The following is a 115,343-nucleotide window of genomic DNA, read 5'->3' as shown; positions in this document are numbered from 1 at the left end:
CAGCGGTGCCATAAGCCACCGAGAGTGCGAGGGAATCTGCTGGTCCGTGCCCCTGCGTGCGCCCCAGGAGGTATCCGGCCAATGCGGCATCACCTGCGCCAACCGTGGATTTCACCGTGGCGGGAGGCGGGGTGGCAGCCCATGCGCCTTCTGCGTTTACCAGCACGGCACCGGCGCCGCCGAGGGTGACAAGGACTTCCTTGATGCCGCGACCCACGACATCCCTTGCAGCCTCCACGACCGGGCTATAATCCCCGGCCGCAGCGGCGCGCTCGAGGGCGAGGCCGTCCTGGCCGGTCAGCTGCCCCAGTTCGAAACCGTTGGGTTTGATGAGATCCGGGGCGGCGGTAGCGAGCTGCTTGGCGATGGCCTTCATCGGAGCATCAGAGGTGTCCACGGCGATGCGCGCCTGCGGGGCGGCAGTGCGGATCTCCTTGATGAGCTCGGTATACCAGCCAGCATCAACGCCCTTGGGCAGCGATCCGGCAAGGGCTACCCAATCGGCGGATTGGGCGTGGTGAGTAAGGGTGGAAATGAGGTGGTTTTGGGTGGCATCGGAAAGCAGCGGGCCAGGGCCGTTGACCTTGGTGGTCGTGCCATCTGGTTCGGTGATGGTGGTATTGACGCGGACGCCACCGTCCATGTCCACGTGGGCGTAGGGGAGGTGGACCTCCTGGATGAGGTTCATGAACGGATCGGCCGCGCGGGAGGGGAAGAGGGCCAGGGTTTCTTTCCCGGCGAGGTGCACGGCGTGGGCGACGTTGACGCCTTTGCCGCCGGCGACCTGGGTAACACTGGCGGCGCGGTGGACATCGCCTGAGGTCAGTTGCTGATTGAGCGCCAGGGTGGCGTCAATGCTTGGGTTTGGGGTGAGCGTGAGGATCATCGAGAACTTATCCCTTTCGCAGAGTGCGTATATTGGGGGCCACACGCAGTCGGTCCGGTTGAAACTCGCGCTTAAGCCCGCCGTAAATGTTTATTCTTGCCCGATTGTGTTGGAAAGTCAATAGAAACCGTGTGGCATACATTGCATTTCTGTTGGATTTGTGATGATCTGGAAATAAATAAGCCGCTATCTTCGAAGGAAGTATCGCCATGGAAAATACGCTTCAGTCCACTGTTAAAGGAACCGGCGTTGTCGCTGGAGTTGCCTATGCAGAAGCCGTATGGGTGCGCCCCCGCCCGGACCTGCCCACTGAAGGAAGTATTGACCAAGAGGCCAGCAGCGAAGCCGAATACGATCGCTTCCTCGAGGCAGTCGATGTCGTCGCCAGCCGCTTGGAAAACCGCGCCGCAGCCGCCGAGGGCCAAGCCTCGGAAGTGCTGACCGCAACCGCCGGCATGGTCAAGGACCGCGGGTGGCACAAGGCCGTGCGCAAGAATATTCGCTCGGGCAAGAATGCCGAGTTCGCCACGGTGGGAGCCACGGATAAGTTCGTCACCATGTTTGAGGCGGCCGGCGGCGTCATGGCCGAGCGCACCACCGATCTGAAGGACGTGCGCGACCGCGTCATCGCCCAGCTGCGCGGCGAGCAGGAGCCTGGTTTGCCCATGGTGGAGGGCCAAGCGGTGCTTTTTGCCGATGACCTCGCGCCCGCCGATACCGCCACCCTGGATACCGCGCATATTCGCGCGCTCGTTACCGAGCTGGGCGGGCCCACCAGCCACACCGCGATCATCGCCCGCCAGCTCGATATTCCGTGCATCGTCGCCGTGGGAAATAAGCTGCGGGAGATTGAAAGCGGCACGCTGGTCTTCGTCGACGGTGCGCTTGGAACCGTGACGCTGGGTGCGGACGAGGAAGAATCCACCAAGGCGGTCGCGGAATACCGCGAGCGCGCCGCCCGCGTGGCCGAATGGACTGGGCCGGCGCAAACCAAGGATGGCCACCGCGTGCAGCTGTTGGCTAACGTGGCCGATGGCAACGCCGCCCGCATCGCTTCCGACTCGCAGGCAGAGGGCATTGGCCTCTACCGCACGGAGTTGTCGTTCCTGTCCGCGAGCGAGGAGCCTTCCGTTGACGAGCAGGCAAAGATTTACAGAAAGGTCTTCAACGCCTACCCCGATTCCAAGGTCGTGGTGCGCACCTTGGATGCTGGCTCCGATAAGCCGATTTCTTATGCCACGCTGTCCTCTGAGGAGAACCCGGCATTGGGTGTGCGCGGCCTGCGCATTGCCCGCGATAATGAGTCCCTGTTGACGCGCCAGTTGGACGCCATCGCCCAGGCCGCGGAGTCCCGCGGCGACGATGCCGAAACCTGGGTCATGGCACCGATGGTGGCGACGTCGAAGGAAGCCCAGTGGTTTGCGGAGCTGTGCCGGGAGCGCGGCCTGACCGCGGGCGCGATGATTGAGGTGCCCGCAGCAGCGCTGATGGCAGATAAGATCATGCCGCATCTGGACTTCGTATCCATCGGCACCAATGACCTCACCCAGTACACGATGGCCGCTGACCGCCTGTCACCGCAGCTTGCGTACCTCACCGACCCCTGGCAGCCGGCCGTGCTGCGGCTTATCCAGCACACCTGCATTGCGGGGCACGAATACAACGTACCGGTTGGCGTGTGCGGCGAGGCCGCGGCCGATCCGCTATTGGCCTGCGTATTGACCGGCCTAGGCGTCAACTCCTTGTCTGCTGCATCGACCGCAGTCGCCGGCGTTGGTGCCCAATTGGCCGAGCTGACCTTTGACCAGTGCCAACAGCTTGCCGATGCCGCCCTCAACTCCGAAGGCCCATCCGCCGCCCGCGCCGCAGCGATGGAGCAGATAGAAAAGTTCAACTAACGGCAAAAGGGTTCGCCCTCCCTGCCTAGATGTCAACGTAGGGAGGGCGAAGTCGTGCGCATGCTGGAGCTATTCGCTGGCGAGCACGACATCGATCTCTCGCTCGCGCAGGGCATCGACGAAGGATTCCGGCGCGCCGGAATCGGTGATGACGACATCGATATCTGCAATGGAGGCGAAGCTCACCAGGTAGTCGTTGCCCAATTTGCTGGAATCACACATGACCACGACCTTGTGGGCATTCGTGACGAAGGCGGATTTGATGGCTGCTTCTTGGGAATCGGCTGTCGACAAGCCGTGATCGAGGGTCAACGCATTGGTACCGATGAAGGCGACATCGGCGCGCATGAGCGCCATGGTGCGCAGGGCGGTATCGCCGACGACGGCCTGGGTGATAGCGCGTACGGTCCCGCCGAGGAGCTGGACATCGGGAACGCCGCTATTGGCTAGCGACAGTGCGATGGGCAGGCTATTGGAGACGATATTGAACTGCGCCTGCGGGTATTGTTGGCTAATGAGCTCGGCAAAGGTATTAATCGTGGTGCCGGCGTCCAGGAATATGCTGCCGCCGCCAGGGGGAAGGAAGTCGAGCGCGGCGTGCGCGATGGCGGCCTTGGCCCCAGATGCGGAACGCTGGCGGGTATCGAGGGTGAGCTCCGCGGTCTGGAAGGCTTGCGAAGCCACGGCGCCGCCGTGAACGCGGTGGACAACGCCCTCACGATCCAGTACGGCTAGGTCGCGCCGAATGGTTTCAGCAGTCACCTCGAAACGCTCTGATAAATCGGTTACGTTAACGCGACCCTCAACTGCAGTTTGGGACGCGATCTGGCGGCGTCGCTCCTCTGCGTACACGGACCCTCCTTGCTCCTCGCCTTCGGCCGGGCGGTTACTCCATCTGCGAATGCAGGCGCTCGGTGAAAGCTAACTGATGTGGGATTTCTCCCTCCATTGTGTCAAAATTCGGCGGTAATCGGACGAAAACAAAAATTAAGGTGTGCGCTGTTGTCTGGTTTGGGATAAAAGCCGCAGGTCAGTCAGCTTTATTTGCCCTAGTTGAAAGCCAACCCTAGTAGCGCTTAACTTACGGATCCGTTATTTCGGGGGTGCTTTCTCAATAAACCCCGCGCGCTTAAGTTGGCTTTTTGGGGCGCGATTGCGAGGTAGAAAGGCGTGGAATGCGTTAAAACTCGTATGGCCCTGCTCCCTATGCGGGGAACAGGGCAGCGTACGAAGTGCAAAGAGCGGGTTTCAAGAAAGCGGGCGCAGAGTGTCGGCGGCGACAACAACCGCAGGCGAACACCCGCGTGCGGCTTGGTTAAAGTAGCTGGCCGGGGCCTAGAGTTTGCGGAAGACGGATACTACCTTGCCCATAATTTCCGCATCATCGCCGTTGATGGGCGGATAGGCATCGTTGTGCGGAAGGAGCCATACGCCAGAGGAATCGCGGTGGAATTCCTTGACGGTGGCCTCGGAGCCATCGAGAAGCGCGGCGACAAACTCGCCTTCCTCAGCCACCGATTGCGACCGGATGATGACCCAGTCGCCGTTGAGGATGCCGGCATCCTGCATGGAATCGCCCACGACCTGCAGCATATAAAGCTCTCCTCCGCCGACGACCTCGTCTGGCATGGGGAAATACGTGTCGATATTTTCCTCTGCAGTGATTGGTGCACCGGCGGCGATGCGGCCAACGACGGGAATATAAGCTACGGCGGCAGACTCTTCAGGGCCGCGGGCAGAGGTATCGGGGACGTCCTTAGCCTTGCGGCCCGGCTTCTTTTCGGCGTCGTCAGTGTTGAGGTGGCGTACGTCGACCGCGCGGGGTTTATTGGGATCGCGGCGCAAGAAGCCCTTTTCCTCCAGTTGCTTGAGCTGATAGGCCACGGACGAGGTGGATTGCAGGCCGGCGGCGTCACCAATTTCGCGGATGCTGGGCGGGTAACCGCGGAGCATCACTGCATCGCTGATGACGTTAAGGATGCGGCGTTGCCTTTCGGAAAGGGAGGCGTAATCGTTCTTTGCGGTGCTTGCTTTCTTGCGGCCCATGTGCGGCTCCTAGCTAAGGGGTCTGAGGTTCTGCGTTCATAGCTTGAAAAGGGACTGGGTGACACCTGCGTGCCATAACTCATTTGTAGCACGAAAAGTACAAGCGTTCGAGATTTACGCGAAAAACTGGACAGGTTTTCGAAGTGGTGCTATAAATCGAACATAGAAACAATCTCGAACACAGGAGCGACATTGAGCTCTTGTTGTGTCAAGGGGCCGCTTTAGACTTACGGCGGTCGTCGAAAGGAAAGCAATGTCTCAACTACTTCACTCTCGCAATAACATGGTCAAACAGCGCGCGGCACGTCCACAGATCGTCCCTTCAGCCGCTATTTGGGATATTGATGATCAAAGCTGGGGCGTGCAGCATTCTCCTTCCGAAAAGGGGGAAATCAGGACTTTAAATTCCGTATATCGAACGAACCGTGAAGGTTATTCGAATACGTGGACTGATGAACGTTCCTTACCTGATTTCGCGAACAGGCCGATGGAAGAAGACGATGCGCATAGTTCGCGCAAGAATTACCTCCTCGGTGCAGTATTTGGTGCTGCCGTATTTTTCGGCACGGTTGCCGGCGGGCTGATGGGTACGAGCGCTGAAACGCCGACTGATCCTGGCGCTTCGGTACAGCAAGTAGAAGCAGCGATCGGACAGTAGTGCTGCGTGTACAAAAGCAGGCACTTCGGGGGTTTAAGGCTTAGAGCCTTTTAGGCAGCAGCTTGTCTTCCCGGCCGCAGATAAGGCCCGCTTGCTTCACGGAGACAGGCACTCGAGTAGGAGGAGTCTGGCGCAATGGTGTCAGGTTTTTGGCTTGGCCGTGGGAGGTAAACTAAACCGAGAAGCTAAATTAGCGAAAGGACTAGTGTGTACTGCCCGTTTTGCCATAACGAACAATCCCGCGTTATTGACTCGCGCGTGGTTGATGCCGGCGCATCGATACGGCGCCGGCGGGAGTGTGCTTCCTGTAAGGGACGCTTCACCACTGTGGAAAAGGCCGTACTGCTGGTTGTTAAGAGAAATGGCCTCGCTGAGCCATTTAGCCGGGATAAACTCATTCGGGGGGTTAGGCGCGCATGCCAGGGTCGCGACGTTAGCGATGATGCCTTAAAAAAGTTGGCCCAAGAGGTTGAGGAAACGGTGCGGGGGCACGGGTCCTCGCAGGTAAACGCCAACGAAATCGGGCTAGCGATCCTTGAGCCGCTGCGTGACCTAGACGAGGTTGCATATCTGCGCTTTGCCTCGGTGTATAAATCATTCGAGAGCGCGGATGACTTTGAATCGGAGATTCGTTTGATGCGGCGCCGCGATCGCGGGGACCTTTAAACTGCGCAGTGTAGGACGATTTCTCAGCAGTTATACAGCCGTTCCTGCGCAGGATCGAAGCAGTCTTAACTGGCCTTTTGGGTGCATCGTTTCGTTAGGGCCTGCCCAATGTTTACGCCGCCGGCGGCCGAGTAAGCAGATTTTTAGCTTAGGTATGGCCGGCCGGGCGGCGGGAACGTGAGGTTGGGGTGACTAGCGCAATTTATCCACTGCCTTTTGGATCCTCCGCAGGGACACCGCGTGCGCCGTGCCGAGGCGCTGGGCAAAGAGCGAGACCCGCAATTCCTCGATCATCCAGTGGATGTCCTTGACCTCGCGTGTCTTTTCGCGGCCCGCGGGGAGGTTTCGGAGGCGGTTTGCCAGGTAGGCCTTGGCGTTATCGACCTCGGCCTGGCGGTCGGCATCGCGATCCGGATCGAGCGACATGTCCTCCAGACGGATCCGCATTGCCTGGATGTAGCGGGGAAGGTGTCGCAGGTGTGCGGACCCGTGCACGGTGATGGCATTCGGCGGAAGAAGGAACGCGAGTTGCTTTTCCATATCGTCGATGGCGGGACCGTCCCACTGGGAAAGTTCGGCGCGGAGGTTGGAGTACTCAGCCAAGCCAGGCGCGATCGAGACGATTGATTGCCGCACGCGGCCGGGAACCTGCGGTTTCACGGTATCCTTGAGCTCGGAAAATGCCTCTGGCGAGCGCACGGGGCCGCCGGCCTCGAGCATGAGGTCGCGGATTGCCGCTACGCGGGCGTCATTGACCAGGCCGTCGGCGCCGCCATGCGGATAAGAATCCACGGCGACGCGCTGCTGCAGGGGAAGCCCCTTGACCATTTGCGCGGTCGAGACGGAAATCTCGCGCATCAAAAGCGTGAGGGTGGTGGTGACCATGGCGGCATCGGCAGCCGCCTTGGTGGGATGAACCTTAAGCTCAACGCCTTCCTTGGTGGCCACCAGCGCTGGGTAGGCGGTGACTTCGTGGCCGTCGACGGTGGTGGTGACGGTCTCGTCAACGGTGCCGAGGGTATCGTCGGTCCATTCGCTGACCGCGGTGGATTCGGCGGTGCGGCTTACCCGCGAGACGGACGATTTAATGTGGCCGGCCTGGCGCTCGCGCAGGGCGGCAAGGTCCCTATCGGAATCGATGATGGTGCCACGCTTGTCGATGGCCGCGTAGTTCATCCGCAAATGATCCGGCAGCTTGTCCGGTTGGAAGTCGGAGGCGTTGATGCCGTGGCCGCCGAGCTCGCGCAGGACATCGGCAAGCTGCTGGGTAAGGGGGCCTTCGAAGGGGGTGAGGCGTTCCATGGCGCGCTCGGCAAATTCCGGGGCGGGCACGACGGTGCGCCGCAGGGCCTTGGGAAGGGAACGAATAAGCTCGTTGACGAGCTCGAATCGCAGGCCGGGGACGAGCCAATCGAAGCCTTCGGTATCAAGCCCGGCAAGCATGGGCACAGGAACCATAACGGTGACGCCATCGAGCGGGTCGCCGGGTTCGAATTTATAGGCCAGCTCGTAATCGATGGAGCCCTTGCGCCAGTGATCGGGGAAGGAGACTTCGGTGACGTCGTGGGAGTCATCGACAAGCGTGGCTGGATCGAAATTCAGTAGATCGGGTTCTTGGCGGCGCTTTTTCTTCCACCAAGAATCGAAATGACGGCCTGTGGTGACCTTGTCTGGAATGCGCTGGTCATAGAAATCAAAGAGGGTATCCTCATCCACGATGAGGCCGCGGCGGCGGGCCTTTTCCTCGTATTCGGCGGCCTCATCAAGGGCCTGCGCGTTTGCCTTGAGGAATTCGTGGTGCGCATTCCACTCGCCGGCGATAAGCGCATTGCGGATGAACATATCGCGCGCAGCGACGGGGTCCACTCGGTGATAGGGCACGGTGCGATCCGCGACGATGGGCACGCCGTAGAGCGTGGACTTCTGGTGCGCGATGGCGGCCGCGCGCTTGCGGGACCACGTGGGATCGGAATAGTTGTGCTTGAGCAGGTCGGCGCCGAGTTTTTCCACCCACGCCGGATCGATGGCGGCAACGTCGCGGGCCCAGAGCCGGGAGGTTTCGACGAGCTCTGCCGCCATGACGAACTCGGGCGGCTTTTTGGCCAAGGCGGAGCCTGGAAAGACAAGGAAGCGGGTATTGCGCGCGCCGTGGAACTCCTTGGAATTTCCATCGCGGGCGCCGATATTGGACAGCAGGCCGGATAGCAGCGCGATGTGAATATCGTCGGAGCGGCGTTCGGTGCCTTCTTGGTAATCCCACCCCAGCTGCTTGGAGACGTCTTTGAGCTGGCGGACCAGGTCGAACCACTCGCGGATGCGCATGTAGTGGAGGAACTCCTGCTTCATGCGCTTGCGGAACCTATTGCCCGATTGCTCATTGCGGGTCTGTTTGATGTAATCCCACAACTTCAGCATGGACAAAAAGTCAGAGGTCTTGTCTTTAAAGCGCGCGTGCGCCTGATCGGCTTGCGCTTGGTACTCCAGCGGGCGTTCGCGCACGTCTTGGATGGTCATGGCGGCAACGATGACGATGACATCGTGGAGGCAGCCGTTGGTATGGGCCTCGATAAGCATGCGCGCCATGCGCGGATCGAGTGGGATGCGAGCCAAGTTGCGGCCGGTTTCGGTCAGCGCCGGTTTCTCGTGCTTGTCCTGGAGCGCACCGAGCTCGTGGAGGAGGTTGAGGCCATCGCGAATGGCCTTGAACTCGGGTGGCTGGAGGAAGGGGAATTGCTCGATATCGCCGAGCTTGAGCGAGACCATCTGCAAAATGACGCTGGCCAGGTTGGTGCGCAGGATTTCCGGATCAGTAAATTCCGGGCGGCTTTGAAAATCTTGCTCGCTATAGAGACGGATGGCGATGCCATCGGCGACGCGGCCGCACCTACCGGAGCGCTGGTTGGCAGAGGCCTGCGAAATGGGCTCGATGGGCAGGCGTTGCACCTTGGTGCGCGTGGAATAGCGCGAGATTCGCGCGGTGCCTGTATCCACGACGTAGCGGATTCCGGGTACGGTCAGCGAGGTTTCGGCGATATTGGTGGCCAAAACGATGCGCCTTCCGCGGTGATTGCTAAATACGCGGTGCTGTTCCTGGTTGGATAGGCGCCCGAAGAGGGGAGCGACCTCGACGTTTTTCCATTTTTTGGCCTCGATTGTTTCCATGGCATCGCGGATATCGCGCTCGCCTGGGAAAAAGCAGAGGATATCGCCGTCGCCTTCTGCCATGAGCTCCTCGATGGCCTCGGTTAAGCCATCGAGCGGGTCCTGATCCACCAGCTTTCCACCGGCCTCGAATTCGAGGGGGCGGTAGCGAATTTCTACCGGGTAGGTGCGTCCGGATACCTCGATGATGGGCGCGGGAGTGCCATCGGGTTGGGCGAAGTGCTCGGCGAAACTTTCCGGATCAATCGTCGCGGAGGTGATAATCACCTTGAGATCGGGCCGCTTGGGAAGAATCCGCTTGAGATACCCCAAGAGGAAGTCAATATTCAGTGAGCGTTCGTGCGCTTCATCGATGATGATGGTGTCGTATTTATTAAGGAAGCGATCGCGCTGCATTTCTGCTAGCAGAATGCCGTCCGTCATAAGTTTCACCGCGGTGGTATCAGAGACTTTGTCATCAAAGCGGATGGCGTAGCCTACAGATTCCCCGATGTCTTGGTCGAGCTCGGAGGCGATGCGCTCGGCGACGGTCCGTGCGGCAATGCGGCGCGGTTGGGTGTGGCCGATAAGTCCCCGGCGACCCCGGCCGATGTCGAGGCAGATCTTGGGGATCTGCGTGGTCTTACCAGAACCAGTTTCGCCGGCAATAATGACGACCTGGTTTTCTTCAATAGCGGCGGCAATATCGTCCTTGCGGCCACTGACGGGCAAGGAATCGGGGTAGGTGAGTGGGGGAACGGCGGCATCGACAAGCGCGAGGCGATCTGCGGCAGCCTGGATATCCTGGCCGATTTCGCGCAGGGCCTTGGGGGCGCGTGCCTTCGATAGGCGGCGCCGGAAGCTGCGGGCCTCGGCGATGGTGACGTTGTCTAATGCTGCAAAAAGTTCATCGCGGCTAGGGGCCTGCGACGTCGTGGTTTCATGCTGTGTCATGGCTAATTTATGAGCTTACCCCGGTTACGTGGAGTGGAAAAAGTTGCTAGTATGAAAATACTTGTCAAACGATACTTTTCTCGTTGCGCCCAACCCGGATACAGAAGGAAGGCACCGCTGATGAATGACAATAAATCCGGTGGAAACGACGATTTTCCACGCTATGAACCGACTAACCACCCAGAGGACCAGCCAAGCTACGGCAACCTGCCCTCCTATGGCGGTAGCCACGAGAGCTCTGGCAATCAAGGATATGCGGGCTACCAAGCACAGGACAACACCGTAAACAACGGCGGGTTTACCGGAAAACCCTCGGCCATCGATTCTATTTCGTGGGCCTTTCGTACGGTATTTAAGAATTGGAAATTGTGGATCCTCGGTAGCTTGCTCGTTGGCGTGATTGCCATCGCTTTCTCCATCTTGGGCGCGGCCGTTGCTCCCTCAGAGGGTGCGGAGGCCTTCGGTGGAGGAGCCATTGTGCAGATCGTGTCCTATGTGTTCGTGGCCGTCATTAGCCTGATGGCGCTGCGACTGGCGCTATTCCAAATCGATGATCCGCGCACTGGGTGGAACTATGTGGGCAAGAATGTGCGGTGGTGGCAGCCGCTAGCGATCATGATCATCATCGGCATTATTACCTGGTTAGTAATGTTCATCTTCGTTGGTGGTTCATTCTTCCTTAGCCCTGATATGGGGACCGGTGCCACAGAGGAAGAGGCGTTGGAATCCATGGCAGGCCTTTTCGGAGTTGTGGCTTTATTGACTCTCATCGGCCTGTTTATTCAGCCGCTTTATATGTTGATGCAGTGGTTTGCGGCCGATGGCGACGGAGTTGGCCAAGCCATCAAGAACGGTTTTAAGGCCGGTAAAGGAAACTACGGCCAGCTTTTGCTGCTAACGGTGCTTAACATGCTGATTATAATTGGCGGCTTCATCGTATTCCTTGTTGGGTTGATTGTTGCTGTACCGGTTACCTTACTGTCTACGGCTTATTTGTTCCGCCAGTGTGCAGGGCGCGCAGCCGGCCAACCTGCGTAATGGCTTTGTCATTGTTTAAGGCCACCGAGGCGGTGCTTCGGTGGCCTTAAACTTATGTGGCGGGAGTAATTGAGCCGAGGGGCCGTGGGGAATCGAAGACGCTTAAGTTTTAGCCCTCCAGCGAGCGGGCGAGGGCATTTTCATAAGCGGCGGTAATCAGGGTGCCGAATTCGCGGAACTCTTCACTGCGTGCGGCAGAGGAGCGGAAGACGAGGCCGATTTCGCGTTCTGCGGTGACATCGGGGGCAAAGTAGGCGATGCCGAGGTTCTTGCCGTGGCATTCGGTGGCCAATGCGGACTTGGGGATAAGGGTGCAGCCGAGCCCGCCCATCACCAGCTGCATAATGGTGGTCAGTGATGAGGCGCGCGTGACGGAATTGGTTGCCTCTGCCGGGTTGACGTGGGCGTGCCGGCAGAGATCGACGACTTGGTCGCGGAGACAGTGGCCATCGTCAAGCAGTAGCAAATCCAAGTCCCGCAGCTCCGCCACCTGGACGTCCGTACGCCCGGCGATGGGATGATCGGGCGGGCTGACGATGGCGAAGTCCTCGGTGTACAGCGGGCTGTCGACCATGCCCGTGGCCTCTGAAGGCAGGGCAAGGACGGCTAAATCGAGGTTGCCGTTGCGCAGGCGCGCGATGAGGTGCTGGGTTTGCTCCTCCACAAAGCGCGGCTCAAGCTCTGGGTAGGTCTCCGTAATCTTCGCCAGCAAGTCCGGGAGGATATACGGGGCGATGGTCGGGATGACGCCAATGGTCAACGGGCCGGACAGGGTGCCGTGGGCGCCGCGGGCGTGCGCGAGGAAGGTATCGGCGGCCTCAAGCGTGGATTTGGCATAGGGCAGAAGGGTTTCGCCGGCCGATGTCACGATGACCTTGCGGGTGGAGCGCTCGATGAGCTGCACGCCGAGTCCCTGCTCGAGCGCCACGAGACCCTGGGAGAGGGAAGGCTGAGAGATCTCCAGCTTGGCGGCAGCGGTGCCGAAGTGCTTGTTTTCCGCCACGGTGACAAACGTACGCAGCTGGGCAAGTGTTGGTCGATACTCTTTATTATGCATGCCTATCACTCTAACATTTATCTATAGGATTAGCTATTGACGTGACCGGAATTAATGGTATTGTCTTTGGTGTTGGGCCGGAGAGGGTCCGGCCCGTGGTCCTCGGCACAGGACTGTCGGAAACTTGAAAAAGATTACCCTTTTAAGAAGGAGTTGAAGAACATGCCTATCATGACCGTTGGCGAAAAGTTCCCAGAATTCGACCTCACCGCCCTGACCGGCGGCGACCTGCACAACGTTAACGCTAGCCAGCCAGAGGACTACTTCGAGCAGGTTTCCTTGGACAAGTACGAGGGCAAGTGGAAGGTCGTCTTCTTCTACCCCAAGGACTTCACATTCGTGTGCCCGACCGAGATCGCTGCCTTTGGCAAGCTGGACGAAGAGTTCCAGGACCGCGACACCCAGGTGCTGGGCGGCTCCACCGATAACGAGTTCGCTCACTTCAACTGGCGCGCAACCCACCCGGACCTGAAGGACGTTCCGTTCCCGATGTTTTCCGACGTGCGTCACGACCTGATCCGCGCACTGGGCGTAGAAAACGCTGACGGCGTTGCTGACCGCGCAACCTTCATCATCGACCCAGATGGCGTCATCCAGTTCGTCTCCGTTACCCCGGACGCTGTGGGCCGTAACGTTGACGAAGTTCTGCGCGTCCTCGACGCCCTGCAGTCCGAAGAGGTCTGCGCCTGCAACTGGGAGAAGAACGACCCAACGAAGAACATCGACAAGATGGACGTCGTTCAGTCCCAGCTTTAAGCATTAGTTATGAGTGATTGCTTTCCCTGCCGTTCAGGCGGGGAGGCATGCACCTTACTTGCAAGTTAAGTTACTGAGAAAAGATTTAGAAGGAGAAAGACCGTGTCTATCGAGAACTTGAAGTCAGCACTGCCTGAGTACGCCAAGGATCAGAAGCTCAACCTTGGTGCGTTGACACGCACGACCGAGCTCAATGAAGAGCAGCTGTGGGGCACCCTGTTGGCTTCGGCGGCAGCTACCCGCAATGACACCGTGATTTCTGAAATCGCGGAAGAGGCGCAAGAGCACCTCTCTGAGGAAGCTACCAACGCCGCTTACGGCGCTGCCACCGTGATGGCAATGAACAACGTTGCCTACCGCGCCAAGAGCTGGTTGGGCGATGACTACGCACAGGTCAAGTTCGGCCTGCGGATGAACTTCATCTCCAAGCCTGGCGTGGAAGACGCTAACTTCGAGCTGTGGAATATCGCCGTGTCCGCCATCAACGGCTGCGAGCACTGCTTGGGCGCCCACACCCAGAAGCTCAACGATACTGGCGCGACCAAGGAGCAGGTCTGGGAGGCCATCAAGGTTGCTTCTGTCATTCAGGCAGTCGCACAGGCCGTCCAGATTGAGGCTGCACGCTAAAAGCGCTGCTTAATTAGCCTTTGGAATAAGCCACCCCCGCGCGCTGCTTCCCTCGGTGTCCCCCATAGGACGCCGGGTACAGCGCAGGGGGTGGCTTTTATCGTTTTAGCTAACCCGCGTGTGATTAATACTCGACGCGCAACTCTGACAGGCGGACTTCGCCGGCTTCATCGGAGGCGTCCAGATCAACCGTGGCGACAAATTGATAGGCGCGATCTCCTGCTGGGTCCTTGATAATTTGCCGCACGGGCCAGCTGCGGGAGCTGGATTCTTCCAACCGGAAGTACTCGGGTCCGCGCGCCTCAGGGCCGGTATCAATGTCGTCGTATTCGTCAAAGTAGTCATCCAAGACGGCGCCAAAATCGGGGACCTCGTCCAGATAATCCAATACCTCGGCGAGGCGGTCTTCTTCCTCCAACGCGAAGAGCTGCGCTAGGCGGAACATGTAATTGCGCACCATAATGCCAAAGGCGCGTCGGTTAGCGGTAAGCGCAGCAGGATCTTCGACGCCGAAGGCCAGCTCGCGGTTGAGCGTATCTTGATCGATGGGGGAGTCTTCGCCAGCCATCTGCGCCCATTCATCGACAAGCGAGGAATCCACCTGGTGGATGAGCTCGCCTAACCAGACGATGATGTCTTCAACTTGGGGCATCGTATATTCATCGGGAATGGACTGTTTAAGGGTCCGCCATGCGTCTGTGAGGTAGCGGAGGATAACGCCCTCTGACCGGGCTAGGCCGTAGGTGGCCACTAAGTCCGAGAAGGTCATGGCATTTTCTACCATGTCACGCACGACGGATTTGGGCCGCAGCTCGAACTCTTTCACCCACGCATTGGTCTCAGCAAAGGTATCGTAGGCCTGCTCGAGTAGCTCTTCTAAAGGCTTGGGCCAGGTGATGTCTTCCACAATATTCATGCGGTCGGTATAGTCCACCCCATCCGCCTTAAGCGCGGCAATTTCTTCCCCACGTCGCTTCTTCTGCTGGGCCTGCAGCACCTGCCGGGGATCATCGAGGATCGCCTCAAAGATAGAGATTACGTCAAGGTGATAGCTGTCTGCCTCTGGGTCCAACAGGGAGAGCGCGGCCAAGGCAAAGGGCCCGAGGGGCTGGTTTAGGGCAAAGTCTCGCGGCAATTCCCGCACGAGGTGGTAGGGGCGGCCGTAGATATCGAGCCCCTTCGTGGATTTTTGGACCACACCGGAATCTAGCAATCCGCGGAAGAGGTCGAGGGCGGTGAGGATGTCCTTGTTCTGCTTGCTGCGGGGATCGTGATTATCGCGCAAGAGGTGGTGCATATGCGCATAACCATCGCCGTGGCGGGCTAAGACATTGAGCAGCATCGAATTCGAGACCCGGAATTGCGAGGTCAACTGCTCCGGTTCTGCTTCCGTGAGCCGCGCAAAGGTCTTCTCGGACCAGGAGACTTCGCCCTCGCGTGCGGATTTCTTCTTGAGCTTTTTGAGCCGCTTCGGGTCATCGCCAATGCGCCTGCGGGCCTTGGCATTTTCAATCTCGTGCTCTGGGGCCTCGACGACGACGGTGCCTTCCGTGTCATAGCCCGCGCGCCCAGCGCGCCCCGCAATCTGGTGGAATTCGCGGGATTTCAAGATGCGCTGGCGTTGCCCATCAAACTTGGCCAGGCCGGTCATCAATACGGTGCGGATGGGCACGTTGATGCCCACGCCCAAGGTATCGGTGCCGCAAATAACCTTGAGGAGGCCGCGCTGCGCGAGGCGCTCCACGAGCCGTCGGTACTTGGGCAGCATTCCCGCATGGTGAATGCCAATGCCCTTGCGAAGCAACTTTGAGAGGTCCTTACCAAAGGCAGTGGTAAAGCGGAAGCCGCCGATTTCTTCAGCGATGTCCTCTTTTTCCTCTTTGTTAATGATGCCAGACAGCGAGGTCAGGGCTTGGGCCCGCTCGGCGGCCTCGCGCTGGGAAAAGTGCACGACATAAATGGGTGCCTTATTATCGGCGAGCAGCTCTTCGATGGTTTCGTGCACCGCGCTGAAAACATAGGAAAAATCCAGCGGCACCGGGCGGGTGGAGCCGGCCACTAAATTAGTCTCGCGGCCCGTGCGGCGGGTGAGATCTTCCTGCAGCCAGTCGGTATCACCGAGCGTGGCGGACATTAAGAGGAATTGCGCCTTGGGTAGCTCCAAGAGCGGCACCTGCCAGGCCCAGCCGCGATCTGGATCGGAGTAGTAGTGAAATTCGTCCATAACCACTTGGTCGATATTGGCCTCGGCGCCATCGCGAAGCGCGATATTGGCAACGATCTCAGCGGTGGCGGCGATGATGGGGGCGTTGCCGTTTACGGTGGCATCGCCAGTCATCATGCCCACGTTTTCTGCGCCGAAGATTTCACACAGCGCAAAGAACTTCTCGCTAACCAGCGCCTTAATGGGCGCGGTATAAAAACTCCGCTGCCCGCGGGCGAGGGCGATGAAATGCGCGGCGTTGGCCACCATGGACTTTCCGGACCCCGTTGGGGTCGCGAGGATGACGTTATCTCCGGCCAAGATGCCGAGCGAGGCCTCTTCCTGCGCGCGATATAAATCGATTCCCTTGCTGGTGGTCCACGAGTTAAAAGTATCCCAAATGGCCTCATCAATGAGGGACTCGGGGACTTCCGTTAAATCTGGCAGCTGTTGAGATAAGTTCACCCCCACCACCTTAGCGGCGATGGGGGCGGGTTCGTTAGATATCGTCGCCTAAGTCTCTGTCATCGTCATCGTCAGAGTCTTCGCGGTCATCGATATCCGTGTGGATAATCTCCTCGCTATCGGCTTCATCAAGCGAGGCGAGGAAGGCCTCGAACTCCTCGCTGATTTCCTCAGCGCTGGGCACGGCTTCCTCGCCCGGCATGATGGCCTGCGGGTGCTCCTGGCGGTAGCGGTCCATGAAGGCATCGTATTGCTGCTCCAATTGCTGGACCACGCCCTCAATCTCTTCCGAGCCATTGACCTGCTCATCCAGCTGGCCCTCGACGCGGGAAATATCCGCCTCAATGCTGCCCAGCGGAATATTCAGTTGAGCAGCCTTAGCCACGGAGTCAAGGAGCTCCAGGGTGGCCTGTGGGTACGGAGACGCAGCCAGGTAGTGCGGCACGTGAGCGGTATAGCCCGCTACCGTGCGGCCCTTATCCGCCAAGGCCTTTTCGATATACAGCGCCGCGGCGCCAGGAACCATCATGGTCGAATCCATCTTGACCATGCTATCCGTCAGGCGGGAGGCGGTACCGTGCGCGGTGACCACGGTGGGGCGAGTGTGCGGCACGGGCATCGGCGCGGCGTAGAGCATGATGGTGTCTTCAATATCGAATTTCTCCACCAGCTTGACCACCGCCGTGGTAAATGCTTCCCAGCGCATATCCGGCTCTGGGCCAGACAGAAGAAGGAAGGACTTGCCGGAATTATCCCGGAGCACCTTCAAACCCAAATCCATGGGTTCTACCTCGAGGGCCCGGTCATTATCGATGGTGACGGCGGGGCGGCGGGAGCGATAATCGATGAGCTCATCAGAGTTAAAGGAGGCTAGCTGGCGGTTTTCCAGCGCGGCCTTGAGGTGATCGGCGCTCGACTCAACGGCCTGGCCCGCATCGGCATAGCCGTGCATGGCAACAATCATGGTGGGGCCTTTTCCTTCACCGGAATTGTCCTTGACCACCGGAGCGGGGTACTCCAATTCGTACATGCTGCGATCTTCTTCGTGCATGATGTGTTACCTCCTTGGTCTTTTAATCTAGATCAACGACCGCCAGGACCGCACTATTCCCACACGCACTCAGGTCAGTGTTCGCGGAGTAGTTAAATAACCCATTATGCCCTAACGAGGCAACCGGCGCTAGGGCCGGTGCGGTGGGCCTGTGCATAACTGCTTGCCGATGCCCCCTTCCACCCACCTTATCCACAGATTTCGGCCCTCTGCCCGCGATGGGCTTTCGGTACTTGCCGCAGGCCCCGAAGCTAGGAGCCATGAAGATCACAACGCCACAACAGCCCATCCGTACACCCGGCGATATCCTTGCCAATATTCCAGGAATCCTCGGATTCTTCCCAGCAGAATCAATCGTCCTCATCTCCATCGAACCAACCCCAGCAGGCCGCACCATGGGGCCAGTTGCACGCATAGACCTGTCCGATGTCCCCGACGCCCTCCCAGAGATCATGAGCGCCTTTCATTGCGGTAATCCGGAAGTCGTTCTCGGCTTTATCATCTCCCAACGCGAGGAAGTAGAGCTCTGGGAGATGATCGAGGCGCTCTACCACTTCGAAGATGACAAGGGCACCGGAATCGATGCCTGCTGGCTTGTGGAAGAAATCGCTACGTCCACTGCCTACGACCTCGTATTCGGCTTTAGCACCGGCAATGGCAAGGGCCCTATGCACGCTTGGAGCGAAGGAACCATTCCCGCTATTTCCACCAGCTCTTCCATGCGCGCCTGCGTAGAAAACGGTACCTTGCCGGAGCTTTCCCGCGATGAGCTGGTCCAGCAATTTGCCCCGCACAACCCGTACTTTGGGCAAGAAGAAATCGTGTCCATGCAGCGCTGCGCCGAGGAATTGTCCCGGCAAATGCGTGCCGGCCACGGGTATGGCACGACGGATCCAACCCGGGTGGTCCAGCACCTCATTGCAGATGTGCAGTATGTATTAAGCGAGGTAGAGACGCTGGAAGAGACCCTAGACAACGAAGAATTACTCTGCGTGGGGGCGATGTGGATGTCGACGACGTGGATGCGCGACTTGGTCATCCGAGACCTCGTCGAATCCCCGCACGCGGCCGGTACCTTGCTCCTAGCCACGGCGCGCACCTTTGGCGGCACCATCCGCTATAACGCCTTGGCGCTGTTTGCAGCGACCCAGGTGGCGCAGAAATTCGGGCTTTACGCCGGTCCGGCGCTGACCGTCGCCATCGATGAGGCACCGGGCCACAATTTAAGCCAGCTCATCGCTCAGGCCTATCGCAGCGGAATGGGGGAACGCCTCATTACCAGCCTAAGCCGTGGTTGCGACGCGGCGCGGGAAGCAGCGGGGATTGATGCCGATGGCTTTGTGTAGCCCCGCGCTTTAGCGCCGCGCCGAATGCGCCCGGTCGCCCAGCTGGCGCGTGAAATTCCACGCGTCGGTCACGATGGTTTCCAAGTCAGTGCGCTGGGGATTCCAGTCCAGCTCCCGCTTGATCTTGTCTGAGGATGCAATCAGCGTGGCTGGGTCTCCGGCACGACGCGGGGCGATCTCCGCCGGAATCTCGTGGCCGGTGACCTTCCGGCACATCTCGATGACCTGCTTGACGGAGTATCCCTCGCCGGAACCCAAGTTATAGATCCGGTGGGTGCCGGGGGCATTGCTGTGGAGGGCAAGCACGTGGGCATCGGCAAGATCGCGGATATGGATGTAGTCGCGCACCGGCGTTCCATCCGGGGTATCCCAATCCGTGCCAAACATGAAAATCTTATCTCGGTGCCCCAGAGCAACCTGCAGGACAATGGGGATGAGGTGGGTTTCAATCTCGCGGTTTTCGCCGATGGAGCCGTAGGCACCGGCGACGTTGAAATAGCGCAGGGACGTTGCCGCGAGCCCAAAGGCCTGTGCAAAAGAGGTAATCATGTAGTCGATAGCTAATTTGCTAGCGCCATAGGGGTTCGTGGGCTGGGTCGGCATGTCCTCAGTAATAGGGACCTGCTCCGGCTCGCCATAGGTGGCTGCGGTGGAAGAAAAGACGAGGCTTTTCACATCGTTATTGCGCATGGCGTTGAGCAAGCGCAGCGTGGTCACGACGTTGTGCTGCCAGTATTCGTCCGGCTTTTCCACGGATTCACCGACCAGCGAGCGGGCGGCGAAGTGGAGGACTCCCTCAAAGCCGCCTTCGCCGAGTACCTCTGCGGCCTTGTCGGCCACATCGCCTTCTACCACGCGGGCTGCGGGCGGCACGGCATCCCTATTACCCGTGGAAAAGTTATCGATGATGGTGACATCGTGGCCCTGCTCTACGAGGACTGCGGAACACACGCTGCCGACATAGCCGGCACCGCCAGTAACCAAAAGCTTCATGGCCTAGACCTCCACGCGCACGGCGTGTGCGAGATCATCTGCCAAGGTGATGACCTTACCCGAGGGAGTGGTAAGCGAAATCGTGCCGCCATTATTGACCACGGTGACCTCGGTACCGATGCGGATGCCAGCCTCTGCGAGTTCCCGGAAGGTGGCCTCATCCACCTGCAGGATCTCGTTAATCTGGATAATCTTTGCGGACTTCTCTTCGCCATCGGGGAGATCGATAGCCCGCGTCCCAATCGATGGCTCGGGGACCTGGAAGCCCAGTTCCGCCAGCGCCGGAATGGGGTTGCCAAAAGGCGAGCGGCTAGGGTCATCGAGGACCGATACCATGCGCTTTTCCACCTCTTCGCTCATCACGTGCTCCCAGCGGCAGGCCTCATCGTGGACCTTGCTGATATCGAGCCCGAGGACATCAGTAAGCAAACGCTCCGCGAGTCGGTGCTTGCGCATAACCGCCGTGGCCAATTCGCGTCCCTTTTCGGTTAGATCCAAGCTCCTGTCCGAACGAACGTGGAGGAGGCCATCGCGCTCCATGCGAGCAACGGTTTGGGATACGGTAGGTCCGGACTGCTCTAGGCGTTCCGCAATCCGGGCGCGCAGGGGAGTGATGCCTTCTTCTTCCAATTCATAAATGGTCCGAAGGTACATCTCAGTAGTATCAACGAGGTCCCTCACGTGGGCATACCTTTCTTTGAAAACAGTAATGCGTGCCGTGCGCAAAGCAGACAGCGCTTTTTACATTCTGTATCCAGACTAGCTTAAGTTGCCCTAAGTTTGCTGGAGAGATTTTAAGGAGACGAGTTCGTACTCGCCGCTTGCATAGAGAACGCGACCTCGAAAGCACACTGGAAAAATTCTCGGCGGCACAGTCGAGGTCGCGATTAAATATGGTTCAGGAGGCGAAAAGTTCTACAGCGCGTACTCGCGCAGGCGGTCGGCGCGGTTGCCATCGCGCAACTTTGCCATGACCTCACGCTCGATTTGGCGTACGCGTTCGCGGGAGAGCCCGAACCGGCGACCAATCTGGTCGAGGGTGCGTGGCACGCCGTCATCCAAGCCGTAGCGCAGGCGAATGACGTCCTGCTCGCGCTTTTCTAGCGTATCGATGACACCGCGAATATCGGAGTGGCGCATGGAGGCCACGACGGCGGTCTCAGCATCGGTAGCCTCAGCATCCTCGATGAAGTCACCCAATGGGGCTTCCTCGTCGGTGCCGACGGGCATATCGAGCGAGACGGGATCGCGGGACTGGCGCAGCAGCATCTCGATCTTGTTCTCATCAATGCCGGATTCCTCAGACAGTTCCTCATTGGTCGCCTCGCGGCCCAAGGACTGATACATCTCACGCTTGATGCGGGAAAGCTTATTGACCTGTTCCACCAGGTGGACCGGCAGGCGGATGGTGCGCGATTGGTCGGCCATGCCGCGGGTAATGGCCTGTCGGATCCACCACGTCGCGTAGGTGGAGAACTTAAAGCCCTTGGCGTAATCGAACTTTTCCATGGCGCGGATAAGGCCCAAGTTGCCCTCCTGGATGAGGTCCAATAGTGGCATTCCGCGGCCGGTGTAGCGCTTGGCCAGGGAGACTACGAGTCGAAGGTTTGCCTCCAGCAGGTGGGAGCGGGCCTTCTTGCCTTCGCGGGCCAAGATCTTCAGGTCGCGCTTTTCTGCGCGCGTCAGCTTCTCTGCATTATTGAGCTTGTATTCTGCATACAGGCCTACCTCGATGGTTTGCGCGAGTTCAACCTCGTCCTCGGCGCTGAGCAGGTCGGTCTTACCGATTCCGTTGAGGTAGACGCGTACCAAGTCCGCGGAGGGATTGTCATTGGTTTGATTGCGGCGAGACCCGCGGTCTACTTCCTGTTCCTCATCAGTAGTGGCAGTCGAAGTGCCATTGGCGGTGTTGGCAGATGGATTCGTCATCTTTTCAGCCTCCTGAAATTGTCGCCTGTTTCAAAAAGTACAACGGTGTGAGGACGCATTTAGTTCCCGCCCATCCTGAAATGTTTAAAACAGCGACGTGCCGGCCGCTTTGGTCCACCTTTTTGGGGGCGTCGGCAAGCACAGGCGCCACGTGGATGCAGTAAAACCGCTACATCCACGTGGCGGGGTAGTCTTAGCCGCGGACCTGTACGAGGTAGCGATAGACCGTGGGCTCAGATACGCCGAGCCGGGTGGCCGCCGCGGCGATGCCGCCTTTGAGGAGGAAGAAGCCAGCATCCTCGAGGGAAGCGATGACCTCTAGCCGTTCGTGGCGCTGCATCGACTCGACCGGGGTGGAGTGCGTGGAAATCGCGGAATCCAGCATGGAGTCCAAGAGGTGCTCGACGTTGGAGCGCAGCGATTCGCTATAGGGCGCCTCCGGCTTTTTCTGCGCGGGCGCTTCCGGTGCGGGAGTGGGCTGCGGCGTGGTGATGCCAGGGTAGCCGCCGAAGGCCTTCGCCTTATCGATGGCCGGCTCGGTACCGCCTATCAACGAGTTAGCCGCATCGCGGATCTGGATAAGCTCGGATAATTCCACATTGATGCAAAGCATGCCGCGCATATGGCCGGTGGCATCGCGCAGGAAATAGCTCGAGGAGCGGCAGACTTTTCCCTCGCTATTGACCGCGCGGTACCCGGTCATCATAGGAACGGCCGCGGCGTCGCCCTGTTTCATGAACCAGAGCGCAAAGTCTGTGACCGGGCCGCCTAGTTCGCGGCCGGAGATGTGTCCATTGGCAATGGCGATGATGGATTTATCGGGTACATCGAGATCATGAAGCACGATTTCGGTGTTGGGGCCCATGGCCTGACCGAGGAAATCGACGAGTGGTATGTACTGCTCGAGGAAGTTTTCTTCGGGGGCATGGCTGCTAGAAAGATTCATCAGCTGAAGCATGTCCTTATAATTCCTGTCAGATTATTGATAAGGTACCACAAAGTAACGACAAAGGAGGCGAGTACCCGGCCGTGCCTAAGTACTCGCCTCCTTTAAAGGCGCTCTTTCCGGAGCCTAGGTTGCCGGCATTAACCACATACCGGAATGGGCGGGTGCACCGCTAGGGCTAGGCCGCCCTGTGAGGTCTCCCGGTATTTGGCGTTGATGTCCTTACCGGTGTTGTACATGGTCCAGATGACCTCATCGAGGCTGACACACGGCTTGCTTTCGCGGTCCAGGGCCATGCGTGCGCTGGTAATGGCGTCTACCGCAGCTACGGCGTTGCGCTCGATGCAGGGGACTTGCACCTGGCCTAGGACTGGGTCACACGTCAGGCCCAATTTGTGTTCCATACCGATTTCGGCGGCCACGCACACCTGTTCCGGTGTCGCCCCCATCAGTTGGGCCAGCCCGGCTGCTGCCATGGAGCAGGCGACGCCAATTTCTCCTTGGCAGCCAACTTCCGCACCGGAAATGGAGGCGTTCATCTTGTAGAGCGCGGCGATGTGGTTGCAGGCGAAGATATAGTCCGCGAACATGCTCGGGGTGACTGGCTCGACGAATTCATCGAAATAGGCCAGGACCGCAGGCACGACGCCGCATGCGCCATTAGTCGGCGCGGTGACGACGCGGCCACAGGCGGCATTTTCCTCCGAAATGGCCAGGGCAAACATGTTTACCCAGCTCAAAATGTTGAGGCCATCGTGCGGGTCGGATTGTTCCAGCCTGCGCTTCAGGGCGGCGGCGCGGCGCGGTACGAGCAGGGCACCGGGGAGCGGGCCATCGGTGGTGGAGCCGCGCTTGATGCCGGTGTACATGACATCGCGGACCTTGCGCAGGTGCTCGTCGATGTCCTCATCGCTGTGCAGCGCCCTTTCATTGGCCCGACCGAGCTCAGGCAGCGTCATATTATTGGTTTCGCACAGCGCCAGTAGTTCTTCCGCGCTGGAATAAGCGAATGGGACCTCGACGGAATCCTGGGTGCGCATGGCGAAGTCTTCTTGCTTGACGATGAACCCGCCGCCCACCGAGTAGTAGGTCTTGTGCAGGATGTCTTCCTCGCCGGCAAAGGCGATAAGGCACATGCCGTTTTCGTGCATGGGCAGGTATTCATCGTGGAAGTAGAATCCGCCGTCTTTGGGGAAGCCCACCGTGTGCGTGCCACCGAGCAGGAGCGTTTCGCTCTGGTTGACCTCTTTCATGAAGGCGGAGATGCCGTCGATATCGACGGTTTCTGGTTCTTCGCCGGCCAGGCCCAACAGGATGGCCTTATCGGTGGAGTGGCCCACACCGGTCAAGGAGAGGGAGCCGTAGACGTTGGCCTGGACGCGGGTGACCTTATCCATGAGGCCTTTTTCTTTGAGTTCGTCGACGAAGGCCTTGCCGGCTTTCATTGGCCCAAGCGTGTGTGAGCTTGAGGGGCCGATGCCGATCTTGAACATATCGAAGATACTGATGAACATGGTTTTTCTCCTGGAAAATCCTGAGAAGTGGGTGCTGCTTAGAAAGCCTGCACGATGGAGTAGATGATGGTGGCCAGGGCAACGAGGCCCATGATGAAGACGAAGTAGTTGGAGGCTTTGCCCTTGAAGCGGGCGAGTGCTGGAACCTTGTGGATGGCAATCATCGGGATAAGGAACAGCATGATGGCGATGGTCGGGCCGCAGAGGGTCTCGATCATGCCGAGGATGGAAGGATCCGCCCAGGCAACGAGCCACGCGGTTACCAGCATGAAGACAAGCGTGATGGTGTCGAGCTTGTGGCTGGATTCTGCATCATCTTTATTGGCATTTTTGCTGCCTTTGACCAGGAGGCCTTCAAAGCCTTCTGCAGCGCCGAGGTAGTGGCCCAAGAAGGACTTGGCTACGGCAATCATGGCGATGATGGGGGCAATCCACTGGATGAGGGGGTTGTCAAAGTGGTTGGCCAGGTAAGACAGGATGGTGATGTTTTGTTCCTTAGCCTCGGCCATATCTGCAGGAGAAAGGCTGAGCGCGCAGGAGAAGACGAAGAACATCACGACGACGACCATGAGGATTTCCGCGCGGAGCAAGATCTTGCGGGACTTGTATTCCGCGTACTTGCCGTAGGTTTGGCGGCGGTCGACGGCGAAGGAAGAAATCATGGGCGAATGGTTAAAGGAGAAGACCATGACCGGGACCAAGAGCATCAAGGTAATGCCCATGCTGTGGCCGGAGGCTTCGCGCGCGACGCTGAGGTCGAAGCTGTCAAAGAGTGCGGTATTCCACTTGGGGATGAGGTATAGCGAGAGTAGTACCAGGATGCCGATGAATGGGTAGACCAAGTAGGACATGACGTGGACGACCACGTTTTTACCCATGCGCACGACGAGGATGAGGCCGCCGACGAGAACCAGCGAGGTAAGCCAGCGATCTGGAGGGGTGATACCTAGCTGGTGATCCAGGAAGGAGTTCACCGTGTTGGTGATGGTTACCGAGTACACCAAGAGGATGGGGTAGACGGAGAGGAAGTAGAGGATATTCATCAACACGCCGGCTTTAACGCCGAAGTGTTCTTCCACGACGTCGGTGAGATCGCCGTCTGGCTTTGAGCTGGAGAGGACCAGGCGGGTCATGCCGCGGTGGGCCCAATAGGTCATCGGCAAGGCGACGACCGTCATGATGAGAAGCGGGATGATGCCGCCGATGCCCGCGTTGATGGGAAGGAAGAGTACGCCGGCGCCAATTGCGGTGCCGAATAGGGAGAGCATCCATACGGTGTCTTCCTTGTTCCACGCTGGGGCGCCTTCTTGGCCCGCAAATGGCGTTTCTATGCCGTCAGCGGGTGGCTTTTCTTCTGCGGGTAGTTGTTCCGGAATTTGCGCGTCGTGTTCCGGGTGTTCGACTTGTCCGTGGCGCAAGAGCTTGTGGGACATTTTCTTTCCTCCTCTGCATGGGGTTGACCGAAGCTTGAGGGCTCCTGTCACCCTGGAGTGAGAAAAGATTTTCTCTCACCAGCGTGCGCGGGAAAGGGACTGAAATTATTTTTTCAGCTTGTATCCAGCCCATTCGCTTCGTTGCACGTTAAGTATAAGCCCGCGATGATGCCACGTGATAATAATTTATTGTATTCCGGGTAGGTTAATTATCACTCTGAAAAAGCTTGCGCGGCACCCAGAGATATGCATTGTTGAACAAAGTTGCCCATTGTGCGATCTAGCTCATAGATAATTCTGGGTGTGAGTGGGCGCTCGCGCAGGTAGACGCCGGATGAAGAGAAAATGCAGGAGAGGAAATTAGGTCTCGACCAAAACCGTAAATGGGCCTTCGTTGACGGAAGACACGCGCATCATAGCCCCGAATTGGCCTGATTCGACCGCGATATTGCGCTCGCGGAGGCGCTCGATGATGTACTCGATGACCGGCTCGGCCTCTTCTCCCGGGGCAGCATCGGCCCACGATGGGCGCCGCCCCTTGGCAGTGCGGCCATACAGCGTGAACTGGCTGACCACCAAGACTGGGGCTCCGGCATCTGCAACCGATACTTCACCTTCAAGGATGCGCAGCTCCGCGATCTTGCGGGCCATCTTTTCCGCACGCGGTTTCCAATCGGCTAAATCCTCCCGGGAGACACCGACGAGGGCTAAAAGCCCGCCGGTCTCAGGGCAGTCGATGGCGCCGACGGTCTCGCCCGCAACGGTGACAGCTGCTTCGGATACGCGGGTTAGTACTGCGCGCATGCCTGTACCTTCCTTTCCTGGGCGTTCGGAGCTATTCGGTGTGGGCAGTCGGGGAAGCATCATCCTCGAGCAGCAGATCGGCGGGGATGAGCAGGCCGTGGCGAACCATATCGATGATGGCGGGAAGCGCGGCCGCGGTCAGTTCTGCCTCATCGAAGCCGTGCGCTACCGCATACAGGCCAACGGTCTCTCCAAGGTTGAGCCCATGGGGAGATAAGCCAGCTACGATTGCTGCCAAGTGTTCATCGACTTCGTGGCTCCACCGGGGCCCATCGGTACGCGTCAAGCGGATAACCGCCCGGCTAAATCCTTGTTTATTATCGGTATCGGCCACGCTGACTTCTTCCTTGGCCACCTGTGGACGAACTTGGAAGTGCTTGCCTTCTAGCTCACCAGGAACCAAGTCGCGCAGCCAGGCCACGCGGGCGAAGTATTCTTCCACCTCGGGTCCCAACGGGTCGCTAAAGTGCTGCGGCATTTCCTCGGCCAAGATATCGGAGGGCGCGTCTTCGGCAATTTTTTGAATGGCGACGAACCCAAACCCGATACCTGTGACATCGTGGTGGTGGAAATGATCCAGCCAGGCCTTTGAGCGCGCCTTGCCCTCATCGCTGCGCACATCAAGCGATTCGTCCTTGAGCCAGGTGGATACGTAGAGGGAAGGATCGGCGACATCCCGCTGAATGATCCAGGCAGCCACGCCCTTATCCGGCAGCCACGAGGCCACGCGCTGCTGCCAAGTCTGCCCACCGGTATGCACCCAGGCGGCGAGCAAATGCGCGGTTCCGCCCGGGGTGAGGTGATCCACTGCCTGGGATACCACCAATTCGCTAGCCCCATCCAAGTTCAGGCCAGAATCGCGGTAGACATGGCCCACCTCAGGAATGCCAACGACGAATGGGGGATTGGCAACGATGCGGTCAAAGGTGCGCCCCGCAACGGGCTCGAACCACGAGCCCTCAACTAGCTCTACCTCTGTGCTAGTCCCTGAGGCAGCGACAGTGGCACCGGCCAAATCAAGCGCGCGCCGGTGGACATCCGTCGCCGTAATGCTGCGCGCGCACTCGAGCTGACCCAACAATTGCACTCCCGAACCGGTGCCCAGATCGAGCACCGTTGATACCGGGCTTACCGGCGTCGATTGCAAGAGTGAGAGGCTTGCCGCCCCGACGCCCAAGACGTGATCCGCGCCGGGGACGTGGTCCACCAGCGAGGCATCGACATCGGAAAAGACGAGGCGGTTGGAGCCGACGATGATATGTGGCCGGATATCGAGGGCAATGTAGATGCTGCCGCGATCATCGGAAAGTGCCACGCCGGCATCCAGGAGCTTGGCGGCAAGGCGGGCCCCGAGGGCATCGGCAAGCAGCGTGGCCGGCAGATGCTCATGCAGCAGGAAGAAGCGGATGAGCGTATCCAGCTGGGAATTACCGGCGGTGCCGCGCGCCACCGCGGCAGGCTCACCGCGGTAGAGGGCCTCCGTAAGCTCCGGACCCAAATGCCCAGCTAAACCATCGGTAGTAAAACTGGCCTGCGAAAAAGCCTCCGCTAGCTCCGGGGCAAGATCGCGCAGCGCGGCGGCATCGAAATGAGGGCCAAAGGACGTCATGCTGGGAGAAGATCCTTTCCAGTCGTGCTATTCATGCGGGTTATGCGCCTAATCGGAGGCAGTATCGTCATGGTCAATAACGGAATGCTGAGATTCGATTGCTTTGGAGCCACCGCGGGAAATCTGTTGGTTCTGATACTGCGAATATAGCTGACGATTCATCGCGGGTTTATAGACATTTTTATCCCGCTTGTCCTTCTTCTCACCGCGGCTATTGCCAATGACCACGGCAATCCACGGCAAAGGAAAGGTCACGCCCACGATGATCGCCGCGAGCAACCACCAATGCATGTACAAAAAGACCCCGGCAATGAGCAGGGACGGCACGCGCAGGAATTGGAAAAATCCGTACCACAGCTCCCGGCGCCTGCGATCTTGTGCGGGCGAGAGCTTGGCATCCGTGATGAGAAAACGTTCCTTTTTGCCAAACACTTAAATTACGCACCTCCCTGGAGCGCGGCGCGTAACCCTACAACAGGGGACGGGAAAGCCGGCGTTGGAGTGCGTAGAGTGTGCATGTTCTCCAAGGGTAGACGCATGACTCGCAAAGTTCGATGCTGATGCGGCAAAATGGGGTGCGTGACTACGACTACGAAGACAATTGAACGGCCAGATATTCGTGAAGACACTTCGACGACGGATAATGACACGCCGAAGTTCTTCCACTACGTCAAAAAGGATCAGATTCTCGATTCCGCGGTCAACGGAAAATACGTCGTTGCTCTGTGCGGTGAGACCTTCCCGGTAACCAAACAGGCAAAGCCGGGCTCGCCGGTATGCCCCGATTGCGAACGCGTTTTTAAGGGTCTTCGCCGCAAGTGAGGACGTTTAAGAAGACGAACCTCCGCGCGTGGCAGCAATCAGCCCTCGATAAATTCCTCGCCACCAAGCCACAAGATTTTATGGCCGTGGCGACCCCAGGTGCGGGTAAAACCACCTTTGCTCTGCGCATCGCGACGGAGCTTATGGAAGACCGCACGGTAGAACGCGTCATCGTCGTGGTGCCTACCGAGCACCTGAAGACGCAGTGGTCTGCCGCCGCCGCGCGGGTGGGCTTGGCCTTGGATCCTGCCTTCACGAACTCCTCTGCGGTCAACCCCAGCATGGACGGCATCGTGGTGACCTATGCCCAAGTGGGCATGCACCCCTTCAAGCACCGCGCCGTTGCCTCCGCGCGGCGCACCTTGGTGATCTTGGACGAGATCCACCACGCCGGCGATGCCAAAAGCTGGGGCGATGGCGTCAAGGAAGCCTACGACGACGTCAACCACCGCCTCGCGCTGACCGGTACGCCGTTTCGCTCCGATGAATCGCCCATCCCCTTTGTGCGCTATGAGGACGATGGGGAAGGCCATAAGGTCTCACGCGCCGACCACACCTACGATTACGGCGATGCGCTTGCCGATGGCGTCGTGCGCCCCGTCGTCTTCCTGTCCTACTCCGGCGAGGCGCGCTGGCGGGACTCCGCCGGGGAAGAGCACTCCGCGCGACTGGGTGACATCATGAACGTGGAACAAACCGCGCGCGCCTGGCGCACCGCGCTCGACCCCAAGGGCGAATGGATCCCCGCCGTGCTGCAGGCGGCGCATACCCGCTTGATGCAGATGCGGCGCAATATGCCGGATGCCGGCGGGCTCGTGCTCGCTTCCGATACGACCACCGCCCGCGCCTACGCGAAAATCCTCAAGCAACTCTCCAATACCCCAGTCTCGGTTATTTTGTCCGATGACCCAGGTTCCTCGGACCGCATTCAAGAATTTGCGGACTCCACCGATGAATGGATGGTTGCCGTACGCATGGTGTCTGAGGGCGTCGACGTGCCCCGCCTCGCGGTCGGAGTCTACGCCACGTCCGCGTCGACCCCCTTGTTCTTCGCCCAGGCAATCGGCCGCTTTGTGCGCTCCCGCATGCCTGGCGAAACCGCCTCGGTCTTCCTTCCCTCCGTCCCCGTGCTGCTCGGCCTTGCCGAGCACATGGAAAAATCCCGCGACCACGTCTTAGGCAAAGAGAAGACGGAGAAAGAAGGCTGGGACGACGAGCTACTCGAGCAAGCAAACCAGAAAAAGACTGAACCGGACATGCTGGAAAAGTCCTACGAGTCCTTAGGCGCCGAAGCCGAATTTTCTGGCCTGCTCTATAACGGCTCGCAGTTTAATACCGGCGATATGACCTCTGATGAGGAAGCCGATTTCCTCGGCATCCCCGGGCTCCTCGATGCCGACCAGGTCAAAGACCTACTGCGCAAGAAGCAATCCGAGGAAATGGACCGCCGTGAGGCCGAGGAAAAGGCGCGCCGGGCCGCTGAGGCAGAAGAGGCCCACCGCCGCAAGATCTACGGCATGGGTCATGCGCCTGCCGCGAAGCAGCAAGAGTCCGATGCCGCAGCGGATACCGGCGTGGTGGATGAGCTCGGCGCGCTGCGCAAGGAGCTCAACACGGTGGTCTCCATTGCCGCGCAGAGCTCCGGCCGGCCGCACGGTGCCATCCACACCGAGGTCCGCAAGGCCTGCGGCGGACCGCCCACCGCGTTGTGTAGCGCGGACCAATTGCGCGAGCGCATCAACTACTTGCGCAAGTGGTAGCAAGCCTCCTTATCGCCGGTTGGCTGTCGGCCGGCTTGCTGGCGCTGCGCTTCTTTCGCGACGCCAGCCCCGCAGGAGGGAAAGGCACATAAAAGGCCGCACCACCGTGGTGCGGCCTTAATGCTGTGCGAGGCGGGCGAGTTATCTAGTCGAGGTAATCGCGCAATACCTGCGAACGAGAGGGGTGACGCAGCTTTGACATCGTCTTGGACTCGATCTGACGGATGCGCTCGCGGGTAACGCCGTAGACCTGGCCGATCTCGTCTAAAGTGCGCGGCATGCCATCGGTAAGCCCGAAGCGCAGGCGCACGACGCCAGCTTCGCGCTCGGACAACGTGGTCAGCACGTCCTGGAGCTGGTCCTGCAGCAAGGTGAAGGACACGGCATCGACGGCGATGACGGCCTCAGAGTCCTCGATGAAGTCACCCAACTGAGAATCGCCCTCATCACCGATGGTCTGGTCCAGCGAGATGGGCTCACGCGCATACTGCTGAATCTCCATCACCTTTTCTTCGGTGATGTCCATTTCCTTCGCGAGCTCCTGTGGGGTGGGCTCGCGGCCCAAGTCCTGGAGCAGCTCGCGCTGGATGCGTCCCAGCTTGTTGATGACCTCCACCATGTGTACCGGGATGCGGATGGTGCGGGCCTGGTCTGCCATGGCGCGGGTAATGGCCTGGCGGATCCACCACGTGGCATAGGTAGAGAACTTGTAGCCCTTGGTGTAGTCGAACTTTTCCACCGCACGGATAAGGCCCAAGTTGCCTTCCTGAATAAGGTCCAAGAAAGCCATGCCGCGGCCGGTGTAGCGCTTGGCCAAGGAGACCACAAGGCGAAGGTTGGCCTCCAACAGGTGGTTCTTAGCCTTTCGTCCGTCCCTAGCGATGCTGCGCAGATCGCGCTTTTCCATGGGGGAGAGCTTGGCAGCCTTATCGCCCTCCGCGCGAGCCTTTTCCATCTCGTCCATGCGGTGCTGCGCGTACAGGCCGGCCTCAATGCGCTTGGCCAAAGAGACCTCCTGCTCAGCATTCAGCAGGGCAACCTTACCGATCTGCTTGAGGTACGCGCGCACGGAGTCGGCGGAGGCGGTCAGCTGTGCATCCTTGCGCGCCTGGCGCAGGGCGACGGATTCTTCCTCATCCCAGACAGAGGACGTATCTTCTACTTCGTCCTCGTCTTCTTCTTCGCCCAACTCTTCCTGAATATCGTCTTCATCGAGGTCAGTGGGGGCATCGAATTCGTCCTCTTCGATGTCCTCATGAGTTGGGTCGAAGTCGACGTCATCCGCAGGGGCATCTTGCTCAACGGAATCGAGCTGATCCTCTGCGTCCTCTGCCTCCTCCGACGGCGCTTTCTCCGCGGAGTTTGCAGGGGAGTCTTGCGGTTCCGCCGCAGAGGCTCGCACGGTCTTCTTGACAGCTTTCTTGGCTGATTTCTTCGCCGACTTCTTGGCGGTTTTCTTCGCCGTTTTCTTGGCAGTCTTTTTCGCCGTCTTTTTAGCTGTCTTCTTGGCGGTTTTCTTCGCCGTTTTCTTTGCCGTCTTTTTGGCGGTCTTCTTTGCAGGAGTAGATGCCTCGACAGACTTATCGTCCTCGCCGAGTGCCTGGTCTGAAGAATCAGTGGCTGCCACGTACGCCCTTTCGACTTACTACTTGATGGGAATAGCTCACCGCACCCGCACAGGGTGGCAATAGCATTAAGAAATGGTAGCGGGTGTAGGCCTTATGCAGGTCAGACACGCCCGAGAGCCATGCAATTTTGGATCGACCGCCCAGTATAGGCGATTTTTGCACAATGCCGGTAGATAGGGTTAATGCAACGGCGATTTTATGGCTCTAGGCCTTCCAATACCGCCATCGCTGCACCTACAATACCCGCACGATTTTGCAACTGTGCAGGCATAACGGGGGTATCAATGGTTAAGTGGTGTCCCCATTTGTGGAATTTGCGAGATATGCCACCCCCGATCAGGAATGCTTGCGGGTTAAATAATTTCTCGTATTCTTGCAGCACTCGATTGAGCCGAGGCGTCCACTCCTTGTACTTCAGCCCTTCGCGTTCCTTGGCGGCGGAGGACGCGATCGCCTCGGCTTCGTTAGTTTCCACCGTGAGGTGGCCAAGCTCGGTATTGGGGAAGAGCTGCCCGTTGAGGAAGAAGGCCGATCCGATGCCGGTTCCCAGCGTCAAAAAGATGACTGGCCCGGTTTTGGCCAACTCGTTTCCATACGCGACTTCCGCAAGTCCTGCGGCATCGGCATCATTTAAGACCACAAAATCAACGTCTAAATAACGCGAAAACAACTCGGTGGTATCCACGCCTATCCACTCAGGTGAGATATTGGCAGCGGAGTGCACCGTGTGGTTCGACACTACCGAGGGCAAGGTGATGCCGACGGGCTTGTCCCACTCTTTTTCGCGCACAATTTGGGCTACTACCGTGGCTACCTCATCTGGTGTGGACGGCTGTGGGGTAGGGATCTTTAGCCGCGAACCCACGAATTCACCGTTTTTGAGGTCGACTTCTGCGCCCTTAATGCCGGAGCCGCCGATATCGATGCCAAATGAGTGGCCAGTATGAGTAGTCATGCTCGCAAGTGTAGAAGAAGGCACAATGGTTGGCATGGATCATGACATAGATTTTCTGCAGTTGCGAGATTTTGCGGAATCTACCGCGATGCACGCGGCGGAACTTATCCGGACGCGCCGCGCCGACTTGGTCGCTGGAGACGGTATTGCGGCACATACTCAGACGAAATCGAGCGCCGTCGACCCGGTAACGGAGGTCGACACCGCCACTGAGGAGTTTATTACGCGCACGATTAGGGAAAGCCGCCCTGGCGATGGCTTATTAGGTGAGGAAGGCGCGAGCTTCGACGGGACGACCGGCGTGCGGTGGATCGTGGACCCCATCGACGGAACCGTCAATTTCCTTTACGGCATTCCGGACTACGCGGTCTCCATCGGTGCGGAATACGATGGCCGCCTGGTAGCAGGCGCTGTGGTCAACGTGGCGCGGGGGCAGGTGTATTCCGCAGCGGCAGGCGAGGGTGCCACGGTTACCACTGCGGATGGCACGCGGTCCTCGCTGCGATGCGGTGAACAAGATGATCCCGCGCTTTCCTTGGTTGCGACGGGATTTGGTTACGGCGCACAGCGGCGCAAACACCAGGCGGAACTGCTGACCAAGTTGCTGCCGCAGGTCCGCGATATCCGCCGCATCGGCGCAGCCGCCCTTGATTTGTGCCGCGTGGCCGAGGGGAGCGTAGATGCCTATTTCGAGCACGGCATTAACGCTTGGGATTTTGCCGCCGGTGCTCTCATCGCCCGCGAGGCAGGAGCTAAAGTCCACCATCCAGGGCTGGACAAGGGGTCCGCCGATGGTGAATTAACCTGGGCTGCGGGGGTGAATTTGGCACCCGCATTTGAGGAACTTTTGGCAGCACATGGCGCTAAGGAAGCGATGCGGGGGTGAAGGATCTAAGAATTTCTTAGCAGCAGGATGACATATCGGTGTTTGTCCTTTACTATGCGCGATCGATAAACAACTATTCCTAAAGCAACTCGACTTATAGGGGCGTGCAGTATGGCCACCGATTATGACGCACCGCGCCGCGGTGCAGAAGACGAACTTGAAACTGACTCTTTAGAGGGACTGAAAGCAGCTGAACCCGAAAGCAATGGCATGGATGACGATGGCGAAATCGTCGAAGCATTCCAGCCGCCATCAGTTGACCTCACCGGCGAGGAACTCAACGTACAGGTCGTTCCCCGCCAAGAAGACGAATTTACCTGCGGATCCTGCTTTTTGGTCCAGTCCAATAAGCGTTACTCGCACGAAGAAGATGGCATGCCCATCTGTAAGGATTGTGCCTAAACAGCCAGTATTGGCCTAGCTAGCCGTTACTGCGCACAACCCAAATAAAGATTCACCCCGCCGCAGTTTGCACAGGCAAACGTGGCGGGGTGTGAAGTTTTCCTTGTTTAGCAGACACCTAATGTGCGCGGGAGCTAACTCCCCGGGGCCTCTACTTTCGGGGGCAGGCCCCCTCAGTTATCCAGCTATATCTAAGGCTGTTCGTCTTTGCCCTTTTCATCCGGTTCGCTTCCTTGCTTTTGCCGTTTCTCCAATAGGTATCGACGAACCAAGAAGATGGGCAGTACTAGAACGAGGTAAAAAGCCATGTACCCCACTACGTGAAGGACGATGCCGTCAGAGCTCAGTTCGCTCCAAGAGACTCCTTCCACGTTGGATGAGGACACTCCCCGCCAACCGGTTACTTGGCTGACATAAAATTCAGCGATGACCATTAGCGGCAGTAGCACAAAGGAAAACCACCAAGGAGGTATCCAGGGTTTCCCATCTTTTTGAGTTCTGCCTAAAGCTCCTCCGAAACCCATTGTGATCTCTTCCTAGTCCAACTTTTCACTGACGGTACAAGAACCCGCGTAAGGTGCGACCGAAAGTCTGCTTTAATGCTGTCATACGGGCTTGCTCGGGGGGGGATGCAGTAGCACGGAAAACACCAACGGCACTCTCACAGGTGATGCCTTCTAAAAAGCAGCGACCCCTAGAATCTACGAATTTTACGCGTGCTGCTCTGGCAGGAAGGCGCGGAGCAGTTGGTCTGGATCTTTCGAGGCAATGAGCCAATATGGGGTGTCATCTTCCGGATCATTGAGGACCATCATGGCGTGCTCGTCAATCCAGGCATGAGAGACCAAGAATGCGGCCGGATCGAATTGCGGGCCCAGTGCGTTATGGCGCGCAGACTTTGGAACGGTAATCGAACGAGAGACAACCTCATTGGGTAGCTGTGCGTCTTTGACGAGCAGCCACCGCGTGCCATCTTCATCTTGTTCTACTTGCACAACGGTCCCAGACCACGTGATGAGCACCCAGATAGCGATGGCTCCGAGCAGGACCGCGGGAATGATGGTCCACCACACAGAGCGGTTGAGTCCGGCCGTAGCTGAGGTTAAAGCCACAACGATTGCTGCAAAAATCCAGAAGTACCACGGCACCCATTGGCGTTCGCGATACAACACTTTCGGGTCAGCGGGTTGAGGAGCAGAAATATCAGACACGTCTAGGCAGTCTAGTCCACTCCAGGCGCAGAATGAACCGGCTGGGGCAGGTAGGATTGGCTAAGTGACTGATTCGAATTCGCTACCGCAGGAACTAACGCCAGTAGGAGACGTCAAAATTAAGCGCCTCGATAAAGGGCTGCCGATGCCATTTCGGGCCCATCGGGGTGACGCCGGCGCCGATCTTTATGCTGCCGAGGCGCTTACCCTCCAACCTGGCGAACGCGCCCTCGTTGGCACCGGTATAGCCATGGCCTTGCCGCTGGGCACCGTGGGATTAATTCATCCGAGGTCTGGCCTAGCAGCTAAACACGGGCTGTCCATTGTCAATACGCCGGGTACCGTGGATGCTGACTACCGCGGGGAGATCAAGGTGTGCCTGATCAACCACGATTCCCACACCCCGATCGAGATCGAGCGCGGCATGCGCATCGCTCAACTCGTGGTACAGCGTGTAGAACTAATGGATTTTAGCGAAGTAGAAGACTTGGATGAGACCGACCGCGGTACCGGCGGCTACGGATCAACCGGGGTATAGAAAGGTTTAAACACATGGGTATTTGGCCATTTGGCAAAAAGAAAAACGATGACAACCGGAAGGAAGAGCCGGAGGCCTCACGGCAATCGCAGCCGCAAGAGCCTGCCGCTGATTCCGCAGGATCGGCTTCGGCTGAATCGAATTCCTTTGCATCCGTAAAAGATACGGCTGCCGATGCCGCCGCAGCTTCGGGACAGGTGCCAACGGAGTTTGCCCACGACGCCGTAAATGGCGAAACCGGCCCCTTCGATGGCGATTCCGTCAATATCGAAGACTTTGACTTTTCTGATTCTTCCATCGGCATCCTTGACCTTGGCTCGATGCGCATTCCGCTGCCCAAGGATTCCCAGGTCCAGGTAGAAATGGGCGAACAAGGCCCGAAGATGCTGCACATTGTCACCAAGGCGGGCCGTATTACTCCCGTTGCCTTCGCAGCTCCACGCAAACCTGGCCAGTGGGCTGAATCCGTGGAAGAAATCAAGGAAGGCATGAGCCGCGATGGGCTATCCGTCACCACGGAGCAAGGCCCTTGGGGGCTGGAAATCGTTGGCAAAAATGACAACGGCCAACTGCGCGTCATTGGCGCCGAAGGCCCGCGGTGGATGCTGCGCTTAACTCTTGCAGCACCTACCGGCCTTGAAGAAGATTTAGCGCAGATCGCGCGCGACGTAGCATCGCGAACCTTTGTCTACCGCGGTGAAGATCCCATTTTGGCGGGCAATGCACTGCCGGTCATCATGCCCAAGCAGCTGGTGGAGCAGGTCAAACAAGCCATGGAAAAGCGTCAGCAGGACCAATCAGGCGCAAATTCCCAGGGGCAGGCGGCCCAAGGTCACCCAGAAAACGGGGTAGGCGGCCCCGATCCCGCAGCTGAGGCGGAAGCCGAACAGCAACTGCGCGATTTGGGCGCGCAGCCACCCAAGGGGGACAATGAATCTCCCGCACATGACAAAGACAAGGGGTCTAACCCCGATACCGATAAGTAAGTAAAGCAGAACGCTACGTGAGTAACTCTTTGCCGGAGCCGCAGGCTCCACAGCTAGGCGACGACCAGGACCGCGATACTGAGCCAACTCTGTTGGAACAAATGGGAGGCCTTCCCGGACTGGTTGCGGCCACCTTGCCCATCGTCGTCCTTATTCCAGTTAATAGCCTTTACGGCCTAACCCCGGCGCTCATCTCCGCGCTGGGTGTGGCGGTAGTGATCGCCATATGGCGCATCGTTCGCAAACAGACCATTCAGCCGGCCATCTCTGGCCTTATCGGGGTGGCCATTTGCGCCGCCATCGCCTGGTTTACCGGCGATGCCAAAGGCTACTTCCTATACGGCATTTGGATGTCACTGGCCCTGTTTATCGCCGCGTCGCTATCAATTCTCTTCCGGTGGCCGGCCGTTGGCGTTATCTGGAAGGGCTTGAACGGCGATGATATGGCCTGGCAGAAGGTAAAGCTTGCGCGCAGGGCCTATTCCATTGCCACCGCCGGGTGGGCCGTTATCTTCTTAGCGCGGTTTATCATCCAGCGGGCGATTTATGATGCCGGGGAGACGACCGCCTTGGGCATTACCAGGATCGTCATGGGCTGGCCCTTGACGCTATTGGTGACCGCATTGACCGTGTGGATGGTGCGCCGCGCAGATGCCGCGGTAGAAGCGGCAGAAAATGCCGGGCTTGCCACAAGTTCAGATCGCAGTACACAAGAGTTCGAGGCAGAAAATGAATGAGTCCGCTCTATCTCGCGGAGACACCCTGGAGGTCACCATTGACCGCATGGCCCATGGTGGACTTGGCATCGGCCACGCCTCAGACGGGCGCGTCGTCTTCGTTCCCCGGGCTTTTCCGGGGGACACGGTTCGCGCAACCGCCGGTAAGGTGAAAAAGTCCTTTATCAAGGGCGAACTCGATAGCATCGTCACCGCAGGGGCTCTGCGCGTACCCAGTAGTTGCCCCGCCGCGGAGCTTGGTGCTGGGTGCTGCGATTTTGCAGAGTTGGATCCCGCAGCGGAACTAGACATCAAGATGGACGTTCTCCGCGAACAGCTGCGCCGTAGCGGCATAGAAGGGCTCGAGTCCCTCACTATTGAACAACACGACCTGCCGCCGGTACGGGGCTGGCGGTCGAGGGTCAGGTTGGGCGTCGACAAGCAAGGCCGCGCCGGATTGCGGAAGTACCGCTCGAATGAGCTGGTGACTTCTGTCGGTTGTACCCAACTAGCAGATGGCCTGATTGATGGTTTGGTAGGCGACGGCGCGCGGCGTTTTACCCCGGGGGCCGAAATCGTCGCGGTTCTCGATGGCGCGGGTAACCGGCATGTGGTGGAAACGCGCAAGGCACCGCGGGGCAGGCGCGTGGAGACCATTCGCGAGGTCATCGAGGGCTCTGGCACCGTGGTCGAATACGTCAATGGCCGCGAGTTTTCCTTCCCTGCCACGGCCTTTTGGCAAGCGCATGTGGCGGCGCCGGAACTTTATAGCGCTGTGGCGGGGCAGTGGCTGGCCGGCCGGAATTACCAGCAGAAGATTGCCTGGGATTTGTACGGCGGCGTCGGACTATTCGCGCCCGCGCTATCAGAAGCCACCGGTGGAAAAGTCATTTCCGTGGACTATTCGCCCGCGGCAACGGCGTCTACGCAGCCGGGGCTGCGCGATATCGATATTGCAGTCAAATCCGCGAAGGTAGAACAGGTTGCTGCGCAATTGCCCCAACCTGGTGCCGTGGTGCTCGATCCGCCGCGAACCGGGGCGGGCGAGCAGGTTATCCGCGCCGTGGCGGAGGCAAAGCCGCAGGCCGTGGTTCATGTGGGCTGCGATCCCGCAACCTTTGCCCGCGATCTATCCCTGTGGCACAGCGCTGGGTACAAGCCTGAGAAAATGGCGCTAATCAATGCCTTTCCTGGCACCCATCACTTTGAGGTTATCGCTCTTATTACCCCAGATAAGGAAGCAGATAAGCCGGCGCAGAGTTCCGTTTAACGCGAAAATACCTCGCCTGAAGTAATGAGCCGATATAAAAGAAAATACGGACCACGGGTACGGTGGATAGGAAGAACTAAGCACAGAAGGAGTTGAAGGCCGCTCCATGACTATCTTGGATACCATAAACTCGCCGCAAGACCTGAAGGCACTGCCTGCAGAAAAGTTGGAGGAACTTGCGGCGGATATTCGCCAGCGCCTCATCGATAAGGTATCGGTGACTGGTGGGCACTTGGGGCCCAATTTGGGCGTGGTGGAATTGACCATTGCGCTGCACCGGGTCTTTGATTCCCCGCGCGAGCCCATCATCTTCGATACCTCCCACCAGTCTTATGTGCACAAAATGTTGACTGGCCGCACGGCCCAATTCGATACCCTGCGCCAAAAGGGCGGCCTGTCCGGTTATACGGACCGCGGTGAGTCCGAGCATGACTGGACGGAATCCTCGCATGCTTCCGCCTCGCTTTCGACCGTGGATGGGCTGTCCAAGGCCTTCAAGATTCGCGGGGAAGGCCACCGCAATGTCATCGGCATCGTCGGCGATGGCGCGCTTACCGGCGGCATGTGCTGGGAAGCGCTCAATAATATTTCTGAAGATAAAAAGCGCAATGCGGTCATCGTGGTCAACGACAACGGCCGCAGCTATTCACCCACCATTGGCGGCATTTCTGAAAACCTGGGGCGCATTCGTTCCCAGCATGGTTACGACGAGCTCATGGAGCAGGGCAAACGCCGCCTGAAATCCATGGGGTGGGTAGGCGAGCGCGCCTTTGATGCGCTCCATGCCATGAAAGAAGGCGTCAAGTCCACCGTCTTGCCCACGGAGATTTTCCCTGAGCTGGGGATTAAATATATTGGCCCCATTTACGGCCATGACATCGATGGCTTGGTGCATGCGCTTTCCTATGCCCGCGATTATGAGGGCCCCATTATCGTGCATGTGGTCACGGAAAAGGGCCACGGGTTTGCGCCTGCGGTCAATGAGCCGAAGGACCAGATGCACTCGACCGGTGCCATCGACCCAGTAACCGGCGTAGCGAAGGGCACCAAGCAGCCGGGGTGGACGGCCGCATTTTCTGAAGAATTGATCGCGGCGGCGGAAAAGCGCGATGACATCGTTGCAATCACCGCAGCCATGGCGGGTCCTACGGGGCTGGCTCCCTTCCAGGAGCGTTTCCCAGAGCGGTTCTTTGATGTGGGCATCGCCGAGCAGCACGCGATGGCCTCTGCCTCTGGTTTGGCTTTGGGCGGCATGCACCCCGTGGTGGCTGTGTATTCCACGTTCCTGAATAGGGCTGTGGATCAGGTGATCATGGATATTGCCTTGCTCAAGCTGCCGGTGACCATCGTGCTGGACCGAGCGGGCGTGACGGGATCTGATGGCGCCTCCCACAACGGAATTTGGGATATGTCCTTAATGAGCATTGTCCCTGGCATGCACATCGCTGCCCCGCGCGATGGTGCGCGCCTGCGCGAGCTCTTCCACGAATCTCTGGACATTGATTCTGGGCCTTCAGTCGTCCGGTTCCCCAAGGGAAACTTGCTGCCCGATATGGAAGCCGTGGATACGCTTGCCGATGGCGTCGATATCCTCTACTACGGCGAGGCCGACGCCGGTGAGGATACCCCCGAGGTCCTCATCGTTTCTATCGGTGCGATGTCCGCACGGAGCATTAAGGCCGCGCGAGAGCTGGAGAAGCAGGGACTCAACGTCACGGTCATTGACCCGCGATGGGTCGCGCCAGTGGCAAGCTCCGTCATCGCTATGGCGGCAGATCACGATCTGGTGGTGACGGTAGAAGACGGCCTCATTCGCGGCGGCATCGGCTCCATGATTGCTGAGGCTTTCGGTGCCGCAGAGGTGGATACCCCGGTGCGGCGCCTTGGTGTTCCTGGCTACTTCCCCAAGCACGGTTCCCGCGGCGAGGTTTTGGAAGAATTTGGCCTAAGCCCAGAGCTCATTGCCGCATCGATTACCGAGTGGGTAGAAAACCTCACCGCTTAATCTGGTTGGGAAAATAGGCTCGCGATCAATGCCGGGGCAACGAGGTTGACCTGCCATGACCGCGCGCCTTCGCGTTCTAGGAAGGCGGGCACGTCTTCGGGCTGGCTGATGGTTCCGCTCCCACCAATGGCCGCCCACACGGTGGCGCGGAGGGTGGCGGGGCGAAGTAGTAGCTCAGGTGGCAGCCCGAGCTCTTCGGCGATATCCCCAATGGCAGCGCGGATCTCCTGATATTCCTCCCACTGCTGTGGATACTCCCTGGACCACACCGATTTCGAGGGAACGGTTCTTTCCTCACGGAGCGCAACCGGGCGCCCCCGCGGTGGAATTTTCTGGGACTGCTGCACCGCCCGCAACCAGCGCTGCGCGGCACCCTTGCGCCGGCGCGGAAACCCCTTGATGCGGGTGAGCTGCGGCTGCGTGCTGGGCAAAACCCGGGCTATCTCTACCAGTACCTTATTCGGCAGCACGCGCCCGGGCGCGGTATCGGTTCGCCGGCTAATATCATCGCGCAAGGCCCACAAAGACTGCGCCGCGGCGCGCTGCTTCCCATTCTTTAGGCTCGATACTCCCTTGATATCGCGCCAGGAATGCGGCTGCGGGGCGGTATCATTCGCGTGCTTGGCGACGATCGCCGCACATTCCTCCACCATCCAGTCCAGCTTTTCTTGTTCGGCCAAGATATCGCGCAGCGTGGTAGCTAGTTCCAGCAGGAGCTCGACATCGAGTGCGGCATAAGCGCGCATTTCTTCACTGAGCCGCGGGATGGACCAGTCATCGTCGCCGTGGCCTTTTTCTAGCTGGACATCGAAAAGCTCCGCGATAATGGCGCCCAAATTGGTGCGGTGAAAGCCAGCAAACCGGGCGGCTAATTCCGTATCGAAAAGGGTGCCGGGGAAAAGCCCGAGCCACCCAAGAGAGGGGAGATCCGAGGGGGCGGCGTGAATGATCCAGTGCTGCCCATTGAGCACCGGAGCAAGCGCCTGGGTTAACTCCGCGCGGTGGCCTTCTGGGGCAAAAAGCATCGTCCCAGCGCCGCGCCGGCGGATCTGGATGAGAAAGGCGCGGTCATCGTACCGGTAACCTGAGGCGCGTTCGGTATCGATGGCAAAGGGCCCAGTACCCGCCTGCAACCGCGCGGCCGCCTCGGCAAATTCCGCCGGGGTGGATAAGACCTTCGGAATACCCTGTTTCGGACGCTTCCGAAATTCCACCATCTTAGCGGCCGAGCTCAGTAACGCCTTCAGGCGGCAGGCCCGCGACGTTGGCTAATACTTGTGCAAAGGCCTGCACGTGCGGCGCTAAATCTAGTCCCTCCGCGGTCCACGATGCGCGCATTTCAATCTGATAAGCGCGCGGGGGACCGCCGATCTCGCCGAAGCGAACCGAGGCGGTGGAGGTGACGGTGCCGCCGAGGTTGGTAATCTCCGCGCCTTCTTTTTCCAGGCCTTCATTGAGCCATTGCCAGGCGACGTCCGGAAGCAGCGGATCTCCTGCCACCGAATCATCCATATCTGCCTGGATATACGCCACCAAGCGCATGGCGCCCTCCCAAGCCTCTTCCGCGCCCGGGTCATGGAGGAGGATGAGGCGCCCGAAGGCATCGCCATCTGAATCTGTGGCGATGATATCCGGCTCCTCTTCCGTGCCCACCTCGAGGCCAATGGCGTGGCTAAAGGGGGCTAGCCGCTGCGGTGGGCGAATGGACCCGAGGCTAATCTCTGGGCGAAGAGTGGCCGCGTGCATGGACTCCACCGCCTGAGTAAAAGCCGGCGGCGTCGTTGGCTCTTGTGCCTCGTCGTTGCGGCGTAGGGAGGTAAAGGCTGCGCCGTCTCCGGAGTTGGCTCCGGCATTCTTACCGGCGCTGCGCGTGGTCGATTCGGAATTACTCACCTTGATAAAGCTATAGTTTCACTACCTTGAGCTGGCGGAGGCGCGCCGATAGTGGGAGGCGCACAGGGGGAGGGATGACAATCGGTGTAACTCCAACTTATGATGGATATGTCCGAATATTCGAATAAGCTTCTGCAAAGGAGAAGGCAATGGCGAAGCTCGATTTCAAGGAACTCAATGAGGTACAGCAATACTCCCAACACGCCGTTTTCAAGGTGATCCCAGGCGGCCTGGGCAGCGAGCGCGAGGAGATCATCTCCCAAGCCCAAGAATTCTTTGCGGAGCTAGAAAAGGACAATAAGGTCACCGTCCGCGGCGTCTACGATCTGACCGCGATGCGCGATTCTGCAGACTTCATGATCTGGTGGCACGCTGAGGAATTTTCCGATATCCAAAAAGCCTTCGGCGATTTCCGCCGGGAGACCACCTTGGGCCAGGTAAGCGAGGTGACCTGGATTGGAAACGCCTTGCACCGGCCGGCCGAGTTCAATAAATCCCACTTGCCTTCCTTCATCATGGGGGAAGAGCCCAAGGAGTGGATTGCCGTCTATCCATTCGTGCGTTCTTATGACTGGTACACGATGGACGAACAAAAGCGCCGCCGCATTTTGATGGAACACGGCATGCAGGCACGCGACTACCCCGACGTGCGCGCCAATACTGTGCCGGCATTCGCGCTTGGGGATTATGAGTGGGTGCTAGCCTTTGAGGCCGACGAGCTGCACCGCATCGTGGACCTGATGTATAAGATGCGCTATACCGAAGCCCGCCACCACGTCCGCGAGGAAATTCCTTTCCACACCGGACGCCGCGTGAAGGACATCGCAGAACTCATTAAGGTTTTGCCTTAAGATGTGAAACAAAAACAGCGCTGGGGGCAGCCTTTATAGGTGCTCCCAGCGCTGTCGTTTCATCTCACTGCGCGGAGTAGCGAGATCTTAGTTTTCCTCGACGGGCTTTTCTTCCAGGTTCAAGGAAATTGAGTTGATGCAGTAACGCAGGTCGGTCGGGGTATCGTAGCCTTCGCCTTCAAAAACGTGGCCCAAGTGGGACTCGCAGTTGGCGCAGAGAACCTCGATGCGGCGCATGCCCAGGGAGTTATCTTCTCGCTCGATGATCTTGTCACCGGCTAGCGGGGAGAAGAAGGAAGGCCAACCACAGTGGGAATCGAACTTCTCGGTGGAACGGAATAGCTCCTCGCCGCAGGCCTTGCAGGAGTAGACACCTTCTGTGGTGGTATCGGTGTATTTGCCCACGTGCGGAGGCTCCGTACCAGCTTCGCGCAATACGTAATATTCTTCGGGGCTAAGGCGCTTTTGCCAGTCGGCATCAGCAATGAGCTTAAAATCAGTCATGACTTTAAGTTTAATCCTTTATTTGCGTTGCACGCCACCATCCGGCAACGCAGGCGAAGATGATGACGATGAGCAGGCTCCATCCCACGGTGCCGGAGAAGAAGTTCATCCACCGCCCAGCATCCGGGTGCGCGTGCGATGTCCACGACACAGGCGCCAAGAACAGGAACGCGGCCACCCATGCGCCCACTGAGTGAAAGACGGAGCGCGGCAGGACCACGGTGAATATCAGCGGGAATAGCCACATTGAATAATATTGCTGTCCTAGCGAGGACAAGAAGAAGATCCCCACCATAATCGCGCCACTCGTCGTCAGCGCCCAAAACACCGGTTCGGATTGTCGCCACCGCAATAGCCCAAGCACCGCGCAGCCGATCAAGGCAGCGAAGATTACCCACACCACCCAGTAGAGGACTGGTCCAAATTCCACATAGGCGCGTAATCCCGCCCAGGAGGAATTGGCATAATCGCGGGTCGTGGACAGATAGGGCACAAGCTTGTCCAGGTAACCGCTTGCACCGGGCACCAGGGGCCACGCGAGGAGGTTAAGCACCACTGGAATCCCCAGCCCCGCGAGGAGGTTGCGCCACTGCAGCTTGACTAGGGGCAAGAAGAGGAGGGGCGCGAATTGGGGCTTAATCAAAATGGCTAGCCCAATGGCTATGCCGGAAAGCCACGCGAGCTGCGGGGTGCGCTCAGCCTCTAAGAAAGCCCACAGGAAAAGCACCATGCAGAATAAGAGCACACCGTTGATATTGGTAAACGCCAAAGTATTGGTGACAGATTCGGTGGAGAAGGCTAAAGCGATAGAGACCGGAAACACCGGCGAGGTGAGCTTTCTTCCCACCACGTGGGTCAGCAGTGCTAATGCGGCAATGATGGCAAGGGCATTGACCACGATGAAAAGCCCGCGCGCTGGGCCAAAATCGAGCCACGCTAAAGGCGATAGGAATAGCGTTGCACCCGGGGTGTAGAGATACAACGGATCCACATGGTTATAGGCCTGCTCATACACCGGAATACCGTCGACCATGCGCCTTAGCGCGCTATAGACCGTGGTGAAATCATCAGTCAGCGTCCCATTGCGCGCGACGATGAAAACGCGCTGAATGACGAGGAGAACGGTAATAGGCCATGCGGCGGCGTTTATTCGAGCAGACACGACCTTTTAGTCTACGGGTTCAGACGCGCGCGAGTATCGCAGAAACACCGTGCTATCAGTATCTGCGGCAATATTTTCTAGGTGCATTCGGCGGTGGGAGTGCGTGCCATGAAAGGTAGCCACGGGCTTTTCCACGCCGGTGGACAGGTGGGGATCCAAGGTGAGATACATCTGGTCGATGGCATCGATATGCACCAGCTGGCCGAGCATTCCTGGCCCACCCTCGCAGAGGATGCGCTGAAATCCACGCTTCCGCAATATGCGGAGGTAGTCCTGCATGGTGCCTTCACCTGCATCGATTACCTCTGCGCCTGCCGCCTCAAGAGGACCTTTCCTCGCGGACACCTCCGGGTTCTGCAGCGCCGCGTGGGGGACAAGGAAGAGCGGGGCGGTGGTGAAGTGGGTTAAGAATTTCGAGTCCGGCTCAAACTTCAAGCTTTGCGTGGGTACGGCAATGGGAGCGGGAGGCGAATCGGGAGAGTGTTGCTCTACTCCCGAATAATCTTCTGACCTGACCGTTTGCCCACCCACAAAAACAACGTCCGCCCAGCCACGCAGGGCCTGGAAAAGCTTTCCGTCGGTGTCATTGCCCATGGCCTCAGAAAGGTCGTTGATGGTGGCAGACCCGGTGAGGGTAGAAACCATATTGGCCCGGAGGGCGGGTAGGTAAGAGGGCTCGGGCCCTAAAAGCGAAGCGATGTCCATGCTCTGCCAGTGTAATGGTTCTGCCGGGGTGAATCGCCCTGTCAGCTACACCAGCCGAATGAGCACCACACCGGTTAAAAGGAGGGCAATGCCAAGCACCTGGCGGGATTTAATGGGGGCGCCGCTTACGCGGTCAATGATGAGCGAGCCCAGCATCGAGCCAAGCAGGCCGGCAACCACGGTGAGACCGGTACCAATCTGCGGAACGAGGGCGGCGTTGCCGAAGATGAAAAGCGCGCCCAATACACCGCCTATCCACATCCACCACGGGTTGGGTTTTCCTTCCGGGCGCTCGATGCGGGGGCGCCAGCGCAACACGATATTGACGATGACCAGGGCGGTAACGCCGACGGCGAAAGATACCAGCGCAGCGCTGACTGGGGAGCCCGTGACTTGGCCCAGATGTCCGTTGATAGCGGATTGGCTAGCGGTAAAACAGCCAAAGATAAACCCGGCGAGCCGCCAGAGCCACAGGGCGGTCGCGGAATCCTCACTACTTGTTGCAGCGCTCGGGGTAGCTACCACCGCAATCACGCCGATAAGCACGATAATGGCACCGATGGCACGCACTGCTGTGAGAGAAGATTGAGGGGACTCGAAGAGCCCGAAGTGGTCAACAATGAGACCCATGATGACTTGCCCCGCGATGGGTAAGACTACGGTCTGCACCGCGCCTAGGTGCGGAAAGAGGAGAATATTTCCGGTCAGTGCGACAACACCCAGCAAACCGCCGAACCAAATCCAAAGTGGTTCATCAAAAGCCTGCGCAATGCCGTAATCCCCGCCGGTAACGGCAGTAGCCACGATGAGCAGGGTTACCGTTCCTACGGCGAAGGAAATCATCGAGGAGGAAAAGGGGGTGCCGGTGGAAGCGCGAAGGCGAGTATTGACTAGCGTTTGAATCGGTAAGACCAGTCCAGCAAGAATTCCCAAAAGTATCCACAACACGGGTGGACACTTTACTCAGATAAGCCAAAAAGCCTACTTGAATGGGAAAAGCCCATCTAAGCAAAGGAAATTAAGCTTAGGTGGGCGGTGGTGGTCCTAACTGGGATTGAACCAGTGACCTTTCCGGTGTGAACGGAACGCTCTCCCACTGAGCTATAGGACCTTGCGGGGGATAAATTTACACCCGGTGCGTTCCATTTTCCTAATTGGCTGGATGAAGGGCGCGGAAGGTGGGGTTAAAGCGGATATGTCTGGGAAGGTGAGCGCGCGGGATAAATGACACCCCTGCAATTCACACCGTCGATAAGTGAGTGATTTACGCCGCGCAATAGGTGTGCTGGGCTGGGGATTTGGAAACTGGCAGGGAGCACGATAATGTTTGTTCACGCACCGCAAAGCATTAAGCACTGCGGCGCGATGCGGATGTAGCGCAGTTGGTAGCGCATCACCTTGCCAAGGTGAGGGTCGCGAGTTCGAGTCTCGTCATCCGCTCCACGCTTTTCTAGAGGGTGTTACACCACAAAGGGAAAGTGGAACTAAATGAATAGCGCGCGATTAGCTCAGTGGGAGAGCGCTTCCCTGACACGGAAGAGGTCACTGGTTCAATCCCAGTATCGCGCACAAGGACTTTGTCCTAGAAACCGGGCCTGGTTTCGCATGCGGATGTAGCGCAGTTGGTAGCGCATCACCTTGCCAAGGTGAGGGTCGCGAGTTCGAGTCTCGTCATCCGCTCCAGCACTGTATTGTGTGAGGCGGTATCGCCACGGTGGAATGGCCGAGTGGTGAGGCAACGGTCTGCAAAACCGTGCACACGGGTTCGATTCCCGTTTCCACCTCAACGTTTTAATGCCTTCGGGCATTAGGCGCGATTAGCTCAGTGGGAGAGCGCTTCCCTGACACGGAAGAGGTCACTGGTTCAATCCCAGTATCGCGCACGAGGGTCATCTTGTGGCCCTTGGTGAATCTTTTGATTTACCTGCGGATGTAGCGCAGTTGGTAGCGCATCACCTTGCCAAGGTGAGGGTCGCGAGTTCGAGTCTCGTCATCCGCTCCACTCAAGCCGCCTTGTTAGCAAGGCGGCTTTTTGCATGCGGCAATCTCAAAGCTTCTGTAGTGATGGAGATCGCAGACTTTTTCGCTTCGGTGCGGAACTATGGGGATATGGTTCCCGACTATTGATAGAGACACCCTGATGACCACGATTGTCACCAAGGCATTCGGTGGGATTAGGATGTCTTTGCATGCACACGCAAAATTCAGAACTGAAGGAGCTGAAAATGAGCCATCGCGTACCTTGGTTGCGCCGCACGGCAGTGGCAGTGGGAGCTACCGCGCTTATCGCCGGCGGATCCGCACCCGTAGCACTGGCGCACGATTCCGTCGTGGGCGGAACCGTAAAGGAGGGCGACCAGCTCGAGGAGTTTCCTGAGGAAATTACCCTGGAGTTCTCCGGCATCCCTAAAGACCAGTTCAACACCTTTGCGGTAACCAATAAGGACACTGGGGAACAGATCTTTAGCCAGGAGCCGGAGCTCGATGAACGCGATCTGACGATCACAACTCCAGATGATGTCGATCCCGGCCCAGGTAACTACCAGGTGGGCTACAACATCACCTCCTCGGATGGACACGCAACGCGCGGCGGGGTCTCATTTACGGTCACAGGTGGGGGTAGCGATGATGCTTCCTCCACCGACGCTGCAGATGCAGATGGAGCTGCAGATTCTTCGAGCGATATGCCTACCTCGGTGAAAATCATCCTGGGCGTGGGCGGTGTGCTGGCCATAGCGGCCGTTCTGGCTTTGTTGATCGCTAAAACTCGTCGAAACGACTCGAAAGGTCACAAATAATGACTAAGAAATTTTCCCGCCTGATTGCCGGCGTATCCCTCAGCGCCCTGGTTCTTGCTGGTTGCTCCCCGGATAACGAGAGCGATTCCAGCAACTCGGAGTCGACTTCGGCCGCTTCTTCGACTGCAGAAACCAGTAAATCTACCGCTGCAGCGGATAAGGACCTGACCTTCGAGGACGCTGTTGTCCGCGCCAACGAAGACAAGGACATGACCGCCATCTTCGGTACGTTGGTCAACCACTCGGATAAAGACATCGAGATCACCGGTTTCTCCACGAGCCTGGACGCAGAGATGAACCAGATTCACGAGACCGTCGATGGCCAGATGCGCGAAAAGTCCAGCCCCTTGGTTGTCAAGGCTGGCGAGAGCCACGAGCTTGCTCCTGGCGGTGACCACTTCATGCTGATGGGTATGAAAGAAGGCATCATGCCTGGTGATTCCCTCGAGATGACGGTCACCCTGTCTGACGGCGAGGAGCTTGACCTGGGCACCATCCAGGCCCGCACCATGGGTGCTGGCGATGAGGACTACGGCGACATGGAGGGCATGGACCACGGTCACGCGGGCCACGATCACTCCGACCACTCTGGCCATGATCACTCCGGCCACGACCACTCCGGTCACGACCACTCCAGCAAGGACGACGAGAAAGAAAACCACAAGCACTAATCATGACGGGATTCAGCAGAAGGGGATTTCTCACCGGCGCTGCAGTGTCTACCAGCGCCATTGCGCTGGTGGGATGCAACTCGGATAAATCAACACCACACGCTGAAGCGGAGGAGCAGCCCCCGCTTGCCGATGCCACCGTGGCTTTCGACGGCCCACACCAGGCCGGCATTGATACGCCGGAGCAAGCGCACCTGAACTTGGTGGGCTTTGATCTTAAAGGGGGCATCGGCAAGCAGGGCTTTGCCCGGCTCATGAAGCTGTGGACCGAGGACGCGCGAGCGCTGTGCACGGGCCAGCCGCCGTTGGGGACCTTGGAACCGGAAATGGTGCGCCAGCCTGCGAACCTCACCATTACGTGTGGGCTGGGCGAGCGCATTTTCTCCCTGCTGGGCGTGGATAAGCCGGAGTGGCTTGGCGATGTCCGCGCCTATTCCCGCGACCAATTAGATGACAAGTGGGGCCAGACTGACATCGTCCTGCAGATTTGCAGCGATGACCCGCTGATGAATACTTATGCGCTGCGGCACATGGTGCGCTCTGGCGAGCACTATGCTGAAGTTAGCTGGCTGCAGCAGGGCTTTATCAACGCCTACGGCAGCCACGACAAGGGCGCGACCGCGCGCAATATGTTTGGCCAAAAAGATGGCACCGTGAACCCGCGCGGCGATGAACAATTCGCTGACCAAGTCTGGATCGAGGATGGCCCGAAGTGGCAGCAGGGTGGTGCGGCCATGGTGGTGCGCCGCATCCGCATGAACCTCGATACCTGGGAAAAGCTGGACCGCTCCTCCCGTGAAAATGCGGTGGGCCGCAAGCTGGAAAACGGGGCACCGCTTACGGGTGATAAGGAATTCGATGAGGCGGACTTTAAGGCCACGGATGAGTATGGCCTGCCGGTCATCGATAAGAACTCCCACATGGCGCGCGCGACTGCGCCGAAGGACCACCCGGAGCAAAAGATCTTGCGCCGGCCCTATAACTATGAATTGCCGCCGGATGGCAAGGATGGCCAACTATCCAATATTGGCCAAATCTTCATCTGTTACCAGCAGGATCCCACCAAGCAATTCGAGCCCATTCAGGCGCGCCTTGATGAGGCGGACCTGCTGAATGAGTGGCTTACCCACATCGGTTCGGCGATGTATTTCTGCCCGCCGGGAACTAAAGGCAGCGATGGCAAAGAAACGTGGTGGGCGGAATCGCTTTGCACGCATGCTGGCCTGTAGAATGACGATCCGTAAATTTAACTAGTGGATGCGGCCAGGTATGCCGTATCTGCGCGAGCGCAAAAAGGAGCGCGAATATGGCGGAACTTATTCCCGCAGCACCGGTAAATTACGAATCCTTCACCGTGCCGGCCGGGCAAGCGGTTGGTGCGGCCCTCCGCGAGCTGAACCTTCCCAATAAGGGCCCAGAGGCGGTCGTGGTAGTCCGCGGCGTGGACGGTACCCTGTATGACCTTTCGCACACCCCGGATGAGGAATCGACATTTGTCCCGGTAGCCGCCTGTGAGGAAGATGGACGCGCCGTCATTCGCCACTCCTGCGCCCACGTCATGGCCCAGGCCGTACAGGCCGAGTTCCCCGGCACCAAGCTGGGTATTGGCCCGTCCATTGAAAACGGCTTCTATTTCGATTTCCAGACCGCTGAGCCCTTCACCCCGGAGGATCTCAAGAACCTGGAAAAGCGGATGAAGAAGATCATCAAGGGAGGCCAGCGCTTCGAGCGCCACACCTACGCGTCCACGGCTGAGGCAGAGCAGGCCTTGCAGGATGAGCCCTTCAAGTTGGAGCTTATCCAGGACAAGGGCAACGTGGACCCGGATTCCGATGAGGCCGCTGAGGTGGGTGCCGGCGATCTGACGCACTATGACAACGTGAACCCGCGCACCAACGAGGTGGAATGGTTTGACCTGTGCCGCGGCCCGCACGTTCCCACCACGAAATACATTCCGGCCTTTGCCCTGACTCGGTCGTCCGCCGCCTACTGGCGCGGCGACCAGGCCAATGCTGGCCTGCAGCGCATCTACGGCACCGCCTTTGAGTCCAAGGACGCACTGGCTGCCTACCAGACCATGGTGGAAGAGGCAGAAAAGCGCGATCACCGCCGCTTGGGCCAAGAACTGGATCTCTTCTCCTTCCCGGATGAGATCGGTTCTGGTTTCCCCGTATTCCACCCCAATGGCGCGACCGTGCGCATGGAGATGGAAAACCACTCCCGCAACCGCCACGTGCAGGCGGGATACTCCTTTGTCAATACCCCGCACATCACCAAGGGCGACCTCTTCCGTAAATCCGGCCACCTTGATTTCTACTCAGATGGCATGTTCCCGCCGATGCAGCTCGATGGCGAGTATGACGCCGAGGGAAATACCGTCAAGGAGCCGCAGGACTACTACGCCAAGCCGATGAACTGCCCGATGCACAACCTGATCTTTGCATCCCGCGGCCGTTCCTACCGTGAGTTGCCGCTGCGCCTTTTCGAATTCGGTACGGTCTACCGCTACGAAAAGTCCGGCGTGGTGCATGGCTTGACGCGTGCGCGCGGTTTTACCCAGGACGATGCCCACATTTACTGCACCGAAGAGCAGCTGGAAGAAGAACTCACCCAGGTTCTAGACTTCATCATCTCGCTGCTTGAGGATTACGGTCTCTCCGATTTCTACTTGGAGCTTTCCACCAAGGATCCCAATAAGTTCGTCGGCTCCGATGAGATTTGGGAGCGCTCGACCGCCATCTTGCAGTCCGTGGCAGAAAAATCCGGGCTCGAGCTCGTTCCTGACCCTGAGGGCGCGGCGTTCTATGGCCCGAAGATCTCCGTGCAAGCCCGCGATGCCATTGGCCGCACTTGGCAGATGTCCACGGTTCAGCTGGACTTCAACCTGCCGGAGCGCTTCGAGCTGGAATACACCGCATCCGATGGCACGAAGAAGCGCCCGATCATGATTCACCGGGCCCTCTTCGGTTCTATCGAGCGCTTCTTCGGCGTGCTTCTTGAGCACTACGCGGGCGCATTCCCAGCCTGGTTGGCACCCCACCAGGTCATGGGCATCCCAGTCGCGGATGACTTCGTGCCGCATCTGGAGGGCGTCGCCGCAAAGCTGCGCCGCAAGGGCATTCGCGCGGATGTAGATACCTCCGATGACCGTATGCAGAAGAAGATCCGCAATCACACGACGGGCAAAGTGCCCTTCATGCTGGTCGCCGGCGCCCGCGACGTGGAAGCCGGTGCGGTCTCCTTCCGTTTCCTGGATGGCACGCAGGTCAACGGCGTGCCGGTCGATGAAGCCGTTGAGCTCATCTCCACGTGGGTAGCAGAGCGCACCAACGAGCAGCCGACAGAAGAGCTCATTCGTGCCCGGCGCTAATTCGCAGAAGGGGCAAAGCGAGGAGACATTCGTCGATATCGGTGCCGGTGAGCCGGACCGGTTGGAGCGACTGTGGGCGCCGTACCGGATGGCCTATATCGCGCAGCGGTCCGAGGATCCCTTCGTGGAAGCCCCGAAGGGCAGCGATGAGGACGGGCTCATTATCGCCCGCGGTAAGACGGTCTATGCGCTGCTCAACCTGTTTCCCTATAATGCCGGCCACCTCATGGTGGTGCCGTACCGCAAGGAATCCGAGCTGGAAAACCTCACCGAGGAAGAATCCCACGAGCTTATGGCCTTTGCCCAAAAGGCGGTGCGGGTACTCAAGCGTGTGTCACGCCCAGAGGCCATTAACGTGGGCTTTAATCTGGGGCGCGCGTCCGGCGGCTCGGTGGGAGACCACCTGCATTTGCATGTGGTGCCAAGGTGGCCCGGGGATAGTAACTTTATGACTGTCCTCGATGGGACTAAGGTATTACCGCAACTACTGCAAGACACCCGCCGTGTCTTGGCAGAGGGTTGGCGTGACATGGAAGAGGAGGACTCGCGTGCTTAGCGTGCATGGGCGAAAGCCCGCCGCCGTGGTGGTGGAACCTATAGCCAAGACCTTTTTAAAGTTGGGATTGACTCCCAACGTGGTCACGGTCGTAGGCACTATTGTGACCATCGCCATTTCGGTGATCCTCATTCCTACCGGCCACCTGTTTATCGCCGCCGTATTATCCGGCCTCTTTGCCGCCTTTGACATGCTCGATGGCACCATGGCGCGCCTGACCGGTAAATCGAGCGCTTTCGGTGCCACGCTGGATGCCAGTTGCGACCGCATTACCGATGGCGCGTTATTCTGCGCCATCGCCTGGTGGCTGGTGTATACCGCAGACGCGTCCAAATGGACCGTGGCGGCCTGCCTCATTACGTTGGTCTGCTCCCAGGTCATTTCCTATATCAAGGCTAGGGGAGAGGCCTCCGGTTTCACCATGGTGGGCGGCCTGATTGAACGCCCCGAGCGCCTCATCCTGGCGCTGGGCGGAATCGGCCTTGAGGGCCTGGGCGTAGAGTACGCCGCGGCGGTATCGCTGTGGATCTTGGCGGTAGGCTCAATCTTTACCGTGTACCAGCGCATTGCCATTGCAGCGCGCCAAGATGCCGGAGTATAACTTAAGCGACCTTGGGCGCAGCGGGGGACTATCGTTCCGGCTAGTTCATGGATTGCGCACACACTTTTCTGGAGGATCCGGCCACCATGTGGGATAAAGAAGACGTAGCAGCCGCTGGGTATTTGGCGGGCTGGAAGGTAGTCCGCCGCTTGCCCGAGCCGGTAGCGCGCACCATCTTCCGGTGGGTCGCGGATTTCGCGAGCGATAACGGGCGCGGCATGGATGGCCTGCGGCGAAATCTTACCCGCGTGGTAGGGGCAGAAAACGTCACGCGCGAATTGGTGCGCGATTCCATGCGCTCGTATATGCGCTATTGGATGGAGGCGTTTCGCCTTCCCGCGATTCATGCGGATCCCCAGCTGCACGAGCGCCTCATGAGCAGCCTGGAGGGCCTCGAGCACTTTGATGCCTCCGCGCAGTCGGGCCGCGGCGTCATCTTGGCGCTGCCACACTCCGGCAACTGGGATATGGCCGGGGTCTTCCTGGTGGGCCATTACGGGCAATTTACCACCGTGGCAGAGCGGTTAAGGCCGGAGGTGCTTTTTGATGCCTTCGTAGATTACCGCGAGGAATTAGGCTTTGAAGTCCTGCCGCTTACCGGTGGGCCGGCTACGCCCTTTGCGCGGCTGAAGGAGGCCCTTGAGGAGGGTGGAGTGGTCTGCCTATTGGCAGAGCGCGATATCACCCGCAGCGGCGTCACGGTAGATTTTATGGGCGAGGAAGCCAATATGGCGGCAGGTCCTGCGCAGCTGGCCATCGAAACCGGTGCGGCACTCCACGTGGTGCACTCCTGGTTTGAAGGCGATGGCTGGGGATTATCGGTGTCGCCAGAAGTAGAGGTCACCGATGTGCAGGAGACCACCCAGCGCATGGCGGATGGGTTTGCGGCCAATATCCGGCGCCACCCCGCAGACTGGCACATGCTGCAGCCGCAATGGAATGAGGATGTGGAGCGGCGCCGGCAAGCGCGAAAGGAACGTTCCCGTTAATGCGCATCGGTATCATTTGCCCGTATTCTTTTGACGAACCCGGTGGCGTGCAGGCCCATATCCTTGACCTGGCCACCGTTTTTATAGAACAAGGCCACTTTGTCCAGGTCCTTGGGCCTGCCGCGGAGTCCACGCCGCTGCCGGATTTCGTGGTCAAGGGCGGCCCGGCTTTCCCGATTGCGTATAACGGCTCGGTGGCGCGCTTGTCTGTGGGGCCAAAGGTAACCCGCAAGGTCAAGCGCTTCATTCACGCCGGCGATTTTGACGTTTTGCATATCCACGAGCCCAATTCCCCGAGCTTTTCCATGACCGCCTTGGCTGTGGCGCACGGCCCCATGGTGGCGACGTACCACGCCTCGGCGGCCAATTCCCTCATCCTCACCTTGGCAAAGCCGCTGCTTATGCCCTTTTTGGAAAAGATTCGCGGCGGCATTGCGGTATCGGACATGGCGCGGCGTTGGCAGGTGGAGCAATTGGGCGGCGATCCCGTCCTGATCCCCAACGGCGTCGATACCTCCGTCTATGCGCTTGCGCGCAAGAAAAGCCAGCCCGCGCTTGCCGATGCCCCACTCGAGGTCGTCTTCCTCGGCCGCCTCGACGAGCCGCGCAAGGGCCTGGACATTCTGTTAGCCGCGTTGCGTCAGGTCAACAAGAATATCCGCGTTACCATTATGGGCGGCGGCCGCGCCCGCGAGGTTGAGGGCGTGGACTTCGTGGGACGCGTTAGCGATGCAGAAAAGGCACAGATTTTAGGCCGGGCCGATGTTTACGTGGCGCCGAATACGGGCGGGGAGAGCTTTGGCATCGTGTTGGTAGAGGCCATGGCCGCCGGTGCGGCCGTCGTGGCTTCCGATTTGGAGGCCTTTCGGGCGGTGTGTAACGCGGAATCGGATGAGCCTGCGGGCGCACTATTCCGCACCGGCGATGCCACCGATTTGGCGCGCGTGCTGAACCAGGTCTTGGACGATGGCGAGTACCGGCGGCAGTTGGTGCGCAATGGCGTGCAACGCGCCCAGATGTATGACTGGGACCATGTTGCCGCGGCGGTCATGCAGGTTTATGAAACGGTGCAAGATGGCACGAAGGTAAGGGTGAAGCGATGATGGGGATTGAGATAACCATTGCGCTCGTCATCCTCATACTTTTAGGATCGTGGGCCATTTTTACCGCGCAGCGGCTAAACTTCCTGCACATTCGCACCGATGCCGCACTGGCGCAGCTGCAGGCGGCACTAGACCGGCGCGCGGCGGTAACGGCGGCGGTCTCCCCGGATCTTGCCGCCTTGGCGCAAAAGGCCGAATCCACGGAGCTTTCGCATGGGCATTTTCAAGCCCGCACCATGGTAGAACGCGAGCTTTCGGCCGCCATTGTGCGCGATTTTCCGGTAGGCCAGCGCCCGGCCGCCTTGGCGGATGCAGAAGGCCGCATCCAATTGGCGCATCGCTTTTATAACGAGGCAGTCAGCGATACGCGCGCGCTGCGCCTGCGCCCAGCGGTGCGCTTTTTCCACCTCGGCGGAACCGCTAAATTACCCGAGTACTTCGACTACATGCTGGCAGATTGAAAATCTAGCCGCGCGGCACCTGCGTGGTGACATCGGTGCTCGCGTCATTTTCGGCAGCGGTGTCCGAGCCTGGCACGTTGATTCGCCCAGTATTACCCGTATTAGGAGTGGGCTCCTTCTCTGCGCCGGCGTCCGGTGCTTGCTCCGGACCGCTTGCTGCCAGGATGGCCTTTTCTATGCGGCGCGACAGGCTTATCTCAAGGATGAACCAAATGAGCGCGATGAGGACCATGACGAGGATGAGCACGTTGCGGGCCACGAGTACGTAGACCGGAGTAAGGTCTGCGCCCACGTACTTCCACAGGTAGTCATAGTGGAACGGGTAGGCGTAGGTGCCGAGTGCCGCGGCGGCAACCGCGCAGACAGCGAGGAGGCCCTGGCAGATCTTGATGGGGACGAACCCGGCGGGGAGCTGTTGGCGTACGACCACCGCGAATAGCGGGCCGAGCCAGATGATGTACTGGGGCGAAAATACCTTATTGGTGGCAATGAGCAGCAGCACCATAAGGGTGAAGAAGGCGACGGTGGTGCGCGAGGTCCACCCTCCGGCGAAGAAACGGTATAGAGCCCAGCCCAAGGCGAATACCAGCATCCCGGCTGTAGCGACGGTGCTCCACATGATGGCGGTATCCACGCCCGGGCCGGAAATCTCGAAGCTCTTGGACGGTGCATAACCTAAATGCCATTTACCTGGGTTGAGGTGCGCCTGCAAGAGCAAGTATGTCGCCGGAATGGATTCGAGTTGGAGCCCGCGCACCCCCTGATAATCCAGCGGGGAAAGGAGCCGGTCCATGCCGGAGGTGACAACCGTTAGCGCTGATAGGGCTGCGACGGAGCCGAAAAAGGACACCAGGCGGAGCCAGGAATTAGCGCTATTAAACCGCCCCACCAGCCCGGCGGCGAGGACGCCTGGCCAGAGCTTCATGGTGGTGGCGAAGCCCAAAAGGGCGGCACCGGTCTTGGGATGAAAAATAAGGAGCGCGGCGGCACCGGCGACGGCGACCGCGGGGAAGATATCGAGGCGCCATACAAAGACGTGACCTGCGGACGTGCCGAAGAAGACCCAGAACCAGCCTGCGAGGAAAACGCGCTTATTGCGCTGGTGGTGGCGCAGCAGGAGGGCGAGGAAGGTGGCATCGACAAGCAGCGTCATGATGGTAAAGCCGATGTAAAACACGCCGCGGTCCCCGCCGGTAAACCAACTTAAGATGATGGTGGGCCACGTTCCCGCATGGGGGTATTCGGTCATCAGCGTGGGATCGTCGCCATAAAGCCCAGCGAAATAATAGGCAACATCGCCGCGTGCACTGTGGTCGAGCTTCAAGAAATAGACCAATACCAAGCGGGCGAGAACCCAGCCTACCCATACTGCAGGAACTGACGCGATTCTTTTCACCCAAAAGATTCTAGGAAAAAATTTGGGCAGTGGGTAGTTCGAATCAGGTTGCTAGCCACTGGGGTTCGACCGGCTAGGGAGTAGGGTGGCAAGGCAGATAAGAAGTTACGTGATATAGCGCATAGTAGGCGCGCAAGGAAGGATGACTGTGGGCACCATTTCTGAGGTTTTGGCGTTAGAAGGCACCCAAGAATCGGATGTCTTTTCTGGCCCGGCGATCCCCTCGCAGATCGAGCGCACCTTTGGCGGGCAGGTGGCAGCGCAGGCGCTGGCCGCAGCGCAAAGGACTGTAGATAATAAGCAGGTGCATTCCCTCCACGGCTATTTCGTTGGACCCGGTGATACGAAAAAGCCGCTGGAGCTGCGGGTGGAAAGGCTGCGCGATGGCCGTTCCTTTGCCAGCCGGCAGGTTCGGGTCATCCAAGATGGCCGCCTCGTCTTTATCATGCTGGCTAGTTTCCATCGCGATGGTGATACAGGGCCCGAACATCAGGATGTAGCACCGCAGGTATTAAGCCCCGATGAAGCCGCGCGCCGCGGTGGCGGGGCGCCCTATTCCACCCGAATCATCTTGAAGGAGTGGACCGATTGGGATATCCGTTTGGTCCCCGATGAAGGCCGCGATGATGCCGCCGCGGAGGTAACCGGTGCCGGATATCGCCATATTTGGTTCCGCAATACCGGAGAGCTTGGAAGCGACCCCGACTTTCACCGCGCCGCCCTAACGTATATGTCCGATATGACCCTTATCCGGTCGGCGCTTATTCCGCACCAGGGGGAGAAGATCCAATTGGCCAGTCTTGACCATGCGGTGTGGTTTCTCCGCTCCTTCCGCGTGGATGAGTGGTTGCTTTATGAGCAGGTATCGCCCACAGCGGCGCAAGGCACGGCCATCGCGCGCGGCAAATTATTCACTGAACAAGGCGAACTCGTTGCGTTGGTCAACCAGGAGGGCTTGACGCGGTTCCTCGATGAGAACTTGGGCAGCGGTTCTGCCCACGGCAATTGGCATAACGTCTAGAAACGCCTGCGTATCCTGGGGGCGCTTTTCCCAGTTCGTGCAGGGCACGTATAATTGTCAACAGATTTAGAACCCAATTAGAAAGGGACTTAATGTCAGGCCACTCAAAATGGGCAACTACCAAGCACAAGAAGGCTGCCAATGACGCCAAGCGCGGCAAGGAATTTGCCAAGCTCATTAAGAACATTGAAGTGGCGGCGCGAACCGGCGGTGGTGATCCTGCGGCCAACCCAACGCTCGATGACATGATTAAGAAGGCCAAGAAGGCCTCCGTCCCCAATGACAACATCGAACGCGCCCGCAAGCGCGGTTCTGGTGAAGAAGCCGGTGGTGCAGACTGGGAGACCATCATGTACGAGGGCTATGGCCCCAACGGTGTCGCAATGCTGATTGAATGCTTGACCGATAACCGTAACCGCGCTGCTACCGATGTCCGCACCGCGATGAGCAAGAATGGCGGCAACTTGGGCGAATCCGGCTCGGTTGCGTATATGTTCTCCCGCACCGGTTATGTCTTGGTGGAAAAGGGCGAGCTGAGCGAGGACGACGTCTTGATGGCGGTCCTCGATGCCGGCGCCGAAGAGGTTAAAGACCAGGGCGAGAAATTCGAGATCGTCTGCGCTCCCACGGATGTGCAGGCCGTCAAGGAGGCTCTCAAGGAAGCTGATATCGAGGTCGATGACTCCGATAACGATTTCCGCGCCTCCGTCGAGGTACCTCTTGACGCCAATGACGCGAAGAAGATCTTCCGCCTCATCGATGTTTTGGAAGACTCCGACGATGTCCAGAACGTATATACCAATATGGACCTATCCGATGAGGTTTTAGCGGAGCTCAACGCAGAGTAGGGATACTGCTCTTATTAGGCACTAGCTCGGTGGCGGCTCTTCGCGGATGCGGAGATGTCGGCGCCGGGCTTTTTATTGTGCTCTATTAGGGTCCTAAGTTCTCGCCGTGTTGTAGAACATGTGTGTGTAAGACATAATAGGGAAGCAAGATTGGTAACGACGAGGCCGCGGAACGGGAGTGGGCGGGTGTGAATATCGAAGGCATGCGCGTGATGGGCATCGATCCCGGGCTCACCCGCTGTGGCCTGTCCGTAGTTCAAGCAGGGCGCGGGCGCGCGATCCTTCCCGTCTCCGTGGGAGTGGTGCGGACTCCCAGCGATAAGGATCTGACCGAACGGCTTTTGCGGCTATCCGTGGCGGCCAAGGAATGGATGGACGATTATTCGCCGGATGTGGTGGCCATAGAGCGCGTCTTCGAACGCGGCCAGGTCTCAACCGTCATGCAGACCGCGCACGTCGTAGGGGTTCTGGTACTCGCGGCCGCCGAGCGGGATATTCCGGTGTACATGTACACCCCGTCAGAGGTAAAAAAGGCCATTTCTGGCAATGGGCGCGCGGATAAGAAGCAAATGACGACCATGATCACCCGTATCCTGGGGCTTACGGAGCCGCCCAAGCCGGCGGATGCGGCGGATGCATTGGCGTTGGCCGTCTGCCACTGCTGGCGGGCGCCAGCGATCGTGAGAATGGATAGTACCGGTTTAGGGCTCGGTGCAAAGACCAGCGGCGTCCGCGGGCGGGGGAAGGGTGTTCAGCCTTAGCTCGCCACACCCCACAGGTTAAGTTTGTTCATTATTTAGTTCATGTTGAAAGCGCACACAGGTAGGAAGGCACGGTAGAAAATGATTGCGGCATTGCGGGGAGAAGTCCTCCACATTGGTTTAGACCACGGCGTTATTGAATGCGGCGGGGTGGGCTATAAGTTCTTAGCCACCGCAAAGACGTTGGGAACCTTGCGCCGCGGAGAAACCGCTTTTGTGCTCACGACCTTGGTAGTCAAGGAAGACGCATTGACCTTATACGGTTTTACCAGCGATGATGACCGCGAAATGTTTCAAGTGCTGCAATCCGTGTCTGGCTTGGGGCCCAAACTCGCCTTGGCCGCGTTATCCGTCATGGGGGCAGAAGAGCTGGCCGCAGCGATTGGCGGGGAGGATGTGAAGGCGCTGCAGTCTATTCCGGGCGTCGGCAAGCGCATGGCCCAACGCCTTACCCTGGAGCTCAAGGATAAGGTAAAGCGCTTTGCTGGAACTCCCGTGCCCGATGCTGCGCCGGAGGCAACAGGTGCCGGTGGCCCAGTTGTCGATAGTGTCACTGAAGCCCTCTTGGGCCTAGGATTTACTGAGAAGGCGGCTCGCCCCGTGGTGGAGGCGGCATACGCCGAAGCCCCTGCGGCGGATACCTCAACCTTGCTGCGTGCGGCCCTGGCCCAGTTGGGTAAGCAGGGCTAAAAGAATACGACGTCAAGAAGACACAAAGGCTACAGCATGTCCGATATTGAGCGCACCGAGTTCAACCTCCCAGAGGGGATGAGTAAGGCGCACGAATCCCAGCACAATAGTGATGTGGAAGCCACCGCTCACGCCGAAGAACACGATATCGAGCGCTCCCTGCGCCCGAAATCTCTGACGGAATTTATTGGGCAGCCTAAGGTGAGGGAGCAGCTCTCCCTCGTGCTTACCGGCGCGAAAAACCGCGGGGTCACCCCGGACCACGTCCTGTTATCGGGGCCGCCCGGCCTGGGTAAGACCACGATGGCGATGATCATTTCGCAGGAACTCGGCACCTCGTTGCGCATGACCTCTGGGCCGGCGCTGGAGAGGGCGGGCGACCTGGCGGCGATGCTCTCGAACCTCATGGAAGGCGACGTGCTTTTTATCGATGAGATCCACCGCATTGCTCGGCCCGCCGAAGAGATGCTTTATATGGCCATGGAGGATTTCCGCATTGATGTGATTGTGGGCAAGGGGCCGGGTGCTACCTCGATTCCCTTGGAGATTCCGCCGTTTACGCTGGTCGGGGCGACAACGCGAGCAGGAATGCTCACCGGTCCGCTGCGGGATCGCTTCGGTTTTACCGCCCAGATGGAGTACTACAGCACCGAGGATCTCACCCGCGTGATCAAGCGTGCGGCGCATATCTTGGACGTTGCCATCGATGACGATGCCGCCGTGGAAATCGGCTCCCGCTCGCGCGGCACCCCGCGCATTGCCAACCGCCTGCTGCGCCGCGTGCGCGATTATGCAGAGGTCAACGGCACCGGACGCATCGATCTGTCCGCAGCACAAGGGGCGCTGGAGGTATTCGACGTCGATGAAATGGGCCTAGACCGACTAGACCGCGCCGTCCTCAATGCCCTGATTAACGGCCACGGCGGCGGGCCGGTGGGTGTGAATACCTTGGCCATCGCCGTGGGCGAGGAACCCTCCACCGTGGAGGAGGTATGTGAGCCGTACTTGGTTCGCGCCGGCATGATTTCGCGCACTGGGCGGGGCAGGGTCGCCACCGCCGCCGCCTGGCAACACCTCGGCCTGACGCCTCCCGATGGCGCGATTGGGCTGTTTTAGGCAAGCGTGGGCACCGCGCTAGCGCGGCCGCAGAGGTGGAACCGACTCATGGTTTTTGTGAACGAAACGGTCTGGCATACTGGAAAGTTATGGAAATCATCTTTCTCATCATCATTGTCATTTTGTTCATCATTCCTTCCTTTATGGCGATGCGTAAGCAACGCCAGCGCCAGAACGATATGCAATCGCTGCAAAACTCCCTGCAGAATGGGGATCGCATCGTCACTGCCGGCGGTGTCCACGGCGTGGTGCGCGGAACCACGGATACCAGCGTGGACCTCGAGGTTTCCCCGGGCGTTACCCTCACCTTTGACAAGATGGCGGTGGTGCGCACCGAAAGCGAGGCCCAGAAGCTTGACCGCGGTGGCGCAGACAACGCTGAAAACAATAATGATGATGGATTCAACGGCGGGGAAGGCGAGCAGCCCTCTAGCCGTTAAGTCCTTGTTACCGCCCGCGCCCTCTGTGGAGGAAGACGCGGGCGCACCCCCTGTGCACACGTGGGGGAGTTCTCTGGGGATGCCATGGGCTTATGAGAAACGTAGAACCTGACACATTTTCGCTAAATCGCGGACCCCGTTAAGGAAAATGTTGTTCCATGACGTACGATTGTGCGTTGTTAACGTGCCCGCGCCGAATCGGGCGGGCCGTATTTATTGTTTAATCACCCTGGTTTGCAGTGCACAGGAGAATATCGTTGTCCGCATCATCTCGAGGCGCTATGAAAAATAGCAACCGCCAATGGCCCAAGCGTGCCCTCGCGCTCTTTGGGCTCATCGTGGTTGTTATCTATGCGCTGGTCTTTTTTACCGGAAACCGCCAAGCCACCCCGAAGCTAGGCATTGACCTGCAGGGCGGCACTCGCGTTACCTTGGCACCACAAGGTGAAGACCCCACCCAGGATCAGCTACGGCAGGCGCGCAATATTTTGGAACAGCGCGTTAACGGCATGGGTGTTTCAGGTTCCGAGGTTGTCATTAACGGCAATACCCTCGTCATCACCGTGCCGGGCGAGGATGCGTCCCAAGCCCAGGCGGTGGGACAGACCTCCCAGCTGTACTTCCGCCCAGTGGCACAACCCTCCGCGCCGGATCTGGAAAAGCTCGACAAAGAGCTGGAAGATATGGCTAACCGGTGGGTCAAATACGGTGTCCTAGATAAGGATGAGGCCAATAAGAAGCTGGAAGACGTCACCAATGCCGTTGCCCAGCAAGAGGCGCAGGCGGAAGGCAAGGAACCGAAGGACGTCAAGGCGCCGAAGGTCTCCGCCAAGCCCTTGGACGAGCCTTCCAACTCCATTGAGCAGACCGAGCGCCGCGACGAAGTCACTGAGATGTTGTTGGAGGACCGCCAATCGGACGATCCAACGACGCAAGCAGCGGCTTCTTCGCTCTTGACCTGCCAAGGCTCCGCCGACCCACTGGCTGGTGCGGACGATCCGTCCAAGCCTTTCGTGACCTGTGATTACGACAGCGGCACCCCTTATGTCTTGGAGCCAGCGCCGTTGCTCAACGGCGTTGAGGATGAAGACGGTACCCGTTTGACGGGTAATGAGATTGATACCAATTCCCCGATTAATGGCGGCCTGAACCCGCAGTCCGGCCAGATGGAGATTAGCTTCTCCTTCAAGACCGGCAATGGCCCGAACGGTTCCCAGACCTGGGCTGACCTCACGCGGGAGCATCTGAACGACCAGATTGCCATCACCCTTGACTCGGCCGTCATTTCGGCGCCGGTTATCCAGGGCGCTACCCCGTACGGCTCTGCCACCTCCATTAACGGTGACTTTAGCCAGGAAGAAGCCAATAACCTGGCCAATAACCTGCGTTATGGTGCACTGCCGCTGTCCTTTGCCGGCGAAAACGGCGAGCCCGGCGGCACGGTAGAGTCCATTCCGCCGACACTGGGTAAGGCAGCGCTCGAGGCCGGCCTGTGGGCAGGCTTGGCAGGTTTGATTTTGGTCATCCTGTACTCGCTGTACTACTTCCGCGCGCTCAGCGGTGTGTCCGTCATCTTCTTGCTTGGCTCCGGCCTGCTGACCTATGGCGCCATTGTCCTGCTGGGGCGTTGGATCGGGTACTCGCTCGACCTGTCCGGTATCGCCGGTCTAGTCATCGGTGTCGGTGCGACCGCGGACTCGTTCGTGGTCTACTACGAACGCATCAAGGATGAGCTCCTAGAGGGTAGAACCTTCAGGTCAGCAACGCAGAAGGCGTGGGAGCGTTCGCGTAGCACCATCGTGACCGGTAACGCGGTGACGTTGATTGGTTCTGTCATTGTCTACTTCCTGGCCATCGGTGAGGTAAAGGGCTTCGCGTTCACCTTGGGCTTGACCACGATCTTCGACCTCGTCGTGTCCTTCCTGGTCATGGCGCCGTTGATGCAGATCATCGGCCGCCGCCCAGCGGCAGCCAAGCCATCGATGAATGGCTTGGGCGGAATTTACGCGCTGATTGAAGAGCGACGCGAACGCGGCTACTACGCGGAGTCCCGCGGCGTTGCTACCGCATCGCAGGCGCGCGCCACTGACAATTCGGCATCCGCTAGCGCCGATTCGTCTGAGAGCTCAGCGCCCTCAGCAGCTGCGGAAGATGAGGAGAAATAATCATGGCCGTATCTACTAAACACAAGATTTCGCGTTTGGATCGTCTCTATGAAGACGAGCGTGGCTATGACTTCATTGGCCACACCAAACGGTGGTACGCGATTACCGCCGCGCTCCTCGTCGGCGCCATCGCCGCCATCTTGATTCGCGGGTTCACCCTCTCCCTCGACTTTGAGGGAGGTACCACCTTGTCCATGCCCGCTGGGGACTTGAAAGAGGACGAGGTAGCTACCGTCTTTGAGGACTCCACCGGCGTTGAACCCGAGCAGGTGCGCATCGTCGGCGCCGGCGATTCTGAGACGCTCGAAATCACCTCTGAGCGCTTGAGCCAAGAAGAGGTAGACAGCGCCCGCTCCGCAATCTACGAGGAATTCCAGCCGAAGGACGAAAACGGGGAGGCCACCCCGGACGCCATTGGTTCCTCCACCGTGTCCGAGTCCTGGGGTTCTTCCATTACCCAGCGCATGATTCTGGCCATGGTCGTATTCCTTGTTGCAGCGACCATCTATGTGGCGGTGCGCTTGCAAAAGATCATGGCGTTTGCTGCCATCTCGGCGCTTATTATCGATGGCATCGTCATCGCCGGCATCTACGCCCTCTTTGGGTTTGAAGTTTCTCCCGCCGTCATCATCGGTTTGCTCACCGTCTTGACCTTCTCCATCTATGACTCCGTCATCGTCTTTGACAAGGTCAATGAGAATACTGCGGGTTTGGAAGGCCAACGTTCAAAGACCTATGGGGAGCTTGCCAATCTGGCGATTAACCAGACGGTCATGCGCTCTATTTCTACGTCCATCATTTCCGCGCTGCCGATTATCGCGTTGTTCGTCATCGCCGTGTGGCTGATGGGCATCGGCACGCTGCGCGATCTGGCGCTGATCCAGCTCATCGGCGTTATCGAGGGCATTTTCTCTTCGATCTTCTTGGCCACCCCGTTGGTGGTGACGTTTGCTAACTGGACCAAGCGCGTCAAGCAGCACACCCAGCGCGTCATGGATTACCGCGCGGGTAAGTCTGAGGATGGTGAACCGGTGCAAGAGGGTTCTGCGAAGCGCAAGGTTGTAACGCCTTCTGATGCGGGCGCCAAGACGCACAAGGAAGTGGCAGAAGAGCAATCCGATCACGGCAGTAGCGCCTCCGGTCATACCGGTGCTACCTGGCGCCCAGGCCGCTAATCGCCCTGAAGCACGGCATAATCAGGCAGAGTAAAGCTCGGTCTTTGAAGGAGAAAAGGGGGTTGTGCGTACCGTGGAACGCAGACTAGGCACCACACGGTGGTGGGGTAGCCGTCCCAAAATTACGGCTATTGCGGCGGGGTTTTCCGCCCTCGCGCTGGTAGCGGCCTCGTGCAGCAGCGAGGAATCCGATAGCGGTGACCAGGCAGCGCCCAGCGATCCGGAGTCCTATAACTACACCGGTTATATGGTCAACTCCCAGCTGGCAACGACGAATGCCGGTACCGCCTTCGGCAGCACCACCTCCGCGGCGCAGCTTTCGACGCGCCTTTATCCCGGCCTTTTCGTGCCAGGTCCCTCCGGACAGCTCATTCCCAACGCGGATTTGGTCGAGACCGAAAAGCTTCCGCCCGCAGCAGATAGCGACCAGGAAAGCGTGCGTTTGACGCTTGCCGATGACGCCACATTCTCCGACGGCGCCCCCGTCACCTGCGATGATTACCTGCTTGCCTATACGGCCGGTACGCACCCGGTGGAATTTGCCTCGCATATGCCGTTGATGAATGACATCGCGGACATCGAGTGCGCACCGCACAGCAAGGCCTTTACTCTGACCTTCTATAAAGACCAGGGCCACCGCTGGCGCCAGATGTTTGGCCCTGGCACGGTCATGCCTGCGCACGCGCTTGCACAGAAGACGGACATGAGCATGGAGGATCTCAACGCGGCCCTGCACGCAGAAGACATGGCGGTGCTGCAGCCAGTGGCTGAGTTGTGGCGCTATGGGTTTTCCATTGCCAAGGATGATTTTGATCCCGAGCTGCAAGTGTCTTACGGCCCCTTCACGGCAGAAAAGGTCGGCGATTCTGGCGAGGTTTTCTTAAAGGCCAATGAGCAGTATCGCGGCGATAAGCCTGCCTTGGACCGGCTCGTCGTGTGGCCGAGTAGCACCGACGCGCAGGAGCTTGCGGATAAGGGCGTACTCAAGGTGGCAGACTCCGCCACCGCGGCGCCCGGCTGGCTTTCCGGGAACGCGGGTGAGGACGCAGAATCCGCGGAAGGCAAAGAACCAGACCACGACTCCGCTGGGGAGGACTCCGCGGGCGCAGGCAATGACGAGTTTGAGACGACCACCAAGGTGGGCCTGCAAACCGATACGCTGACCCTGTCACAGGCCGGGATTTTCGCAGAGCCCTCTGCCAGGAAGGCATTTGCTGCCTGCGTGGACCAAGCCTCGATGGCGCACAAGAGCTCCGAAATATCTGGCGTCGACGTCCCGCCGGCGTATGTCCGCACCGTGTCCGTACAGGATCCGGTGGCCCAAACGCTCGGCTCGGTGGCGAAGGACCACGAAGGAACGGACATGGCTGCGGCCGGCCAGTTGAACGGCACCACCATCAAGGTGGGCTACGTTGGCCCGGATAAGCGCTACCAGGCGATGATCGAGGCGCTGCGCGCCTCGTGCGAACCGGCGGGCATTACCATTGAGGATGCTGCGGACGAACAGTTATCGCAGTTCTATCTCAATCCCAATCCGGAAACGGGTGAGCCCACCATTGATGCCTTCTTGGGCCCGGTCGACCCGCTGACCGAGTACTCCGCGGCAGATTCCAGCATTAAAAACTCCGTGCAGCTCAAGGAGCAGGAAGAGCAGCTGTGGGACAGCGTTCCCTCCATTCCTATTGCCGCGCAGCCGCGCGTGTTCATCGTTCACCGCGACGTGGAGGGTGTCCTGCCGTACACTGGCATCTCGGGCATCGGCTGGAACATGGACCGTTGGCACGTGCCGGCACAAGAACCTGTGGAAAAGGCCTAGGCCTTTTTCCTCTCAAAATATTTCTCGCTATTTATTTCTCAAGGAAGATGATGAGTTCCCAGTACGAATCAGCAGCACAAGCTTTGCACGACAAGGTGCGCCTCGTTCAGGATTTTCCAGAGGAAGGAATCCTCTTTGAAGATCTCACCCCGGTATTGGCCGATCCTGAGGCATTTCAGGCCGTCGTTGATGGCCTAGCGGCCGCCTGCGAGGAGCTGGGCGCGGATCTTATCGGCGGCCTGGATGCCCGCGGATTCCTGCTGGGCTCCGCCGTGGCATACAAGTTGGGCTTGGGCATTTTGGCCATTCGTAAAAAGGGCAAGCTTCCGCCGCCGGTATATACCGAAGAATACGAGCTGGAGTACGGCTCGGCCGCGTTGGAGATTCCCGCCAGCGGCGTTGATGTGAAGGGCAAGCGCGTGGTGCTTGTCGATGACGTCCTGGCTACCGGTGGCACCCTCCACGGCGCCAAGCTGCTGCTTGAGTCCGCCGGCGCCGAGGTTGCGGGCAACGTCGTGGTGTTAGAGGTAAAGGGCCTGAACGGCCGAGAGCGCTTATCGGGCCCGCCGCTCATTGTGCTGGATGACGCTGACTAAGATGGTGTGTCTAAGCTAGATCACACGATCTAGAAAGGCGCCGCAGCCAGCACTATAGGCTGCGGCATTGTGAAGGGCGGTAGAGATGGCCACTGATAAGTCAGCAAAACGCCAGGCTAATAACGGGATGCGGAGCATGTCTGCCCGCCTTGCCCGGTCACTGACCGGCGGGCGGGTCAAAATTAACCCCGTGCTCGATCCCCTCATGTCCATTCACCGGAAATTCCACCCCAAAGCGGATGCGGAATTACTCAACGCTGCCTATAACACCGCAGAAAAGCTGCATGAGGGAGTATTCCGTAAGTCGGGCGAGCCGTATATTACCCACCCGCTAGCCGTGGCTACGATCGCCGCGGAAATCGGCATGGATACCACCACCATCGTTGCAGCACTCTTGCACGATACGGTGGAGGATACCGATTACACGCTGGAGGATCTGACCCGCGACTTCGGGCCCGAAGTGGCCCGGCTTGTTGATGGCGTGACCAAGCTGGACAAGGTGGCCCTGGGGGCTGCGGCGGAAGCCGAGACCATCCGGAAGATGATCGTCGCCATGGCCAACGATCCGCGCGTGCTGGTCATCAAGGTCAGCGACCGTCTGCACAATATGCGCACCATGCGCTTTTTGCCGCCGGAAAAGCAAGCAAAGAAGGCGCGCCAAACACTAGAGGTCATCGCCCCCTTGGCCCACCGGTTGGGCATGGCCAGCGTGAAATGGGAGTTAGAGGATCTGTCTTTTGCCATCCTCTATCCCAAAAAGTACGACGAAATCGTGCGCATGGTGGCAGAGCGCGCGCCCTCGCGCGATCGCGCCTTGAAGGAAATCATCAACCAAGTAGGTGCCGCCTTAAAGGAAAACGGCATCGAGGCTGAGGTGATGGGCCGGCCGAAGCACTACTGGTCCATCTATCAAAAGATGGTCGTGCGCGGCCGCGAGTTCGCGGAGATCTTTGACCTTGTGGGCATCCGCGTACTGGTGGATGACATCAATAGCTGTTACGCCGCCATTGGCGTCGTGCACTCCATTTACCAGGCCTTGCCTGGGCGTTTTAAGGATTATATTTCCTCCCCGCGCTTCGGCGTCTACCAGTCTCTGCACACCACGGTGCTAGCAGACGGCGGAGCAACACTGGAGGTACAGGTCCGCACGCACGAGATGCACTACAACGCCGAATTCGGCGTCGCCGCGCACTGGCGCTATAAGGAAACGAAGGGCAAGAATTCTGGGCACCAAGAAGAGGTGGACCAGATGGCTTGGATGCGTCAGCTGCTGGATTGGCAGAAGGAAGCGGCAGACCCCAATGAGTTCCTCGATTCATTGCGCTATGACCTGACGGCGCGCCAGATCTTCGCCTTTACCCCAAAGGGCGATGTGGTGGATTTGCCGGCGGGTTCCACCCCGGTGGATTTTGCCTACGCCGTGCATACGGAGGTTGGCCACCGCTGCATTGGCGCCAAGGTTAACGGCAAATTGGTGGCGCTAGAATCGCCGCTGAAATCCGGCGACAAGGTAGAAATCTTTACTTCCAAGGATCCCAACGCCGGCCCATCGCGCGATTGGCAGGAATTCTTGGTCTCGCCGCGGGCCAAGGCGAAGGTGCGCCAGTGGTTTGCCAAGGAAAGGCGCGAGGAGCACCTCGAAGCCGGGCGCGATGCCTTGGCCTCTGAGGTGCAGCGCGGCGGCTTGCCGATGCACCGCCTGTTTACCGCCAGCTCCATGAAGCAGGTCGCAGAACAGCTGCACTATTCCGATGTCGATGCCCTGTACACGGCCATCGGCGCAGGCCACGTCTCCGCACAGCACGTGGCCAACCAATTGGTGGCCATGTTCGGCGACCGCGATGATGCCGTAGATGCCCTTGCTTCCCGCACCCCACTCTCGGAGCTCGAGCAGTCCCGCGCGCAGCATACTAAGGACTCCGCCTCCGGCACCGGCATCTTGGTGGAGGGAAGCCCCGATGTCATGGCTAAGCTTGCGAAGTGCTGCCAGCCGGTGCCTGGGGACGCCATTTTTGGCTTTGTCACCCGTGGCGGGGGAGTATCCGTACACCGCGCGGACTGCGCCAACGCGGAAAAGCTCAAATCTGAGCCGGAGCGCATGCTGAAGGTGGAGTGGTCCTCTGGCACCTCTTCTACCGGCGCCTTTTCCGCCACGCTGCAGCTTGAGGCGTTGGACCGCCAGGGCCTGCTGTCTGAGCTAACGCGGGTATTAAGCGATCAGAACATCAATGTGTTGACTATGAATTCGAACCGCGGCGAGGACCAAATTGCCACGATGCGTTTTACCTTCTCCGTATCGGATACCAAACAGCTGGGGTCCTTGATGACGACGTTGCGTAATACCGAGGGCGTCTTTGACGTCTACCGCGTGACTGCCTAACCGCCTTCCCGCGCGGCTACCTCCCTGTGCGGTTGCTTGATAGAGCAACGCGCGGGCTACGCGCACGTGACGATTGCGTGAACTCTTGGCGGAGGAAAGGTAAAAGCCCAGTTCACGGGCTTTATGCTTCCTGCGAATTCGTTAAGAAAGCGGTATATATTGTCTGAATGCTTTCTACGACACAGGAGTAATTATGCAGTTCCGTCGCATTGGCCAGTTGGTGGCCGCTACCACCGTTACCGCCGTCGCGCTTTCTGGCACACACGCCCTAGCGCAGGAGGATACGACCACCATCTCGGTCACCAATATCACTGACCTGCACGGCCACTTGGAAGATGGCCTGAGCGACCCTGCTAAGGCGGGCGATGAGATTGGCGTGGCCCGCCTGCAATCGCTTATCAAGCAGGTCAACGAAGGCCAAAAGTTCAACCTCACCTCTTCAGGCGATAACGTGGGCGGTTCTGCATTCGTCTCGGCCATCTCGGATGACAAGTACACTCTGGAGGCGCTCAATGCCATGGGGATGAAGGTCACCGCAGTGGGCAACCACGAATTCGACAAGGGCACCGAGGACCTAACGGACCGTATTGAGCCAGCTTCTGACTATCCCATCCTCGGCGCCAATGTATTAAAAGACGGCAAGCCGCTCTTGGATGCCTCTCATGTGGAAGAAATCGACGGCGTGAAGGTCGGCTACGTCGGCACCGTCACCCAAAACACCAAATTCAAGGTATCTGCGGCAAAGATTCCGGGCGTCACCTTCACCGATCCCGTTGAAGCAACGAATAAGGAAGCCACCCGCTTGAAGGAAAGCGGGGAGGCAGATGTCGTGGTTTCCCTCTTCCACGAGGATGCGGAGGAATACGCAGAAGGCTTCAACAAAGACGTTGATATCCTCTTCGGTGGCGATACCCACCAGACCACCCAGGGAACGGTTGAGCGCGAGGGCGCGCTGCCATTGCAGTGGGCGCAAGGCTACGAGTATGGCAAGCTGCTTAACGATGCCGATATTACCTACGACAAGGCCGCCCGCAAGGTAAAAAGCATTGAGCTCAAGCAGTACGATGCGACTGCTGCCGCGCAGGTAGAGCCGGATGCTGAGATTGCGGGCATCGTTAAGAAGGCACAGGATGAGGCCGAGGTAGAAGGCTCGAAGACCGCTGGCACAGTCGAAACCGACTTGTTCCGCGGCTCCGATGAGGGGCAAAAGCCAGGTTCCAACCGTGGTGTCGACTCCACCCTGAATAACTTCATCGCGGAAGGGCAGCGTTATGCCATGAGCAAGCAGGTGGGCGAGGACATCGACCTCGGCGTCATGAATGCCGGCGGCGTGCGCGCCGATTTGCAGGGCGGCGACGTCACCTACAAGGACATCTTTGAAGTCCAGCCATTTGGTAACTCCGTTATTACCGCGAAGGTCTCTGGAAAGGACTTCATCACAGCACTGGAAAACCAGTGGCAAGAGGGTAGTAGCCGGACGCGTCGAGCCATGGGGCTGTCCAATAACGTCCAGGTGGTCTATGACCACACGGCATCCCACGGCGAGCGCGTCAAGTCCGTGACTATCAATGGCGAGCCCCTCGACCCGGATAAAGACTATTCCATCGCGCTATCGTCCTTCCTCGCATCCAGCGATAGCGAAAAGGGCGGCGATGGCTACTTTGAGGCAGGCTCCATCAAGGACAAGAACGATGTGGGATACATGGACGCCCAGGCCATGATTGACTACATCGCCTCCGGTGAGTCCGAGGTCCGCAAGGGACAGGGCCAAATTGGCGCCCACATCGAGGGCGATATTGTCCCAGGTAAAGAAATCACCGTCGATCTGTCCAGCTTGAACTACACCAGTGAGGGCGAGCCAATGGCTAAGACCGTCACGGTCAAGTTGGGAGATGAAGAAAAGACCGCCGATATCGATAATTCCAAGCAAGAAGGCGATGACCAATTTGGCGAACGCGGCCGTGCGCAGGTGACGCTGACCGTTCCAAAGGACCTGACTGGCTCCCAGAACCTGGAAATAACCACCGACGCTGGCACGCAGGCGATCCTGCCATTGGAAGTGGGCGAAGCCGACGATGACGAGGACGATTCCCCCAAGGCTCCGCAAGGCTCGTCCACCGGTGGTGCAATCCTTGCCATCGTGGCGGCACTAGCGGCAGGAATCGCTTTCATAGGTTTGAACCCCCAGGTGCTTCCGGCACCGCTGCGGGCCATTTTTGATGACCTGCGAAAGACTTTTCACATCTAATTAGGAATCCACATCCCGCGGATTCACGCTAAGCGCTTTTCCTCGCGATACGGGAGAGGAAAAGCGCTTATTTTTCTGTGCTGTGTCTTATACCCTAGTAACCTCAAAAGCCGTGGATATCTTTGAACGGTTTTTACGCGAGGCTACTTTTCAACTAGGAATCGAACTGCATCGAGTTCCTGTAGTTATGCTGTCTACATTAGGCATCTATCTCGCTTTTATGGTCCTAGTGAAGCTTTTTGGCTCCCGCGTATTGACCTCCATGACGGCCTCTGACGCGATCATCATCATTATGTTCGGCGCCGTCGCAGGCCGCGTGATCATCGGCGTTCCGCCCACATTGGCGGCGGGTGTTATTGGGCTGACAACGCTCATGGCCCTAGAAGCCGCATTCGGTACCATCCGCAAGGTGGTGAAGTGGACGCGGTTTTTGGACCGCCGGCCCGTTCTCATCGTCTTTCAGGGCGAGATGATTGACGATAATCTCACCGTTTCCCACATCACTCGCTCAGACGTGTATTCCGCGGTGCGTAAGGCTGGCCTAGGGCGCATGGAAGACGTCCAGGTCATGGTCTTAGAGCCCACCGGCCACATCTCCGTAATTAAGAATGGCCAAGAAATCGACCCAGAGATATTCAATGACCTCGTCGGCTCTGGATACATCAGGCGGGCAAAGGAATCTTAAAGGGTTCTGAGCAAGGGGGTCAGAACCGGGGTGAAGGCCCATCAATATGCGAAACCGCTGTACCCAAATTCAGGGCACAGCGGTTAAAAGCGCTTAAGAAGCGTGAAAGCTTAGAAAGGAAGCTTGAAGTTCTTCAGGAAGCCCTCGATGTCGAGGTACTTGTCAGCGAAAGCGAAGAGAGTACCCAAGGCGCCGATAGCAGCGGTGAAGACGCCGATCCATGCCTTAATGTCGTCAGGATCTGCCTCCTTCAAGGAGAAGTCCTTCTTGTCCTTCTTGTCCTGGTTGCCAGCGTTAGAATCGTTGTTCTGACCAAGCTTGCCAATGGTGCCTGCGGAGGAACCCTGCGGGTTCTGGGACACGACCGGTGCTTCCTCAGCAGCGGTGGCCACGGCGGTGCCAGCCAAGGTGACGGACAGGGCGGTTGCGCCGGCGACGAGAGCCTTGCGGGAGATAAGCTTCATATCTTGCTTCCTAACGAGCTTGTGGTGTTCAAAGACTCCTTAGATATTAGACAGCCGTATTACGGTCTGCAACAGATCGTGCAAACTTTTATTAAAAAAGATTGTCAAAACGTATCGGGCTGTGTGGTAGTTGACGCTTAATGTTGATGGTGTGAATGGCTAGGGGAGATATTAGATCCTTAAGCGCAGGTAGAGGGTTATATTGAGCGGAGAAATGGGCCTGAAAAATCCCCAACGTTGAGCACTGAAATGATCCGTGCACGACGCTGGGGAGTTCCCACTAACCCCTAAATGGGGTTAGTAAGTGAAGGAGGCGGGAGGCAGTAGGGGGTGTTCCTATATAGTTTGTCAACCTTGCGGGTGGTGCGGCCGGGGGCGGATACGCGACTCCGGATTGTTTAGGTGTGTTGTTTTGCGCGCGGCTGGTAGCCGACTGGGATTTTCCCAGTCGGCTTGTTTCGTTGTTAGGGGTTGGACTGCTGCGGCTTCCTTTGCTGGGGCGGGATCGCGGTAATACTCGTGGTTGCGCATCATGGCGTAGAGGACGTTGATTCGTCTGCGGACGAGGGGAGCGGTAGGAAGAGAGTGTCTAATGGTTTGTGTGTGGGAACCTAACCCGCATGAGGAGATGAACCAGAATGACTACTATGGCGAGACGAGATCCGGCTGATAAGGCCAAGATTGATGCGATTGAAAAGAAGCTGCTTGCTAACCCAGAAATCGCGAAACTGATTGATGAGCTAGGCACGTCCACCACGGATGCCAACGACCTAGTTCGGGGCATGTTGCAAGCCTCAATTACCCGGGGTTTGAATGCTGAAATGGATGCCCACCTAGGCTATGAGCCCGGCGATAGAGCAGCTAAAGCTACTGCTGAAACAGACAATCACCGCAACGGCACCTACCCGAAAACCGTGGATTCTAACTACGGGCCAGTAAACATTGATGTTCCACGAGACAGAAACGGCACGTTTGTTCCTACTATGGTGCCCAAAGGCTCCAGGCGGCTAACAGATGTTGACGATATGATTGTCAGCTTATATGCCGGCGGAATGACCATTCGGGATATCCAGCACCATATGGCTACTGCGATGCGGGTTGATATCTCCCATGAGACGATTTCGGCGGTTACAGACGCAGTCTTGGATGAGGTCATGATCTGGCAAAACCGCCAGTTAGACGAGTTCTACCCCGTGATATTCCTGGATGCGTTGCGCATTAAAGTCCGCGACGGCGGCCGGGTAGTTAACAAGTCTGCGTACATGGCAATCGGGGTGGACCTCGACGGGATCAAGCACATCCTGGGATTGTGGATCGCCAAAGAAGAAGGCGCCTCCTTTTGGGCACACGTGTGCGCCAACTTATCTAACCGTGGGGTCAAAGACGTCTTTATCGTCTGCTGTGACGGGCTGAAAGGCCTACCAGAAGCAGTGGAGGCAACCTGGCCGAACTCTATGGTACAAACCTGTATCGTGCACCTGATTCGCGCCGCGAATCGGTGGGTGTCTTACGGGGATCGCCGGGCTGTATCAGCCGCGTTGAAGAAGGTTTATACGGCTACTGATGAATCCACGGCAGAAGCAGCGTTGAAGGAATTTTCCGATTCTGAACTGGGTGTGAAGTATCCTCAGTCGGTCAAGGTCTGGCAGGATGCATGGGATAGATTCGTGCCATTTTTGCAGTTCCCACCAGCAGCAAGAAAGGTCATCTATACGACGAATTCCATTGAGTCGTTTAACAACCAATTGCGTAAAGCCACCCGCAACAGGGTGCAGTTCACCAACGATGAATCCGCGCTCAAGACGCTGTGGTTGATGATCTGCAATATTGAAGACAAACGAGCCGCAAAGAGAGCAAAGCAGGGCAAACGAGTCTCCGCGACAGCCGGCAGACTCATGGAAGGAGCCCGAGTTTCCGGCTGGAAACAAGCCATCAACCAAATGGCCGTGGCCTTTCCCGACCGCTTCGACAAATACCTATAAACCTAGCCCCACACACAAACAACTTGACACGCTCGGTAGGAACGAGTGCTGATAGAAGCCCTAGCAGAATCGTTTAACGCCACGCTCAAGCGGGAAGTCTTGCGCGATAGGAAAGTTTTTGACAATCCGATCTCCTGCCGTCAGGAAGTCTTCCGGTGGTGCATGCGCTACAACACGCGCCGGCGGCACTCCTGGTGCAATCTTGTAGCGCCGGATGTCTTTGAAGCCGAGACTTCAGCTACACTAACTAAAGCAGCATAGCTAACCCCCGACGTGTCCACTTTCCGGGGGTCAGGCCCGGCTCAACAATTAGGGAATGGAATGAACATGCTGAAACCCCTGGAAAGCATCACAATTTTTTCGGTTCTCGTGGCCCTCGCGCTCTATGTATTTATTAGCATTATTGCTGCCTCGAATGACGGCTTTCCGTTTCTTGTTGGTGCATTATTTCTTCTGGCCACCGCTATCGCGGTTGTGCTTATCGGGATAAATATTTCGCTCTGGAGCCATAGGCGAGCGCGGTATTCTACATCCACGATAGGAAAAATCGGCGCGTGGATAATTACCAGCGGAATTGTTATTGCAGTTGCTGCCGTTATCACTCAGCTGTTTCGTGCCGGTGGTTTTTGGGAACCGCTGTTTAGTGAGCTTTTATGGGTAATAACTGCAGCCACCGGATTACTTTGGCTGGGATTTATTCTTCTTATGGTTTCCGGGAGAACTCGCTAAGCCAAAACGGTGCCCCGCGAGATAAAAACGCCGCCATGAAAAACGCCGTGTCCGGCACGTAAAGTGCGCGGGCACGGCGTTCATGTAAGCCGCAGCGATGGTGGTGCGGCGGAAGGTTTACTTCTTCGCTGCTGCGAAACGCTCTGCAACGTCGTCCCAGTTGAAGACGTTCCAGACGGCCTTGACGTAATCAGGCTTGACGTTCTTGTATTGCAGGTAGAAAGCGTGCTCCCACATATCCAGCATCAGCAGTGGGGTGAAGTTCACGGAGGTGTTGCCCTGCTGGTCGGTCAGCTGCTCAACGAGCAGGCGGCCAGCAATGTGGTCGTAACCCAGCACGGCCCAGCTGGAACCCTGCAGGCCGAGTGCTGCTGCGGAGAAGTGCGCCTTGAACTTCTCGAAGGAACCGAAGTCGAGGTCGATAGCCTCCGCGAGCTCACCGGTTGGCTCGCCGCCACCGTTAGGGCTCAGGTTCCTATTAGCAGTTTGGAGTATGTCACTGCCTTCGGCGGCATCACCCCCCGGATCATTGTCAGACAGGGACGAAAATAAGCCATACCGAAGCCAGCGACTAGTTCCACTGCTCCTCAAAAGAAAAGCAAAAGGAACGCAGACAAACATAACCTGCCCCTGCACAGGGGCAGAGTTACGAATTCTGGGTTCGTTTAAGTGGAACTGCTAACAACGTAATGGGGCATCGGCAAGCGCCGATGCCACAGACTAAGCCTTTACCGTAGCCTTTTTAATCTTTACCTCTTCAGCAGGCTTGCCGTCTTCTTGGCCTGGGTGACCGCTCTGATCGCCGGTGTCTACGCCGGCCTCAGCAATCTTGTCTAGGGTCTTCAGGCCTTCTTCGGAGATGGTGCCGAAGTAGGTGTAGTTAGGGGCAAGCTCCGAGTCATCGTAGTTAAGGAAGAACTGGGAACCGTTGGTATCCGGGCCGCTATTGGCCATAGCGACGGAACCGCGTGGGTAGACAACGGGGTTCTGTGCGTCCTTGGCATCGGTTTCATCGGCGGGGTATTCATCGGCAAACTTGAAGCCTGGGCCGCCGGAACCGGAACCGGTGGGGTCGCCGCACTGGAGCACGTTCAACACGCCAGAGGTCATGCGGTGGCAGACGGTGTCATCGTAGAAGCCGGATTCAGCCAGTTCCGAGATGGCGTGGGTGGTGCACGGCGCAGCGGCACGGTCCAGGTCCATCTCAATCGGGCCCTGGGTGGTATCGAAGGAGACGGTGACGGTGCCCTCGGTGGAAATATCCTTGCCGTCGGGCTTCTTCGCGCCGTGGCCATCCTGGCCATTGTCCTCGTAGTTGCACTGGACGGTGGCTGGCAGGGCTTCCGCGCGCTTGCCGCTCAAGGGTTCAGCCTTGGGGGCTTCCTGCGTGGTCTGTGCCTCAGAGGTATCTTCTGCCTGGATGTCGCCCTCAGAGCCATCGCGGGTGGACAGGAAGTAGATTCCTCCGGCGATGCCAAGGATGACGACGAGCGAGGCTGCGGCGACACCAAAAGGACGAGTCTTTTGCTTGCGGTCACGGGACTTTAGCTCACGATCGAGCTTGTGCAGCGCGTCTTCTCCGCGCTTTTTATTATCTGGCACCGTGGGACAACCTTTCTAGCGATTATCGGTGACGTGTCTCAACTTGGACGATTTTAGCGGCTTTGCGGACACGGGGCTGACTTGGCTCGGGGATTGGGTTGAGCAATAAACGGCGAGCTATAGCGGGGAAGCAAAAGTATCAGTACGCTCGGGGCCATGGCTGAAGTTAAATTTTCTGACGAACCTACCCAAACCGCTGGTGAGCTTCCTGCTGTAGGGGAGTCCATCCCAGAGTTCACCCTCGTTGGCACCGACCTTTCTGAGGTCACCAATAAGGATTTCGAGGGCAAGCGCCTCGTTATCTCGATTTTCCCTTCCATCGATACGGGCGTGTGCCAGCAGCAGCTGCGCACCTTTAATGAAAAGGCCGCGGGCCTGGACAACACCGTTGTCTTGTCCGTTTCCCGCGACCTGCCCTTCGCGCTGGATCGTTTCTGCGCCGCAGAGGGCATTGAAAACGTGGAGACCGCCTCCGATTTCCGCTCCGATTTTGGTGAGAAGTTCGGCGTGACCCTGCAAGGCTCCCCGCTCAAGGGCCTGTTGGCGCGCTCCGTTGTGGTCACCGACGCTGACCACAAGGTCATCTACAACGAATTGGTGCCAGAGGTAACCACCGAGCCGGACTACGAGAAGGCTCTTGCCGCCCTGCAATAAAGCTTGAAGCTAGCAGGTTAAATAAAACCAGCACCCAGCCTTTCCCCATAACCCGCCGTGGCTGTGGGCGCCAAGGCTGGGTGCTTTTTGCATGGTTATGTGGCTTGAATCCAGAGACCACTGCGTTCAAGGGCGCGATGGGGGCGAGCCTCGTTAGACTTAAATCATGGATATTCAAGGATTTACCGCGGGACCATTTCGCACGAATACCTATATCGTGGCGGAGGGAAAGCGCGCCTTCATCGTGGATCCGGGCATGGATTCCATGTCGAAGGTTCTATCGCACGACTATGACTATGAAGCCATTGTGCTCACACACGGCCACATCGACCACACCCGCGAGGCCGGTGAATTGGCACAGGAGCTCGATATCCCCGTTTATATTCATCCCGCAGATAAGTTCATGTTGGATTCTGGGGAGGGTGTTTCCGCCCAGGCGCAGGAGCTATTCCAGGCTTCGCGCATGGTGCCCATTTCCGATCTCCGCGAACTCCACGGTGGTGAAGAGCTGGAGCTAATCGGGCATACATTTACCCTTCAGCACGCGCCTGGGCATTCGCCGGGGTGCGTATTGATCATTTCGGATACTTTTGCCCTTACCGGTGATGTCCTTTTTGCCGGGGGAATGGGGCGGGTCGATCTGCCGGATTCTAATCCGCAGGCCATGCTGGATTCATTGGCGGGCCCGGTGTGGGATTTGGACGATGAGCTGGACATTCTTCCCGGCCACGGCCCAACCTCGACCATGCGTCAGGAGAGGGCGACCAACCCATTCCTGCGAAAATCCCATGGGGTAGTCTAGTGACCATGAGTGAAGAGAAGCGGTTCCAGGCACTGTCCGCACCGAAGGGTGTGCCAGATTATTACCCACCAGAGTCTGCGACTTTTTATAAGGTCCGCCAGACCATGGTGGAACAGGCGCATCTTTCCGGTTTTCAGCACATTGAATTGCCCATTTTTGAAGATACCGCGCTCTTTGCCCGCGGGGTGGGCGAATCTACCGACGTGGTCTCCAAGGAGATGTACACTTTCGCGGATCGCGGTGAGCGCTCCGTGACCCTGCGCCCGGAGGGAACTGCGGGCGTGATGCGCTCGGTCATTCAACACAATTTGGATCGCGGTCAGCTGCCGGTAAAGCTGAACTACAGCGGCCCGTTCTTCCGCTATGAGCGCCCGCAGGCAGGCCGCTACCGTCAGCTTCAGCAGGTTGGCGTGGAGGCCATCGGCGTCGACGATCCAGCACTGGATGCGGAGGTCATCGCCTTGGCGGATCGCTCCTACAGAGCTCTGGGGCTTTCCGGGTTCCGCCTGGAATTGACCAGCTTGGGCGACCGCAATTGCCGGCCCGCCTACCGCGAAAAGCTGCAGGAATTCTTGTTTAAGCTGGACTTGGATGAGGAGACCCGCCGCCGCGCGGAGATCAATCCTTTGCGCGTCTTGGATGATAAGCGCCCGGAGATGCAGGAGCAGCTTGCCGATGCCCCCTTGATGCTCGACTACCTCAACGCCGAGTGCCGCGAGCACTTTGAGACCGTGACGGGCATGCTGGATGATATGGGCGTTGCCTACGAAATTAACCCGCGCATGGTGCGCGGCTTGGACTACTACACCAAGACCTGCTTTGAATTCGTCCACGATGGCCTGGGTGCCCAATCCGGCATTGGCGGCGGTGGCCGCTACGACGGGTTGATGGCGCAGCTGGGCGGACAGGATCTTTCGGGCATCGGCTATGGCTTAGGCGTTGACCGCGCCATCCTCGCCCTCGAGGCGGAGGGCATCACCTTAGAAGGCAGTGATTCCCGCGTGGATGTCTACGGCATTGCCTTAGGTACTGCGGCCAAGCGCCGCATGACCGGCATCATCAACGACCTGCGCAAGGCGGGAATCGCTGCGGATATGTCCTTTGGTGATCGCGGCCTTAAGGGCGCAATGAAGGGCGCTGACCGCGCGGGTGCGCGCTTTGCTTTGGTCTTGGGAGATCAAGAACTAGAAAACGGCACCGTTGCCGTGAAGGACTTGGCCGCCCACGAGCAGCGCGATATTGAGCTATCACAGCTGGTTGCCGTTCTAGGACGGGATCTAGAAGGCTAGGCACAGGCTCAAAGAAAGGGAGGGGGCACCGAAGTAATATCGGTGCCCCCTTTGTGTGCTTTTAACTGTTTAGCACTCGACCTGGGAAACGCTAAAGCCCATCGTCTTGGCCAAGCCGCCGAGGGAGGTCTCCTTGTACTTGGAGTGCATATCGCGGCCCGTATCCGCCATGGTTTGCACGGCGTTATCGAGGGTGACGTGGTGGGTGCCTTCACCCATCATCGCCATGCGGGCGGCGTTAATGGATTTCACCGCGCCAATGGCATTGCGCTCAATACACGGGATTTGCACGAGGCCGCCGACCGGATCGCAGGTAAGGCCGAGGTTGTGCTCAAGGGCGATTTCGGCCGCATTTTCCACCTGTGCTGGGGTAGCGCCGAGGAGTGCCGCCATCCCGGCAGCGGACATGGACGAGGCAGAGCCGACTTCGCCCTGGCAGCCCACCTCGGCGCCGGAAATGGAGGCGTTCTGTTTGATGATCATGCCGATGGCGCCGGCGGTGAGCAGGTAACGGCGTGCGGATTCGCGGCAGAAGCCACCGTGGAAGTCGCGCGCATAGTGCAGCACTGCGGGAATGATGCCGCAGGCGCCGTTGGTGGGCGCGGTAATAACGCGGCCGCCCGCAGCGTTTTGCTCGTTGACCGCTAAGGCGAAGAGGTTGACCCATTCCATGGCGGAAAAGCCAGAGTGTGGGTCATTTTTCTGCTCGAGCAGCTGCGCATACATCTTGGGGGCGCGCCGCGGCACGCGGAGGCCACCGGGTAGCAGGCCCTTGGTGGAAATGCCATCGGTCACGCATTCGCGCATGATATCCCATACAAGATCCAAGTGGCGCAGGACATAATCCGCGCCGCCGTCCTCTTTGTGGAGCACTTCCTCATTGGCAAGGACGATTTCCCAAATGTCCTTGTCGTTGGCCTCGCACAGGTTGAGCAGTTCTTCGCCGGTGGTGAATTCATAGGGCACGGTATCTTCTACGGTTGCTGCGGCAACGCCGGCGGGTACTTCGTGGCTATCGGCCATCTCTGCGTCGAGCTCTTTGCGGGAGAGGATGAAGCCACCGCCGACAGAGAAGTACTGTTCGTCTTCAGCAAGGATGTTGCCATCAGCATCCCAGGCCTTGAAGATCATGCCGTTGGGGTGCTGGGGTAGTGGCTCGTTATCAAAGGTGATTTCGTAGTCGACGGTGCCAGACGGGCCAGAGATGGTGCCTTCGCTGGGGATTGTGCCGCCGGCTTGCGGCTCGGCATCGATGGGAACGGTCAGCGGCTCCCAGCCGGCGAGTCCAAGGATGACGGCGCGGTCGGAGGCGTGGCCGCGTCCGGTGGCGGACAGCGAACCGCGCAGTTCCGCCGAGACGCGGGCGGGATGGGTATCGAGGGATTCTAGAAATTGCTTCGCGGCGCGCATCGGCCCAACCGTGTGAGAGGAGGATGGACCAATGCCGATGGCGAAAATGTCAGTAACGCTAATAGTCATGGTGAAAGCCTTAAGAAACCTTTCTTCGTAGCAAGAGAGTTATCGGTCCAAGAGCATGAAAAAGAAATTTTCTCTGGCGCGGGGATTCGGGTCGAAGATTCTAAAATTCAAGCGTAGAGAAATATGTGACATGTATCAATTTTAGAATATGCGATAGGTATTGCGGCGCTAGCGCTTTCCGTCGTATTGGGACAAAATTTCCTCGAAAGGCAGAAACTCTTCGTCCACTCCGATTCCGGTAGGGCGGGAATGGGGACTGGGTTTGGGGGCATCGGCAAGCCCGGCGACCCGATCCGTGGGGCGAATCATCTGATCCGCAAGCTGCGTTGCGGCGCGCTCGATACGGCTGCGAATGCGCGCGCCCTCGGCGGTGCCCAGATCCTCGGTTGCCTGGAATATGCCGGTCGGAACGACGTGGGCGTGCAGGTAATTCAACAGGGGGCGCAGCGCATAGTCCAAGATGAGCGCGTGGCGCGGGGAACCGCCCGTAGCTGCCACGATGGTGGGCAGCTCCTCCAAGGCGTGGGCATCCAGAACATCAAAAAACATCTTGAACAGCCCGGAGTAGCTGCCTTGGAAGGCAGGGGTGACGGCAATAAAGCCATCGGCCGTAGACAGCAGCTCTTTTGCTTCATCCAGTTGGGGCGTTGGAGCCGCCCAATTGGTCATGGCTGTGGCCAATTCAGAAGCAAGGGTGCGCACCTCAATAATGTGGGTGTTTACGCCTTCACCGCGCGCGGAAATCTTCGCCTCGGTGGCTTCTGCAATGGTCTCAGCCAATTGCCGGGTAGATGATGGCTCCGAGAGCCCGGCCGTGAGGACAACTAAAGAGCGCATTGCTTAGTCCTCCTTTCCAGGGCTTACGCGAAAGTGCGGGGAATCTGGGTGCTGCTTGAGCGTGGCATGCGTTGGTGGGTCCGAGGGTACATGCTCTGGTCGTCGCTGCTCAAAGCGCCGACGAAGCTCCGGTACTACTTGTGTGCCAAGAATTTCTATCTGCTTGAGCACCACTTCTTGTGGCAGCCCGGCGTGATCGATGAGGAAGAGCTGGCGTTGGTAATCGCCCACGTAGTCCGCAAATTTCAGGGTGCGCTCAATAACCTGCTCTGCGGTACCCACGGTCAGCGGGGTGTAGTCAGTAAATTCCTCCAGGCTAGGCCCGTGCCCGTACACGGGGGCGTTATCGAAGTACGGGCGGAAGAACCTCTTGGCCTCCTCTTCAGTATCGCCGATGAATACCTGGCCGCCGAGCCCCACGATGGCTTGGTCTGCTTGGCCGTGGCCATAGGAAGCAAAGCGACGCCGGTACATGTTGACCATCTTGGCCGTGTGTTCTTGATTCCAGAAGATATTATTGTGAAAGAACCCGTCGCCGTAATAGGCCGCTTGTTCTGCAATCTGGGTAGAACGAATGGAGCCGTGCCATACAAACGGCGGGATGCCATCGAGGGGCGCCGGGGTAGAGGTAAACGCCTGCAACGGGGTGCGGAATTTGCCCTCCCAGTTGACGCTGTTTTCCCGCCACAGGCGGCGCAGCAAGTGGTAATTTTCCACGGCCAACGGGATGCCTTGGCGGATATCTTTGCCAAACCACGGGTAGACGGGGCCGGTATTGCCGCGCCCCATCATCAGATCCACACGGCCGCCGGAGAGGTGCTGTAAGAAGGCGTAATCTTCCGCGATCTTTACCGGGTCATTGGTGGTAATCAGCGTCGTGGAGGTAGAAAGCTGCAAGCGCTCGGTCTGCGCTGCGATATAGGCTAGGTGGGTCGTCGGGGAGGACGGAACGAAGGGCGGGTTGTGGTGCTCGCCTGTGGCGAAGACATCGAGGCCCACTTCTTCTGCCTTGAGCGCGATTTCCGTAATATTGCGGATTCGCTCCGCCTCTGATGGGCTTTCGCCCGTCGTTGGATCGGTGGTCACATCTCCGACCGTGAAAATGCCAAATTGCATGGTGTCCCTTTCTACTCTTGCTGCGTACCTGTAATCATTGTACGTGACATGTCAACAATACGGGCAGGGAGATTATCTCCAGCGGGGTAAAGAGGGGGCCGGGAGTTAGCTGTAGACCCCGCGCCCCAAGGTGTCGCACTCAGCCATCCGGCCGGAATTATAACCAGCAAGGAAAGCTCGCTGGCGTTGCTCGGAAGAACCGTGCGTCCACGCATCGGGTTGGACCTGCCCAGTGGAACGGCGCTGAATATTATCGTCACCCACAGCCTGCGCCGCGGTGACTGCGTCAGCCACCTGCTGTTGGGAAATCGGCTCCAGCAGAGCATCCTCGCCCTTATCCGCGTGGGAAGCCCAAATACCGGCGTAGCAATCTGCCTGGAGCTCGATCTTTACCGCATTGGAATCCGCGCCGGGGTCGTTATAGTCAGATAGCTGCAGCGTGCCCTCGAGCTGCTGAATGTGGTGACCAAACTCGTGGGCAACGATGTACATCTGCGCGAACGGGGCATTGTGCGCGCCGTAGTTGCTCAGCGAATTGAAAAACGTGGTGTCAAAATACGCCGATTGGTCGGCGGGGCAATAAAACGGCCCCGTGGCTGAAGACGCAGTGCCGCAGCCGGAATTGGTGGAGCTATTAAAAATCACCCGGCCAGGGTTGGTGTATTCGATGCCGGCTTGCTCGGGTAGCTCGGCGGTCCAGACATTATCCACGCTCATGGCGGTAAACATGACCCGGCAGTCATCGTATTTATTGCCGTCTTCTGCCGTTTGGCAGTGATCGAAGGCGGAATCATCGGCACCGGTGTGGGTGCCGGATTGGGACTGTTCATTGCCCAACAGGGCACCAATATCGGAGGGGTTTCCTCCTAATAAGAGGTAGAGCCCGACGAGCACGACGGAGCCGATGCCGCCGCCTAAAGCGAGGCCGCCGCCACCGCCGGAGGTTGCGCGCTGGCCATCGAAATCGGCACCAGATTTAAAGGTCATGTCTAGATAGTGCCACACCTTGTCGGCCGCGGCAGTGCGCAGCAGCCCATTTATTTCCGGCAGGGTTAGCGGTGCCGGGGCCGCGTGCCTGCGCGGTGGCTTAAGTGGGCTTAATAGGGGCGAAAGTGGCGGTGGGATGTAGAATTGGCCAAGTTCCTAGTCTTGTGCTTGGTTGGGCGCGCGCTGTTTACGCGTGGCTGGACCCGCAAGTAACACCATTTCAGAAGGGATTGAATTATAGTGCTGCGTACCCATTTGGCCGGTGAGCTCCGCAAAGAACTGGCAGAAGAGACAGTAACCCTAACCGGTTGGGTTTCTCGTCGCCGTGACCACGGCGGCGTGATCTTCATCGACCTGCGCGATCGTTCCGGCATTGCCCAGGTAGTCTTCCGCGAATCCGATGTGGCAGAGCGCGCCCATGACCTGCGTTCGGAATACTGCGTCAAGGTAACCGGCGTAGTGGAACCGCGCCCAGAAGGATCCGAAAACCCGAACCTGCCTTCCGGAGACATCGAGGTCAACGTCACCGACCTGGAGGTGCTCAACAAATCCGCAGCGCTGCCCTTCCAGGTAGATGATCCTTCCTCCTCTGGCGAGGTAGGCGAGGAGACCCGCCTGAAGTACCGCTACTTGGATCTGCGCCGCGAGCGCCAGGCAAAGGCACTGCGTCTGCGCTCTGCTGCCAACCGCGCGGCCCGTAACGTGCTGGATAAGCACGATTTCGCCGAAATCGAAACCCCTACCTTGACCCGTTCCACCCCAGAGGGCGCGCGCGACTTTTTGGTCCCTGCCCGCCTGAAGCCGGGTTCTTGGTACGCGCTGCCGCAGTCGCCGCAGCTATTCAAGCAGCTGCTGATGGTGGCCGGCATGGAGCGCTACTACCAGATCGCGCGCTGCTACCGCGATGAGGACTTCCGCGCCGACCGCCAGCCGGAATTTACCCAGTTGGACGTGGAGATGTCCTTCGTGGATCAAGACGATGTCATTGCGCTTGGTGAAGAGATTGTCAAGGAGCTGTGGAAGCTCATCGGCTACGACATTCAGACCCCAATCCCGCGCATGACCTATGCCGATGCCATGAAGTACTACGGCTCCGATAAGCCGGACCTGCGCTTTGACATCAAGATTGTCGAGTGCACGGAGTTCTTCAAGGACACCACCTTCCGGGTCTTCCAGAACGAATACGTCGGTGCCGTAGTCATGGACGGCGGTGCTTCGCAGCCGCGCCGCCAGTTCGATGCATGGCAGGACTGGGCCAAGCAGCGCGGCGCCAAGGGCCTTGCCTACATCACCGTCGCAGAAGACGGCACCCTGGGCGGGCCTGTGGCCAAGAACATCACCGACGCGGAGCGCGAGGGCATCGCCGAGCACGTTGGCGCAAAGCCCGGTGACGCCATCTTCTTTGCCGCCGGCGATACTAAGTCTTCCCGCGCGCTGCTGGGTGCGGCCCGCGGCGAAATTGCCAAGAAGCTCGACCTCATCAAGGAAGGCGACTGGGCCTTTACCTGGGTCGTTGACGCCCCGCTCTTCGAGCCTTCTGCCGATGCCACCGCGTCCGGCGACGTGGCCTTGGGCCACTCCAAGTGGACCGCGGTGCACCACGCCTTTACCTCGCCGAAGCCGGAGTGGATCGATTCCTTCGACGAGAACCCGGGCGAGGCCACGGCCTATGCCTACGACATCGTTTGCAACGGCAACGAGATCGGCGGCGGTTCCATCCGTATTCACCAAGAAGATGTGCAAAAGCGCGTCTTTGAGGTCATGGGCATCGGCGATGAGGAAGCACAAGAGAAGTTCGGCTTCTTGCTCGACGCCTTCTCCTACGGCGCACCGCCACACGGCGGCATCGCCTTTGGCTGGGACCGCATCGTGTCCCTCTTGGGCGGCTTTGACTCCATCCGCGACGTCATTGCCTTCCCGAAGTCCGGTGGCGGCGTGGATCCGCTTACCGATGCCCCCGCGCCCATCCCCGCCGCACAGCGCAAGGAGACCGGCGTGGACTTCAAGCCGGAGAAGAAAAGGAACGGCGAAGAGGCTAAGGCCGCGAAATCAGAGCAGGAGAACTAGCTCTTAGGCTCGCTATCACGACACCATTTTTAGGTTAAGCGGGGCGCGCGCCCTCGCCGCAGCGGACACTTGTGCGGCGAGGGTGTAGCCCCCGCTTTGTGTTGGCGGGCATACTGGATAGAACTATGGTTGATACACAGACAGTGCTTTCGGCCGATGAGGTCATTGGTGCCGCATCGGAAATGTTGTCGCGCCGCTTTGGTGGCACGCCGGAAATGTCAGACATTGAGGATTTAGGCGGATCCGGCAATGCCTTAGTCCTGCGCGCGAAGGTTGCCCCTAGCGCCTTTTTGCCGCATCGCTCTGTGGTCATCAAATACAATCCGGTTACCGGCTACGGCGTGGATGACGCAGCAATGCTGCGCGAGGTCGTGGCCTATCAATTCACCACCGCCTTAGCAGAAGACGTGCGCCCTGGACCCGTGCTGCTCGCCCACGATTTAGACCGGCGCATCATCGTCCTGACGGATTTGGGGGAGGCCGAGACCCTTGCGGATGTGCTCTTAGAATCCGGCGATGAGGATCGCATTCGGATCCTGCGCTCCTTGGGCACGGCATTGGGGCATATCCACGTAGGCACCGCGGATCATGAGCAGGATTTCGAGACCCTGCTCAACCGCACCTTGCGGCATAACCCGGAATACGCCGATCACCAATCTGTGCGCGATCAGTCCCTGTATCGCTCCATCGGCATCGGGCTGAGCCTGCTTGATGAGGCGGGGCTTGAAGCCCCCGAAAGCTTCCGCAGTTTAGCCGATCAAGCCGCTGAATCCCTCGCCTCCGGCAAGGATAGGGCCTTTACTCCCTTCGATTTATCGCCGGATAACATCATCGTCTCCAAGCGCCTGCACTTCTTGGACTATGAATGGGCCGGTTTTAGGAACGTGGGCTTTGACGTCGCGTGCGTTATCGCGGGCTTCCCGCAGTTCCTGTTTTCTAAGCCAATTACGGATAAGGAAGCAGATATATTCCTCGCCGCATGGTCGCGCGAGGTATCTGAGGTGTGGCCGCGCTTTGCCGACGAAGACGAACTGCACGGGCTTATCGTCGCTTCCCTCATCGGCTGGGCCTTGTCGAGCGTGACCACGATGCACGCTGGCGGAATTGAGGGACTGGTTGCCCTTGCTAGCGGTGACGCGGAGATTGTCCATGACCCAAAGCGTTCGATCCTGCGCCCGCCGGAAAGCGGCCCTTTTAATGAGGACGAGCTATTGGTGCGCCAAGATTTGTACGAAACCTTTGACGCGCTCGCACGCTACGCCGCCCAATGCGGGACCGCACCGTGCACGTCCATCGCGGAGTTTGGCACCATCGTTGCCCGCCGCGTCCACGACGAATAATCACTACACCTTTCTGGGGAGCTAAAACCACATGAGCCAGGATTCTCTCTTCGGCGCCTCTCCCAATGCCGGCGGCAGCATGGGCGGCGAAGGCTCGCCATCGTCTTTTCCCACAGCCAATCTCTTTGCTACGCACTCCGGTTCGCCCTTGGCCGCTCGCATGCGCCCACAGACTCTAGAAGAGGTCGTGGGCCAGGACCACCTCCTTGCCCCCGGCAAGCCGCTGCGCCGCTTGGTCGAGGGGTCCGGCGAGGCTTCGGTCATTTTGTATGGGCCGCCTGGTACTGGCAAGACGACGATTGCCTCGCTGATAGCCAGCCAGATGGGCCAAAACTTCGTCGGCCTCTCCGCCCTTGATTCAGGGGTGAAGCAGGTGCGTGAAGTCATTACCCACGCCCGGCAAGAACTTATCCACGGCCGCAGGACGGTGCTTTTTATTGATGAGGTTCATCGCTTCTCCAAAACCCAGCAAGACGCCTTGCTGGCGGCGGTGGAAAACCGGACGGTTCTGCTCGTTGCAGCGACGACCGAAAACCCGTCATTCTCGGTCGTTTCGCCGTTGCTTTCCCGCTCGCTCCTACTGCAACTGCACTCGCTGAGCGAGGCGGACCTCAAAGGCGTAGCGCGCCGCGCGTTAGACAGCGATCGGGGGCTAGGCGAGCGCGACTTAACCATTACTGATGAGGCATTAAACCAGCTCGTCGTGCTTTCTGGTGGTGATGCCCGGCGCAGCCTGACCTACCTTGAAGCGGCCGCGGAAGCAGTTGACGATGGCGGCGAGATCACCGCAACCACGATTACCGATAACGTGAATCGCGCGGTGGTGCGCTATGACCGCGACGGCGACCAGCACTACGACGTGACCTCCGCCTTCATCAAGTCCATCCGCGGCTCCGATGTCGATGCCGCGCTGCACTACCTAGCGCGCATGGTGGAAGCCGGCGAAGATCCCCGGTTTATCGCCCGCCGCCTGATGGTTCACGCCTCAGAAGATATTGGCATGGCTGATCCCACCGCCTTGCAAGTCGCCGTCGCCGCCGCCGAGGCCGCGCAAATGATCGGCTTGCCGGAAGCGCGCATCCCACTGGCGCAGGCAACGATTCACTTGGCGACGGCGCCGAAATCGCCGTCCGTCATCGCTGCCATTACTAAGGCGCAGGCCGATGTCGCGGCCGGCAAGGTGGGCCACGTGCCGCCGCACCTGCGCGATGGGCACTATGAGGGCGCCAAGCGGCTGGGAAATGCGACAGGGTATTCCTATCCCCACGATGACCCGCGCGGGGTAGTGGAGCAGCAATACCTGCCCGATGAGCTCGAGGGCGCCGTATATTATGAGCCCACCGAACACGGCGCTGAGAAGCGAATCTTTGACTATATTGGCCGTTTGCGCAGGATACTTCGTGGCAAGCGCCCCTGAGTGCGAGACGGCATGGCCGGTTTTGGCCCCACCGATGGGCACAGCCTGCCCACCAGTAGGTAAAGTTGGATGGGTTAGAAAGCTTCTTGATGGAAGATAAAAGCTTAGACAGTTAGGATTATTGCTCGTGAAGACTCATGAGATCCGGGAACGGTTTACCCAGCACTTCGTCAATTCTGGTCACGAGGTTGTCCCCAGCGCCTCTTTGATCCTGGATGACCCTAACCTGCTTTTCGTTAACGCGGGCATGGTGCCCTTCAAGCCCTATTTCTTGGGCCAGCAGACCCCACCATTTTCGCAAGGCCTTGCCACCTCTATCCAGAAGTGCGTGCGCACCTTGGATATTGAGGAGGTGGGCATTACCACCCGCCACAACACCTTCTTCCAAATGGCGGGTAATTTCTCCTTTGGCCAGTATTTCAAGGAAGGCGCCATTTCCAATGCATGGAACCTGTTGACCAAAGACGTAGCCGACGGCGGGTTTGGCCTTGACCCGGAGCGCCTGTGGGTCACCGTGTACCTCGATGACGATGAGGCAGCGGAAATCTGGCGCGATAAGATCGGCGTGCCAGAAGAGCGCATCCAGCGCCTGGGCATGGAAGATAACTACTGGTCCATGGGCGTGCCGGGACCATGTGGGCCCTGCTCGGAAATCTATTACGATCGCGGGTCCGAATACGGCAAGGACGGCGGCCCGATTGCGGATGATAACCGCTACATGGAAATCTGGAACCTTGTGTTCATGCAAAATGAGCGCGGTGAGGGGACCGGAAAGGGCGATTTTAAGATCGTCGGAGAGCTGCCGAAGAAAAACATCGATACCGGCTTGGGCATCGAGCGCGTCGCTTGCCTGTTGCAGGGAGTAGACAACGTCTACGAAACCGACCTGCTCCGCCCGGTTATTGACGTTGCTGAGGAGCTTACCGGCGCCACCTACGGCGAGAAGGCAACGCAGCAGGATAATATCCGCTTCCGCGTGGTGGCTGACCATTCGCGCACCGGCATGATGCTCATCTTGGATGGCGTTACCCCAGGTAATGAGGGCAGGGGCTATATCCTGCGCCGCTTGCTGCGCCGCATCATTCGTTCGGCAAAGCTGCTGGGTGCCGAGGGCGCTACCATGGAGCGCTTCATGAATACGGTCATGGATACCATGACCCCGTCGTATCCCGAGATTGCGGATAACCGCGAGCGAATTCTGCGCGTGGCCATCAATGAGGAAAAGGCGTTTTTGAAGACGCTGGAGTCTGGCACCAAGCTTTTTGATGAAGCCGTGGACGACCTGCGCTCCACCCACCGCGCCAAGACCCAAAAGGTGCTTTCCGGTGACAAGGCCTTTGAGCTGCACGATACCTACGGTTTCCCCATCGACCTCACCCTGGAAATGGCGCAAGAGGCCGGCCTCGACGTGGACATGGACGGCTTTAATGCCGCCATGGGCGAGCAGCGCCGCCGCGCCAAGGCCGATAACCAGGCCAAAAAGCACGGCCACACCGATCTCTCCTTGTACCGCGACTGGGTGGATAATAACCCCACCGTATTTACCGGCTATGAGGAACTGGTCTCGGGAGCGAACGTCATCGGCCTAGTCAAAGACGGCCAGAAGGTCAACGAGGTGCACGAGGGCGATGAGGTTGAGGTCATTTTGGACCACTCGCCGCTCTACGCTGAGTCCGGTGGACAGATGGCTGACCGCGGCCGCATTTCTGCGGGCGAATCCCTTTTGGAGGTCAATGACGTCCAGAAGATTGGCAAGAAGCTGTGGGTACACAAGGCTTCCGTTACCGCCGGTGGGCTCGACCTGGGCATGTCCGTTGAGGCTTCCGTAGATGAGAAGTGGCGCCACGGTGCGACCCAGGCCCACTCGGCTACCCACCTCATCCACGCGGCTCTGCGGCAGGTGCTGGGACCCACCGCAGTGCAGGCGGGCTCCCTGAACCGCCCGGGCTACCTGCGCTTCGACTTCAACTACACCGAGCAGTTGAGCCAGGAGCAAATGGAAGAAATCGCGCTTATTACCAACCAGGCGATCGATTCCAATATGGCCGTCAACACCATCGAGACCTCGCTGGAAGAGGCCAAGGCGATGGGTGCCATGGCGCTTTTCGGTGAAAACTACGGCAACCAAGTGCGCGTGGTAGAAATCGGCGGACCATTTTCCATCGAGCTCTGCGGCGGCACCCACGTGGGTTCCTCGGCAGAAATCGGACCCGTGTCCGTGCTGGGCGAGTCCTCAGTGGGCTCCGGTGCCCGCCGCATCGAGGCCTACTCCGGCATGGATGCCTTCCGGTACTACTCCAAGGAAACCGCGCTGGTAGAAGGCGTTTCCCGCGAGTTGAAGGTGCAGTCGGAGGAGCTCCCAGAGCGCATTTCGCAGCTTTCGGAGCGGCTCAAGGCGGCCGAAAAGGAAATCGAGGGCCTGCGCAAGGCGCAACTGACCGCGCGCGCCTCTGAAATCATCGACTCGGCTACCGAGGTCAATGGCATCAAGACCATTACGCTCCAGCTTCCCGATGGCACCTCGGGCGGCGACCTGCGCACCGTGGCCACCGATATCCGCAACCGCATGAAGGATACGGCAGCGGTCATCGTGCTCGGCGCGGTGGATAAGGGCAAGTTCCCGTTCATCGCCGCCGCTACGGGCAAGGCTGTGGACGAGGGCGTGAAAGCAGGGGACATCGTCAAGCGCCTCGGCGAATACGTCAACGGTCGCGGCGGCGGCAAGCCAGACATGGCGCAGGGCTCTGGTACCGCGCCGGAAGGTGCGCAGCGGGGCTTTGAGGCCGTCAAGGATCTGTTGCAGTCGCGATAGGGATTCATTGTGGCAAAGGTTGAACCAGATTCCCCCGGAGTGGATGACCCAGGCGAGGGCCGCCGGTTAGCACTCGACGTGGGCACAGTGCGAATTGGCGTCGCGGCATCCAACCGCGAGGCCACCCTCGCTACCCCTGTGGAAACCGTTCCCAGGAAGACCGGCTTCAAAGACCGCGATCAAGAAGACATTGATCGAATTCTCGAGCTTATTGCGGCATATACCGCGGTAGAAGTCATTGTTGGTTTGCCGCGTGATTTACACGGAAATGGGTCAAAAAGTGTAAAACACGCGAAAGAAATTGCGTTTCGGATTCGACGCCGCTTGAATCAAGATGAAAATATAGATAAAGTTCCACCACCAGTACGCTTGGCTGATGAACGTTTGACGACGGTAGCGGCAACCACCGCGCTGCGCGCGTCCGGCGTGTCCGAAAAGAAGGGCAGAAAAATCATTGACCAAGCTGCAGCGGTGGAAATACTACAGTCCTGGCTGGATGGGCGTGCTAACGCGCTCCGCTCGGATGATGTAGTAGCCCAGCCTTCAAACTCAGGAGACTAAACACGTGAGCCGTAACCAACAACGCCTCGGGCGATCGATGGATGATAAGTACGTCAAGCGGCGCCAGCGCGGCATCGCCGTGGTGGTCGCATCCGTCATCGTTATTCTAGGAGCTCTGATCTACATCGGAGTACGCATCGGCACTTCTTCGGCCGACTACGAAGGGGCCGGTAACGGCACCACGCAATTGGTGGAGGTCCCAGAAGGGTCCTCCATGTCCGAGCTGGGTCCCACGCTCGTGGAAAAGAATGTGGTCAAGACCCAAGAGGCATTCGACTCTGCGGCATCGATGAACCACAGCGCCAGCCAGATTCAGCCTGGCTTCTACCGCCTGCAGGAAGAAATGAGTGCGGCGAATGCGGTAGAGGCATTGCTGGATGAAAACAACCGCGTGGACATGCTTGAGGTCCAAGGCGGTGCGACCCTGGAGGATGTCAAGGTCGTCGGTGGTGACGTGCGCTTTGGCATCTACTCCTTGATCTCCCAGGTCAGCTGCGATGACGGCAACTGCCTGGAGAAGGAAGAGCTGGAAAAGGCAGCGGCAGAAACCGATCCTAAGGAGCTCGGCGCACCCGACTGGGCACTGGACGCTATCAAGAAGCGTGGCAATGACCCGAAGCGTATTGAGGGCCTGATTGCCCCTGGCCAGTACGTTCTGGACCCGAATATGAGCGCCAAGGATATCCTGAAGGACCTCATTACCCGCTCCGCTAAGCGCTATGAGGAAACCGATATTGAAAATCGCGCCAAGGCCATTGGGCTTTCGCCGTACGAGCTTTTGACCTCTGCCTCCTTGGTGGAGCGCGAGGCACCTGCCGGCGAATTCGACAAGGTCGCCCGCGTTATCCTGAACCGCTTGGACGAGCCCATGCGCCTCGAGTTCGACTCCACCGTGAACTACGGTCTGGAGGATGTCGAGCTGGCCACCACCGATGAAGCGCGTGGTGAGAAGACGCCGTGGAATACCTACGCTAAGGAAGGCTTGCCGGATACCCCGATTTCCTCGCCGTCTGATGAGGCAATCCGCGCCATGGAAGAACCTGCCGATGGTAGCTGGAAGTTCTTCGTCACCGTGGATAAGGACGGCACCACCGTGTTCTCTGATACCTACGATGAGCACCTTGACCGCGTGGACGACGCCATCCGCTCCGGCGTCCTTGACTCTCAGCGCGAGGGCGAGGGAGCAGGCGCCGGCAACGGCGATGCCGCCTCGGATCAACCGGCTGAGTAGGCACTAGGCCGCAGCCAGAAAGGTAGACGCTCTCCATGCCGCGCGCCGCAGTACTCGGTAGCCCCATCGCGCACTCCTTATCGCCTATCCTGCACAACGCGGGGTATGCAGCTGTGGGGCTCAAGGAGTGGTCCTATACCCGCTTTGAGGTGACGGCCGATACCCTCGTTTCATTCTTGGAAGAATGCGGCACCGAGTACCACGGCTTTTCCGTGACTATGCCCGGTAAGTTCGCCGCGCTCGAGGTAGCAGAGGAACAAAGCGATAGGGCACGGCTTATCGGGTCCGCCAATACCTTGGTGCGCACCGAACATGGGTGGCGCGCGGATAATACCGATACCGAGGGCGTGCGCGGCGCCCTGCAAGAACTCATTGGGCTCCGCCCCGTGTCTCAGGCCCTTATCATCGGCGCGGGCGGAACTTCCCGCCCAGCGCTGTGGGCTCTGGCAGAACGCGGAATCGACCAAGTCACCATCTTGAACCGCTCGAACCGCCAAGCAGAACTCCAGCCCTTGGCCGAGCGGCTCGGGCTCAATTTGCAGTATGCCACCTTCGACGATGACCTCGAGGACCTTTCCCGCTCCGCGGATTTGATCATTTCCACCGTGCCTTCGGCTGCGTTAGAGGACTATCGCTTCCAGCTTGCCCACGCCCCAGTGCTCGATGTGATCTATCACCCGTGGCCCACGACGCTCGCCGCCTGCGCCGCCGCGAATGGCTACTTCACCGTGGGCGGGCACGTCATGCTGGCACATCAAGCATTTAGCCAATTCGAGCAATTCACTGGCCTTACCGCACCGCGCGAAGAGATGGTCGCGGCCCTGCAGGAAGAGCTTCGCCTGCGCAACCTCTAACCACGCTGGGAATACGCCCAACTGCGCCGCCTTGCCATGAAGAGGGGCAAGGCGGCGCTTAGCCTTATGCCATGGGTATTTTCGGGGGAATACTTTATGGCCTGTGGGCAGCCGCCTTGAGCTGGTGGGATATTCGCGAGCGGCGCTTACCCGATGCGCTGACCATCCCAGCAGGGGTTCTATCGTTCACTGTTGTTAATTGGGGCGGGTTATTCTGGCCGGTGCTGTACCTCCTAGTAGCACTGCGGGGCGCTGGCATCGGCGGGGGAGATATTAAATTGGCCTTTCCGCTCGGCATGCTCGTCGGTGCAACAGCAGGGCCCTTGGCCGTCCTCATCGCTTGTGGTGGCGCCGCTGTACTCACGTTGATCGCAAGCGGCATCGCGCGGGCCAAAGCTGGTGTGCCCCACGGGCCTTCGATGCTCGTGGCCGCTGGACTGGTCATGGCAGTGCATACCCTCTTTGAGGGGGAGGCGAATATATTGGGGTGCCTAGTTATTCCCTGTGGATAGGTGGCGTGCGATAATACCCGCATGCTTCGTTGGACTACCGCTGGTGAATCCCACGGCCAGGCACTGATCTCCATGCTGGAGCACATGCCGGCCGGAGTGCCCATTACCCGTGCTGATATTTCCCATCAGCTTGCGCGGCGCCGCCTAGGATATGGCCGCGGTGCGCGCATGAAGTTCGAAGCCGATGAGGTCACGCTACTGGGCGGCGTACGTCATGGGCTGACCATTGGTAGTCCCATTGCCATCATGATTGGCAATACCGAGTGGCCGAAGTGGACCACCGTCATGTCCGCAGATCCCATCGATATGGAGGATGAGGACGTAGCCAGGGCGATGAATTCGGGCCGTGGCGCGCCCTTGCAGCGCCCGCGGCCAGGCCACGCCGATTTCGCCGGCATGGTGAAATATAACCACAGCGAAGCCCGCCCCATCTTGGAGCGCTCTTCTGCGCGCGAGACCGCCGCGCGGGTTGCCGCCGCTACCGTAGCGCGGAACTTCCTGCGGGAAACGCTAGGCGTTGAAGTCTTCTCCCACGTGATTTCCATCGGCGCATCGCAGCCCTATACCGGCGCTTCCCCGAGTTTTGCGGATATTGAAGACATTGATAACTCTCCGGTGCGAGCCTTTGACAAGGACGCCGAGTCCGCGATGATTTCAGAGATCGAAGCCGCAAAGAAGCAGGGCGATACCTTAGGCGGAATCGTAGAGGTAATCGTCGATGGCCTACCCATTGGCTTAGGCTCACATATCTCCGGCGATGACCGCTTGGATGCACAACTTGCCGGCGCCTTGATGGGCATTCAGGCCATCAAGGGCGTAGAAATCGGCGATGGCTTTGAAGAGGCGCGTCGGCGCGGCTCCGAAGCCCACGATGAGATGGTCCGCACCGGGGCTGGTGTCACAAGGCTTAGCAACCGGGCCGGGGGCTTGGAAGGTGGCATGACCAACGGGCAGCAATTGCGTGTCCGTGCGGCTATGAAACCGATTTCCACGGTGCCGCGTGCCTTGCACACGATTGACATGGAAACAGGTGCGGATGCCACCGCAATTCACCAGCGTTCAGATGTTTGCGCCGTGCCGGCAGCAGGGGTTGTGGCTGAAGCCATGGTCTCCCTCGTGCTAGCGCGCGCAGTTTTAGATAAATTTGGCGGGGATAGTTTGAGCGAAACCTCCCGCGCCATTGCTGCATATGAAGAATACGTATCGCAGCGACTCGCCTTTAACCAGGAGTAAATGATGACAACGCCCACCGATGTAACGGGACAACCACATCCTTGCGTCGTTTTGATTGGCCCGCCCGGTGCGGGAAAATCCACGATTGGCCGCCGGCTTTCGCATGCGCTGAATTGCGATCTGGTGGATTCGGATCACCTGATCGAAATGGCCGAGGGAAAACCTTGCGGCGAGGTCTTTAGTGAGAAAGGCGAACCGGCATTTCGCGAGCTCGAGACCGAACATGTCGCTGAAGCCCTGCAGAAGGGTGGGGTAGTAAGCCTGGGCGGCGGCGCGGTGATGACGGCCTCCACGCGCGAGCTTCTGGAGCGCCACACCGTCGTCTTCCTCGATATTTCCGCAGAAGAAGGCGCGCGCCGCACGGCCGGCGATCGCAATCGCCCGGTGCTGGCCGCGGATAACCCGGTTGAACATTACCGGTCAATCGTGGAAACGCGCCGGCCTTTCTACCTGGAAGTAGCCGATTTTCGCGTGCGCACGGATACTCGCTCCCCGCAGCAGGTCGTGGGTGATATCCTGGGCTTTTTAGAAACCCTCTAGCCGGGAACCCCACCCGCATCCCCGCAGGTTATCGCTGCGTAGAAAGGACAACCCAATGCCTACCATCGCCGTTAACGGACCGAGCCCGTATGAGGTCCGCATTGGAGCGGGTCTCAGCGAAGATATCGCGCGGCGCTGCGCGGACACGGGTGCCGATAAGGCGGCGGTGATCTTCCAGCCTGCCCTGCGCACCGCCGCAGAAGAACTCGCGAAATCCGTAGAACTACAGGGCGTCGCCCCCGTCTTGTGCGAGGTGCCGGATGCTGAGGCGGCCAAGCAACTGAGCGTGGTGGGAGGCGTGTGGGACCGCCTTGGTGAGGCCGGCTTTAGCCGCAGCGATGTCGTCATTGGTGTAGGCGGCGGGGCAACCACGGACATGGCAGGCTTTGTCGCCGCCGGATGGATGCGCGGCATTAAGGTCATTCAGGTTCCTACGACCCTTCTCGCCATGGTTGATGCCGCGGTGGGCGGGAAAACCGGAATCAATACGAAGGCCGGGAAGAACCTCGTCGGCGCCTTCCACGAGCCGGACTCTGTATTCGTCGATCTGGAGCGCCTAGAGACCCTGCCGCAGGCGGAAATCGTGGCTGGTTCCGCGGAGATCATTAAGACCGGGTTCATCCATGATCCGGTCATCGTGGAACGCTACGTGGAAAATCCAGGTGCTTGCCTTGACCCGCACGGTGTCCTGCCCGATCTGATTGAGCGTTCCATCGCGGTGAAGGCAGCGGTGGTGGGAGAAGACCTCAAGGAAGCCGGGCTGCGCGAGACCCTCAATTATGGGCATACCTTTGGCCACGCCATAGAAAGGCAGGAAAACTACGCGTGGCGCCACGGCAATGCGGTCGCCGTAGGCATGATGTTCATCGCCCACCTTTCCCATCAGCGGGGCCTGATAGATGCGGACCTCGTGGAATTGCACCGCAGCATCCTGACCAATATCGGCCTGCCTACGACGTATCAACCAGGCAAATTCGCGGAACTATATGAGGCGATGACCCACGATAAGAAAAACCGCGACGGCAAGATTCGCTTCGTGGCGCTCACCGGAATCGGCGCGACGACGCGGATAGAGGGCCCGACGCGCGAAGAACTAGAAGCGGCGTATGCCGCTATCACGGAGTAGACATGAAAATCGTTGTTCTCAATGGCCCGAACTTAAATAGGTTGGGCAAGCGTCAACCGGACGTCTATGGTTCCACGACGCTGCGCGATGTCGAAGAGCTGGTGTCCGAACGTGCGGCGAAGCACGGGGCAGACATCGAGTTTTTCCAGTCGAATTTTGAAGGCGAGCTCATTGAGAAGGTCCACGAGGCCGCCGATGCCGGAAGTGCCGTCATCATTAACCCAGGTGGGCTGACGCATACCTCCGTCGCCCTGCGCGACGCCCTGGCAGAGATTGCCGATGGCGCCGGCTTCGTGGAGGTGCATATCTCCAACGTGCACGCCCGGGAAGAGTTTAGGCACCATTCTTATTTGAGCCCCATTGCCCGCGGCGTTATCGCCGGCTTGGGGGTCTTTGGATACTGCGCCGCGGTGGACTATCTGTGCCAATAATCACCGGCCAGATCCATGCCCCTCGGGCGCGGATGCAAAGAAGCCTTCGAACCTAGCCACCTGCGCTGTGGAAATAGTTATAGTGGAAGAATAAATTTTTCTAAGCTTCACTACGTTCCCCGCAAAGGATGATTTTATGGCACTTGCAGATACCCGTTTCAGCGATCGCCGCCGGAAGCTAGCCGCGGAATTAGCCGGTCAGCGCATTGATGCGGTATTGGTAACTCACTTGATCCACGTCCGGTACCTGTCCGGATTCTCCGGCTCCAACGGCGGGATGCTGCTGCGCAAGGATCTTTCCGCGCTTATGGCCACCGATGGCCGCTATACCACCCAGATTGCCCAGGAAGTCCCGGATCTTGAGGCGGTCGAGGGCCGTTCTGTGGGTAAGGTGCTCCTGCAGCAATTCGACAAGGATGAGACCCCGGTTCGCGTCGGCTTCGAAGCCGACTACATGTCCGTATCGGAACTGGAAGATCTGAAGGATTCCGCACCGAATGGGGTCACCTTGGTGCCCGTTACCGGAATCATCGAGGACATCCGCATCACGAAGGATGCTGTAGAACTGGAAAAGCTCGAGGAGATCGCGGCGCTTGCTAACCAGGCTTTGGAAGATCTTCTTGCCGCCGGCGAGTTGCGGGCGGGCCGCACGGAGCGCGAAGTTGCCGCCGATCTGGAATTCCGCATGCGCATCCTAGGCTCCGAGCGAGTGAGCTTCGATACCATCGTGGCCTCTGGCCCGAACTCCGCCATGCCGCACCACGGCGCGGACGATCGCGTGATCGAGGACGGGGACTTGGTCACCATCGACTTCGGCGCTCACCTGCGCGGATTTAACTCCGACTGCACCCGCACCTATGTCGTGGGCACGGCAAATGACTTTGCCAAGGAGATCTACGATCTGGTGCTGCGCGCCCAGCAGGCTGGCGTGGAGGCTGCGGTAGCGGGCACGTCGCTTTCCGATGTCGACGCCGCCTGCCGCAACGTTATCGCCGATGCCGGATACGGCGACTACTTCGTCCACTCCACCGGGCACGGCGTGGGCTTGGACGTGCACGAAGCACCCTTTGCCGCCACGACCGGTAAGGGTGAGCTGGCGCCAGGGATGACGCTGACCATCGAGCCGGGCGTGTATATGCCGGGCAAGGGCGGCGTACGCATCGAAGATACGCTGATTATCACCGATGGGGCCCCGAAGATCATTACCGCCGCCTCCAAGGACTTTACTGAGCTACCCGCATAGGTAGGCTTGGCCCCTGCGACTCCTCCCTTTCCGGGGAGGAGATTTAGGGGGGTACCGGTGGGCCAGCGGGTGCGGGCTATCCGGTAGGCTTATACTTTGCTTTCAACCTTTCAACCACAATATTCGGGAGTTTAACCGCAATGGCTGATACTACTGATTTCAAGAACGGACTCGTTCTCAAGATTGACAACAAGCTGATGCAGATCACCGAGTTTCAGCATGTGAAGCCGGGCAAGGGCCCAGCGTTCGTGCGCACCAAGCTCAAGGACGTTGTTTCCGGAAAGACCGTGGACAAGACCTGGAACGCGGGCGTCAAGGTAGAAACCGCCACGGTGGACCGTCGCGATATGACCTACCTGTACAACGACGGCACCAGCTATGTCGTCATGGATGAAAAGACCTTCGAGCAGTTTGAGCTTTCGCCGGATAAGTTCGGCGATGCCGCACGTTTCCTGCTGGAAAACATGCGCGTGCAGGTCTCCTTCTACGAGGATGAGGCATTGTTCGCGGAGCTTCCTATCTCCGTCGACCTCAAGGTAGAGCACACCGAGCCAGGCCTGCAGGGGGACCGTTCCTCCGGCGGCACCAAGCCCGCCACGCTGGAGACCGGCGCCGAGATTCAGGTCCCGCTGTTCATTGAAATCGGCAATGTACTAAAGATCGATACCCGCACCGGCGAGTACCTGTCCCGCGTCAACAACTAGGGCCTTATCTTGTCTGATAACACTGCTAAGCGGGATATCAATCATAAACGGCATACCGCGCGCTACCGGGCGCGCCGGCGCGCAGCGGATATCCTCTATGAAGCGGAGAACAGGGACGTTGATCCCGTTGCCATCGTTGAGGACCGCGTTGCCTTGGCGCGCGAGGATCGCCACGCGGTAGCGCCGATCGCGGATTACACCAAGGTCATCGTCCAAGGTGTCGCAGAAGAGCTAGACGCTATCGATGACACGATCTCGCGGTACCTTTCCCAGAACTGGGAGCTGCACCGGATCCCCGCCGTCGATCGCGCAATCTTGCGCCTTTCGGTCTGGGAGCTGTTGTTTAATCCGGACGTTCCCACCGCGACGGCCGTCGTTGAAGGCGTGGAGCTGGCCTCGCAGTATTCCCACGATCAAGCCGCACCGTATATCCACGCGGTCTTGGATGACGTCGCGCAATCTCGTTCTGAGTTGAGCCCGATGAATAGCGTCGGTCAAGAGGAAGAAAGCGACGACGCGGAAGCCGAGGATTCCCGGGAGGACTCTGAGCCTTCGGCGCACGCAGAGGCATCAGAAATGCCGAAGACGCCAGAGGAGTCTGGGGAAGCCTCCCCACGTGCGGAATCGGAAGAGGATAACTCCTAACCCATTCCCAGTTTCCTGAGTTCCCCGGCTTGCTTAGTTTAAGAAGCAATGAAGCTGGGGAACTGGTCATGTCTCCTGCAGCGAGTCGCCGCGGGAGCCAGCCCCGGTTCGCCCGCTCCACCCGCTCCACACCCTGGCGTTTGTACACTGTGTGTCATGGGTAAATTTAAGATCAAAGATGCGCTAGACCTGCGCGCCGGAAAAACCTTTCAGCTTGCAGATGTCGATCCCACGGCGACTCCAGGATTCGATGGCTCAAAGTCTGACTTAGCGGACCGCTTCGAACGCTACGACGATGAGCTCTATGATTTGCAGGAACGCCTCTTTGCTAATGGCAGGGCGCATAGCGATGACGCACCTTCGCTCTTAGTGGTCCTGCAAGGCATGGATACCTCCGGCAAGGGCGGGGCGATTCGTCACGTCTTTTCCGTCTTTGATCCGCAGGGTACTAAGACCGTGGGGTTTGGTAAGCCCACGGAAGAGGAAATGGAACACGATTTCCTGTGGCGCATCCGCAAACACGATCCGGTTCCTGGCCAAGTCGTGGCCTTTGACCGTTCCCACTACGAGGACGTGCTGATTCAACGCGTGCACGAGTGGGTGGATGAGGAAGAGATCGATCGTCGCTTCGAGGCGATTCGCGAATATGAACAAGAGCTCGCCGGAAAGCGGGTAAAGATCCTCAAGGTCTTTTTGCACATCTCGCCGGAGTTCCAAAAGGAAAACCTCATCGAGCGGACCGAGCGCGAGGATAAGTACTGGAAGTACGATCCTTCAGACCTTGAAGAGCGCGGCTATTGGGATAAATACATGGCCGCCTATGAAGATGCCATCCGCCGGACGGATGAACTCTGGGCACCATGGTTTGTTATCCCCACGGATAATAAGAAGTACGCGCGCATGGCCCTGAAATATCTCATCGTCGATGCACTGCGGCACCTTAACCTGTCGTGGCCCGCGCCCGAGTTCGATCCGGAGGCAGAAAAGCAGCGCATCCTCGATGCGGACTAAGCATTAGTCGCGGTGCTGAGAGCTTAAGGCAGGGCAAAGCGCCTAAAAATCCCCGCATCGCCGCCTCGCCGCAGCACGCGAGTGCGCGAGACGAGGCGAAGCAGGTGCGGGGAGAGGTGCCTAGAAAAATGGCGGCTTAGGCGTTTCCAGACGGCGTGGAGTTTTCCTCGCCGCCGTTGCCAGCCTTCGCAGCGGTTTCAGATCCGAGCTTGGCCATTTCCTCGGCGGCAGACACCATGGCGTCCTGGCCGTTGATAACGGCATCGACGGCCTTCTTCAAAGCGGTGGTGAGTTGCTCATCGGTCATTCCGGCGGCGGCGGGAATATCGCGCTCGGTGCGGACGACGAGCATATCGTCGTGCTCAGAAATAACTGCTCGCGCGCCGAATGCTACAGAGTTGATCTGGTTGGCGGCGAGGAAGAGTCCGGCATCGGCCTTGGAGAACGAGGCATCGGTTGGCACATCGCAGCGCACGATGACAACGGAATCCAGGACCGCAAACATGGTGGGCAGGCCATTGAGGTTGGCGGTGGCGGCGTCAATTTCGCCTTCCACCTTGGTCAGCTCAATATCGAAGGTGCCCATGGCAGCTACGACGCGGTCTAGATCGACCTCGGGCAAATTGTTTTCGGTAGATGCGGTGGATGCATTAGTCATGGTTATGCTCCTCCCAGGTGACAAGCTGTGGGTAGTGCTCTTCAACAAAAGCCATGGACTGCAGCATGGAGTCCAAGGTGGACATCACGAAGGCACCGATCTGGTTGCGGGACAGGCCATGGGAAATGTTGATTTCGCGCACGCCGGAGACAGCCAGATTATTTTCGGCCGATTCAAAAAAGCGCAGGGTGGGCGCGAAGTGCTGCTGGTTCCACTTATTGAGGACCATGAGCAGTTGCGGGCCTTCCGAGGCTGGGGCGTTGCCGCGCCAGACGGAGTCTGCCACGAGGACATCGTCACGCACTTGCAGGGCAATGGCGATATTGGAAAAGCCGGTGCGCAGGATCTTTACCGTCTCGCCTTCGCCGACGGTCTGTTCTTCTACGCGGTACTCGAGCTTTTCGGAGTCAAAAATTTCACCGATGCGCTCGAGGGTGACATCCTCAATGGGCGTATCGGGATACAGGGTTGGTTCTTCAGACACGTAAGTAGTCTCAATCCATGTACTAATCGGGGATAATGGTCAACCCTGCCTAGTTTACCTAACTCATAGCGCTCCTACGGCGACTCCCACAGGCTTTCGCCGCCGAGTTCGTGCGCCAAGGCTGCGTCGATGGTGGGGTAGCGGAAGGTATGGCCTATATCTTCCAGCACCTGTGGCTTGACGCGCTGGTCGGCCAATGCGAGTTCTTGCGCGCCTTGCTTGCCCAGGAGCAAAGCGGGGCCGAATTGGGGGATCGGCAGAATGGTGGGGCGGTGCAATTCGGAGCCCAAGGCAGATACGAAGTCCTTATTGAGCACCGGGTTTGGCGATGCCCCATTGACCGCCCCCGCAAGCTTCTCATCCACGATGGCGCGGATATAGGCATCGGTGAGATCGTCTAGTGCTACCCAGCTGTACCAAAAGTTGCCGTCACCAAAGGCGCCGCCAAGCCCTGTGGAAAACAGCGCGCGCAACAGCGGTAGCAGGCCGGAATTGCCGGACATCACGATGCCGGTGCGGATATTGACCACGCGCTTCCCGGCCTCGCGGGCGGGGTCGCAGGCTTTCTCCCAGTCCACTGCGACATCGGTAAGAAAGCCCTCGCCGCGCTCGGCGTCCTCGGTTAGCAGCTCATCGCCGCGCTCAGACCCGTAGAAGCCGATGGCAGAGGCGCACACCATGGCCTGCACGGAATCGGTGGTGGACACTAGGCGGGCGAGGTTTTCGGTGGGGCCCACGCGGGAGTCGCGGATATCGGACTTATGGCTGTCATTAAAGCGCCCAAAGATGGGTTCGCCCGCCAGGTGTACGAGGACGTCGACGCCCTCGAGGAGATCGGGCCGCGGGTGGTGTGGGCGCCACTCGCGCTGGCCTGCCTCCGCCGCGCCGCGCACGAGAGGGATCACGGTGTGGCCCAGGGTTTGTAGCTGTGCGGTCAAGGCGCTGCCCACACTGCCGTGCGAGCCAGTTACAGCGACGGTCAAAGGCTTGTGGCCAAGTTGGCTTTCGCGCAAGCGGTTTTCAAAGGAAATATCCTCGATTAGTTGGTGCTGACGGTAGGCGAAAACCGAGTTGAGGGCCACAGCGGGGATACGGGTATCTACCTCGTCTGTAATCAGCGTTCCGTCTGGGTGATCGGCAAACCGGTGCGTATGGCGCCACTTGGCAAATTTGCGGATGGGTGCGTTGACGCAGACATCGCTGAAACTATACCCGGCTTGGTAGCGCGCAAGGTCGTGCTGGGCCGTCCATTGCAAACCGCCGGGAAGGGCGAGCAGGGAGGTACCATCGCCCAGATCGGTAGCCTGCTGCACCGGCTTCATAAAGGCAAAAGGCGCGTTCAGGCGCGTCAGCGCCCCTGGCCGGGTGTGCCATTGCCAAACATGTTCGCGGGCGGCTGGGACTACGTGCTGTGCAGAGAAACTCACTGCGTGATGCACCTCTTTCGACTGAGCCTCACCCACGCGGTGGGTAAGGTGCTAAGGTAATACGTGTCTATCAGCATAGACGTCTACAAGTTCATTGACAGGCATCCTTTAAGGACCGCATCGTGAGGCGGGGAAGGAGGTCACGATGAGTGGAACTGACGTGAACGCGAACCAGTTGGAGCTTTTAAGCTCCGATGATGTCTCGCGTACCGTTGCACGCATCGCGCACCAGATTATTGAAAAGACGGCGCTCGATTCCGCGGAGGCCCCGCGGGTCATTTTGCTGGGCATCCCCTCAGGCGGAGTGCCCCTAGCGGAGCGCCTCGCGCAGAAGATACACGAGTTTTCCGGGGTCCCCGTTCCATGGGGCTCGCTCGACATCACGTTGTACAGAGACGATTTACGCAATTTCCCGCACCGCGCCCTGCAACCGACCTCCATTCCAGACGGTGGAATAGATAACGCCACCGTCATCTTGGTCGATGATGTCCTCTATTCCGGCCGCACCATCCGCGCCGCCCTCGATGCGGTGGGCGATGTTGGCAGGCCTTCGATTATCCAGTTGGCCGTATTGGTGGACCGCGGGCACCGCGAGGTCCCCATCCGCGCCGATTATGTGGGCAAGAACCTGCCCACGGCGCGGGAAGAAGATGTCTCCGTATATATCCAAGACATCGATGGCCGCGATGCCGTAGTCCTCACCCGCTCTACGTCCGCGGGCGATGCCGCGCAGATAAGGGGAACGCACTCATGAAACACCTCATCGATAGCGCGGAACTATCCCGCGCAGAAATCATCGGCCTGCTGGATGAGGCCGATCGCTTCCGCGAGGCGCTCGATGGCCGCGAGGTCAAAAAACTGCCGACGCTGCGCGGGCGCACGATTTATACACTCTTCTACGAAAACTCCACGCGTACGCGCTCGTCTTTTGAAACGGCCGGCAAGTGGATGTCCGCTGATGTTATCAACCTCTCGGCGTCGACCTCCTCTGTGAAAAAGGGCGAATCCCTCAAAGATACGGGCCTGACGCTGGCGGCCATCGGTGCCGATGCCATCATCATGCGCCACCCGTCCTCCGGCGCGCCGCAGCAGCTGGCCCAGTGGGTGGACCCGGATGGAAACGGCCCTGCCGTCATCAACGCCGGCGACGGTGCGCACCAGCACCCGACGCAGGCCTTGCTCGATGCCGTCACGATGCGCCAGCGCCTGGGCCTGCGCGGCGATAATGGCTTTGAGGGCCTGAAGGTAAAGATTGTGGGCGATTGCCTGCACTCGCGCGTGGTGCGCTCAAACGTGGATCTCCTGCACACCTTGGGCGCGGAGGTCACCCTCGTGGGGCCTGCGACCTTGATGCCGTGGGGCGTGGACAAGTGGCCGGTGCGCGTGTCCTATGACTTTGATGCAGAGCTTGCAGATGCCGATGTCGTGATGATGCTGCGCGTGCAGCAAGAGCGCATGGACGGTGGCTTCTTCCCCTCCCACCGCGAGTACGCGCAGCTCTTTGGGCTATCGCAGCAGCGCGCTGCGGCGCTGCACAAGGATGCCATCGTCATGCACCCAGGTCCCATGCTGCGCGGCATGGAGATTAACTACGCCGTGGCCGATATGGATAAAACCACGGTATTGCAGCAGGTCAACAACGGTGTCCACATGCGCATGGCAGTGCTTTTTACGCTGCTGACCAATGGCGATAATGCCGGGATTTAATTCGGGCAGAGCATAAGCCACGTAAAAGGGAGAGAAAATGACTACGTACCCAGCTACCGGCCGGCTTTCCGCACCGGCCGAGAACCCACTACTGATTAAAAATATTCGCCCGTACGGGGAAGGCGAGCCCACCAACGTCCTCATCCGCGGTGGGGTTATTGACGCCATCGGCCCCGAGGTGCAAGCGGAGGACGCCGAAACCATCGACGGCGGCGGCAACGTGCTGCTGCCAGGCCTGGTTGATATGCACGTGCACCTGCGCGAGCCAGGTCGTGAGGACACCGAGACCATCGAGTCCGGTTCCAAGGCCGCGGCCAAGGGCGGGTTTACCGCGGTCTTTACCATGGCCAATACCACGCCGGTCACGGACCAGCCCATCATCGCCGAATCCGTGTGGGCGAAGTCCCAGGCACTGGGGCTGTGCGATGTCCACCCGGTCGGCTCCATCACCAAGGGCTTAGAAGGCAAGTCCTTAACGGAGTTCGGCATGATGGCGCGCAGCGATGCCAAGGTGCGCATGTTTTCTGATGACGGCAAGTGCGTGCAAACCCCCCAGCTCATGCGCCGCGCGCTGGAATACGCCAAGGGCATGGACGTGCTACTGGCCCAGCACGCCGAGGATGACCGCATGACCGGCGGATCGTCTGCCCACGAGGGCGAAAACGCCGCGCGGTTGGGCCTGCGCGGCTGGCCGCGCGTAGCGGAGGAATCCATCGTTGCCCGCGACGCCCTGCTGGCCCGTGATTACGGCAACCGCGTACACATCTGCCACGCCTCCACGCAGGGCACGGTGGAGCTCCTGCAGTGGGCAAAGGAGCACGATATCCCGCTTACCGCAGAGGTCACCCCGCACCACCTTCTTATGACCGATGACAAGCTGCGCACCTATGACGGCCTCTTCCGCGTGAACCCGCCGCTGCGCGAACAGCGCGATACGGAGGCGCTGCGCCAGGCGCTTCTGGACGGCACCATTGACTGCGTCGCCACCGACCACGCGCCGCACGGCTCCGAAGACAAGTGCGTGGAATTCGAAAACGCGCGCCCCGGCATGCTGGGGCTGGAGTCCTCGCTGGCGGTCATCGCCAAGCTCTTTGTGGAAACCGGCCTGGCGGACTGGCGCTTTATCGCCCGCGTCATGTCCGAGCGCCCCGCCGAAATCACGCGCCTCCCAGGCCACGGTCGCCCCTTGGAAGTGGGGGAGCCTGCCAACCTGACCATCGTTGACCCACAACACCACTGGGTATCCGATTCCGCGCAGCTTGCATCCAAGTCCCAGAACAACCCCTATGCGGGCGAGGAATTTGGTGCGCGAGTTACCCACACCATCTTGCGCGGCTCGGTAACGTTCGATCTGAACGCCGCTACCCATGACTAACCTTGCACGCAGCACCCAATCAAGGCACAGAAAGGCCACGACGTGACTGATAAAACCCCAGCAATCCTCGTCCTTGCGGATGGGCGTACCTTCCGTGGCTACGGCTTCGGCGCTACCGGCACCACCCTCGGTGAGGCCGTATTTACCACCGCGATGACCGGTTACCAGGAAACGATGACGGATCCGTCCTACCACCGCCAGATCGTCGTCTCCGCAGCCCCGCACATTGGCAATACTGGCTGGAACGATGAGGACAACGAGTCCCACGGCAATAATATCTGGGTCGCAGGCCTTGTTATCCGCGATCTGTCCCGCCGCGTATCTAGCTGGCGTGCAGAGCGCAGCTTGAGCGAGGAAATGCAGGCCCAAGGTGTCATCGGCATCCGCGGGATTGATACCCGCACCCTGGTGCGCCACCTGCGCAACTACGGTTCCATCTCCGCGGGTCTCTTCTCCGGAGAGGCCGCCACCCGGCCTGTGGAGGAACTCCTTGAGCAGGTAAAGAGCCAGTCCTCCATGGAGGGCGCGGACCTTGCCGCCGAGGTATCCACCGATAAGCCCTATGTTGTTGAGGCCCAAGGAGAAAAGAAGCACACCATCGTCGCCTTTGACATGGGCGTGAAATCCGCAACGCCGCGCTACCTTTCCCAGCGCGGCATCGAGACCATCGTGGTGCCGTCTACCACCACCTTTGCAGAAGTCCAGTCCTATAACCCGGACGGCGTCTTCGTCTCCAACGGTCCGGGTGACCCGGCTACTGCCGATGACACCGTTGCCACCATCAAAAAGGTGCTCGCGGCGAAAATCCCGTTCTTTGGCATCTGCTTTGGCAACCAGCTGCTCGGGCGCGCGCTGGGCCTAGATACCTACAAGATGAAATTCGGCCACCGCGGCATCAACGTCCCGGTGCGCAACCTGCTGACCGGCAAGATCGATATCACCTCCCAAAACCACGGCTTCGCACTCCAAGCGCCAGATAACTACGACCTAGCCGATAAGGACGCCGAATTCGACTCGGACTTCGGACCGGCCCACATCACGCATATCTGCTTGAACGATGACACGGTTGAGGGCGTCGCCTTGCGCAATGGCATGGCCTTCTCGGTGCAGTACCACCCGGAATCCGCCGCCGGCCCGCACGATGCCAACCCGCTCTTTGATCAATTCTTAGAGCTCATGGCCAACCACACCCCGAATAAGTAGTCACCCAGGAAAAGGAAGAAATATTATGCCAAAGCGCACTGACATTAATCACGTCCTGGTCATCGGCTCCGGGCCCATCGTCATCGGCCAGGCCTGCGAGTTCGACTACTCCGGAACCCAGGCCTGCCGCGTCCTCAAGGACGAAGGCCTGCGCGTGACCCTGGTGAACTCGAACCCGGCCACCATCATGACCGACCCAGAGTTCGCAGACCACACCTACGTCGAACCCATCGAGCCGGAATACATCGAAAAGATCCTGGTCAAGGAGAGCGAGGAAGGCCACCCCATCGACGCCGTGCTGGCTACCTTGGGTGGGCAAACCGCGCTGAACGCCGCGGTGCAGCTGGACCGTCAGGGCATTTTGGATAAGTACGATATCGAGCTCATCGGCGCCGATATCGATGCCATCGAGCGCGGCGAGGACCGCCAGAAGTTTAAGGACATCGTGGCCTCGGTAGGCGGGGAATCCGCCCGCTCGGCGGTATGCCACAACATGGATGAGGTCCACGAGACCGTCGACAAGCTGGGCCTGCCCGTCGTGGTGCGCCCGTCCTTTACCATGGGTGGCCTGGGTTCCGGCCTGGCCTTTAATAACGAGGACCTAGATCGCATCGCCGGCGGCGGGCTTGCGGCCTCGCCTGAGGCTAACGTGCTCATCGAGGAATCCATCCTCGGCTGGAAAGAATTCGAGCTTGAGCTCATGCGCGATGGCGATGACAACGTGGTCGTCGTTGCCTCCATCGAAAACGTTGATGCCCTGGGGGTGCACACCGGTGATTCCGTGACCGTGGCGCCGGCGCTGACGCTGACGGACCGCGAGTTCCAGAAGATGCGTGATCTGGGCATCGACATCATCCGCGAGGTGGGTGTTGATACCGGCGGCTGCAATATCCAGTTCGCCTTGAACCCGGATGATGGCCGCATCATCGTCATCGAGATGAACCCGCGCGTATCCCGCTCCTCGGCGCTGGCCTCCAAGGCCACGGGTTTCCCCATTGCCAAGCTGGCCGCGAAATTGGCCATCGGCTACACCTTGGATGAGGTGCAAAATGACATCACCGGCGAAACCCAGGCGGCGTTCGAGCCGACCTTGGACTATGTCATTGTCAAGGCGCCCCGCTTTGCCTTCGAGAAATTCCCCGGCGCCGATGACACCTTGACCACCACGATGAAATCGGTGGGCGAGGCCATGGGCATCGGCCGCAACTACATCTCCGGCCTGAATAAAGTCATGCGCTCGCTGGAAAACAAGCCCAACGGGTTCTGGACCAAGCCGGATGAGTACTTTGCGGGCGAGCGCGCCACCGACGTGCAGGCGGTGCTCAAGGATCTCGAGCGCCCCACCGAGGGCCGCATGTACGATATCGAGCTGGCCCTGCGCCTCGGTGCTACGGTCGACGAGGTCCACGAGGCCTCCGGCGTGGACCCATGGTTCATTGCGGAGCTCGAGGGCCTGGTGGAATTCCGCCAGGAGCTTGTCGATGCCCCCGTGCTCACCGAGCAGCTCCTGCGCGAGGCCAAGGTCTTTGGGCTTTCCGATGCCCAAATTGCCGCCCTGCGCCCCGAGTTCAACGGCGAGGATGGCGTGCGCAGCCTGCGCTGGCGCATGGGCATTCGCCCCGTCTTCAAGACCGTCGATACGTGCGCCGGCGAGTTCGAGGCGCAAACGCCGTACCACTACAGCTCTTATGAGTTGGACCCCGATGCCGAAACCGAGGTGCACCCAGCACCGGAAGGCTCGAAGGGCAAGGTCATCATCTTGGGCTCTGGCCCGAACCGCATTGGCCAGGGCATCGAATTCGACTACTCCTGCGTGCACGCCGCCCTTGAGCTTTCCCGCAAGGGATATGAGACCGTGATGGTCAACTGCAACCCAGAGACGGTATCGACCGACTATGACACCGCTGACCGCCTGTACTTCGAGCCGCTGACCTTCGAAGACGTCATGGAGGTCTACCACGCAGAGGCAGCCTCCGGCGAGGTTGCCGGCGTGCTGGTGCAGCTGGGCGGCCAAACCCCGCTGGGCCTGGCAGAGCGCCTCGACGCCGCCGGCGTACCGGTGGTGGGCACCAGCCCTGCGGCCATTGACTCCGCCGAGGACCGCGGCGAATTCGGCAAGGTCCTCGATGAGGCAGAGCTGGCAGCGCCATCGTATGGCACCGCAACCTCCTTCGAGGAGGCTCGGAAGGTCGCGGCCTCCATCGGCTACCCGGTTCTGGTTCGCCCTTCCTACGTATTGGGCGGCAGCGGCATGGAAATCGTCTACGATGAGCAGTCGCTGGAGAACTATATCGAGCGCGCCACCGAGCTCTCCCCAGACCACCCGGTCTTGGTGGACCGCTTCTTGGACTCGGCCATCGAGATCGATGTCGACGCCCTGTGCGACGGCAACGAGGTCTACTTGGGCGGCGTGATGGAGCACATCGAGGAAGCCGGCGTTCACTCCGGCGACTCCTCGTGCGCCCTGCCGCCGATGACGCTGGGGCCAGAGGACATCGACAAGGTGCGCGAGTCCACGCGCCGCTTGGCCGAGGGCATTGGCGTGAAGGGCCTGATGAACGTCCAGTTCGCCTTGAAGGACGATATCCTTTATGTCATCGAGGCCAATCCGCGCGCCTCGCGCACCGTTCCGTTCGTGTCCAAGGCGACCGGTGTGCCGCTGGCTAAGGCTGCCGCCCGCATCATGATGGGATCCACCATCGCGGAACTGCGGGAAGAAGGACTTATCCCATCGGTCTACGATGGTGGTTCCTTGCCGCTCGATCATCCGATTGCGGTCAAGGAAGCGGTCTTGCCATTCGAGCGCTTCCGCCGGCCAGACGGTAGCTTGCTGGATACCCTGTTGTCGCCAGAGATGAAGTCCACCGGCGAGGTTATGGGGCTGGCCACCAACTTTGGTGCGGCCTATGCCAAGGGCGAAATCGCCGCCTTCGCCGTGCCGCCCACGGAAGGAACCATCTTCGTCTCCGTGGCCAACCGGGATAAGCGCACCCTGATTTTCCCCATCCAGCGCTTGGCGCGCATGGGATACAACATCGTCGCCACCGCCGGTACCGCGCAGATGCTGCGCCGCAACGGCATCGAGTGCGAGGTTGCCGTCAAGGTCTCTGAGGCCAAGGAGGGCGAAGAGTCCATCGTGGACAAGATTTTCAACGGCGAGATTGACTGGATTCTCAATACCCCAGCAGGCTCTGCCGGTGCGCGCCACGATGGCTACGATATCCGCGCCGCAGCGGTGCACATGGGCCTGCCGCTCGTCACGGTGGTCCAGGGCATTACGGCGGCGGTGCAGGGCATCGAGGCCCTGCGCCAGGGTGATTTGCAGGTTCGCGCACTTCAGGAGCTTGAGCATGAACCACGCAACTAAATCCTTTGGCCAGCGCCTGGAAGACGCCGGCCGCGAGCGCGGGCGCCTCTGCGTAGGCATCGATCCGCACCCGTACCTTTTAGAGAAGTGGGGGCTGGATAATTCCCCGGAGGGCCTGCGTACTTTCAGCTTGCGCTGCGTCGAGGCCTTTGCGGATTCCGCCGCTTTGGTAAAGCCGCAGGTGGCCTTCTTCGAACGCTTCGGTGCCGCAGGCTTTGCGGTCTTGGAAGAAACGCTGGCCGGCCTGCGCGAGGCAGGGTGCCTGACCGTGGCGGATGCCAAGCGCGGCGATATCGGCTCCACCATGGAAGGCTATGGCGATGCCTGGCTAGGCGGTACCTCGCCGCTGCGCGCTGACTCGGTGACCTTATCGCCGTACCTCGGCGTTGGGGCGCTGGGCGCGGCCATTGCCACAGCACTAGAAAACAACCGCGGCGTCTTCGTCTTGGCCGCAACCTCTAATCCGGAGGCGCGCGCCATTCAAGCGGTTCCTGCGGGGACTGCCGACTCGATTGCCCAGGCGGTCATCGATGAGTGCGCCGCCTTTAATGCCTCAGCGCGTGAGGCTGGTGTTGCTGGAAGCGTCGGCGTTGTGGTGGGTGCGACCGTCGAGGACCCACCCCGCTTGGACGCGCTTAATGGGCCGGTGCTGCTTCCCGGCGTCGGCGCCCAAGGGGCAGGTCCCGCGCAGGTGCACTCCATTGTGTCTGCGTGCCCGCAGCTTGGGTTCGCCAACGTCTCCCGTGCCGTCTTGCAACGCGGCCCCCAGGTCGATGACCTGCGCAAAGCGGTGATCGATACCGCAGACCAATTCCGGGATTAGGACACGCGGCGGGGCCAATTAACGGCCGCGCCGTTTACCTGGTATTTTGGTCTAGGCATGTGCGTTGACGTGCTAAAACGAGCGGCCCATCTGGGTCGCCTATCGTCATCGTGTCACTAGCGGTGCTAGGATAATCAGAAGTCGGTGTGCTCGAAGGTTCAGGGTAACTTTCCGCGGTATTTCCATCGCGTTTGGCAACCGGAATCTGGTACCAAGTATCAGAAGTAATAGAAGCAATCTAATGAATCGGAGGAAACTCGTGGCCCTTCCAAAGTTGACTGATGAGCAGCGTAAGGAAGCTCTCGCAAAGGCCGCTGAGGCCCGCAAGGCTCGCGCTGAGCTCAAGGCTGCGCTTAAGCGCGGCGAGACCGACCTGAAGGACGTGCTGGAAAAGGCTGAGACCGATGAGATCATCGGCAAGACCAAGGTTT

The 115,343-nt window shown here is 59.0% G+C and carries 104 protein-coding genes, 7 tRNA genes and 1 pseudogene (2 of these 112 only partly in view); 74 read left to right on the top strand and 38 right to left on the bottom strand.

The window, feature by feature from the left end:
* Positions 1–886 carry the 5' portion of a 1-phosphofructokinase family hexose kinase gene (locus tag CACC_RS07175; protein WP_005278894.1) on the bottom strand. It extends 77 nt beyond the left edge of the window, so the window shows 886 of its 963 coding nt (coding positions 1–886); the start codon lies at positions 884–886; the stop codon falls past the left edge of the window.
* 209 nt (positions 887–1,095) lie between these two features.
* Between CACC_RS07175 and ptsP the strand changes: the two genes are divergently transcribed.
* Positions 1,096–2,784 carry a phosphoenolpyruvate--protein phosphotransferase gene (gene ptsP / locus CACC_RS07170; RefSeq protein ID WP_005278898.1) on the top strand — a complete coding sequence of 563 codons (1,689 nt, stop codon included), beginning with the start codon at positions 1,096–1,098 and terminating at the stop codon, positions 2,782–2,784.
* Between the two features lie 69 nt (positions 2,785–2,853).
* Here the strand turns inward: ptsP and CACC_RS07165 are convergent, their stop codons facing one another.
* Together CACC_RS07165 and lexA are read right to left on the bottom strand one after the other, a co-directional pair.
* Positions 2,854–3,636, bottom strand: coding sequence for a DeoR/GlpR family DNA-binding transcription regulator (locus CACC_RS07165; RefSeq protein ID WP_005278900.1), 783 nt, complete (start codon positions 3,634–3,636; stop codon positions 2,854–2,856).
* Positions 3,637–4,119: 483 nt separating this feature from the next.
* Positions 4,120–4,830 carry a transcriptional repressor LexA gene (gene lexA / locus CACC_RS07160; protein ID WP_005278903.1) on the bottom strand — a complete coding sequence of 237 codons (711 nt, stop codon included), beginning with the start codon at positions 4,828–4,830 and terminating at the stop codon, positions 4,120–4,122.
* A 253-nt stretch (positions 4,831–5,083) separates the two neighbouring features.
* On the opposite strand from lexA, the gene CACC_RS07155 reads away from it, so the two are divergent.
* Complete coding sequence (locus tag CACC_RS07155; protein ID WP_023017362.1) at positions 5,084–5,488, top strand: hypothetical protein; 405 nt, start codon at positions 5,084–5,086, stop codon at positions 5,486–5,488.
* Positions 5,489–5,695: 207 nt separating this feature from the next.
* Positions 5,696–6,154, top strand: coding sequence for a transcriptional regulator NrdR (gene nrdR / locus CACC_RS07150; RefSeq protein ID WP_023017363.1), 459 nt, complete (start codon positions 5,696–5,698; stop codon positions 6,152–6,154).
* Between the two features lie 192 nt (positions 6,155–6,346).
* Here the strand turns inward: nrdR and hrpA are convergent, their stop codons facing one another.
* On the bottom strand, positions 6,347–10,249 hold the full coding sequence (gene hrpA, locus CACC_RS07145) for an ATP-dependent RNA helicase HrpA (RefSeq protein ID WP_005278908.1): 3,903 nt from the start codon (positions 10,247–10,249) through the stop codon (positions 6,347–6,349).
* Between the two features lie 51 nt (positions 10,250–10,300).
* Here hrpA and CACC_RS07140 point away from each other — a divergent pair, with 51 nt between their 5' ends.
* Positions 10,301–11,287 carry a hypothetical protein gene (locus CACC_RS07140; protein WP_232215127.1) on the top strand — a complete coding sequence of 329 codons (987 nt, stop codon included), beginning with the start codon at positions 10,301–10,303 and terminating at the stop codon, positions 11,285–11,287.
* Positions 11,288–11,396: 109 nt separating this feature from the next.
* Here CACC_RS07140 and CACC_RS07135 read toward each other — a convergent pair whose 3' ends face one another.
* Entirely contained in the window at positions 11,397–12,344 is a 948-nt protein-coding gene (locus CACC_RS07135; RefSeq protein ID WP_005278912.1) for a LysR substrate-binding domain-containing protein, read from the bottom strand.
* Between the two features lie 162 nt (positions 12,345–12,506).
* On the opposite strand from CACC_RS07135, the gene CACC_RS07130 reads away from it, so the two are divergent.
* Positions 12,507–13,100 carry a peroxiredoxin gene (locus tag CACC_RS07130; RefSeq protein WP_023017366.1) on the top strand — a complete coding sequence of 198 codons (594 nt, stop codon included), beginning with the start codon at positions 12,507–12,509 and terminating at the stop codon, positions 13,098–13,100.
* Positions 13,101–13,202: 102 nt separating this feature from the next.
* Complete coding sequence (ahpD, locus tag CACC_RS07125; RefSeq protein WP_005278916.1) at positions 13,203–13,727, top strand: alkylhydroperoxidase, AhpD family; 525 nt, start codon at positions 13,203–13,205, stop codon at positions 13,725–13,727.
* A gap of 124 nt (positions 13,728–13,851) precedes the next feature.
* Here ahpD and CACC_RS07120 read toward each other — a convergent pair whose 3' ends face one another.
* Together CACC_RS07120 and CACC_RS07115 are read right to left on the bottom strand one after the other, a co-directional pair.
* Positions 13,852–16,395 (bottom strand): DEAD/DEAH box helicase, encoded by a 2,544-nt coding sequence (locus tag CACC_RS07120; RefSeq protein WP_035108451.1) that lies wholly within the window; start codon positions 16,393–16,395, stop codon positions 13,852–13,854.
* Positions 16,396–16,429: 34 nt separating this feature from the next.
* The gene (locus tag CACC_RS07115; protein ID WP_005278919.1) at positions 16,430–17,446 is read right to left on the bottom strand and encodes a PAC2 family protein; all 1,017 of its coding nucleotides are present in this window, start codon (positions 17,444–17,446) and stop codon (positions 16,430–16,432) included.
* Positions 17,447–17,706: 260 nt separating this feature from the next.
* Here CACC_RS07115 and CACC_RS07110 point away from each other — a divergent pair, with 260 nt between their 5' ends.
* The gene (locus CACC_RS07110) at positions 17,707–18,792 is read left to right on the top strand and encodes a DUF4192 domain-containing protein (protein WP_232215126.1); all 1,086 of its coding nucleotides are present in this window, start codon (positions 17,707–17,709) and stop codon (positions 18,790–18,792) included.
* A 9-nt stretch (positions 18,793–18,801) separates the two neighbouring features.
* Here CACC_RS07110 and galE read toward each other — a convergent pair whose 3' ends face one another.
* The 9 genes from galE to CACC_RS07065 all read right to left on the bottom strand — a co-directional run bounded on the left by galE (position 18,802) and on the right by CACC_RS07065 (position 28,452).
* Complete coding sequence (gene galE, locus CACC_RS07105; protein ID WP_005278922.1) at positions 18,802–19,785, bottom strand: UDP-glucose 4-epimerase GalE; 984 nt, start codon at positions 19,783–19,785, stop codon at positions 18,802–18,804.
* A 3-nt stretch (positions 19,786–19,788) separates the two neighbouring features.
* A complete protein-coding gene (locus tag CACC_RS07100; RefSeq protein ID WP_023017369.1) occupies positions 19,789–20,466 on the bottom strand; it encodes a metal-dependent transcriptional regulator in 678 nt (225 codons plus the stop codon).
* 234 nt (positions 20,467–20,700) lie between these two features.
* The gene (locus CACC_RS07095) at positions 20,701–21,714 is read right to left on the bottom strand and encodes a sigma-70 family RNA polymerase sigma factor (RefSeq protein ID WP_005278926.1); all 1,014 of its coding nucleotides are present in this window, start codon (positions 21,712–21,714) and stop codon (positions 20,701–20,703) included.
* A gap of 193 nt (positions 21,715–21,907) precedes the next feature.
* Positions 21,908–22,660: a helix-turn-helix transcriptional regulator gene (locus CACC_RS07090; protein ID WP_244262146.1), complete on the bottom strand. Its 753-nt coding sequence runs from the start codon at positions 22,658–22,660 to the stop codon at positions 21,908–21,910.
* Positions 22,661–22,800: 140 nt separating this feature from the next.
* On the bottom strand, positions 22,801–24,174 hold the full coding sequence (locus tag CACC_RS07085) for an L-serine ammonia-lyase (RefSeq protein WP_005278930.1): 1,374 nt from the start codon (positions 24,172–24,174) through the stop codon (positions 22,801–22,803).
* A 38-nt stretch (positions 24,175–24,212) separates the two neighbouring features.
* Positions 24,213–25,607 carry an SLC5/6 family protein gene (locus tag CACC_RS07080; protein WP_005278931.1) on the bottom strand — a complete coding sequence of 465 codons (1,395 nt, stop codon included), beginning with the start codon at positions 25,605–25,607 and terminating at the stop codon, positions 24,213–24,215.
* 360 nt (positions 25,608–25,967) lie between these two features.
* Entirely contained in the window at positions 25,968–26,411 is a 444-nt protein-coding gene (gene dtd / locus CACC_RS07075; protein WP_005278933.1) for a D-aminoacyl-tRNA deacylase, read from the bottom strand.
* 31 nt (positions 26,412–26,442) lie between these two features.
* On the bottom strand, positions 26,443–28,020 hold the full coding sequence (locus tag CACC_RS07070) for a DUF7782 domain-containing protein (protein ID WP_005278936.1): 1,578 nt from the start codon (positions 28,018–28,020) through the stop codon (positions 26,443–26,445).
* A 48-nt stretch (positions 28,021–28,068) separates the two neighbouring features.
* Positions 28,069–28,452 carry a DUF3099 domain-containing protein gene (locus tag CACC_RS07065; RefSeq protein WP_005278938.1) on the bottom strand — a complete coding sequence of 128 codons (384 nt, stop codon included), beginning with the start codon at positions 28,450–28,452 and terminating at the stop codon, positions 28,069–28,071.
* Positions 28,453–28,590: 138 nt separating this feature from the next.
* Between CACC_RS07065 and CACC_RS07060 the strand changes: the two genes are divergently transcribed.
* Together CACC_RS07060 and CACC_RS07055 are read left to right on the top strand one after the other, a co-directional pair.
* Positions 28,591–28,842, top strand: coding sequence for a DUF3039 domain-containing protein (locus tag CACC_RS07060; protein ID WP_005278940.1), 252 nt, complete (start codon positions 28,591–28,593; stop codon positions 28,840–28,842).
* The gene (locus CACC_RS07055) at positions 28,839–30,602 is read left to right on the top strand and encodes a DEAD/DEAH box helicase (RefSeq protein WP_005278941.1); all 1,764 of its coding nucleotides are present in this window, start codon (positions 28,839–28,841) and stop codon (positions 30,600–30,602) included. The genes CACC_RS07060 and CACC_RS07055 overlap by 4 nt, the downstream gene beginning before the upstream one ends.
* A 145-nt stretch (positions 30,603–30,747) precedes the next feature.
* Here CACC_RS07055 and CACC_RS07050 read toward each other — a convergent pair whose 3' ends face one another.
* Positions 30,748–32,229: an RNA polymerase sigma factor gene (locus CACC_RS07050; RefSeq protein WP_005278942.1), complete on the bottom strand. Its 1,482-nt coding sequence runs from the start codon at positions 32,227–32,229 to the stop codon at positions 30,748–30,750.
* Between the two features lie 197 nt (positions 32,230–32,426).
* Positions 32,427–33,185 (bottom strand): polyphosphate--glucose phosphotransferase, encoded by a 759-nt coding sequence (gene ppgK / locus CACC_RS07045; RefSeq protein WP_023017377.1) that lies wholly within the window; start codon positions 33,183–33,185, stop codon positions 32,427–32,429.
* Here ppgK and CACC_RS07040 point away from each other — a divergent pair.
* Positions 33,184–34,071 carry an inositol monophosphatase family protein gene (locus CACC_RS07040; protein ID WP_005278944.1) on the top strand — a complete coding sequence of 296 codons (888 nt, stop codon included), beginning with the start codon at positions 33,184–33,186 and terminating at the stop codon, positions 34,069–34,071. The two genes, ppgK and CACC_RS07040, sit on opposite strands and share 2 nt — an antisense overlap.
* 111 nt (positions 34,072–34,182) lie before the next feature.
* Positions 34,183–34,473, top strand: coding sequence for a DUF4193 domain-containing protein (locus CACC_RS07035; RefSeq protein ID WP_005278945.1), 291 nt, complete (start codon positions 34,183–34,185; stop codon positions 34,471–34,473).
* Positions 34,474–34,664: 191 nt separating this feature from the next.
* Here CACC_RS07035 and CACC_RS07030 read toward each other — a convergent pair whose 3' ends face one another.
* Positions 34,665–34,907, bottom strand: a complete 243-nt coding sequence (locus CACC_RS07030) for a hypothetical protein (protein WP_005278946.1) — start codon at positions 34,905–34,907, stop codon at positions 34,665–34,667.
* A 276-nt stretch (positions 34,908–35,183) separates the two neighbouring features.
* A complete protein-coding gene (locus tag CACC_RS07025; RefSeq protein WP_005278947.1) occupies positions 35,184–35,645 on the bottom strand; it encodes a DUF3093 domain-containing protein in 462 nt (153 codons plus the stop codon).
* A gap of 103 nt (positions 35,646–35,748) precedes the next feature.
* On the opposite strand from CACC_RS07025, the gene dut reads away from it, so the two are divergent.
* The 5 genes from dut (at position 35,749) to dxs (ending at position 41,199) form a co-directional block, all read left to right on the top strand.
* The gene (dut, locus tag CACC_RS07020; protein WP_023017381.1) at positions 35,749–36,222 is read left to right on the top strand and encodes a dUTP diphosphatase; all 474 of its coding nucleotides are present in this window, start codon (positions 35,749–35,751) and stop codon (positions 36,220–36,222) included.
* A 14-nt stretch (positions 36,223–36,236) separates the two neighbouring features.
* A complete protein-coding gene (locus CACC_RS07015; RefSeq protein ID WP_005278949.1) occupies positions 36,237–37,208 on the top strand; it encodes a DUF3710 domain-containing protein in 972 nt (323 codons plus the stop codon).
* A gap of 29 nt (positions 37,209–37,237) precedes the next feature.
* On the top strand, positions 37,238–37,945 hold the full coding sequence (locus CACC_RS07010) for a DUF3159 domain-containing protein (protein WP_005278951.1): 708 nt from the start codon (positions 37,238–37,240) through the stop codon (positions 37,943–37,945).
* Positions 37,938–39,194 carry a class I SAM-dependent RNA methyltransferase gene (locus tag CACC_RS07005; protein WP_005278953.1) on the top strand — a complete coding sequence of 419 codons (1,257 nt, stop codon included), beginning with the start codon at positions 37,938–37,940 and terminating at the stop codon, positions 39,192–39,194. Before CACC_RS07010 ends, CACC_RS07005 begins: the two co-directional genes overlap by 8 nt.
* Before the next feature lie 106 nt (positions 39,195–39,300).
* Positions 39,301–41,199, top strand: a complete 1,899-nt coding sequence (gene dxs / locus CACC_RS07000; protein ID WP_005278955.1) for a 1-deoxy-D-xylulose-5-phosphate synthase — start codon at positions 39,301–39,303, stop codon at positions 41,197–41,199.
* Here dxs and CACC_RS06995 read toward each other — a convergent pair.
* Positions 41,196–42,416 carry an HRDC domain-containing protein gene (locus CACC_RS06995; RefSeq protein ID WP_005278957.1) on the bottom strand — a complete coding sequence of 407 codons (1,221 nt, stop codon included), beginning with the start codon at positions 42,414–42,416 and terminating at the stop codon, positions 41,196–41,198. The two genes, dxs and CACC_RS06995, sit on opposite strands and share 4 nt — an antisense overlap.
* 1 nt (position 42,417) lies before the next feature.
* Positions 42,418–43,092, bottom strand: coding sequence for a DUF3000 domain-containing protein (locus CACC_RS06990; RefSeq protein ID WP_005278958.1), 675 nt, complete (start codon positions 43,090–43,092; stop codon positions 42,418–42,420).
* 149 nt (positions 43,093–43,241) lie between these two features.
* Between CACC_RS06990 and hemQ the strand changes: the two genes are divergently transcribed.
* Positions 43,242–43,943 carry a hydrogen peroxide-dependent heme synthase gene (hemQ, locus tag CACC_RS06985; protein WP_005278960.1) on the top strand — a complete coding sequence of 234 codons (702 nt, stop codon included), beginning with the start codon at positions 43,242–43,244 and terminating at the stop codon, positions 43,941–43,943.
* 87 nt (positions 43,944–44,030) lie between these two features.
* Here hemQ and msrB read toward each other — a convergent pair whose 3' ends face one another.
* From msrB to CACC_RS06960, 5 genes are all read right to left on the bottom strand, one after another.
* Positions 44,031–44,447, bottom strand: a complete 417-nt coding sequence (gene msrB / locus CACC_RS06980) for a peptide-methionine (R)-S-oxide reductase MsrB (protein ID WP_005278963.1) — start codon at positions 44,445–44,447, stop codon at positions 44,031–44,033.
* A 10-nt stretch (positions 44,448–44,457) separates the two neighbouring features.
* Positions 44,458–45,609 carry a glycosyltransferase family 87 protein gene (locus CACC_RS06975; RefSeq protein ID WP_005278965.1) on the bottom strand — a complete coding sequence of 384 codons (1,152 nt, stop codon included), beginning with the start codon at positions 45,607–45,609 and terminating at the stop codon, positions 44,458–44,460.
* Positions 45,610–45,615: 6 nt separating this feature from the next.
* Positions 45,616–46,314 (bottom strand): dihydrofolate reductase family protein, encoded by a 699-nt coding sequence (locus CACC_RS06970; RefSeq protein WP_005278967.1) that lies wholly within the window; start codon positions 46,312–46,314, stop codon positions 45,616–45,618.
* A gap of 45 nt (positions 46,315–46,359) precedes the next feature.
* Positions 46,360–47,262, bottom strand: coding sequence for a DMT family transporter (locus CACC_RS06965; RefSeq protein WP_005278969.1), 903 nt, complete (start codon positions 47,260–47,262; stop codon positions 46,360–46,362).
* Positions 47,263–47,350: 88 nt separating this feature from the next.
* A tRNA-Val gene (locus tag CACC_RS06960) sits at positions 47,351–47,425 on the bottom strand.
* A 256-nt stretch (positions 47,426–47,681) separates the two neighbouring features.
* On the opposite strand from CACC_RS06960, the gene CACC_RS06955 reads away from it, so the two are divergent.
* The 15 genes from CACC_RS06955 to CACC_RS06885 all read left to right on the top strand — a co-directional run bounded on the left by CACC_RS06955 (position 47,682) and on the right by CACC_RS06885 (position 56,863).
* Positions 47,682–47,757, top strand: a tRNA-Gly gene (locus CACC_RS06955).
* 54 nt (positions 47,758–47,811) lie between these two features.
* Positions 47,812–47,883 (top strand) — tRNA-Val (locus tag CACC_RS06950).
* 38 nt (positions 47,884–47,921) lie between these two features.
* Positions 47,922–47,997: transfer RNA gene (locus CACC_RS06945), tRNA-Gly, on the top strand.
* A 30-nt stretch (positions 47,998–48,027) separates the two neighbouring features.
* Positions 48,028–48,098 (top strand) — tRNA-Cys (locus tag CACC_RS06940).
* A gap of 27 nt (positions 48,099–48,125) precedes the next feature.
* Positions 48,126–48,197, top strand: a tRNA-Val gene (locus tag CACC_RS06935).
* A 43-nt stretch (positions 48,198–48,240) separates the two neighbouring features.
* Positions 48,241–48,316 (top strand) — tRNA-Gly (locus CACC_RS06930).
* Positions 48,317–48,539: 223 nt separating this feature from the next.
* A complete protein-coding gene (locus tag CACC_RS06925) occupies positions 48,540–49,112 on the top strand; it encodes a copper resistance CopC family protein (protein WP_035108501.1) in 573 nt (190 codons plus the stop codon).
* The gene (locus CACC_RS06920; RefSeq protein ID WP_005278972.1) at positions 49,112–49,783 is read left to right on the top strand and encodes a copper chaperone PCu(A)C; all 672 of its coding nucleotides are present in this window, start codon (positions 49,112–49,114) and stop codon (positions 49,781–49,783) included. The genes CACC_RS06925 and CACC_RS06920 overlap by 1 nt, the downstream gene beginning before the upstream one ends.
* Before the next feature lie 2 nt (positions 49,784–49,785).
* On the top strand, positions 49,786–51,012 hold the full coding sequence (locus tag CACC_RS06915; protein WP_005278974.1) for a Dyp-type peroxidase: 1,227 nt from the start codon (positions 49,786–49,788) through the stop codon (positions 51,010–51,012).
* 77 nt (positions 51,013–51,089) lie between these two features.
* Positions 51,090–53,153 carry a threonine--tRNA ligase gene (thrS, locus tag CACC_RS06910; RefSeq protein WP_005278975.1) on the top strand — a complete coding sequence of 688 codons (2,064 nt, stop codon included), beginning with the start codon at positions 51,090–51,092 and terminating at the stop codon, positions 53,151–53,153.
* Entirely contained in the window at positions 53,140–53,709 is a 570-nt protein-coding gene (locus tag CACC_RS06905; RefSeq protein ID WP_005278977.1) for an HIT family protein, read from the top strand. The genes thrS and CACC_RS06905 overlap by 14 nt, the downstream gene beginning before the upstream one ends.
* The gene (gene pgsA, locus CACC_RS06900; RefSeq protein ID WP_005278979.1) at positions 53,702–54,310 is read left to right on the top strand and encodes a phosphatidylinositol phosphate synthase; all 609 of its coding nucleotides are present in this window, start codon (positions 53,702–53,704) and stop codon (positions 54,308–54,310) included. The genes CACC_RS06905 and pgsA overlap by 8 nt, the downstream gene beginning before the upstream one ends.
* A gap of 86 nt (positions 54,311–54,396) precedes the next feature.
* The gene (locus CACC_RS06895; RefSeq protein WP_035108453.1) at positions 54,397–55,299 is read left to right on the top strand and encodes a phosphatidylinositol mannoside acyltransferase; all 903 of its coding nucleotides are present in this window, start codon (positions 54,397–54,399) and stop codon (positions 55,297–55,299) included.
* A complete protein-coding gene (locus tag CACC_RS06890) occupies positions 55,299–56,402 on the top strand; it encodes a glycosyltransferase family 4 protein (RefSeq protein ID WP_005278983.1) in 1,104 nt (367 codons plus the stop codon). Before CACC_RS06895 ends, CACC_RS06890 begins: the two co-directional genes overlap by 1 nt.
* Positions 56,402–56,863 (top strand): hypothetical protein, encoded by a 462-nt coding sequence (locus tag CACC_RS06885; protein ID WP_034658282.1) that lies wholly within the window; start codon positions 56,402–56,404, stop codon positions 56,861–56,863. Before CACC_RS06890 ends, CACC_RS06885 begins: the two co-directional genes overlap by 1 nt.
* A gap of 4 nt (positions 56,864–56,867) precedes the next feature.
* Here CACC_RS06885 and CACC_RS06880 read toward each other — a convergent pair whose 3' ends face one another.
* Complete coding sequence (locus tag CACC_RS06880; protein ID WP_005278987.1) at positions 56,868–58,259, bottom strand: DUF2029 domain-containing protein; 1,392 nt, start codon at positions 58,257–58,259, stop codon at positions 56,868–56,870.
* A 142-nt stretch (positions 58,260–58,401) separates the two neighbouring features.
* On the opposite strand from CACC_RS06880, the gene CACC_RS06875 reads away from it, so the two are divergent.
* The 13 genes from CACC_RS06875 to CACC_RS06815 all read left to right on the top strand — a co-directional run bounded on the left by CACC_RS06875 (position 58,402) and on the right by CACC_RS06815 (position 74,200).
* Positions 58,402–59,280: an acyl-CoA thioesterase gene (locus CACC_RS06875; protein WP_005278989.1), complete on the top strand. Its 879-nt coding sequence runs from the start codon at positions 58,402–58,404 to the stop codon at positions 59,278–59,280.
* 92 nt (positions 59,281–59,372) lie between these two features.
* The gene (locus CACC_RS06870; protein WP_005278990.1) at positions 59,373–60,128 is read left to right on the top strand and encodes a YebC/PmpR family DNA-binding transcriptional regulator; all 756 of its coding nucleotides are present in this window, start codon (positions 59,373–59,375) and stop codon (positions 60,126–60,128) included.
* A 188-nt stretch (positions 60,129–60,316) separates the two neighbouring features.
* Positions 60,317–60,889, top strand: a complete 573-nt coding sequence (gene ruvC, locus CACC_RS06865; RefSeq protein WP_005283305.1) for a crossover junction endodeoxyribonuclease RuvC — start codon at positions 60,317–60,319, stop codon at positions 60,887–60,889.
* Between the two features lie 81 nt (positions 60,890–60,970).
* The gene (ruvA, locus tag CACC_RS06860; RefSeq protein ID WP_005278993.1) at positions 60,971–61,579 is read left to right on the top strand and encodes a Holliday junction branch migration protein RuvA; all 609 of its coding nucleotides are present in this window, start codon (positions 60,971–60,973) and stop codon (positions 61,577–61,579) included.
* Positions 61,580–61,615: 36 nt separating this feature from the next.
* Positions 61,616–62,695 (top strand): Holliday junction branch migration DNA helicase RuvB, encoded by a 1,080-nt coding sequence (ruvB, locus tag CACC_RS06855; RefSeq protein WP_005278995.1) that lies wholly within the window; start codon positions 61,616–61,618, stop codon positions 62,693–62,695.
* A gap of 89 nt (positions 62,696–62,784) precedes the next feature.
* Positions 62,785–63,135, top strand: a complete 351-nt coding sequence (gene yajC / locus CACC_RS06850; RefSeq protein ID WP_005278996.1) for a preprotein translocase subunit YajC — start codon at positions 62,785–62,787, stop codon at positions 63,133–63,135.
* A 281-nt stretch (positions 63,136–63,416) separates the two neighbouring features.
* The gene (secD, locus tag CACC_RS06845) at positions 63,417–65,300 is read left to right on the top strand and encodes a protein translocase subunit SecD (protein ID WP_005278998.1); all 1,884 of its coding nucleotides are present in this window, start codon (positions 63,417–63,419) and stop codon (positions 65,298–65,300) included.
* A gap of 2 nt (positions 65,301–65,302) precedes the next feature.
* Complete coding sequence (secF, locus tag CACC_RS06840; RefSeq protein ID WP_005278999.1) at positions 65,303–66,475, top strand: protein translocase subunit SecF; 1,173 nt, start codon at positions 65,303–65,305, stop codon at positions 66,473–66,475.
* A gap of 64 nt (positions 66,476–66,539) precedes the next feature.
* The gene (locus CACC_RS06835; protein ID WP_005279000.1) at positions 66,540–68,291 is read left to right on the top strand and encodes an ABC transporter substrate-binding protein; all 1,752 of its coding nucleotides are present in this window, start codon (positions 66,540–66,542) and stop codon (positions 68,289–68,291) included.
* 50 nt (positions 68,292–68,341) lie between these two features.
* Positions 68,342–68,887 (top strand): adenine phosphoribosyltransferase, encoded by a 546-nt coding sequence (locus CACC_RS06830; RefSeq protein ID WP_023017406.1) that lies wholly within the window; start codon positions 68,342–68,344, stop codon positions 68,885–68,887.
* An 85-nt stretch (positions 68,888–68,972) separates the two neighbouring features.
* Entirely contained in the window at positions 68,973–71,267 is a 2,295-nt protein-coding gene (locus CACC_RS06825) for a RelA/SpoT family protein (protein ID WP_005279002.1), read from the top strand.
* Positions 71,268–71,460: 193 nt separating this feature from the next.
* Complete coding sequence (locus CACC_RS06820) at positions 71,461–73,515, top strand: bifunctional metallophosphatase/5'-nucleotidase (protein ID WP_005279003.1); 2,055 nt, start codon at positions 71,461–71,463, stop codon at positions 73,513–73,515.
* Positions 73,516–73,627: 112 nt separating this feature from the next.
* The gene (locus tag CACC_RS06815) at positions 73,628–74,200 is read left to right on the top strand and encodes a DUF421 domain-containing protein (RefSeq protein WP_425265813.1); all 573 of its coding nucleotides are present in this window, start codon (positions 73,628–73,630) and stop codon (positions 74,198–74,200) included.
* 110 nt (positions 74,201–74,310) lie between these two features.
* On the opposite strand, the gene CACC_RS06810 is transcribed toward CACC_RS06815, so the two are convergent.
* Positions 74,311–74,664 (bottom strand): hypothetical protein, encoded by a 354-nt coding sequence (locus CACC_RS06810; RefSeq protein ID WP_005279005.1) that lies wholly within the window; start codon positions 74,662–74,664, stop codon positions 74,311–74,313.
* A gap of 647 nt (positions 74,665–75,311) precedes the next feature.
* Here CACC_RS06810 and CACC_RS06805 point away from each other — a divergent pair.
* The 3 genes and pseudogenes from CACC_RS06805 (at position 75,312) to CACC_RS06795 (ending at position 77,375) form a co-directional block, all read left to right on the top strand.
* Positions 75,312–76,646: an IS256 family transposase gene (locus CACC_RS06805; RefSeq protein ID WP_249852936.1), complete on the top strand. Its 1,335-nt coding sequence runs from the start codon at positions 75,312–75,314 to the stop codon at positions 76,644–76,646.
* Positions 76,647–76,678: 32 nt separating this feature from the next.
* Positions 76,679–76,907 (top strand): annotated as a pseudogene (locus CACC_RS06800) (integrase core domain-containing protein); the annotation flags it as partial.
* A gap of 66 nt (positions 76,908–76,973) precedes the next feature.
* Entirely contained in the window at positions 76,974–77,375 is a 402-nt protein-coding gene (locus tag CACC_RS06795; protein WP_244262147.1) for a M48 family metalloprotease, read from the top strand.
* A gap of 117 nt (positions 77,376–77,492) precedes the next feature.
* Here CACC_RS06795 and CACC_RS06790 read toward each other — a convergent pair whose 3' ends face one another.
* Together CACC_RS06790 and CACC_RS06785 are read right to left on the bottom strand one after the other, a co-directional pair.
* Positions 77,493–77,996: a superoxide dismutase gene (locus CACC_RS06790; protein WP_005279011.1), complete on the bottom strand. Its 504-nt coding sequence runs from the start codon at positions 77,994–77,996 to the stop codon at positions 77,493–77,495.
* A 99-nt stretch (positions 77,997–78,095) separates the two neighbouring features.
* The gene (locus CACC_RS06785; RefSeq protein ID WP_005279014.1) at positions 78,096–78,977 is read right to left on the bottom strand and encodes a peptidylprolyl isomerase; all 882 of its coding nucleotides are present in this window, start codon (positions 78,975–78,977) and stop codon (positions 78,096–78,098) included.
* 156 nt (positions 78,978–79,133) lie between these two features.
* Here CACC_RS06785 and tpx point away from each other — a divergent pair, with 156 nt between their 5' ends.
* The 3 genes from tpx (at position 79,134) to hisS (ending at position 81,722) form a co-directional block, all read left to right on the top strand.
* A complete protein-coding gene (gene tpx, locus CACC_RS06780) occupies positions 79,134–79,631 on the top strand; it encodes a thiol peroxidase (RefSeq protein WP_005279015.1) in 498 nt (165 codons plus the stop codon).
* Positions 79,632–79,797: 166 nt separating this feature from the next.
* Complete coding sequence (locus CACC_RS06775) at positions 79,798–80,433, top strand: MBL fold metallo-hydrolase (RefSeq protein ID WP_005279017.1); 636 nt, start codon at positions 79,798–79,800, stop codon at positions 80,431–80,433.
* Between the two features lie 5 nt (positions 80,434–80,438).
* Positions 80,439–81,722: a histidine--tRNA ligase gene (hisS, locus tag CACC_RS06770; RefSeq protein WP_035108504.1), complete on the top strand. Its 1,284-nt coding sequence runs from the start codon at positions 80,439–80,441 to the stop codon at positions 81,720–81,722.
* Between the two features lie 69 nt (positions 81,723–81,791).
* Here hisS and CACC_RS06765 read toward each other — a convergent pair whose 3' ends face one another.
* From CACC_RS06765 to ypfJ, 4 genes are all read right to left on the bottom strand, one after another.
* Positions 81,792–83,201 carry an L-serine ammonia-lyase gene (locus tag CACC_RS06765; RefSeq protein WP_005279021.1) on the bottom strand — a complete coding sequence of 470 codons (1,410 nt, stop codon included), beginning with the start codon at positions 83,199–83,201 and terminating at the stop codon, positions 81,792–81,794.
* 168 nt (positions 83,202–83,369) lie between these two features.
* Positions 83,370–84,038 (bottom strand): FMN reductase, encoded by a 669-nt coding sequence (locus CACC_RS06760; RefSeq protein WP_005279023.1) that lies wholly within the window; start codon positions 84,036–84,038, stop codon positions 83,370–83,372.
* Between the two features lie 3 nt (positions 84,039–84,041).
* Positions 84,042–85,154, bottom strand: a complete 1,113-nt coding sequence (locus CACC_RS06755; protein ID WP_005279026.1) for an LLM class flavin-dependent oxidoreductase — start codon at positions 85,152–85,154, stop codon at positions 84,042–84,044.
* 105 nt (positions 85,155–85,259) lie between these two features.
* Positions 85,260–86,141 (bottom strand): KPN_02809 family neutral zinc metallopeptidase, encoded by an 882-nt coding sequence (ypfJ, locus tag CACC_RS06750; RefSeq protein ID WP_005279028.1) that lies wholly within the window; start codon positions 86,139–86,141, stop codon positions 85,260–85,262.
* 240 nt (positions 86,142–86,381) lie between these two features.
* Here ypfJ and aspS point away from each other — a divergent pair, with 240 nt between their 5' ends.
* From aspS to CACC_RS06670, 16 genes are all read left to right on the top strand, one after another.
* Entirely contained in the window at positions 86,382–88,208 is a 1,827-nt protein-coding gene (gene aspS / locus CACC_RS06745) for an aspartate--tRNA ligase (protein ID WP_035108457.1), read from the top strand.
* A 125-nt stretch (positions 88,209–88,333) separates the two neighbouring features.
* Positions 88,334–89,548 (top strand): phosphotransferase family protein, encoded by a 1,215-nt coding sequence (locus CACC_RS06740; RefSeq protein WP_005279032.1) that lies wholly within the window; start codon positions 88,334–88,336, stop codon positions 89,546–89,548.
* Positions 89,549–89,579: 31 nt separating this feature from the next.
* Positions 89,580–90,965, top strand: coding sequence for a replication-associated recombination protein A (locus CACC_RS06735; protein WP_005279034.1), 1,386 nt, complete (start codon positions 89,580–89,582; stop codon positions 90,963–90,965).
* Between the two features lie 127 nt (positions 90,966–91,092).
* Positions 91,093–93,777: an alanine--tRNA ligase gene (gene alaS, locus CACC_RS06730; RefSeq protein ID WP_035108459.1), complete on the top strand. Its 2,685-nt coding sequence runs from the start codon at positions 91,093–91,095 to the stop codon at positions 93,775–93,777.
* 9 nt (positions 93,778–93,786) lie between these two features.
* Positions 93,787–94,338 carry a Holliday junction resolvase RuvX gene (gene ruvX, locus CACC_RS06725; RefSeq protein WP_035108461.1) on the top strand — a complete coding sequence of 184 codons (552 nt, stop codon included), beginning with the start codon at positions 93,787–93,789 and terminating at the stop codon, positions 94,336–94,338.
* Between the two features lie 37 nt (positions 94,339–94,375).
* On the top strand, positions 94,376–95,569 hold the full coding sequence (gene mltG, locus CACC_RS06720; protein ID WP_005279040.1) for an endolytic transglycosylase MltG: 1,194 nt from the start codon (positions 94,376–94,378) through the stop codon (positions 95,567–95,569).
* Between the two features lie 35 nt (positions 95,570–95,604).
* A complete protein-coding gene (locus tag CACC_RS06715; protein ID WP_005279042.1) occupies positions 95,605–96,423 on the top strand; it encodes a shikimate dehydrogenase in 819 nt (272 codons plus the stop codon).
* A 71-nt stretch (positions 96,424–96,494) separates the two neighbouring features.
* Complete coding sequence (locus CACC_RS06710) at positions 96,495–96,935, top strand: prepilin peptidase (protein WP_005279044.1); 441 nt, start codon at positions 96,495–96,497, stop codon at positions 96,933–96,935.
* A 21-nt stretch (positions 96,936–96,956) separates the two neighbouring features.
* A complete protein-coding gene (aroC, locus tag CACC_RS06705) occupies positions 96,957–98,168 on the top strand; it encodes a chorismate synthase (RefSeq protein ID WP_005279045.1) in 1,212 nt (403 codons plus the stop codon).
* Positions 98,169–98,708, top strand: coding sequence for a shikimate kinase (locus CACC_RS06700; RefSeq protein ID WP_005279046.1), 540 nt, complete (start codon positions 98,169–98,171; stop codon positions 98,706–98,708).
* 55 nt (positions 98,709–98,763) lie between these two features.
* Positions 98,764–99,834: a 3-dehydroquinate synthase gene (gene aroB / locus CACC_RS06695; RefSeq protein ID WP_005279047.1), complete on the top strand. Its 1,071-nt coding sequence runs from the start codon at positions 98,764–98,766 to the stop codon at positions 99,832–99,834.
* A gap of 2 nt (positions 99,835–99,836) precedes the next feature.
* Positions 99,837–100,265: a type II 3-dehydroquinate dehydratase gene (gene aroQ / locus CACC_RS06690; RefSeq protein ID WP_005279048.1), complete on the top strand. Its 429-nt coding sequence runs from the start codon at positions 99,837–99,839 to the stop codon at positions 100,263–100,265.
* Positions 100,266–100,401: 136 nt separating this feature from the next.
* On the top strand, positions 100,402–101,508 hold the full coding sequence (locus tag CACC_RS06685; protein ID WP_005279049.1) for an aminopeptidase P family protein: 1,107 nt from the start codon (positions 100,402–100,404) through the stop codon (positions 101,506–101,508).
* 140 nt (positions 101,509–101,648) lie between these two features.
* A complete protein-coding gene (gene efp, locus CACC_RS06680; protein ID WP_005279050.1) occupies positions 101,649–102,212 on the top strand; it encodes an elongation factor P in 564 nt (187 codons plus the stop codon).
* A 9-nt stretch (positions 102,213–102,221) separates the two neighbouring features.
* Entirely contained in the window at positions 102,222–102,857 is a 636-nt protein-coding gene (gene nusB / locus CACC_RS06675; protein ID WP_005279051.1) for a transcription antitermination factor NusB, read from the top strand.
* Between the two features lie 156 nt (positions 102,858–103,013).
* Positions 103,014–103,868, top strand: coding sequence for a PPK2 family polyphosphate kinase (locus CACC_RS06670; protein WP_005279052.1), 855 nt, complete (start codon positions 103,014–103,016; stop codon positions 103,866–103,868).
* A gap of 136 nt (positions 103,869–104,004) precedes the next feature.
* Here the strand turns inward: CACC_RS06670 and CACC_RS06665 are convergent, their stop codons facing one another.
* From CACC_RS06665 to CACC_RS06655, 3 genes are all read right to left on the bottom strand, one after another.
* Positions 104,005–104,526, bottom strand: a complete 522-nt coding sequence (locus tag CACC_RS06665; protein WP_005279053.1) for a YbjN domain-containing protein — start codon at positions 104,524–104,526, stop codon at positions 104,005–104,007.
* The gene (locus tag CACC_RS06660) at positions 104,519–105,010 is read right to left on the bottom strand and encodes a YbjN domain-containing protein (protein ID WP_005279056.1); all 492 of its coding nucleotides are present in this window, start codon (positions 105,008–105,010) and stop codon (positions 104,519–104,521) included. Before CACC_RS06660 ends, CACC_RS06665 begins: the two co-directional genes overlap by 8 nt.
* A gap of 74 nt (positions 105,011–105,084) precedes the next feature.
* The gene (locus tag CACC_RS06655) at positions 105,085–106,437 is read right to left on the bottom strand and encodes a TIGR01777 family oxidoreductase (RefSeq protein WP_005279058.1); all 1,353 of its coding nucleotides are present in this window, start codon (positions 106,435–106,437) and stop codon (positions 105,085–105,087) included.
* A gap of 145 nt (positions 106,438–106,582) precedes the next feature.
* On the opposite strand from CACC_RS06655, the gene pyrR reads away from it, so the two are divergent.
* The 7 genes from pyrR to mihF all read left to right on the top strand — a co-directional run.
* Entirely contained in the window at positions 106,583–107,191 is a 609-nt protein-coding gene (pyrR, locus tag CACC_RS06650; RefSeq protein ID WP_005279060.1) for a bifunctional pyr operon transcriptional regulator/uracil phosphoribosyltransferase PyrR, read from the top strand.
* Positions 107,188–108,144 carry an aspartate carbamoyltransferase catalytic subunit gene (locus CACC_RS06645; protein ID WP_005279061.1) on the top strand — a complete coding sequence of 319 codons (957 nt, stop codon included), beginning with the start codon at positions 107,188–107,190 and terminating at the stop codon, positions 108,142–108,144. Before pyrR ends, CACC_RS06645 begins: the two co-directional genes overlap by 4 nt.
* Positions 108,145–108,181: 37 nt before the next feature.
* Complete coding sequence (locus CACC_RS06640) at positions 108,182–109,519, top strand: dihydroorotase (protein WP_005279063.1); 1,338 nt, start codon at positions 108,182–108,184, stop codon at positions 109,517–109,519.
* Between the two features lie 42 nt (positions 109,520–109,561).
* On the top strand, positions 109,562–110,722 hold the full coding sequence (gene carA / locus CACC_RS06635; RefSeq protein WP_005279065.1) for a glutamine-hydrolyzing carbamoyl-phosphate synthase small subunit: 1,161 nt from the start codon (positions 109,562–109,564) through the stop codon (positions 110,720–110,722).
* Positions 110,723–110,747: 25 nt separating this feature from the next.
* Positions 110,748–114,089 (top strand): carbamoyl-phosphate synthase large subunit, encoded by a 3,342-nt coding sequence (gene carB, locus CACC_RS06630; RefSeq protein ID WP_005279067.1) that lies wholly within the window; start codon positions 110,748–110,750, stop codon positions 114,087–114,089.
* Positions 114,073–114,912, top strand: coding sequence for an orotidine-5'-phosphate decarboxylase (pyrF, locus tag CACC_RS06625; protein WP_005279069.1), 840 nt, complete (start codon positions 114,073–114,075; stop codon positions 114,910–114,912). Before carB ends, pyrF begins: the two co-directional genes overlap by 17 nt.
* Before the next feature lie 259 nt (positions 114,913–115,171).
* Positions 115,172–115,343 carry the 5' portion of an integration host factor, actinobacterial type gene (mihF, locus tag CACC_RS06620; RefSeq protein WP_023017443.1) on the top strand. The gene runs 152 nt beyond the window's last position, so only the first 172 of its 324 coding nucleotides appear in the window; it begins with the start codon at positions 115,172–115,174; its stop codon lies beyond the right edge, outside the window.

This window comes from Corynebacterium accolens, from assembly GCF_023520795.1.
GTDB classification, from domain to species: domain Bacteria; phylum Actinomycetota; class Actinomycetes; order Mycobacteriales; family Mycobacteriaceae; genus Corynebacterium; species Corynebacterium accolens.
The sequence above is the reverse complement of the archived record's forward strand: the minus strand, read 5'-3'. Positions and strand labels throughout refer to the sequence as shown.

Coding starts and splice junctions, on each gene's coding strand:
- ptsP (WP_005278898.1), top strand. CDS start 1,096: ATGGAAAATACGCTTCAGTCCACTGTTAAAGGAACCGGCGTTGTCGCT.
- lexA (WP_005278903.1), bottom strand. CDS start 4,830: ATGGGCCGCAAGAAAGCAAGCACCGCAAAGAACGATTACGCCTCCCTT.
- CACC_RS07155 (WP_023017362.1), top strand. CDS start 5,084: ATGTCTCAACTACTTCACTCTCGCAATAACATGGTCAAACAGCGCGCG.
- hrpA (WP_005278908.1), bottom strand. CDS start 10,249: ATGACACAGCATGAAACCACGACGTCGCAGGCCCCTAGCCGCGATGAA.
- CACC_RS07140 (WP_232215127.1), top strand. CDS start 10,301: ATGAAAATACTTGTCAAACGATACTTTTCTCGTTGCGCCCAACCCGGA.
- CACC_RS07135 (WP_005278912.1), bottom strand. CDS start 12,344: ATGCATAATAAAGAGTATCGACCAACACTTGCCCAGCTGCGTACGTTT.
- CACC_RS07130 (WP_023017366.1), top strand. CDS start 12,507: ATGCCTATCATGACCGTTGGCGAAAAGTTCCCAGAATTCGACCTCACC.
- CACC_RS07115 (WP_005278919.1), bottom strand. CDS start 17,446: ATGCACGAAGAAGATCGCAGCATGTACGAATTGGAGTACCCCGCTCCG.
- CACC_RS07110 (WP_232215126.1), top strand. CDS start 17,707: ATGAAGATCACAACGCCACAACAGCCCATCCGTACACCCGGCGATATC.
- galE (WP_005278922.1), bottom strand. CDS start 19,785: ATGAAGCTTTTGGTTACTGGCGGTGCCGGCTATGTCGGCAGCGTGTGT.
- CACC_RS07095 (WP_005278926.1), bottom strand. CDS start 21,714: ATGACGAATCCATCTGCCAACACCGCCAATGGCACTTCGACTGCCACT.
- CACC_RS07090 (WP_244262146.1), bottom strand. CDS start 22,660: ATGAATCTTTCTAGCAGCCATGCCCCCGAAGAAAACTTCCTCGAGCAG.
- CACC_RS07085 (WP_005278930.1), bottom strand. CDS start 24,174: ATGTTCATCAGTATCTTCGATATGTTCAAGATCGGCATCGGCCCCTCA.
- CACC_RS07080 (WP_005278931.1), bottom strand. CDS start 25,607: ATGTCCCACAAGCTCTTGCGCCACGGACAAGTCGAACACCCGGAACAC.
- dtd (WP_005278933.1), bottom strand. CDS start 26,411: ATGCGCGCAGTACTAACCCGCGTATCCGAAGCAGCTGTCACCGTTGCG.
- CACC_RS07070 (WP_005278936.1), bottom strand. CDS start 28,020: ATGACGTCCTTTGGCCCTCATTTCGATGCCGCCGCGCTGCGCGATCTT.
- CACC_RS07060 (WP_005278940.1), top strand. CDS start 28,591: ATGGGGTGCGTGACTACGACTACGAAGACAATTGAACGGCCAGATATT.
- CACC_RS07040 (WP_005278944.1), top strand. CDS start 33,184: ATGCTCGCAAGTGTAGAAGAAGGCACAATGGTTGGCATGGATCATGAC.
- ppgK (WP_023017377.1), bottom strand. CDS start 33,185: ATGACTACTCATACTGGCCACTCATTTGGCATCGATATCGGCGGCTCC.
- CACC_RS07035 (WP_005278945.1), top strand. CDS start 34,183: ATGGCCACCGATTATGACGCACCGCGCCGCGGTGCAGAAGACGAACTT.
- CACC_RS07030 (WP_005278946.1), bottom strand. CDS start 34,907: ATGGTCATCGCTGAATTTTATGTCAGCCAAGTAACCGGTTGGCGGGGA.
- CACC_RS07015 (WP_005278949.1), top strand. CDS start 36,237: ATGGGTATTTGGCCATTTGGCAAAAAGAAAAACGATGACAACCGGAAG.
- CACC_RS07005 (WP_005278953.1), top strand. CDS start 37,938: ATGAATGAGTCCGCTCTATCTCGCGGAGACACCCTGGAGGTCACCATT.
- dxs (WP_005278955.1), top strand. CDS start 39,301: ATGACTATCTTGGATACCATAAACTCGCCGCAAGACCTGAAGGCACTG.
- CACC_RS06995 (WP_005278957.1), bottom strand. CDS start 42,416: ATGGTGGAATTTCGGAAGCGTCCGAAACAGGGTATTCCGAAGGTCTTA.
- hemQ (WP_005278960.1), top strand. CDS start 43,242: ATGGCGAAGCTCGATTTCAAGGAACTCAATGAGGTACAGCAATACTCC.
- msrB (WP_005278963.1), bottom strand. CDS start 44,447: ATGACTGATTTTAAGCTCATTGCTGATGCCGACTGGCAAAAGCGCCTT.
- CACC_RS06970 (WP_005278967.1), bottom strand. CDS start 46,314: ATGGACATCGCTTCGCTTTTAGGGCCCGAGCCCTCTTACCTACCCGCC.
- CACC_RS06925 (WP_035108501.1), top strand. CDS start 48,540: ATGAGCCATCGCGTACCTTGGTTGCGCCGCACGGCAGTGGCAGTGGGA.
- CACC_RS06920 (WP_005278972.1), top strand. CDS start 49,112: ATGACTAAGAAATTTTCCCGCCTGATTGCCGGCGTATCCCTCAGCGCC.
- CACC_RS06915 (WP_005278974.1), top strand. CDS start 49,786: ATGACGGGATTCAGCAGAAGGGGATTTCTCACCGGCGCTGCAGTGTCT.
- thrS (WP_005278975.1), top strand. CDS start 51,090: ATGGCGGAACTTATTCCCGCAGCACCGGTAAATTACGAATCCTTCACC.
- CACC_RS06895 (WP_035108453.1), top strand. CDS start 54,397: ATGTGGGATAAAGAAGACGTAGCAGCCGCTGGGTATTTGGCGGGCTGG.
- CACC_RS06890 (WP_005278983.1), top strand. CDS start 55,299: ATGCGCATCGGTATCATTTGCCCGTATTCTTTTGACGAACCCGGTGGC.
- CACC_RS06885 (WP_034658282.1), top strand. CDS start 56,402: ATGGGGATTGAGATAACCATTGCGCTCGTCATCCTCATACTTTTAGGA.
- CACC_RS06875 (WP_005278989.1), top strand. CDS start 58,402: ATGACTGTGGGCACCATTTCTGAGGTTTTGGCGTTAGAAGGCACCCAA.
- CACC_RS06870 (WP_005278990.1), top strand. CDS start 59,373: ATGTCAGGCCACTCAAAATGGGCAACTACCAAGCACAAGAAGGCTGCC.
- ruvA (WP_005278993.1), top strand. CDS start 60,971: ATGATTGCGGCATTGCGGGGAGAAGTCCTCCACATTGGTTTAGACCAC.
- ruvB (WP_005278995.1), top strand. CDS start 61,616: ATGTCCGATATTGAGCGCACCGAGTTCAACCTCCCAGAGGGGATGAGT.
- yajC (WP_005278996.1), top strand. CDS start 62,785: ATGGAAATCATCTTTCTCATCATCATTGTCATTTTGTTCATCATTCCT.
- secD (WP_005278998.1), top strand. CDS start 63,417: ATGAAAAATAGCAACCGCCAATGGCCCAAGCGTGCCCTCGCGCTCTTT.
- secF (WP_005278999.1), top strand. CDS start 65,303: ATGGCCGTATCTACTAAACACAAGATTTCGCGTTTGGATCGTCTCTAT.
- CACC_RS06830 (WP_023017406.1), top strand. CDS start 68,342: ATGAGTTCCCAGTACGAATCAGCAGCACAAGCTTTGCACGACAAGGTG.
- CACC_RS06825 (WP_005279002.1), top strand. CDS start 68,973: ATGGCCACTGATAAGTCAGCAAAACGCCAGGCTAATAACGGGATGCGG.
- CACC_RS06820 (WP_005279003.1), top strand. CDS start 71,461: ATGCAGTTCCGTCGCATTGGCCAGTTGGTGGCCGCTACCACCGTTACC.
- CACC_RS06810 (WP_005279005.1), bottom strand. CDS start 74,664: ATGAAGCTTATCTCCCGCAAGGCTCTCGTCGCCGGCGCAACCGCCCTG.
- CACC_RS06805 (WP_249852936.1), top strand. CDS start 75,312: ATGGCGAGACGAGATCCGGCTGATAAGGCCAAGATTGATGCGATTGAA.
- CACC_RS06795 (WP_244262147.1), top strand. CDS start 76,974: ATGCTGAAACCCCTGGAAAGCATCACAATTTTTTCGGTTCTCGTGGCC.
- CACC_RS06790 (WP_005279011.1), bottom strand. CDS start 77,996: ATGTTTGTCTGCGTTCCTTTTGCTTTTCTTTTGAGGAGCAGTGGAACT.
- tpx (WP_005279015.1), top strand. CDS start 79,134: ATGGCTGAAGTTAAATTTTCTGACGAACCTACCCAAACCGCTGGTGAG.
- CACC_RS06775 (WP_005279017.1), top strand. CDS start 79,798: ATGGATATTCAAGGATTTACCGCGGGACCATTTCGCACGAATACCTAT.
- hisS (WP_035108504.1), top strand. CDS start 80,439: ATGAGTGAAGAGAAGCGGTTCCAGGCACTGTCCGCACCGAAGGGTGTG.
- CACC_RS06765 (WP_005279021.1), bottom strand. CDS start 83,201: ATGACTATTAGCGTTACTGACATTTTCGCCATCGGCATTGGTCCATCC.
- CACC_RS06760 (WP_005279023.1), bottom strand. CDS start 84,038: ATGCGCTCTTTAGTTGTCCTCACGGCCGGGCTCTCGGAGCCATCATCT.
- CACC_RS06755 (WP_005279026.1), bottom strand. CDS start 85,154: ATGCAATTTGGCATTTTCACGGTCGGAGATGTGACCACCGATCCAACG.
- ypfJ (WP_005279028.1), bottom strand. CDS start 86,141: ATGACCTTTAAATCTGGTGCCGATTTCGATGGCCAGCGCGCAACCTCC.
- CACC_RS06740 (WP_005279032.1), top strand. CDS start 88,334: ATGGTTGATACACAGACAGTGCTTTCGGCCGATGAGGTCATTGGTGCC.
- CACC_RS06735 (WP_005279034.1), top strand. CDS start 89,580: ATGAGCCAGGATTCTCTCTTCGGCGCCTCTCCCAATGCCGGCGGCAGC.
- mltG (WP_005279040.1), top strand. CDS start 94,376: ATGGATGATAAGTACGTCAAGCGGCGCCAGCGCGGCATCGCCGTGGTG.
- CACC_RS06715 (WP_005279042.1), top strand. CDS start 95,605: ATGCCGCGCGCCGCAGTACTCGGTAGCCCCATCGCGCACTCCTTATCG.
- CACC_RS06710 (WP_005279044.1), top strand. CDS start 96,495: ATGGGTATTTTCGGGGGAATACTTTATGGCCTGTGGGCAGCCGCCTTG.
- aroC (WP_005279045.1), top strand. CDS start 96,957: ATGCTTCGTTGGACTACCGCTGGTGAATCCCACGGCCAGGCACTGATC.
- CACC_RS06700 (WP_005279046.1), top strand. CDS start 98,169: ATGATGACAACGCCCACCGATGTAACGGGACAACCACATCCTTGCGTC.
- aroB (WP_005279047.1), top strand. CDS start 98,764: ATGCCTACCATCGCCGTTAACGGACCGAGCCCGTATGAGGTCCGCATT.
- aroQ (WP_005279048.1), top strand. CDS start 99,837: ATGAAAATCGTTGTTCTCAATGGCCCGAACTTAAATAGGTTGGGCAAG.
- CACC_RS06685 (WP_005279049.1), top strand. CDS start 100,402: ATGGCACTTGCAGATACCCGTTTCAGCGATCGCCGCCGGAAGCTAGCC.
- efp (WP_005279050.1), top strand. CDS start 101,649: ATGGCTGATACTACTGATTTCAAGAACGGACTCGTTCTCAAGATTGAC.
- CACC_RS06670 (WP_005279052.1), top strand. CDS start 103,014: ATGGGTAAATTTAAGATCAAAGATGCGCTAGACCTGCGCGCCGGAAAA.
- CACC_RS06665 (WP_005279053.1), bottom strand. CDS start 104,526: ATGACTAATGCATCCACCGCATCTACCGAAAACAATTTGCCCGAGGTC.
- pyrR (WP_005279060.1), top strand. CDS start 106,583: ATGAGTGGAACTGACGTGAACGCGAACCAGTTGGAGCTTTTAAGCTCC.
- CACC_RS06645 (WP_005279061.1), top strand. CDS start 107,188: ATGAAACACCTCATCGATAGCGCGGAACTATCCCGCGCAGAAATCATC.
- CACC_RS06640 (WP_005279063.1), top strand. CDS start 108,182: ATGACTACGTACCCAGCTACCGGCCGGCTTTCCGCACCGGCCGAGAAC.
- carB (WP_005279067.1), top strand. CDS start 110,748: ATGCCAAAGCGCACTGACATTAATCACGTCCTGGTCATCGGCTCCGGG.
- pyrF (WP_005279069.1), top strand. CDS start 114,073: ATGAACCACGCAACTAAATCCTTTGGCCAGCGCCTGGAAGACGCCGGC.